The 115,343-nt window shown below is 55.1% G+C and carries 103 protein-coding genes, 1 tRNA gene and 1 pseudogene (2 of these 105 only partly in view); 43 read left to right on the plus strand and 62 right to left on the minus strand.

Translation table 11 applies throughout. From position 1 onward, the window contains the following. Both N655_RS0100950 and N655_RS0100955 read right to left on the minus strand, forming a co-directional pair. Nucleotides 1-1,269: the 5' portion of an inositol-3-phosphate synthase gene (locus tag N655_RS0100950; protein ID WP_026441484.1), read on the minus strand. The gene continues 60 nt to the left of window position 1, outside the view; only the first 1,269 of its 1,329 coding nucleotides appear in the window; the start codon lies at nt 1,267-1,269; the stop codon falls past the left edge of the window. Nucleotides 1,270-1,451: 182 nt separating this feature from the next. Then, nucleotides 1,452-2,114: a DedA family protein gene (locus N655_RS0100955; protein ID WP_026441485.1), complete on the minus strand. Its 663-nt coding sequence runs from the start codon at nt 2,112-2,114 to the stop codon at nt 1,452-1,454. A gap of 271 nt (nt 2,115-2,385) precedes the next feature. Between N655_RS0100955 and N655_RS0100960 the strand changes: the two genes are divergently transcribed. The 5 genes from N655_RS0100960 to N655_RS0100980 all read left to right on the plus strand — a co-directional run bounded on the left by N655_RS0100960 (nt 2,386) and on the right by N655_RS0100980 (nt 7,963). Then, the gene (locus N655_RS0100960) at nt 2,386-2,769 is read left to right on the plus strand and encodes a group I truncated hemoglobin (protein ID WP_044933758.1); all 384 of its coding nucleotides are present in this window, start codon (nt 2,386-2,388) and stop codon (nt 2,767-2,769) included. A gap of 118 nt (nt 2,770-2,887) precedes the next feature. Then, nucleotides 2,888-3,637, plus strand: a complete 750-nt coding sequence (nth, locus tag N655_RS0100965; RefSeq protein ID WP_026441487.1) for an endonuclease III — start codon at nt 2,888-2,890, stop codon at nt 3,635-3,637. A 141-nt stretch (nt 3,638-3,778) separates the two neighbouring features. Further along, nucleotides 3,779-4,522 carry a hypothetical protein gene (locus tag N655_RS16630; RefSeq protein WP_049961173.1) on the plus strand — a complete coding sequence of 248 codons (744 nt, stop codon included), beginning with the start codon at nt 3,779-3,781 and terminating at the stop codon, nt 4,520-4,522. A 270-nt stretch (nt 4,523-4,792) separates the two neighbouring features. Continuing rightward, nucleotides 4,793-5,851: a M24 family metallopeptidase gene (locus tag N655_RS19600; protein ID WP_285222257.1), complete on the plus strand. Its 1,059-nt coding sequence runs from the start codon at nt 4,793-4,795 to the stop codon at nt 5,849-5,851. Nucleotides 5,852-5,905: 54 nt separating this feature from the next. Beyond that, nucleotides 5,906-7,963, plus strand: coding sequence for a beta-galactosidase (locus N655_RS0100980; protein ID WP_026441488.1), 2,058 nt, complete (start codon nt 5,906-5,908; stop codon nt 7,961-7,963). Here the strand turns inward: N655_RS0100980 and N655_RS21135 are convergent. Further along, nucleotides 7,903-8,103: a hypothetical protein gene (locus N655_RS21135; RefSeq protein WP_432757642.1), complete on the minus strand. Its 201-nt coding sequence runs from the start codon at nt 8,101-8,103 to the stop codon at nt 7,903-7,905. The two genes, N655_RS0100980 and N655_RS21135, sit on opposite strands and share 61 nt — an antisense overlap. A gap of 17 nt (nt 8,104-8,120) precedes the next feature. Between N655_RS21135 and N655_RS0100985 the strand changes: the two genes are divergently transcribed. Both N655_RS0100985 and N655_RS0100990 read left to right on the plus strand, forming a co-directional pair. Next, nucleotides 8,121-10,679 carry a beta-glucosidase gene (locus N655_RS0100985; protein WP_026441489.1) on the plus strand — a complete coding sequence of 853 codons (2,559 nt, stop codon included), beginning with the start codon at nt 8,121-8,123 and terminating at the stop codon, nt 10,677-10,679. A 41-nt stretch (nt 10,680-10,720) separates the two neighbouring features. Further along, entirely contained in the window at nt 10,721-12,016 is a 1,296-nt protein-coding gene (locus tag N655_RS0100990; RefSeq protein ID WP_049961175.1) for a metal-dependent hydrolase family protein, read from the plus strand. Nucleotides 12,017-12,079: 63 nt separating this feature from the next. Here the strand turns inward: N655_RS0100990 and N655_RS16640 are convergent, their stop codons facing one another. The 4 genes from N655_RS16640 to N655_RS0101010 are packed head-to-tail and all read right to left on the minus strand — an operon-like array spanning nt 12,080 to nt 15,964. Then, nucleotides 12,080-12,913 (minus strand): uroporphyrinogen-III synthase, encoded by an 834-nt coding sequence (locus tag N655_RS16640; RefSeq protein ID WP_049961176.1) that lies wholly within the window; start codon nt 12,911-12,913, stop codon nt 12,080-12,082. Further along, on the minus strand, nt 12,910-13,821 hold the full coding sequence (hemC, locus tag N655_RS0101000) for a hydroxymethylbilane synthase (RefSeq protein ID WP_026441491.1): 912 nt from the start codon (nt 13,819-13,821) through the stop codon (nt 12,910-12,912). Before hemC ends, N655_RS16640 begins: the two co-directional genes overlap by 4 nt. Beyond that, complete coding sequence (gene hemA / locus N655_RS16645) at nt 13,821-15,152, minus strand: glutamyl-tRNA reductase (RefSeq protein ID WP_044933760.1); 1,332 nt, start codon at nt 15,150-15,152, stop codon at nt 13,821-13,823. Before hemA ends, hemC begins: the two co-directional genes overlap by 1 nt. Beyond that, nucleotides 15,149-15,964, minus strand: coding sequence for a cytochrome C assembly family protein (locus N655_RS0101010; protein WP_026441492.1), 816 nt, complete (start codon nt 15,962-15,964; stop codon nt 15,149-15,151). The genes hemA and N655_RS0101010 overlap by 4 nt, the downstream gene beginning before the upstream one ends. A gap of 169 nt (nt 15,965-16,133) precedes the next feature. On the opposite strand from N655_RS0101010, the gene mutS reads away from it, so the two are divergent. The 3 genes from mutS (at nt 16,134) to N655_RS16650 (ending at nt 21,635) form a co-directional block, all read left to right on the plus strand. Then, nucleotides 16,134-18,704 (plus strand): DNA mismatch repair protein MutS, encoded by a 2,571-nt coding sequence (gene mutS, locus N655_RS0101015; protein ID WP_044935037.1) that lies wholly within the window; start codon nt 16,134-16,136, stop codon nt 18,702-18,704. Further along, entirely contained in the window at nt 18,701-19,798 is a 1,098-nt protein-coding gene (gene nagZ / locus N655_RS0101020; RefSeq protein WP_026441494.1) for a beta-N-acetylhexosaminidase, read from the plus strand. Before mutS ends, nagZ begins: the two co-directional genes overlap by 4 nt. Nucleotides 19,799-20,123: 325 nt before the next feature. Then, entirely contained in the window at nt 20,124-21,635 is a 1,512-nt protein-coding gene (locus N655_RS16650) for a sugar transferase (protein ID WP_049961177.1), read from the plus strand. A 55-nt stretch (nt 21,636-21,690) separates the two neighbouring features. Here N655_RS16650 and alaC read toward each other — a convergent pair whose 3' ends face one another. Further along, entirely contained in the window at nt 21,691-22,890 is a 1,200-nt protein-coding gene (gene alaC, locus N655_RS0101030; RefSeq protein WP_026441495.1) for an alanine transaminase, read from the minus strand. Nucleotides 22,891-23,017: 127 nt separating this feature from the next. Here alaC and corA point away from each other — a divergent pair, with 127 nt between their 5' ends. Next, a complete protein-coding gene (corA, locus tag N655_RS0101035; RefSeq protein ID WP_238324417.1) occupies nt 23,018-23,896 on the plus strand; it encodes a magnesium/cobalt transporter CorA in 879 nt (292 codons plus the stop codon). Nucleotides 23,897-23,944: 48 nt separating this feature from the next. Here corA and N655_RS0101040 read toward each other — a convergent pair. Continuing rightward, nucleotides 23,945-24,019 (minus strand) — tRNA-Val (locus tag N655_RS0101040). Between the two features lie 245 nt (nt 24,020-24,264). On the opposite strand from N655_RS0101040, the gene N655_RS0101045 reads away from it, so the two are divergent. The 3 genes from N655_RS0101045 (at nt 24,265) to N655_RS0101055 (ending at nt 26,222) form a co-directional block, all read left to right on the plus strand. Beyond that, nucleotides 24,265-24,918, plus strand: coding sequence for an RNA polymerase sigma factor (locus N655_RS0101045; RefSeq protein ID WP_081823501.1), 654 nt, complete (start codon nt 24,265-24,267; stop codon nt 24,916-24,918). Nucleotides 24,919-24,936: 18 nt separating this feature from the next. After that, a complete protein-coding gene (locus tag N655_RS0101050; RefSeq protein ID WP_026441498.1) occupies nt 24,937-25,440 on the plus strand; it encodes an anti-sigma factor family protein in 504 nt (167 codons plus the stop codon). Nucleotides 25,441-25,529: 89 nt separating this feature from the next. Then, a complete protein-coding gene (locus N655_RS0101055; RefSeq protein WP_026441499.1) occupies nt 25,530-26,222 on the plus strand; it encodes a DUF3106 domain-containing protein in 693 nt (230 codons plus the stop codon). 103 nt (nt 26,223-26,325) lie between these two features. Here the strand turns inward: N655_RS0101055 and secA are convergent, their stop codons facing one another. The 4 genes from secA to N655_RS0101075 form a co-directional block, all read right to left on the minus strand. Beyond that, complete coding sequence (gene secA, locus N655_RS0101060; RefSeq protein WP_026441500.1) at nt 26,326-29,325, minus strand: preprotein translocase subunit SecA; 3,000 nt, start codon at nt 29,323-29,325, stop codon at nt 26,326-26,328. Nucleotides 29,326-29,413: 88 nt separating this feature from the next. After that, complete coding sequence (locus N655_RS0101065; RefSeq protein WP_026441501.1) at nt 29,414-29,626, minus strand: hypothetical protein; 213 nt, start codon at nt 29,624-29,626, stop codon at nt 29,414-29,416. Between the two features lie 61 nt (nt 29,627-29,687). Continuing rightward, on the minus strand, nt 29,688-32,246 hold the full coding sequence (locus tag N655_RS0101070) for an ABC transporter permease (RefSeq protein ID WP_155987446.1): 2,559 nt from the start codon (nt 32,244-32,246) through the stop codon (nt 29,688-29,690). Then, nucleotides 32,236-32,913 carry an ABC transporter ATP-binding protein gene (locus N655_RS0101075; protein WP_026441503.1) on the minus strand — a complete coding sequence of 226 codons (678 nt, stop codon included), beginning with the start codon at nt 32,911-32,913 and terminating at the stop codon, nt 32,236-32,238. The genes N655_RS0101070 and N655_RS0101075 overlap by 11 nt, the downstream gene beginning before the upstream one ends. Between N655_RS0101075 and N655_RS0101080 the strand changes: the two genes are divergently transcribed. Then, nucleotides 32,912-33,571 carry an arylesterase gene (locus tag N655_RS0101080; protein WP_238324419.1) on the plus strand — a complete coding sequence of 220 codons (660 nt, stop codon included), beginning with the start codon at nt 32,912-32,914 and terminating at the stop codon, nt 33,569-33,571. The genes N655_RS0101075 and N655_RS0101080 overlap by 2 nt on opposite strands. 34 nt (nt 33,572-33,605) lie before the next feature. Here the strand turns inward: N655_RS0101080 and N655_RS0101085 are convergent, their stop codons facing one another. From N655_RS0101085 to N655_RS0101105, 5 genes are all read right to left on the minus strand, one after another. After that, nucleotides 33,606-34,142 (minus strand): DinB family protein, encoded by a 537-nt coding sequence (locus N655_RS0101085; RefSeq protein WP_044933763.1) that lies wholly within the window; start codon nt 34,140-34,142, stop codon nt 33,606-33,608. Next, on the minus strand, nt 34,142-34,990 hold the full coding sequence (locus tag N655_RS16655) for a glycine betaine ABC transporter substrate-binding protein (protein WP_238324421.1): 849 nt from the start codon (nt 34,988-34,990) through the stop codon (nt 34,142-34,144). Before N655_RS16655 ends, N655_RS0101085 begins: the two co-directional genes overlap by 1 nt. A gap of 161 nt (nt 34,991-35,151) precedes the next feature. Continuing rightward, a complete protein-coding gene (locus tag N655_RS0101095) occupies nt 35,152-35,793 on the minus strand; it encodes an ABC transporter permease (protein ID WP_026441506.1) in 642 nt (213 codons plus the stop codon). Beyond that, entirely contained in the window at nt 35,790-36,530 is a 741-nt protein-coding gene (locus tag N655_RS0101100) for an ATP-binding cassette domain-containing protein (protein WP_026441507.1), read from the minus strand. The genes N655_RS0101095 and N655_RS0101100 overlap by 4 nt, the downstream gene beginning before the upstream one ends. A gap of 52 nt (nt 36,531-36,582) precedes the next feature. Further along, nucleotides 36,583-37,389 (minus strand): ATP-binding protein, encoded by an 807-nt coding sequence (locus N655_RS0101105; RefSeq protein WP_026441508.1) that lies wholly within the window; start codon nt 37,387-37,389, stop codon nt 36,583-36,585. Between the two features lie 250 nt (nt 37,390-37,639). Between N655_RS0101105 and gap the strand changes: the two genes are divergently transcribed. The 9 genes and pseudogenes from gap to N655_RS0101150 all read left to right on the plus strand — a co-directional run bounded on the left by gap (nt 37,640) and on the right by N655_RS0101150 (nt 45,638). Beyond that, the gene (gene gap / locus N655_RS0101110; RefSeq protein WP_026441509.1) at nt 37,640-38,644 is read left to right on the plus strand and encodes a type I glyceraldehyde-3-phosphate dehydrogenase; all 1,005 of its coding nucleotides are present in this window, start codon (nt 37,640-37,642) and stop codon (nt 38,642-38,644) included. A gap of 136 nt (nt 38,645-38,780) precedes the next feature. After that, entirely contained in the window at nt 38,781-39,164 is a 384-nt protein-coding gene (locus tag N655_RS16660) for a RidA family protein (protein ID WP_044933765.1), read from the plus strand. An 8-nt stretch (nt 39,165-39,172) separates the two neighbouring features. Next, complete coding sequence (locus N655_RS0101120) at nt 39,173-40,387, plus strand: phosphoglycerate kinase (RefSeq protein WP_026441510.1); 1,215 nt, start codon at nt 39,173-39,175, stop codon at nt 40,385-40,387. 58 nt (nt 40,388-40,445) lie between these two features. Beyond that, entirely contained in the window at nt 40,446-41,195 is a 750-nt protein-coding gene (gene tpiA, locus N655_RS0101125) for a triose-phosphate isomerase (protein WP_026441511.1), read from the plus strand. A 50-nt stretch (nt 41,196-41,245) separates the two neighbouring features. Further along, nucleotides 41,246-41,911: an HAD-IA family hydrolase gene (locus tag N655_RS0101130; RefSeq protein WP_081823771.1), complete on the plus strand. Its 666-nt coding sequence runs from the start codon at nt 41,246-41,248 to the stop codon at nt 41,909-41,911. Nucleotides 41,912-42,433: 522 nt separating this feature from the next. Continuing rightward, complete coding sequence (locus N655_RS0101140) at nt 42,434-43,393, plus strand: ADP-ribosylglycohydrolase family protein (protein ID WP_026441514.1); 960 nt, start codon at nt 42,434-42,436, stop codon at nt 43,391-43,393. Between the two features lie 196 nt (nt 43,394-43,589). Continuing rightward, nucleotides 43,590-43,754: pseudogene (locus tag N655_RS20420) on the plus strand (helix-turn-helix domain-containing protein); the annotation flags it as partial. A gap of 50 nt (nt 43,755-43,804) precedes the next feature. Further along, the gene (locus tag N655_RS0101145; protein ID WP_155987449.1) at nt 43,805-44,974 is read left to right on the plus strand and encodes a hypothetical protein; all 1,170 of its coding nucleotides are present in this window, start codon (nt 43,805-43,807) and stop codon (nt 44,972-44,974) included. A gap of 7 nt (nt 44,975-44,981) precedes the next feature. Beyond that, nucleotides 44,982-45,638, plus strand: a complete 657-nt coding sequence (locus N655_RS0101150; RefSeq protein ID WP_155987450.1) for a hypothetical protein — start codon at nt 44,982-44,984, stop codon at nt 45,636-45,638. Between the two features lie 357 nt (nt 45,639-45,995). On the opposite strand, the gene N655_RS0101155 is transcribed toward N655_RS0101150, so the two are convergent. From N655_RS0101155 to tnpA, 4 genes are all read right to left on the minus strand, one after another. Next, a protein-coding gene (locus N655_RS0101155) for an IS3 family transposase (protein WP_155987451.1) occupies nt 45,996-47,197 on the minus strand; the annotation gives its coding sequence in 2 pieces (ribosomal slippage) (nt 45,996-46,933 and nt 46,933-47,197; 1,203 coding nt in all). A 604-nt stretch (nt 47,198-47,801) separates the two neighbouring features. Continuing rightward, entirely contained in the window at nt 47,802-48,254 is a 453-nt protein-coding gene (locus N655_RS0101165; RefSeq protein ID WP_026441519.1) for a PIN domain-containing protein, read from the minus strand. Continuing rightward, on the minus strand, nt 48,251-48,496 hold the full coding sequence (locus tag N655_RS0101170) for a type II toxin-antitoxin system Phd/YefM family antitoxin (protein WP_026441520.1): 246 nt from the start codon (nt 48,494-48,496) through the stop codon (nt 48,251-48,253). The genes N655_RS0101165 and N655_RS0101170 overlap by 4 nt, the downstream gene beginning before the upstream one ends. 226 nt (nt 48,497-48,722) lie before the next feature. Further along, nucleotides 48,723-49,118 (minus strand): IS200/IS605 family transposase, encoded by a 396-nt coding sequence (gene tnpA, locus N655_RS0101175; protein ID WP_026441521.1) that lies wholly within the window; start codon nt 49,116-49,118, stop codon nt 48,723-48,725. Here tnpA and N655_RS0101180 point away from each other — a divergent pair. The 6 genes from N655_RS0101180 (at nt 49,077) to N655_RS0101215 (ending at nt 58,504) form a co-directional block, all read left to right on the plus strand. Further along, nucleotides 49,077-50,405: an RNA-guided endonuclease InsQ/TnpB family protein gene (locus N655_RS0101180; protein WP_238324423.1), complete on the plus strand. Its 1,329-nt coding sequence runs from the start codon at nt 49,077-49,079 to the stop codon at nt 50,403-50,405. The two genes, tnpA and N655_RS0101180, sit on opposite strands and share 42 nt — an antisense overlap. A 676-nt stretch (nt 50,406-51,081) precedes the next feature. Then, nucleotides 51,082-53,217, plus strand: a complete 2,136-nt coding sequence (locus N655_RS0101190; protein WP_162173463.1) for a DUF1800 family protein — start codon at nt 51,082-51,084, stop codon at nt 53,215-53,217. Between the two features lie 10 nt (nt 53,218-53,227). Then, nucleotides 53,228-54,565, plus strand: coding sequence for a DUF1501 domain-containing protein (locus N655_RS0101195; RefSeq protein ID WP_026441524.1), 1,338 nt, complete (start codon nt 53,228-53,230; stop codon nt 54,563-54,565). A gap of 1,553 nt (nt 54,566-56,118) precedes the next feature. Next, nucleotides 56,119-56,937, plus strand: a complete 819-nt coding sequence (locus N655_RS0101205; RefSeq protein ID WP_026441526.1) for a TIGR04255 family protein — start codon at nt 56,119-56,121, stop codon at nt 56,935-56,937. Then, complete coding sequence (locus N655_RS0101210) at nt 56,915-57,688, plus strand: hypothetical protein (RefSeq protein WP_026441527.1); 774 nt, start codon at nt 56,915-56,917, stop codon at nt 57,686-57,688. The genes N655_RS0101205 and N655_RS0101210 overlap by 23 nt, the downstream gene beginning before the upstream one ends. A 99-nt stretch (nt 57,689-57,787) precedes the next feature. Beyond that, nucleotides 57,788-58,504, plus strand: a complete 717-nt coding sequence (locus N655_RS0101215) for a hypothetical protein (RefSeq protein ID WP_026441528.1) — start codon at nt 57,788-57,790, stop codon at nt 58,502-58,504. 219 nt (nt 58,505-58,723) lie between these two features. Here the strand turns inward: N655_RS0101215 and N655_RS20155 are convergent, their stop codons facing one another. Then, a complete protein-coding gene (locus N655_RS20155) occupies nt 58,724-59,359 on the minus strand; it encodes a response regulator transcription factor (RefSeq protein ID WP_155987452.1) in 636 nt (211 codons plus the stop codon). A 192-nt stretch (nt 59,360-59,551) separates the two neighbouring features. On the opposite strand from N655_RS20155, the gene N655_RS0101230 reads away from it, so the two are divergent. Beyond that, nucleotides 59,552-60,937, plus strand: a complete 1,386-nt coding sequence (locus N655_RS0101230; RefSeq protein ID WP_238324425.1) for a sigma-54-dependent transcriptional regulator — start codon at nt 59,552-59,554, stop codon at nt 60,935-60,937. Nucleotides 60,938-60,953: 16 nt separating this feature from the next. Here the strand turns inward: N655_RS0101230 and N655_RS0101235 are convergent, their stop codons facing one another. Both N655_RS0101235 and N655_RS0101240 read right to left on the minus strand, forming a co-directional pair. After that, complete coding sequence (locus N655_RS0101235) at nt 60,954-61,745, minus strand: HipA family kinase (RefSeq protein ID WP_026441531.1); 792 nt, start codon at nt 61,743-61,745, stop codon at nt 60,954-60,956. Between the two features lie 72 nt (nt 61,746-61,817). After that, a complete protein-coding gene (locus tag N655_RS0101240) occupies nt 61,818-62,156 on the minus strand; it encodes a hypothetical protein (protein WP_026441532.1) in 339 nt (112 codons plus the stop codon). A gap of 568 nt (nt 62,157-62,724) precedes the next feature. Here N655_RS0101240 and N655_RS0101245 point away from each other — a divergent pair. Next, the gene (locus tag N655_RS0101245) at nt 62,725-64,128 is read left to right on the plus strand and encodes a Tad domain-containing protein (protein WP_155987453.1); all 1,404 of its coding nucleotides are present in this window, start codon (nt 62,725-62,727) and stop codon (nt 64,126-64,128) included. 652 nt (nt 64,129-64,780) lie between these two features. Here N655_RS0101245 and N655_RS0101250 read toward each other — a convergent pair. Genes N655_RS0101250 through ric form a run of 3 tightly spaced genes read right to left on the minus strand, consistent with a single transcriptional unit; the run spans nt 64,781 to nt 69,071 of the window. After that, complete coding sequence (locus N655_RS0101250) at nt 64,781-67,066, minus strand: nitric-oxide reductase large subunit (protein WP_026441534.1); 2,286 nt, start codon at nt 67,064-67,066, stop codon at nt 64,781-64,783. Beyond that, a complete protein-coding gene (locus N655_RS16665; RefSeq protein WP_044933772.1) occupies nt 67,066-68,367 on the minus strand; it encodes an NnrS family protein in 1,302 nt (433 codons plus the stop codon). The genes N655_RS0101250 and N655_RS16665 overlap by 1 nt, the downstream gene beginning before the upstream one ends. After that, nucleotides 68,364-69,071 (minus strand): iron-sulfur cluster repair di-iron protein, encoded by a 708-nt coding sequence (ric, locus tag N655_RS0101260; RefSeq protein ID WP_049961181.1) that lies wholly within the window; start codon nt 69,069-69,071, stop codon nt 68,364-68,366. Before ric ends, N655_RS16665 begins: the two co-directional genes overlap by 4 nt. Before the next feature lie 119 nt (nt 69,072-69,190). Between ric and N655_RS0101265 the strand changes: the two genes are divergently transcribed. Continuing rightward, a complete protein-coding gene (locus N655_RS0101265; RefSeq protein WP_026441536.1) occupies nt 69,191-69,889 on the plus strand; it encodes a Crp/Fnr family transcriptional regulator in 699 nt (232 codons plus the stop codon). A gap of 52 nt (nt 69,890-69,941) precedes the next feature. Then, a protein-coding gene (locus tag N655_RS16670) for an IS5 family transposase (protein WP_238324427.1) occupies nt 69,942-70,915 on the plus strand; the annotation gives its coding sequence in 2 pieces (ribosomal slippage) (nt 69,942-70,353 and nt 70,353-70,915; 975 coding nt in all). 335 nt (nt 70,916-71,250) lie between these two features. Here the strand turns inward: N655_RS16670 and N655_RS0101275 are convergent. Next, the gene (locus tag N655_RS0101275; protein WP_026441537.1) at nt 71,251-71,721 is read right to left on the minus strand and encodes a hypothetical protein; all 471 of its coding nucleotides are present in this window, start codon (nt 71,719-71,721) and stop codon (nt 71,251-71,253) included. Between the two features lie 60 nt (nt 71,722-71,781). Between N655_RS0101275 and N655_RS0101280 the strand changes: the two genes are divergently transcribed. Beyond that, the gene (locus tag N655_RS0101280) at nt 71,782-72,615 is read left to right on the plus strand and encodes a hypothetical protein (RefSeq protein ID WP_026441538.1); all 834 of its coding nucleotides are present in this window, start codon (nt 71,782-71,784) and stop codon (nt 72,613-72,615) included. On the opposite strand, the gene N655_RS0101285 is transcribed toward N655_RS0101280, so the two are convergent. Both N655_RS0101285 and N655_RS16675 read right to left on the minus strand, forming a co-directional pair. Then, nucleotides 72,616-72,972: a hypothetical protein gene (locus N655_RS0101285; protein ID WP_026441539.1), complete on the minus strand. Its 357-nt coding sequence runs from the start codon at nt 72,970-72,972 to the stop codon at nt 72,616-72,618. It lies immediately after the preceding gene. 1,310 nt (nt 72,973-74,282) lie between these two features. After that, nucleotides 74,283-75,473: an ATP-binding protein gene (locus N655_RS16675; protein ID WP_162173464.1), complete on the minus strand. Its 1,191-nt coding sequence runs from the start codon at nt 75,471-75,473 to the stop codon at nt 74,283-74,285. 227 nt (nt 75,474-75,700) lie between these two features. Between N655_RS16675 and N655_RS0101300 the strand changes: the two genes are divergently transcribed. After that, on the plus strand, nt 75,701-76,507 hold the full coding sequence (locus N655_RS0101300; protein WP_026441541.1) for a sigma-70 family RNA polymerase sigma factor: 807 nt from the start codon (nt 75,701-75,703) through the stop codon (nt 76,505-76,507). Nucleotides 76,508-76,531: 24 nt separating this feature from the next. Here the strand turns inward: N655_RS0101300 and N655_RS16680 are convergent, their stop codons facing one another. From N655_RS16680 to N655_RS20425, 3 genes are all read right to left on the minus strand, one after another. Next, nucleotides 76,532-76,816 carry a hypothetical protein gene (locus N655_RS16680; RefSeq protein ID WP_044933774.1) on the minus strand — a complete coding sequence of 95 codons (285 nt, stop codon included), beginning with the start codon at nt 76,814-76,816 and terminating at the stop codon, nt 76,532-76,534. Nucleotides 76,817-76,820: 4 nt separating this feature from the next. Then, nucleotides 76,821-77,918: a hypothetical protein gene (locus N655_RS16685; RefSeq protein ID WP_155987454.1), complete on the minus strand. Its 1,098-nt coding sequence runs from the start codon at nt 77,916-77,918 to the stop codon at nt 76,821-76,823. Between the two features lie 437 nt (nt 77,919-78,355). Continuing rightward, complete coding sequence (locus N655_RS20425; RefSeq protein WP_155987455.1) at nt 78,356-78,649, minus strand: hypothetical protein; 294 nt, start codon at nt 78,647-78,649, stop codon at nt 78,356-78,358. Nucleotides 78,650-79,327: 678 nt separating this feature from the next. On the opposite strand from N655_RS20425, the gene N655_RS0101325 reads away from it, so the two are divergent. From N655_RS0101325 to N655_RS0101345, 5 genes are all read left to right on the plus strand, one after another. Continuing rightward, the gene (locus N655_RS0101325; RefSeq protein ID WP_162173465.1) at nt 79,328-84,304 is read left to right on the plus strand and encodes an Ig-like domain repeat protein; all 4,977 of its coding nucleotides are present in this window, start codon (nt 79,328-79,330) and stop codon (nt 84,302-84,304) included. Nucleotides 84,305-84,324: 20 nt separating this feature from the next. Beyond that, complete coding sequence (locus N655_RS0101330) at nt 84,325-85,959, plus strand: Ig-like domain repeat protein (protein ID WP_026441545.1); 1,635 nt, start codon at nt 84,325-84,327, stop codon at nt 85,957-85,959. A gap of 89 nt (nt 85,960-86,048) precedes the next feature. Next, the gene (locus N655_RS0101335; RefSeq protein ID WP_026441546.1) at nt 86,049-86,912 is read left to right on the plus strand and encodes an Ig-like domain-containing protein; all 864 of its coding nucleotides are present in this window, start codon (nt 86,049-86,051) and stop codon (nt 86,910-86,912) included. Between the two features lie 69 nt (nt 86,913-86,981). Then, on the plus strand, nt 86,982-87,527 hold the full coding sequence (locus N655_RS0101340) for a hypothetical protein (protein ID WP_162173467.1): 546 nt from the start codon (nt 86,982-86,984) through the stop codon (nt 87,525-87,527). 18 nt (nt 87,528-87,545) lie between these two features. Further along, the gene (locus N655_RS0101345) at nt 87,546-89,060 is read left to right on the plus strand and encodes a M48 family metalloprotease (protein ID WP_026441548.1); all 1,515 of its coding nucleotides are present in this window, start codon (nt 87,546-87,548) and stop codon (nt 89,058-89,060) included. Here N655_RS0101345 and N655_RS0101350 read toward each other — a convergent pair. From N655_RS0101350 to N655_RS0101440, 17 genes are all read right to left on the minus strand, one after another. Then, nucleotides 89,054-89,533: an ImmA/IrrE family metallo-endopeptidase gene (locus N655_RS0101350; RefSeq protein ID WP_026441549.1), complete on the minus strand. Its 480-nt coding sequence runs from the start codon at nt 89,531-89,533 to the stop codon at nt 89,054-89,056. The genes N655_RS0101345 and N655_RS0101350 overlap by 7 nt on opposite strands. 127 nt (nt 89,534-89,660) lie before the next feature. After that, on the minus strand, nt 89,661-89,909 hold the full coding sequence (locus N655_RS0101355) for a hypothetical protein (RefSeq protein ID WP_026441550.1): 249 nt from the start codon (nt 89,907-89,909) through the stop codon (nt 89,661-89,663). A 41-nt stretch (nt 89,910-89,950) separates the two neighbouring features. Further along, complete coding sequence (locus N655_RS0101360) at nt 89,951-90,424, minus strand: hypothetical protein (RefSeq protein ID WP_026441551.1); 474 nt, start codon at nt 90,422-90,424, stop codon at nt 89,951-89,953. Nucleotides 90,425-90,502: 78 nt separating this feature from the next. Next, the gene (locus tag N655_RS20430) at nt 90,503-91,231 is read right to left on the minus strand and encodes a hypothetical protein (protein WP_155987458.1); all 729 of its coding nucleotides are present in this window, start codon (nt 91,229-91,231) and stop codon (nt 90,503-90,505) included. A gap of 203 nt (nt 91,232-91,434) precedes the next feature. Continuing rightward, nucleotides 91,435-94,335 (minus strand): vitamin B12-dependent ribonucleotide reductase, encoded by a 2,901-nt coding sequence (locus tag N655_RS0101375; RefSeq protein WP_026441554.1) that lies wholly within the window; start codon nt 94,333-94,335, stop codon nt 91,435-91,437. A gap of 108 nt (nt 94,336-94,443) precedes the next feature. Then, nucleotides 94,444-94,749 carry a hypothetical protein gene (locus N655_RS0101380; RefSeq protein WP_026441555.1) on the minus strand — a complete coding sequence of 102 codons (306 nt, stop codon included), beginning with the start codon at nt 94,747-94,749 and terminating at the stop codon, nt 94,444-94,446. 61 nt (nt 94,750-94,810) lie between these two features. Then, a complete protein-coding gene (locus N655_RS0101385) occupies nt 94,811-95,152 on the minus strand; it encodes a hypothetical protein (protein WP_026441556.1) in 342 nt (113 codons plus the stop codon). Between the two features lie 81 nt (nt 95,153-95,233). Continuing rightward, on the minus strand, nt 95,234-95,563 hold the full coding sequence (locus N655_RS0101390) for a hypothetical protein (RefSeq protein ID WP_026441557.1): 330 nt from the start codon (nt 95,561-95,563) through the stop codon (nt 95,234-95,236). A gap of 63 nt (nt 95,564-95,626) precedes the next feature. After that, complete coding sequence (locus tag N655_RS0101395; protein WP_155987459.1) at nt 95,627-95,857, minus strand: hypothetical protein; 231 nt, start codon at nt 95,855-95,857, stop codon at nt 95,627-95,629. 116 nt (nt 95,858-95,973) lie between these two features. Beyond that, the gene (locus tag N655_RS16690; RefSeq protein ID WP_049961183.1) at nt 95,974-96,810 is read right to left on the minus strand and encodes an LPD29 domain-containing protein; all 837 of its coding nucleotides are present in this window, start codon (nt 96,808-96,810) and stop codon (nt 95,974-95,976) included. A gap of 108 nt (nt 96,811-96,918) precedes the next feature. Beyond that, complete coding sequence (locus N655_RS0101405) at nt 96,919-97,137, minus strand: hypothetical protein (protein WP_026441559.1); 219 nt, start codon at nt 97,135-97,137, stop codon at nt 96,919-96,921. A gap of 219 nt (nt 97,138-97,356) precedes the next feature. Next, nucleotides 97,357-98,334 carry an ArdC family protein gene (locus tag N655_RS0101410; protein WP_026441560.1) on the minus strand — a complete coding sequence of 326 codons (978 nt, stop codon included), beginning with the start codon at nt 98,332-98,334 and terminating at the stop codon, nt 97,357-97,359. 277 nt (nt 98,335-98,611) lie between these two features. Further along, entirely contained in the window at nt 98,612-99,559 is a 948-nt protein-coding gene (locus N655_RS0101415; RefSeq protein WP_162173468.1) for a TOTE conflict system archaeo-eukaryotic primase domain-containing protein, read from the minus strand. Between the two features lie 65 nt (nt 99,560-99,624). Continuing rightward, entirely contained in the window at nt 99,625-99,906 is a 282-nt protein-coding gene (locus tag N655_RS0101420) for a hypothetical protein (protein ID WP_026441562.1), read from the minus strand. A 33-nt stretch (nt 99,907-99,939) separates the two neighbouring features. Next, entirely contained in the window at nt 99,940-100,569 is a 630-nt protein-coding gene (locus tag N655_RS0101425) for a hypothetical protein (RefSeq protein ID WP_026441563.1), read from the minus strand. 615 nt (nt 100,570-101,184) lie between these two features. After that, on the minus strand, nt 101,185-101,433 hold the full coding sequence (locus N655_RS0101435) for a hypothetical protein (RefSeq protein ID WP_026441565.1): 249 nt from the start codon (nt 101,431-101,433) through the stop codon (nt 101,185-101,187). 33 nt (nt 101,434-101,466) lie between these two features. Beyond that, nucleotides 101,467-101,868: a GNAT family N-acetyltransferase gene (locus tag N655_RS0101440; RefSeq protein ID WP_026441566.1), complete on the minus strand. Its 402-nt coding sequence runs from the start codon at nt 101,866-101,868 to the stop codon at nt 101,467-101,469. A 74-nt stretch (nt 101,869-101,942) separates the two neighbouring features. Here N655_RS0101440 and N655_RS0101445 point away from each other — a divergent pair, with 74 nt between their 5' ends. Further along, the gene (locus N655_RS0101445; protein WP_202900303.1) at nt 101,943-103,199 is read left to right on the plus strand and encodes an ATP-binding protein; all 1,257 of its coding nucleotides are present in this window, start codon (nt 101,943-101,945) and stop codon (nt 103,197-103,199) included. Between the two features lie 45 nt (nt 103,200-103,244). Here the strand turns inward: N655_RS0101445 and N655_RS0101450 are convergent, their stop codons facing one another. The 4 genes from N655_RS0101450 to N655_RS0101470 form a co-directional block, all read right to left on the minus strand. Further along, a complete protein-coding gene (locus tag N655_RS0101450; RefSeq protein ID WP_044933782.1) occupies nt 103,245-103,964 on the minus strand; it encodes a hypothetical protein in 720 nt (239 codons plus the stop codon). A gap of 3 nt (nt 103,965-103,967) precedes the next feature. After that, nucleotides 103,968-104,366, minus strand: a complete 399-nt coding sequence (locus N655_RS0101455) for a hypothetical protein (RefSeq protein ID WP_155987461.1) — start codon at nt 104,364-104,366, stop codon at nt 103,968-103,970. Between the two features lie 158 nt (nt 104,367-104,524). Next, nucleotides 104,525-104,794 (minus strand): hypothetical protein, encoded by a 270-nt coding sequence (locus N655_RS20435; protein WP_155987462.1) that lies wholly within the window; start codon nt 104,792-104,794, stop codon nt 104,525-104,527. 551 nt (nt 104,795-105,345) lie between these two features. Next, nucleotides 105,346-105,780, minus strand: coding sequence for a hypothetical protein (locus N655_RS0101470; protein ID WP_026441570.1), 435 nt, complete (start codon nt 105,778-105,780; stop codon nt 105,346-105,348). Nucleotides 105,781-106,197: 417 nt separating this feature from the next. On the opposite strand from N655_RS0101470, the gene N655_RS0101480 reads away from it, so the two are divergent. After that, entirely contained in the window at nt 106,198-108,117 is a 1,920-nt protein-coding gene (locus N655_RS0101480) for a DEAD/DEAH box helicase (RefSeq protein WP_026441572.1), read from the plus strand. 1,735 nt (nt 108,118-109,852) lie between these two features. Here the strand turns inward: N655_RS0101480 and N655_RS0101490 are convergent. The 7 genes from N655_RS0101490 to N655_RS16705 form a co-directional block, all read right to left on the minus strand. Further along, on the minus strand, nt 109,853-110,710 hold the full coding sequence (locus N655_RS0101490; RefSeq protein WP_155987464.1) for a replication-relaxation family protein: 858 nt from the start codon (nt 110,708-110,710) through the stop codon (nt 109,853-109,855). Then, complete coding sequence (locus N655_RS0101495; protein WP_162173469.1) at nt 110,707-111,243, minus strand: hypothetical protein; 537 nt, start codon at nt 111,241-111,243, stop codon at nt 110,707-110,709. The genes N655_RS0101490 and N655_RS0101495 overlap by 4 nt, the downstream gene beginning before the upstream one ends. Before the next feature lie 41 nt (nt 111,244-111,284). Beyond that, nucleotides 111,285-112,109, minus strand: a complete 825-nt coding sequence (locus N655_RS0101500; protein WP_026441576.1) for a hypothetical protein — start codon at nt 112,107-112,109, stop codon at nt 111,285-111,287. Continuing rightward, nucleotides 112,106-113,872: a type IV secretory system conjugative DNA transfer family protein gene (locus tag N655_RS0101505; RefSeq protein WP_026441577.1), complete on the minus strand. Its 1,767-nt coding sequence runs from the start codon at nt 113,870-113,872 to the stop codon at nt 112,106-112,108. Before N655_RS0101505 ends, N655_RS0101500 begins: the two co-directional genes overlap by 4 nt. Further along, nucleotides 113,873-114,367 (minus strand): hypothetical protein, encoded by a 495-nt coding sequence (locus N655_RS0101510; protein ID WP_155987465.1) that lies wholly within the window; start codon nt 114,365-114,367, stop codon nt 113,873-113,875. After that, a complete protein-coding gene (locus N655_RS0101515) occupies nt 114,354-115,202 on the minus strand; it encodes a TrbG/VirB9 family P-type conjugative transfer protein (RefSeq protein ID WP_026441579.1) in 849 nt (282 codons plus the stop codon). The genes N655_RS0101510 and N655_RS0101515 overlap by 14 nt, the downstream gene beginning before the upstream one ends. Nucleotides 115,203-115,322: 120 nt before the next feature. Then, nucleotides 115,323-115,343 carry the 3' end of a phospholipase D-like domain-containing protein gene (locus N655_RS16705; protein ID WP_049961184.1) on the minus strand. The gene runs 564 nt beyond the window's last position, so only the last 21 of its 585 coding nucleotides appear in the window; the start codon falls outside the window, past its right edge; it ends in the stop codon at nt 115,323-115,325.

Here is a 115,343-nt window from a genome sequence, read left to right on the forward strand (position 1 = left end):
CGTATTTTTCAGCTTCATGGATTGAATAAACAGATCATGCTCCGGATAAAGTCCCTCTGCTGTCATTGGCGACTTGAAGTAAAAGCTGAGCCACTCCTGAATGCCCAGGTGTTTCAACTCAGGAGTGCGCTGCGCCAGGTCCAGGAACAGGACAAGATCCAGTGCAATGGGTGCGGCCAGGATTGAGTCGCGACAGAGAAAGTCCACTTTGATCTGCATGGGGTAGCCCAGCCATCCAAAGATGTCAATATTGTCCCAACCTTCTTTGTTATCGCCGCGCGGGGGGTAATAGTTGATGCGGACCTTGTGATAGATGTCTTTGTACAAATCGGGATAAAGTTCTGGCTGCAGGATATAGTCCAGCACCCCGAGCTTAGACTCTTCTTTTGTCTTAAAGGATTCCGGATCATCCAGGACCTCGCCATCACGATTGCCTAAAATATTGGTCGAGTACCAGCCGGAAACTCCCAGCATACGGGCCTTAAACGCCGGGGCGAGGACCGTTTTCATAAAGGTCTGCCCCGTCTTGAAGTCCTTGCCGCAAATGGGCGCTCCTGTCTGTTTCGAAAGTTGCTGCATACACGGCAAGTCCACCGTAAGGTTGGGTGCTCCGTTGGCAAACGGCACGCCTTCCTTCAGTGCTGCATAGGCATAGATCTGTGACGGAGCGATGCTGGGGTCATCATGGAGCAGTCCCTTCTCAAACGACTCAATGCTTGCATGGACCTCGGTTGGTTCCAGAAAAATTTCCGTGGAACCGCACCAGATCACAACCACCCGGTCCACCTGGGCCTTAAATGCCTGAATGTCGGAGCGTACCTGTTGCGCCAGGTCGCACTTGCTCTTGCCCTTCTTTACGTGCGTACCATGGAGGCGCTTCACATAGTGCTGATCAAAGACCGCGGGCATCGGCTGTATGGCTTCTAAAAATGGCCGGATGCTCTTAAGATGGTCGCGGTCCAGCACCGCAGCATGTTCGGCTGCTTCATACATGTTTTCAGGGAAAATGTCCCAGCCCGTAAAGACAATATCATTCAAATCAGCCAGTGGCACAAAGTCCTTAATCAGCGGAGTGCGGCCTTCCGTGCGCTTTCCCAGGCGGATCGTGCCCATTTGCGTCAATGATCCGATGGGTTTTGCAAATCCTTTGCGTACTGCCTCTACTCCGGCAATTAGGGTCGTCGCAACTGACCCCATGCCGACTGTCATAATTCCCAGTTTGCCTTTTGCCGGTTGGATCTTCGATTCCGCAGTCTTAGGCGTAGACATTCCTTGCTCTGACCGTCCTTCTATATGGGATAAAAATGGTGGGCTGCCCCCGGCTTCTAAGTCTCAGCCCTTGGACCAACATTTGGCAAATCGTGTGGATTCAATGGTAGATTGCGCCAGGCGAATGGAAGTACTTCCATAGTAAACCGCTGCTACCACGTCTTTCCCGGCATGTTGAAGACTCACGAAGCGGCCTTTCCATCCTCACCACGGGCGCTGGCCCCCATGCGGTTTTTTGAGTGTGTCCACACAAACCAGACCAGGCCGGCAAGCAGCGCAATTTCTACTGAAAGATGGAAACGATGGAATGCTGCCTTGAATCGCGGGTCTGTTTCCCAGGCTTGTCCCAATTTCATTCCAAACCAGGCCAGCGCATAGCACCATGGCCATGATCCTAAAAATGTATAAATGTGAAAACGAAGCTGCGGCATCTTGCCAATGCCCGCCGGCAGCGCAATAAACGTGCGAATCACAGGCAGCAATCGACCAATAAACACCGTAATCCCGCCAAAGCGATGAAAGAAGCGCTCAGCGCGTTCCAGATCGCGATGACTCAGCAGTACAAACTTGCCGTACCGTTCGATAAACGGGATGCCACCCAGAGCGCCGATCCAATAGGCTACCAATGAACCGAGATTGCAGCCGAAAGCGCCAGCCGTCGCCACCCAGAACAGCTTCAACTGCCCAGTGTGTACCAAATATCCGGAAAAAGGCATGATGATTTCCGACGGCAGAGGGATACATGCTGATTCAATGGCCATCAATAAAGCAATGCCTGCATAGCCTGCAGCGGAAATCGTAGCAATAATCAGGGAGGCCAGGACGGCCAAAATTTTTTCGCTCATTCAGCCTTGAGTATATCTGGCAGCCCCCTGAAAGACATGACTGGCATCCCATAAAAGCCATTTACTGGCCTGATAAATATGGCCTTGCCGCTGCACTCTTGCCATGAGAACGCATACTCTCATGCGATCCTGTTTCCACAACGCAAACCATCGCACTGCGCCAGGTTGCGCCATTCGTCTGCGATGTTGCTTTTGCACTGGCCCCGCCACGACGCGCCCGGTCCCGGATCCCTGTCACGCCATCCTGAATCCAGAAGACGAGGAATGCATCATGCCTGAAAGCTCGATTTATGACCGCATTGGAGGGGCCGCCTCTGTAGAGGCCGCTGTAGATCTCTTTTATCGGCGCATTCTTGCCGACCCCGAGCTCGCTCCCTTTTTTGCCAATGTAAACGTGGAAAGACTCAAGCGGCACCAATTCGCGTTTCTCTCCCATGCACTGGGCGGACCCGTCCGGTACACCGGAGCACAAATGTCGCAGGCCCATGCACATCTGGCAATCGAACAGCGGCATTTTGACGCTGTTGCCTCCCACCTGGCTCAGACGTTGCGCGCACTTGGCGTGGATGACCAGAGCGTGCAGGAGATTCTTGCCGCCATCGCGCCGCTTGCTGTACAAATCGTCAACACGCGCAGAGGGCTTGCGTCCGATTAGCAAGCCCCTTCTCAAAGAGACCAGCTGGCATACCATGCCCTGGATCGCGGCAGCTAAATCGGTGTGTAGATACGTTTCTTGTGCTGCTGTATCCTTCTCTTTGCGAGAAAACATTCTCATGCCTGCTTCCAAATCAGCTCTCCTCAAAGGTCCGGAACGAGTACCCGTGAAAGCTGCGGCAAAATCGCACCCAAAGCAAGAAAGGTTTGAACCCAAACGCGATCTGGCGCCAGAGCGCGTCAAAGAGATCCTCCGGCGACTGGATGCTACTTACCCCAATGCTGAATGTGCCCTCCACCACAGGAATGCCTGGGAATTGCTGGTAGCGACGATTCTTTCTGCGCAATGCACAGATGCACGCGTGAACATGGTCACCCCGGAGTTGTTTCGTCAATTCCCTACGCCCAAGGCGCTGGCCAATGCACCCCTGCCCGCCATCGAAAAACTCATCCGCTCCACAGGTTTTTACAGGAACAAAGCGAAATCCATTCAGGGGGCCGCACGAAAAATCGTCGGCGACTTTGCTGGACAGGTACCACGCACCATGGCCGAGCTGCTTACGGTTCCCGGAGCGGCCCGCAAGACCGCCAGCGTTGTGCTGGGCGTTGCTTACGGCCTGGCAGAAGGCATTGTTGTTGACACCCATGTCCTTCGCATCTCGCGACGCCTGCATCTTACCCAGGCTACGGAGCCCAAAAAGGTCGAGCAGGATCTGATGAAGATCATCCCCAAAGACCGCTGGATCTCGTTCTCCCATCAAGTCATTCATCACGGGCGCCAGATATGCATTGCTCGTAAACCAAAATGCTCTGATTGCCCGCTGGAAACCGTCTGCACCTCCTCCGATAAGACATGGTCCTCTCATTGAATGGCCACTCGCGGGTTGTTGTCGTCTTTTCTCTACAATCTGAATTTCATCAAACTCTGTAGGCAGAGCTTCCAAAAGAGTGGTAATCTTCGTGCGATGCATCTGCACCATCCACCAGTGCGAAGAAAGGGTGAAACAGGTATGATCCGCCATCAGCTTCTGGTAACAGCATTGCTATCCACGGGCTTGCTCTTCTCCGGATGCAACAAGTCTGCAAACAATCAGGAACAACCTCCGCAGTCGCAACCCGCCGCTGCTCCATCCGCTCAGCCAGAAGCGCAGAGTGCTCCTTCCGCCCCCAGGGAGCGGGAGCGGGCACGGTCACGCGAACAAGCGGCTCCGGCAGCAGCACCTGCGCCGGCACCCCAACCCATCGTTGTACCCGCCGGGACCCCTCTTTCAGTGCGCTTGGGCACAACACTCAGCTCCAAAACCAGTGCCGCAGGTGAAAGCTTCACCGGGACCCTGGCAAATTCCGTAGTCGTGGGTGGAGTCACGGCTATTCCCGCTGGATCAACCGTCACCGGCACAGTAACTGATGCCAAATCTGCGGGAAGGTTTAAAGGTGCGGCGGTCCTCTCCCTCACCCTCCAGTCCATCACCGTTCGCGGAAACAGCTATCCCATAGACACGACTACTTTCAGCCAGCAGAGCACAGGCAAAGGCAAACGTACTGCCACCATGGTGGGCGGAGGTGCAGGTCTTGGCGCGATCATCGGTGGTCTCGCCGGGGGCGGCAAAGGCGCTGCCATCGGCGCTCTCGCGGGTGCAGGAGCGGGAACGGCGGGTGCCGGGCTGACCGGAAACAACCGTGAAATCACGCTGGCTCCTGAAACCGTGCTCAGCTTCCGACTCCAAAATTCACTGACTCTGCCCGCGCGTTAATTTCTCCCCTGCATTTTCTGTCCCCATGCATTGCTTCTCGTTTTTCGAAGCAACGCATGGGGCAGCCTTCCCTTCCTACGATTTCGGTTTTGCGTTCTTTCCTCGTACCATGTACAGTTGTCCCTTAGAAATCCTTGAAGGAAATCGCTTTACTACAAGTACATGACTGGACAAATGCAGCAGACACTCTCCCCCACCCAGAGTTTTCTTGTCTCCCTCTGCTCAGAAGCACAGCTTCACAATGAAAAAAATGAAAAGCTGTCCAGACTCATGGAGTGGATGGATTCAAGGCAGCTGGATGCTATCCTCCTCCGCCGAAATGAAAACATTGCTTGGGTATCGTGCGGACAGGTAGAGACGACTGTGGCCATCCCAGCAGAAAGCGGCGTTGCGTCCCTGCTTCTGCTGCGCGATGGACGCAAATTCTACCTGACTACAAATAATGAAGCTGGGCGGCTGGCCGACGAGGAGTTTACAGGCCTGGATTATGAACCGATCATCACTCCATGGTATGAAAACACAATAAACGAGATGGTCCGTAAAACTGTCGGCTCGGGTAAAGTTGCTACGGATCTGCCGATGGATGGTCTTCCGTCTGTGGATCTTTCGCTGCTGCGTTCTCCCCTTACCGATGCAGAAGTCTCTCGTTTCCGCTGGCTGGCTCAGCAGGCAGCTGAAGTTACGGCTGTGGCCCTGCGGGAACTCGAACCAGGGATCACGGAAGAAGAGATGTCGGGGCTGGTATCCCAAAAGCTTCTCTCCCGGGGTATCCTGCCCACTGTATTGTTGATGGCCACCGACGACCGTATCCGCAAATACAAACATGCGGTGGCCCGGGGAGGCGTGTTGCAGCGTTTCGGAATGCTGAATCTCTGCGCACGCAAGTGGGGGCTGGCTGTCTCGATCACCAGATTTGTACACTTTGGAGAACCTCCGAGGGACCTGATCCATGGTTTTGCAGCCTGTGCTGACATCCATGCCAAGTTACTCCATGCCAGCCAAAAAGGTACGACCTCCGCTGAGTTATATGCCGTGGCTGAGCGCGCCTATCGCGAAGCTGGTTTCTCTGGTGAAGAAAAACTGCATCATCAGGGGGGCCCCGCCGGATATCTGGAACGCGAGTGGGTGGCCGCACCAGGCGGCCAGCAACAAATTGCCGAACCGCAGGTGCTGGCCTGGAATCCCAGCATTCGCGGTGCCAAAGTGGAAGATACGGCCCTGCTGATGAATGGCCGCATTGAAATCCTGACTCGAACACCCACCCTGCCGCACATAGATGCAAAAATAGATGGAATCAGCTATCCTGCGGCGGACATCCTGATTCGTTAATTCCAACTCTGTCTCCTTTCACGGAGCAGGGTGATTCTGGAGGAAACCGGTTACATGAAGTCGATGCTCTCCGCACTGCTGTTTTCTGCCGCCACTGCAATACTTCCCATCACCCTCTCTGCCCAGGCCACCTCCTATCCTGATAAACCCCCTCTCCTGCTCGGTGCGGCATGGTATCCCGAGCAATGGCCTGAATCGCGCTGGGACGCTGATCTCTCGCTCATGGAAGCGGCCCACATCAACCTCGTCCGCGTGGGTGAGTTTGCCTGGAGCACCATGGAACCCGCCGAAAACCAATACAACTTTGCCTGGCTTGACCGGGCCATCGCTTTGGCGGCCAAACACCATATCTGTGTTGTGCTCGGGACCCCAACGGCCGCACCTCCGGCTTGGCTTACAGCCAAATATCCGGACACGCTGCGCGTAGATGAGAACGGCGTGCGCGATGAACATGGCAACCGTCAGCAGTTTTCTTTTGCCAGTACACGGTATCGCCAGTTTGCACATGACATCGCCGAAAAGATGGCGGAACGCTATGGTCACAACCCGAACGTGGTCGGCTGGCAATTGGATAACGAATACGCTGCTCCTTCCTTTGATCCCGAGGCAAAGGCCCAGTTTCATGCTTGGCTCAAAAAGAAATACGGTACGATTGAAAACCTGAACCAGCATTGGACCACAGCCTACTGGAGCCAGACATACGACAATTTTGACGAAATCCCCGTGCGCCAGGAAGGCGAAAACCCCGGACTCCTGCTGGACTGGAAGCATTTCGTCAGCGATACCTGGAAAAGCTACTCTGAAAATCAAATCAGCGCCATTCGCCCCCATGCCGACAAACGCCAATTCATCACAACCAATACGATGGGATGGTTTGATGGATTTGATGAGTATGTGGTCCATTCTGTGCTCGACATTGCTGCCTGGGATGACTACGTCGGCAGCCAATATGATTACATCGACAATGGCGCCCGGCATGACCTGGCCCGCGGCTTCAAGAACAAAAACTTCTGGGTCATGGAAACCCAGCCGGCCTTTGTAAACTGGCGTCCTGTGAATGCCGCCATTGATCGTGGCCAGGTGCGCGACATGGCCTGGCAGGCGATTGGCCATGGCGCTGAGGCTGTCGAATACTGGCAATGGCGCAGCGCCCTTAATGGACAGGAGCAGTACCACGGCACTCTGGTCGGGGCTGACGGTACTCCCGTTCCTGTTTACGATGAGGTAAAACAGGTCGGTGAGGAGTTTGAGAAGGTGGGCCAGGCGCTCGCAGGAACCGCTCCCCAATCTGCCGTTGCCCTCATCAATGACTACGACAGCCGATGGGCCATCAATTTCCAACGCCATAACCGGAACTTTGACCCAGTGGCCGAAATGCTTGCTTTCTATACGCCCTTGCGCAATCAGGCACAGGCTGTCGACGTCATTTCTGTGCGCGCTCCGCTCGACAAATATAAGCTCGTTGTGGCCCCCGGGCTGAATGTCCTCCCCCAGGATGTCGCCGCCCACCTGCTTGCCTATGTAAAGCAGGGAGGGAATCTTGTGCTTGGACCGCGTTCCGGCATGAAAGACGAATACAATGCACTCCATATTGAACGCCAGCCGGGTCCTCTGGTAGACGCTCTCGGCGGGCGCGTTGAACAGTTTTATGCTCTGGACAATGCGGTCCCTGTAAATGGAGAACTCGGCTCAGGGACGGCCTCTCTCTGGGCAGAGCAGCTCAGTACGAAATCCCCAGACACTCATGTTCTGCTCAGTTACGGTCCGAGCAATGGATGGCTCGACAACCAGCCTGCGGTGATAACCCGCAAAGTGGGTAAAGGCAGCATTACGTATGTAGGCGCATGGCTCGATGCTGCTCTGCTGGCCAAACTTACCTCGTCCTTGCTTGAGCAAAGCGGTGTCAGGCCAGTCCTGCAAAACGTACCTGAGGGCGTCGAAGTCTGCCAGCGCACCGGTGCAGGAAAATCCGTGCTGGTTCTTATCAACCACAACCAGACGGCGGCGCATGTGGACCTGCCTCAAGCCATGACTGACCTGCTCGACTCCTCTCATGTGAGACGTACATCCGTGGATCTGCCTAAATATGGGGTCGCTGTTCTGGAGATGTAAGAGAACCACCTTCCGCGTTTCGTCATACTTCGCTTTTGCTTGCCATGGCTGCTATGGCGGAACGCGGACTTCAATTTCTTTCTTCCGCCCCCTTCTTCCCAAATCCAGCGTTTGTTTGTTAGCCTTTGGCTTCCGTTCAATTTTGGGAGGGAACGTCTTGCGTAAACCGTTTCATCTGACCGCTTTGCTCCTGCTGAATTTTTCTGCTTGTTCCTGCATTGTCCATGCTCAGGCCCCGGTGCCGGACAGTCCTATGATTGAGCAAAAAGCAGATTCCATGCTCAAAAAGCTCTCGCTTGAAGAGAAAATTGACCTCATCGGCGGCGTGGATGGGATGTACATCCGCTCGGAAGAGGCCGCCGGGTTTCCACGCCTCAAGATGTCTGATGGTCCTTACGGGGTCCGCACCTGGGGGCCCGACACGGCCTATGCTGCCGGTATCGGTCTGGCCGCAACGTGGGACCCACAGCTGGCACAACGCATGGGCGTCGCCATTGGACAGGATGCGCGGGCGCGCGGCGTCCACTTTCTACTTGGACCCGGCGTCAATATTTATCGCGCGCCGATGGGTGGGCGTAACTTTGAATACTTCGGCGAAGATCCCTTTTTGGCCGCACACATTGCAGTCCCCTACATTGAAGGGGTGCAGAGCCAGGGTGTCATTGCTACAGTTAAGCACTTCGCTGCCAACAATCAGGAATATGATCGCCACAATGTGAGTTCTGATATGGATGAGCGTACTTTGCGGGAAATCTATCTGCCTGCCTTTGAAGCTGCTGTCAAAGTGGCCCACGTCGGCGCAGTCATGAATTCCTACAACCTGTTGAATGGTGTTCATGCAACGCAGAACTGCCATCTGAACAATGACATTCTCAAAAAAGACTGGGGCTTTGACGGCATCCTTATGTCAGATTGGGTGGCAACCTATGATGCCGTCGGCGCGGCCAACTGTGGTCTCGACCTTGAAATGCCCTCTGGCGCCTTCATGAACCGGAAAAACCTGCTGCCCGCAATCAAGGACGGAAGGGTCTCTGAAGCCACCATTGATGACAAAGTTCGACGGATCTTCCGGACATCGCTTCGCTTCGGCTTTCTAGACCGAGACCAGACCGACCTGAGCATTCCTTATGACAACCCTTCAGGACGCGCCGTTGCACTGGATGAAGCAAGAGAGAGCATTACTCTGCTCAAAAATGATGGCAACCTCCTGCCGCTTGAATCGGGAAAAATTAAGACCCTTGCCGTGATTGGCCCCGATGCCTGGCCTGCCGTACCCGGCGCAGGCGGAAGTTCCCAGGTAGAACCTTATTCCGCGATCAGCATCATGAGCGGGTTGACGAACGACCAGGGTTCCGGGATCAAAGTGCTGTATACAAGAGGAATCCCTACGACAAAAGAGCTGTTCCAACGCACGCACTTCGGCACAGACCAGTCCATGACCTCATCGTCCGATCCCTTCTGGGAAGACTGGTTTGGCAAGCCGACGGTAAAGGTCGAAACATTTGACAATCCAAATTTCAGCGGCATCCCCACAGTCACGCAGGTCAAGCATATTGACTCCTGGGGAGCGCATGAATTTACTCCCCCCGGCCAGGGCAAACACAGCATCCGATACACGGCCGATTATCTTCCCCACAAAACGGGAGATTACCTTGTTGTGGCAGCAGGCAATTGGGGCGATTCCTGGAAACTGATGGTGGACGGCAGGCAGGTACTGGAACAGCCGCACCGTGAAGGGCAGGCCCCGCAGTCTACAAAACTGTTCTTGACCGCCGGCAAACCGGTCCATATTCAATTCGACTACATACCGGATGGAAACCACGTTCTGGCCGGGGTCGGAATTTTGGCCGTAGACGACCTTGTTTCACCCGAAGCAAAAAAGATTGCAGCAATGTCTGATGCTGCACTGGTCTCGGTAGGCTTTGATCCTTCAACAGAAAGCGAGGGCATGGACCGCACTTTCGCCCTGCCCTGGGGACAGGACGAGCTCATTGAGGCGATAGCCTCAGTCAATAAAAATACAATCGTTGCGATTACTGGTGGAGGCGGTGTGGACATGCGCCGCTGGATTGACAAAGTCCCAGCCCTGCTGCACAACTGGTATCCCGGAGAAGAAGGCGGCCAAGCGCTCGCAGAGATTGTCTATGGAAAACGCTCGCCTGAAGGCCATCTACCGGCCAGCTTTGAGCGCTCCTGGGAAGACAATCCAACCCACGATTCTTACTATGCGCCACCGGTTCCCCAGGGCCAAACACCGCATGTCAGATACAGCGAAGGTGTCTTTCTCGGTTATCGCTACTACACCAGTCGAAATCGAAAGCCTCTCTTCCCGTTCGGTTTTGGACTGTCCTACACGACGTTCTCCTTCAGCAACCTACAGGTCTCCCCCAGTCAGGCCTCCAGCGAAGGCAAGATCACCGTTTCCTTTGACGTGACCAATACAGGTCAGCGCGAGGGAGCGGACGTAGCCCAGCTTTATGTGGGTGACCCCTCGGCGAAGGTCGAGCGCCCGATAAAGGAGCTCAAGGGTTTTGAAAAGGTACGTCTCAACCCGGGAGAAACGAAGCACATTTCTCTCTCGCTCGACCATCGTGCCCTCGCCTATTGGGACACAAAGTCGAATGACTGGCGTGTGGATCCGGGTGAGTTCAAGGTCTACGTGGGTGACTCGTCCGAGAATACACCTTTGAGTACCAGTTTCGATGTGACGAAGTAAAACAAGGGCAGGTTGGCCCCTCTTGTGATATCTTCGCGGCCATGAAAGATTTTCCTGGCCGCTTTCTTCTTTTTCTCGTTCTGCTCTTCCCTGCCCTCGTCCACTCGCAAACTCCTTCCCGCTATCTAAAGTGCGGATCGCTCTTCGACAGCACAAACGGAACCCTGCGCCAGCATGTCACCATTGAGATACAGGGAAACAAAATCATCAGCGTAACACCCTGGGAACAGCTGCCATCGGGAGCTGAGATCACCGATCTCTCCACGCAAACCTGCCTTCCCGGCCTCATTGACACGCACACTCACGTGCTTCTGCAGGGCGACGCAACGGCCGCAGAGTATGCCGACCAGCTTTTGAAGCAGTCACTTGCATATCGCGCGATTCTTGGCGCCGTGACCGCTGGCAAGGCGCTAAATTATGGATTCACGACCATCCGCGATCTGGAAACGGAAGGCGCCCTCTATGCTGACGTAGACATCAAACACCTCATCGAGCAGGGCGTCATTCCCGGCCCAAGAATGCAGGTGGCGACACGTGCGCTGGACGTGACTGGGGCCTATCCCCTGCTCGGATATGCCTATGGAATCTCTGTTCCGCATGGCGTGCAGATCTGCGATGGCCCGGAAGAATGCCGCAGGGCCGTACGCGAACAATTGTCCTATGGCGCTGACTGGATCAAAGTATACGTGGACCGCGGCTACTTCATGCGCCCCGACGGTGTGCTTGACGACATTCCCACATTCACGCCCGATGAGTTGGCCGCAATCGTCGATGAGGCCCATCGTGAAAACCACCGGGTCGCAGCACACGCCATGGGCCTGCACGGCGTTCACAACGCAGTCACAGCAGGTGTGGATACACTTGAGCACGGCGACTATATCGCACCGGAAGACTTGAAGACCATGGCCGAGAAGGGCATCTGGTACGTGCCTACAACGTATGCTTTGGAGGCAGTAGCCGAAGGCCGCGCCAGCGACGGCAACCCCGTTTATAAACAGATGATCAAAACCCACGCTCAAACCATGCATCGTGCAATGGAGGCCAACATCAAAATCGCCTTTGGTACTGATGCGGGTGCCTTCCCCTGGAGCATCAATCCGGCAAAAGAGTTTGCCGTACTGGTACGGGATGGAATGACTCCCTCTCAAGCAATTCAAAGTGCCACTTTGCAGGCTGCAAGATTGATGCACCTTGATGACAAGCTTGGCTCAGTGGAAACGGGCAAGCTGGCCGACATTGTCGCTGTGCCTGGCAATCCACTGGAACAGATCACGCTCATGGAACAAGTGAATTTTGTCATGAAAGATGGCATCGTCTATCGCACACCAACACCTTGACCGATGTCTCAGGATCTGCAGATGGCCTCGCTCTGCCCGATCCCGGAAGGGCGAAGCCCTGTCTTAACGCGGAGAGAGCGAAGAAATGACTGCTTGGACCAGCCCCTCAACGTTATGAGGATCGGCCTCTGCCGCAGGCTCCCATCCATGCTCCCGCAGAGCAGTAGAAGTGATGGGGCCGATGGAGATTGCTTTCACTTGCCTGGGCAGAAAATCAATTCCTGCATTTTTTAGCAGCTGGAAAAAATTGGTCACAGTCGAAGAGCTGGTAAACGTTACAGCATCTGGCAATGCGGACAAGGGCAAGCTGGCGCTACTTTTCGCTATTGAATCCCGCGATTGGTCGGGGTGAAAAATTTTCCGCATGTTGGTAACGGATGCTGGCGGTAGTACGGTCTGATATGCATCCACCACGTCCACCTTCGCGCTTACTTTTCTTAGCTCATCGGGGATAACGTCACGCGCAATCGCAGCGCGTATGAGAAGGACGCTTGCTCCGGCCACATGGCCGCGGAGCGCCTCCGCGAAAGACTCTGCAATATATTTCTCTGGAACAAGGGCCACCGGAAGGCCCAGGCCGCGCAGTGCCTCAGCCGTTGCTGGTCCTATGGCAGCGCACCTTATGTGTGCAAACTCTTCGGGCGACTTCTCAACGGCTGCCATCCGTTCGCCGAGCACTCTGACAGCATTGGCGCTGGTGACAATCAGCCAATCATACTTTTGCATATGACGCAGAGCAGTATCGAGCGGCGCATACGATTCTGGAGGAACAATTTCAATGGCAGGGATTTCGATGACGTGCGCACCCAAGACCTGCAGCTCCCTGCTCAGCCGGCCCGCCTGTTGCCTGGCCCGCGTGATAAGAATGGTCCTGTTTTTCAGCGGTTGTACGTTCACAGTTGGACCGCTCCCAGAATCTTCCGCGCCCCCTGCTCCAGCAGCCGTTCCGCCATCAGCTGACCCAGTTGCTGTGCACTCATTGCGCTCTGGAGATCCAGCTCTACGCGCACCATGGGTGATCCTTCCGGATGCGCTACCGTTCCGGTCACAACGACACCCTGCTGCGTATTTCGGCAGTACACACCAATCGGAACATGGCAGCCTCCGCCCAGCAATCCGAGCGCCGTGCGTTCCACCGTGACCGCATAACGGGTCTGCTCATCCTCAAGGAAGGCAAGGAGGCTGCGCGTTTGCATGTCCTCGGAACATGTTTCAATGGCCAACGCACCCTGTCCTGGAGCCGGACAGAGATCCAGCGGCGAAAAGCGCTCCTGGATCCACTCTGTGCATTGCAGCCGCTCCAGTCCAGCAACGGCCACCACAATTGCATCCACCTGTCCGTCCTGCAACTTGCGTAGACGCGTATCCACGTTGCCGCGGAATTCAACAATCTCCACATCCCGTCGTATGGCGCGAAGTTGTGCCTGTCGCCGTAAACTGCTGGTGCCGATACGGGCGCCAGGTGGCAATGCGGCAAATGACTTGTATTGGATGGATACAAAAGCGTCTCTTGCATCTTCCCGCTGCGGAATCGCGGCAATGGTAAAAGCCGGATCAAGTTCTGTAGGCAGGTCCTTCAGGCTGTGTACCGCAAGATCAATCCTGTGCTCACGTAGCGCCTCTTCAATCTCTTTGGTAAACATGCCCTTCGTACCGACAGCGGGAAAGGCCACATTCTGTCGCGCATCTCCGGTGGTACGAATGATCTCAATCGAGACATCGTGCCCCGCCTCGCGCAGCTTCTCGGCAATATAATTGGCCTGCCACAGAGCTAGCTGTGACCCCCGTGAACCGATACGGACCATCAGCGTGCTTTCCGCCCCCCAAGCACGGCAGGCTCCTCATCCTTTTCCGCTTTTTCGGATGTATCTTCCATCTTCTGGTCCTGTGACAGGCCGAAGATATCACGCAGGACTTCAAGCATCACCGCATCTGCTTCCGCTGCGGCAGCCTTGACGGCCTGCATCGGCAAATGGAGAAACTTGTTCATCAGCCCGCGAGTTAAGGACTCTACCGCAGCCTGCTGCTCTGCTGTGAGCGACTGTAGCTTCTGCTGGACCCGGCGCAGCTCAGCCTGCCGCATCTCTTCGGCCGCATTCTGTAGTCCGACAATCAGCGGGGCTACATTTAACACCTGAGCTTTCCGTTCAAAGCGCAGTACTTCCTCTGCAATGATCTCTTCGGCACGCTGTGCCTCCCGCACCCGGTCGGCAAGATGAGAGGCAGCCACAGATTGCAAGTCATCAATATCGTAGAGAAAGATTCCGTCCACGCGGTTCATTTCCGGGTCCACGTCCCGCGGTACGGCAATATCAATGAAGAACATCGGTCGGTTACGCCGCCTGTGCAGAAACTGCTGTCCGTGCTCGCGCCGGAAAATCTGCTGCTGCGATCCGGTCGATGTAATGATGATGTCTGCCTGGTCGGCCGTCCCATAAAGATCTTCAAAGCGTACGGCATGGCCCTGGAACTGCTCCGCAATCCTTAATGCACGATCAAAGGTGCGATTAGCAACCAGCAGTGAATGGGCACCTTGCTGCATCAGGTGTCGGGCCGCCAGCTCGCTCATCTTTCCCGCCCCCACAAGCAGAATGCGCTTTCCATCAAGCGAACCAAAGATCTTTTTCGCCAGGTCCACCGCTACGGAAGCAATCGAAACCGAAGAGTTTCCGATCTGTGTTTCACTGCGGATCTTTTTGGCAACGGTAAAGGTAGACTGCAGCAGCCTTGCCAGGTGGGTCTGCACTGCGCCCACTTCCCGCGCCACATTGTAAGACTCTTTCACCTGGCCCAGAATCTGCGGCTCACCCACCACCATGGAGTCCAGACTGGAGGCCACACGAAACAGGTGCCGCACCGCCTCACGGTCACGATATTCGTATACATGGGGGCGCATCTCCGTAATGTCCACACGGAGAAATTCGTGCAGAAAATGCAGCAGGTCCGGACTGCCGTTTTCGTGGCAGGCGATCAGTTCCACCCGGTTGCAGGTGGAAAGAACCATGGCCTCACTTACTCCAGGAAACTGGTGCAAGGCGTGCGTCGCCTCTCCCAGCCGGTCCGGCGCAATGGCAAGCTGCTCCCGCAACTCGACGGGAGCTGTCTTGTGGTTCACGCCGGTCAGTAGAAGATTCATGGTGTGGTGTACCTGTGGACCGAACTGAATAAGTTTGCCGCCCACACACAAAGCATCAGCAGAAAAACGGCGCTTGAAAGATAGGCCGCTCTGCGTCCGCGCAGACCGGTAGAGCGCTGCACCAAGATCATGATGACGTACAGCACCCACATGACAAACGACAGCACCACTTTCGGATCAAGAAAATAAGTAGCGCCAACGTGTTCCTGGGCAATCAGAGAGCCAATCAGCAGGCCGCCCGTCATGCAATAGAAACCAACAACCAAAGCCTTCTGGGCAATCTGATTCATGATGTCCAGCGGCGGCAGCCATTCCAGAAAACCCGGCGTACGCTTGTTCTTCAATCTGCGCTCCTGCACAAGGTACAAAAGACTTGCAAGCAGACTAAAAATCAGCGCGGCATAAGCAGCCAGCAATAAAGCGATATGGATGTAGATCCATCCGCTCCGGATCAGAGGCGAAGAAAATGTGTGACGGTCCGGTCCAAGAGCCGGCATCAGCAGAAGGAAAAAAGCCAGCGGAAGGGCAAAAACACTAAAGGAAATGGTCCGATAGCGGAGCCAAATTAACAGAAAAGCAGCCACAATCAGCAGCGAGAGGGCCGCCTGCACCTCATGCATTCCAACCGGCATCCACCGATGTGCAGCAACCAGAATCTCCACGATGGCAACCAGATGATACAACCATCCCATGACAGTCAGGAGCAGGCATGCTTTCTGCCATCTGGGGCGCTCGCCCAACACTGCAGGCAAAGCCGACACGCTGGCCGCTCCATACAGCGCCGCCGCTACTCTGAGCCAAAGCAAAAACATGGAGTAATACTTCAGTATAAAGCGGGGCCGTGTGCCGAGGGCGACTGAAATTAGTCTTTCCCCGTCTCCAATCCTTCCGGATGAATGCACAGTGGCATATGCGATATTCTTGCCTTTTCCTGTGACGGAAAACACTCACCAGTCTCTCGATGCGGCCCAGACGCCGCTGATGCGCCAGTACGCCGCGGCCAAACGCGAGCATCCTGATGCCCTGCTCTTTTTCCGTCTGGGTGATTTCTACGAGTTGTTTTTTGAAGACGCCCATATTGCCTCTCGTGAGCTTCAGCTGACTCTGACTGCTCGCGACAGGGAAAAGTCCCAGCCCATGTGCGGCGTTCCCTACCACGCAGCAGAAACGTACATTGCGCGCCTGCTGCGCAAAGGCTACCGGGTGGCCATCTGCGAGCAGATGGAAGACCCGAAGCTGGCAAAGAAAATTGTCCGCCGCGAAGTCACACGAGTGCTTACCCCAGGCACCGCGGTGGATCCTGCCCTGGGCTCCGAGCAGAACAATTTTCTCGCTGCAGTCCATACTGAAGAGAATCTTGCTGCACTTGCCCTGCTGGACCTCTCGACAGGTGACTTCCGCGCAGCCGAGTTTACCGGCCCACAGGCAGTGGCCCAGTGCTTCGACGAGCTGGAAAAGGCCACTCCAAGTGAAGTGCTTTTGCCCGCCTCTGCCCGCTTGGAAAATGTCCCGGCCCTGGATCGCATCCGTACCAAGACCTCGATCGAGGACTGGGTCTTTACTCGGGACTATGCTGTTCCCTTGCTGAAAAGGCAGCTAGGCGCGGCCTCACTGGATGGGTTCGGCCTTGGGAACCATCCCGCAGCAGCTACCGCCGCAGGTGCTCTCCTGCATTATGTGCGCCAGACCCAGCGTACAGAGCTTGACCATATTGACAGCATCCGTTTCTATGAGCGTGCCGAATATTTGCAATTGGACCCGGTAACGGTACGAAATCTGGAACTGGTAGAACCGGTCTTCCATGAAACTGGCAAGGAGACAACACTCTTCCATACGCTTGATGCCTGCCTGACCCCCATGGGAAAGCGGCTGCTGCGCGCTTCCATTTTGCGTCCGTTACTGGAAGAAGCACTCATTGAGCAGCGCTATGAGGCCGTCTCCCTGCTCCTGCGCGATCTCCTTCAGCGGGAAGAACTCCGGCGCTGCCTGGGCGGAATCCTTGATCTGGAGCGTATGCTGGCCCGCATTTCTCTGGACAACGCAGGACCGCGCGACCTGTTGGCCCTCGCCTCTTCCCTTCAGTACCTTCCACAGTTACAAACAACGCTGGCAAAGCTGGACACCACTCTCTGGAAGCATCTCGCAGATCGGATTGACCCCTTGCAGGACGTCTGCTCTCTGATCCTGAAGACTATCCGTCCTGATCCTCCCGTAACGCTCGCCGACGGTGGTGTCATTGCACCTGGCGTGGACGCAGAACTCGATGAACTCCATGGCCTGAGCCAGAGTGGACGCCAGTCCATTGCCGCCATTGAGGAGCGCGAGCGTGCTCGCACGGGCATCGCGTCCCTCAAGGTACGCTTCAATTCAGTCTTTGGCTATTACATTGAAGTGACGAAGGCCAACCTTGCCAGCGTTCCGCCCGAGTACGAGCGCAAACAGACCCTGGCCAACGCGGAGCGTTTCACGACCCCGGAACTGAAGGAATACGAAACAAAGGTACTGACCGCACACGAACGGTCGATTGAAATCGAAAAACGCATCTTCGGGGAGCTCCGCAAAAATGTCCTCGAACATGCCCGCCGTATCCGCAAGTCAAGTGCTGCCGTAGCAGAGGTCGATATGCTGTCGGCCTTCGCGCATCTGGCCGCCCTCCGCAATTACAAACGCCCTCAGCTTCTGTCCGGTGCCGTCCTGGAAGTCGCCGCCGGCCGTCATCCGGTCGTAGAATGCCTGATGGAAAAAAGCGGAGAGGGACGTTTTATGCCCAATGATCTCTATCTCGATGTGCAAGGACCCGCCATTCTGCTGCTGACCGGTCCTAATATGGGCGGCAAATCTACTTATCTTCGGCAGGCCGCGCTTCTCATCATCATGGCCCAGATGGGGTGCTTCGTGCCCGCCGAACAGATGCGCTATGGACTCGTGGACCGTATCTACACGCGCATCGGTGCCAGCGATAATGTCGCACGGGGCCGCTCGACCTTCATGGTCGAAATGACCGAGACCGCAACCATCCTCAATACCGCAACTGACCGATCTTTGGTCCTTCTGGATGAGATGGGACGCGGGACCGCCACCTTTGACGGCCTCTCTCTGGCATGGGCCACTCTTGAGTATCTGCACGCAAAGATTGGTGCACGCACGCTCTTTGCTACGCATTACCACGAACTGACCATCCTGGCCGAACAACTGCCGCGTCTTGAAAACCTTCGCGTGGCCGTAAAGGAAACCCCGCAAGGCATTGTCTTTCTTCATACCATCGAACGCGGCCCGGCCAATAAAAGTTATGGCATCGATGTGGCCCGCCTTGCTGGACTACCTTCTGAGGTCATCCAGCGGGCCCGCCAGATACTAAAACAGCATGAGCGATCAGAGCGCCACAATGTTGCTGCTGAAACCTCTGCACCTTTGCAGCTCACCATGTTCACTCCTCTTTCCCAGCGCGTCGTGGACCGCCTGATGGAAACGGACATCAACACCCTGACGCCTTTGCAGGCGCTCAACCTTCTTGAAGAGCTGCAGAACGAAATCAAAGGCGCAAAAGCATGAAAACAACTCTGCGGAGCCAGGTAGGCCGCCTCTTTCTTGTCGGCCTGGAAGGCACGGAGCTTACTTCCATAGAACGTGCCTGGCTCAGGCTGGTCCGCCCCTCCGGAGTCATCCTCTTCCGCAGAAACATTGAGGAAGCAAGACAAACCGCGGCCCTGTTGCGCGAAGCTTCCAAAGTCATCGGCAGTCCTACTCTGCGCTGTGTAGACCTTGAAGGCGGCCTGGTCGACCGCCTCCGCGACCTCATTGCGCCTATGCCTTCTGCCGCTGAAGTATTTGCCACCGGAAATCCGGTCCACTACAGAGAGCATGGCCGTTTGATTGCCAAAGAAGCAAAACTGCTGGGCTTCAATACAGTCTTGGCCCCCGTGCTTGACCTGGCCCTCCCGGAATCCTGCGCAGTCATGCGGACCCGCGTGGTTTCTGCTAATCCAGATGACGTCGTCCGTTACGCCTCTGGCTTTCTTGCTGGGTTGCAAGCAGAACGAATTCTGGGCTGCGGGAAACACTTTCCCGGCCTCGGCGGCGGCAAGCTAGACTCCCATCACGACACCCCTGTGATTCAGCGCTCCTGGCCAGACATGTGGAGAAACGACCTCCTGCCTTTCCGCGTTCTTGCGCAGCGCCTGCCGATAGTAATGATTTCTCATGCTGCATACCCTCGGGCATCCGGCCTGATGCAGCCAGCATCCATATCACCATTCTGGATTTCAGGTGTTTTAAGACAAAGAATGGGCTATCGAGGCCTGGTTCTTTCCGACGATATGGAGATGGGCGGCATTTTAAAGCAACTGCAGATCGAGGACGCTGTTATTTCCGCAATCGCCGCAGGGACGGACTTGATAGAAATATGCAGAAATCCGGCCCTGGTTCTGACTGCTTATGAAGCAGTCCTTTCAGAAGCAGAAAAGTCCCCCGCCTTTCGCAGGCGTATCACGCAAGCAGAAAAACGTGTTCTGGAGACCGGGGTTTTTCAGCAACCGGGTCCGCAGGGCCGCATTTCCTCGGATCGTCTCACGCGGCTTCGAGAACAAATAAAAGCTTTTTCCCGGATAAATTCTTCTACTTTTTCATGTTCCGTTGATAGAACTTGAAATCAAAAGGGTAGGATATAAGGAGTCAGGAAGTTATGAAAAACTTACGCCCCTGATTGTCCTGTCCCCAGCATATTTTAGGGTGTTGACTTTTGTTACTTTAGAAGTTACATGAATATCGGCAGTTTTTACCTGCCGATGCGTGTTAAGATTAAGACTCTAACTGATCGAGCAACAAAGGTTGTCGACTTGGGTTTCAAGTATCTGACTGCTTCACATCTGGGGCCCAAGTAGAAAAGTAAATAAAAATAACACCCCCCTCATTTTTGGTAAGCCACGATTTCGTGGAAAGCTAAAACGCTCTCTTCAGGGTGACGCGACTGCAATGGCCACATCAGAATACATTCGGAAAAATACCGGAGCTGGAAAGCAGATTGTAGAGGCATTGCCCAGTCTGGTGGTTCCCGATAACCGGATCTCTGGTCCGGCTTTCGCCCCCAAGCTCCTTTTAATGCTGAGCGATGTACTGGTCATCTCCCTGACGTTTGCCTTTGTACTGGTGCTCAAGGTCAGGTTTTTGCCGGGCTATGGTGAATTTCACTCTCTAAGCCTGTTAAAAGCACCGGTATACTATGCATTTTTTGGGTGGTTCCTGCTTTCTTTGCTTTTTGTTTGCCGCCGTTATGGACTATACAATCTGACTCGTCCTTTCAGTGGCACACATGAGTTAAGACTGGTCGTCCAGGCCACTTTGACTGCCGGGCTCCTGCTCTGTGGCGGTCTGTACCTGGCCCATTGGAACATTGCATCGCGGACTGTAGTGGTTTTACTGATTTGCACCAGCGCCTTTTCACTCAGCGTATGGAGATCAGGCCTGCGGATTGCCCGCTATCGCAATTTTGAAAAAGGTGTTGGCACCAGGAATGTGGTCGTGCTGGGGAACAATTACCTCAGCCACGCACTCGGTCAGCACATCGCCAGCAATTACAGGCTTGGGTACAGGTTCCTTGGACATATTGCCCCGGGTCGCCTACATACCGACGAGCACACGGTCGTCACAGATGTGCTGGGCACCCTGGACCGGCTGCATCAGCTCACCCGCCTGCATTTTATTGATGAGGTTGTCATCGCCCAGGCACTCCCTAGTGAAGAGGTCATTGGCCTGCTTGAACAGGCCCGCGAGTTGGGAATCGACGTACGCACCATATCGGGCCTCTACAGCGATCTGGCGACAAATTCCTCCATCGAGTATCTGGGGGTTTATCCTGTTACCTCGCTGCATCGCACACGCTCAAAATTCTTTTCCACAGTCATTAAGCGTATCTTCGATATCCTCTTTTCCACCCTTGCGCTGGTCATTGCTGCCCCTCTGATGGTGATCGTGGCGCTGGCCGTGCGCCTGGATAGCCCAGGACCAATCTTTTACATCTCAGAGCGCGTTGGAAAACGTGGTCGCGTCTTCCCTTGCTTTAAATTCCGCACCATGGTGAAAGACGCGGAGAAAAAGAAAAAAGAGCTTGTCGCGCTCAACGAACGTGACGGCATTCTCTTTAAGATCTCCAATGACCCACGCATCACCCGCGTCGGGCGTTTTCTGCGCAAATACAGCCTGGATGAGTTGCCCCAGTTCTTTAATGTTTTACGTGGAGAAATGAGCATTGTGGGGCCGCGTCCACCCATCGCAAGTGAAGTGGCGCAATATGAGCTGGAACACTTCCGTCGCCTCGAAGTTACCCCAGGGCTTACGGGTCTCTGGCAGGTCCAGGCCCGTCAGGATTCCTCCTTCGCGAAATATATCGAACTGGACACCGCCTATGTGGAAAACTGGAGCTTCTGGCTGGATTTGAAGATCCTGATGCGCACGGCCTTGGTCGTCATCCGGGGGACCGGAACATAACTCCTGGACCGGAGTGCTTTCGCCACTGCCTGAAGGGCCCCGGTCCGGTCACAATTCAAACTCCAACCGTCGACAGCAAGCCATCTTTCAGAAACATCTGCTTGATTCCCCTCAATGCTTGCCGCGTGCGCTCTTCATTTTCGATCAAAGAAAACCGCACATGTCCGTCGCCGAACTCTCCAAACCCAATTCCCGGACTCACAGCAACCTTGGCGTCTTTCAGCAATTTCGTTGAAAATTCCAGTGAACCAAGAGCACGGTATGGCTCCGGTATGGGTGCCCACACAAACATGGTCGCCTTGGGCAAAGGCACCTGCCACCCCAGACGGTTGAGGCCCTGCACCAAGACGTCGCGTCGTCTGCGGTAATTCTCGCAGATCTCCTGCACACATTCCTGCGGCCCTTCCAGCGCCAGAATTGAGGCCACTTGGATCGGTGCAAAGGTTCCATAATCAAAGTAGCTTTTGATGCGGGCCAGCGCACCGACCAACGCCTTGTTTCCTACCATAAAGCCCACGCGCCATCCCGGCATGTTATAGCTCTTGGACAGAGTAAAAAACTCGACCGCGATGTCCTTTGCCCCGGGGACCTGAAGGATAGACGGGGCCTTATATCCATCAAAGCAAATGTCGGCATACGCCAGGTCGTGCACAAGGTAGATGTTTTGCTCCTTGCAAAGAGCCACCACACGCTCAAAGAAGTGCATATCGGCGCACTGTGTCGTGGGATTTGCTGGAAAGTTCAGAATCAACATCTTCGGACGCGGATACATCAGTGGAATGTTCCGCTCAAGCTGGGCCAGGAACTCTTCCGTATCATGAATCGCGACGCTGTGAATGTTCGCACCAGCAATCACTGGCCCATAAATATGAATGGGGTAGCTTGGATTCGGCACCACGACCACATCTCCCTGATCGAGCGTGGCCAGGCAAAGGTGCGCAATCCCTTCCTTGGAGCCAATCGTGACAATGGCCTCCGTCTCTGGGTCCAGCGCCACTCCATACCGGTCCTGATACCAATGGCAGATTGCCTTGCGAAGCCGCGGAATGCCCCGCGATAAGGAATAGCGGTGGGTTTCCGGCTTGCGCGCCGCTTCTATCATTTTGTCCACAATGTGCTGCGGCGTTGCCCCGTCAGGATTGCCCATTCCAAAGTCAATAATGTCTTCGCCGCGCTTGCGGGCAACATTTTTTAGCTCCGACGTGATATTGAAAACATAGGCCGGCAGCCGTTTAATTCTTGGAAACTCGTCCACGCTTCGTTCCTTCCCTGAGTCAACTGACTTCACTATAGAGGAATGGACCATCATTTTTCACTTGTTCGCGCACGTTGCCTGAGATTTACGAAAAATCGCTCCAGAATCGGAAGATACAGCCTTTACAATGCTTCCAGCGCGTATGGAATGGCACACTGTCCTGGATGCACACAGTCCTGAGCTTGACGAGCTGGCCCTGCGATACCACCTGCATCCTCTCCACGTTGAGGACTGCCGCCAGCACCTGGAGAGCCCGAAAATCGAAGAGGGTGAAAACTATCTCTTTACTGTCATCCAGTGCGTTGAGTCACAGAGCACCGGCATTCAGACACATGATATCTGCCTGTTTCTGGGCCGCGACTTCCTGATTTCCATCCTTGAACCCGATGACAAAGATACCCAGCAGCGCCTGGAACGGCTGCGAACGGCCAACAACATCTCCCGTGCAGACCAGATCTACTACCGCATCATGGACTCCACGGCTGACGCATACTTCCCTGTCCTCGACAAATACACCGAAGCCATCGATGCGCTTGAAGATGAGGCCCTGGAGGCCGCTACCCCGCATACCCTATCGCGTATCTTCGCCATCAAGCGGATTTTGATTGATCTCCGCCGCATCTTTGTCCATACCCGAGATGTCTGCTCTCATCTGCAGCGTGTAGATTCGCCCTATATCCGCCGCGATATGTGGCCTTTCCTGCGCGACATTTACGACCATATTGCGCGCAATTTAGATCAGGTGGAGGTCATGCGCGACCTGCTCAGCGGCTGCCTTGATGTCTACCTCTCCAGCGTGGCCAATCGCACCAATCAGGTCATGAAGGTACTCACTATCCTCAGCACCATCGCCCTGCCTGCACTTGTCATTTCAGGAATTTACGGAATGAATGTGAAAGGATTACCTGCTTCAGAAGCCCAGCATGGTCTCTGGATCGTACTCGGACTGATGCTGGCCTGCACTATCGCCCTGCTCTGGTTCCTGCGTAAACGCAAATGGCTTTGAGAAGGGGACCCGTCCGCAGGCTAAGCGATTGAAATTTTGGGATTTATCTGGTGGGCGCAGCAGGATTCGAACCTACGACTTCCACCGTGTGAAGGTGGCACTCTACCGCTGAGTTATGCGCCCGAATCGACATTTCTTAGCTTACCATCTACCACGGACCTTGCCAAACTTCTCCCGATTCTGAGTCAAATTTCTCCTTTCCCTGTTTAGAATCGTGTCAGGCAGGTTTCATGGCGCATCAGGACCCATCCGGCCCTCCGGAAATTAACCCTCCCCTGCCTCCGGAGATCGGGGGAAGCAGTGGAAACCCGATTCCGCATTCCGGTTCTCCGCAACCTCCCGGAGAAACTGGTGTTCCTATGAGTAGTATGGCAACCCTAGCCCTTGACCGACCGATCTTTCAGGAGGTCCGGAACGATGCCATCCGGCTCGAACGGGCCGCAGACTGGAGCACCCTCAGCGATGCGGAAATCATGTTGCGGGTCAGCCAGGGGGATGAGGCAGGCTTTAACTATCTGATTGAAAAATATCGGAAGCCCATCATCCATTTCATGTTTCGCATGGTCCATAACCAGGCGGTTGCTGAAGAGCTGGCCCAGGAGGTCTTCCTGCGCGTCTACCGCTCGCGCGAGACTTATCGCGCGGAAGCCCGGTTCAGCACCTGGCTCTACCGCATCGCGACCAATCTCGGCGTTAACTATGCGCGAGATACAAAACATGAGAGGGCAGCGCAGAATGTCTACCTTGACCAGCCCGATCCGGAGACAGGTACGACACCCGATCTGGCTGACAGCACACCCTCGGTTGAGCAGGACTTGGTTCGCGAGGAACGGATGCGCGCCATCCGCCAGCATGTAATGTCTCTGCCCGAACGGCAACGCATGGCCGTGCTCATGCACAAATATCAGGGCATGGACTACAAACAGATTGGGGAGGTCCTGAAACTCAGCGAATCTGCAACAAAATCACTACTCTTTCGCGCCTATCAGACCTTGCGCGAAAGACTTAAAGAGTTTGTTTAAGTTATTGGGGAAATGTTTATGATCTGCCGTAAAGTAAAAGCGAATCTTGCTGACCTCCTTCTGGATCCCGGAACGGTTTCGGCTGAGGTGCGCAACCATATCGACCAATGCGCCGGATGCCGCGCCGAGCTGGACTCTCTGCGGGCAACCATGCAGCTGATGGACACCTGGCAGGCACCGGAACCTTCACCCTATTTTGATTCCCGGATGATGGCCCGGCTGCGCGAGGAGCAGCGCGCCGAACCGGCTGGCTTCTGGGAGCGCATTCAAGCCCGCCTCCTTTATGGCAGCAATATGCACTTGCGGCCCATGGCGGCAGGAGCATTGGCGCTTCTGCTGATTATTGGCGGTGGTACCTATGCTGGATGGATGTCCTCATCAACAAGCTCCCGGCCGGTCCGGGCTTCGGCCGTCGTCGAAGACCTGAAATCGCTGGATGAAAATGCCCAGATCTTGCAGCAATTGAACGCGCTGGATGAAAACGGGCAGGACAATAACAGCGCTTCACCTGATAACCTGTAGGGCGGAAGAGAAATTCATGCAGGGCTTTGCCTCATTTTGCTTTACACTTCGTCCCAGCGGACGAAAAGAGGTCCCTGAAAGTTACATCCATGAAAGTCATCAGAGAGAAAAATCCGGCCGGACGGAGTAGGAATTCTTACCGTACCGGATTTGTCTCTGCCAGCCTGCTGGCCTTTGGCTTGGTTCTCTCGTTGTCGGCCCCAGCCCAGCGTGTTGGTGCACGGCCCCATTTTTCGCCTCCTCCGCGGATGCAGCAGCCGCGTTCGCAGCCACGGCCATCTGCTCCACAGCAAAACGAACCTCGTCTTGCCAACCCGGCAACAAATCAGGCACGGCCTGGCCATCTGCCAGAGTGGCTGAACCGGCACCAGAACCTGACCCCTCAGCAACAGGAAGATGCCTTGCGCCGCGAGCCGGGCTTTAAAAACCTGCCCCAGGACCAACAGCAGCGCCTGCTCAACCGGCTCCATACCCTGGACAGCAAACCGCCTCAGGTCCGCCAGCGTCTGGCCATGCGCAATGAGATGTATGAAAGGCTGAGCCCGGAGCAAAAGGCCAATGTGCGGGGGGCACTCCAGGCATTTCAGCAAATGCCGGCAGACCGTCAGACGGCCATGCGCCGCGCTTTTCAGGACCTGCGCGCTGTCCCCCCGGAACAACGCCAGTCCGTCCTCGATTCTTCCCGCTTCCAGCAGCAATTCTCTCCGCGGGAACGGACCATCCTGGGCAATATGCTCAGAATCGAGCCGTATGAGCCGCGCGCAGCAGCACCGCAGCCGTAGACAATACCGACCGCCAGCCTTGCCCTATCCATCGAGTGGGAGACGGGCCTGACTGATCCTTTGCCGAAATGACCGTCACTGCTTAGAGATCGTTCCTGCCGACTCAGCCCTCGTTGGCACCGTGGCATTTTTTGTATTTTTTGCCTGAGCCGCAGGGGCAGGGATCATTGCGCCCGACTTTTTCTCCGGTCCTGCGCTGGGCCGGCGCTGAAGCATCACCGCTTCCAGCCATGCGGGCCTGTTCAAGTTCACGCTGCTTTTTGCGTTGGAACTCGCGCTCAATCTCGTCAATCGTAGTGGAAGGCTGGCGGACGGGGATCGGGACTGCCGGGGGCTCTGCAACTGCCACGGCAGAAGAGGGATGCTGCTGGGCAGCCTCTGCGGAAGCCACCGGAGGGGCCGCGGGGATTGCAGGACGAGGACGGGACGGAATCTGCAAAGGACGCCCGTCGGGCCCGACAATCTGCATATGGAAAAGGAAGCGCACTGTGTCTTCCTGGAAGCGCGTCATCATCCCCTCAAACATGTCGAAGGATTCCTTCTTGTAGGCCACCAGCGGGTCCTGCTGCCCATAGCCGCGCAGTCCGATGCCTTCCTTCAGGTGGTCCATGTTGTAGAGGTGGTCTTTCCACAGGCCATCGAGCACGCTGAGCATAATCATGCGCTCATGGAAGCGCATCTGCTTCTCTCCGATGACCTGCTCTTTGGCCTCATAACGCTCTTTCAGGCGCTCAAAGATGGTCTCACCGATTTCGTGCCGCGTCAGCTCCGTGAGCGAGATCCCCTCTGCATCCAGGTCCAGGCCAAAGTGGCTGACGAGCTTTTCTTTCAGTCCTTTCAGGTCCCACTGCTCGGGATGAATTTTCTCCGGAGTGTGCTCATCGAGAACGTTACTCAGAATGGTTGCAACATAGTCCTCAAGAATCAGCTCTTTCTGGTCAAGTCCTTCAAGTAGCTGATGGCGCAGTCCATAAACGGCCTCGCGCTGCTTGTTCATCACATCGTCGTATTCAAGCAGGTGCTTGCGGGCCTCGAAGTTCTGGGCTTCCACGGCCTTCTGCGCGGCCTCAATGCGCTTTGAGATCATGCGCGATTCAATCGGCACGCCTTCTTCCATGCCCAGTCGCTGCAACAGAGTGGAGACCCACTCTTTGGCGAAGATGCGCATCAGGTCATCTTCAAGGGAGAGATAGAACCGTGATGCGCCAGGATCTCCCTGACGCCCGGCGCGCCCGCGGAGCTGGTTGTCAATCCGCCGCGACTCATGCCGTTCCGTGCCAATAATGTGTAAGCCGCCTGCAGCGATGACAGCATCATGTTCTTGCTGCGCTCGGGCCGCATGGACAGCGTAGGTTTTGTCCCAGTTTTCCTGGGACGTCTCGAACTCCTGGCCCTGGTAGTAAAACCGCATCATGCCCGGAGCGGCCATCGGGTTCAGAGCACCCTCGGCCACACTGATGGCACGGGCCATGCCCTTCTTCACCAGTTCCTGCTTGGCAACAAATTCTGCATTGCCGCCCAGCAAAATGTCAGTACCGCGGCCGGCCATGTTCGTGGCGATGGTGACCATGCCAAGGCGTCCGGCCTGGGCGACGATCTCGGCTTCACGCTCGTGGTATTTCGCATTCAGAACAACGTGCTTGACGCCCTTGCGCTGAAGAATCTGCGAAAGCAGCTCCGACTTCTCAATCGATGTGGTGCCCACCAAGACAGGCTGGCCTTTTTCGTGCAGGCGCGCAATTTCGTCGGCAACCGCAAAATATTTTTCCTTCGCCGTCCGATAAACCACGTCCGGATGCTCGATACGCCGCATCGGCTTATTGGTTGGGATGACGACAATTTCCAGCTTGTAGATTTTGTCAAACTCTGCCGCTTCGGTCTCCGCCGTTCCCGTCATTCCGGCGAGCTTCTGATAAAGCCGGAAATAATTCTGGAAGGTAATCGTAGCCAGTGTCTGGTCTTCGCGGCGGATATTTACGCCTTCCTTGGCCTCAATGGCCTGGTGCAAACCATCAGACCAGCGCCGCCCTGGCATCAGACGGCCCGTGAACTCATCTACGATAATGACTTCCTTGCCCTGGGGACCATCCTTCACCACATATTGCACATCGCGCTTATAGAGAGAATGCGCCTTAATGGCCGTCTCGACGTGGTGCTTGTATTCCCAGTTTTCCGGATCAGCGATATTGCCAATGCCAAGGAGCTTTTCAATTTTTTCCCAGCCCTCATCGGTCACGCTGATGGTCTTGTGCTTCTCGTCCACGACATAGTCGCCGGTAAGGATTTTCTCCTCCCCACGCTCAATCTCTTCACCCTGCACAAGCTGCGGAATGATGCGGTCTACGCGGACGTATTTATCGGTCGTCTGGTCGGTTGGGCCGGAGATAATGAGCGGCGTACGTGCTTCGTCAATCAGGATCGAGTCCACCTCGTCCACAATGGCGAAGTAATGGCCACGCTGTACGCAGTCGGCCAGCTCAAACTTCATGTTGTCGCGGAGATAATCAAAGCCGAACTCGTTGTTCGTGCCGTAGGTGATGTCCGCAGCGTAGGCCTGTCGACGCTGGTTGTCGTCCAGATCATGGACAATGACGCCGACGGTAAGGCCCAGAAACTCATAAATCTTGCCCATCCACTCGGCGTCACGCTTGGCCAGATAGTCATTGACCGTCACAACATGGACGCCGTGACCGGCCAGTGCATTCAAATAACAGGGCAGGGTAGCGACCAGCGTCTTGCCTTCGCCGGTCTTCATTTCTGCAATCTTGCCCTGATGCAGCACCATTCCGCCAATCAACTGCACGTCAAAATGGCGCATGTTCAAAACGCGGCGGCCTGCTTCTCGCACTACGGCAAAAGCTTCCGGCAATACCTCGTCGAGCGCACGCTTTTCGGCCGCTTTGCGCTCCTCGGCATCCGCGATGCCTTCCCGGGCTTTCGCAATCCGGGCCTTGAATTCATCTGTTTTCGCGCGAAGCTCACCGTCTGAGAGCCGCTGGATTTCCGGCTCCATGGCGTTAATTGCCTGGACCACAGGCATCAGCCGCTTTACCGCGCGTTCGTTGCTGGTCCCGAAAATTTTAGTAAGAGCACTACCAATCAAAGCAGGATGTCCTCAAACTCTAGTGTAAATGCTTCAGAGGACCCCCGCCTGAATTTCCGTCTTACCCCTGTGGTAGAAAACAGTACCCTTATCGTTCTTTCGCGCCAAAAACCAGCAGGGCGCCTCCACCCACAATTGCCACTACGCCCAACACCGGTGGCAGAGGGATGCTGTGGGTCTCCTTTTTCTCTGCCTGGATTGGACCCATGTCGATCACTTTTTTGTGCGTGGTGTAGGAAATTCCGCCGTAAATCAAAGCTATGACCCCTACAATGATTAGAAGAACACCTGCAATCTTCATGAATTCCTTCCCCTCCTCGGATTCCTCAGGTTAGAGGCGCGGGCCATCAAATCCGTTGTATTTACTCTTCCCGCAGGACCTCCAGCGGCTTCTGTCCAAGAATGCGGAAGCTGGCTGTCCACCCGGTCAGAACAGCAAGAAAGGCCGTTGCCAGTACAGAAATCACACTGACAAGCACTTCCGGATGATAGGAAATCTCCATCCGGCGCAGAAGTATGTCCGCCAACAGATTCGCAAAGACTGCTCCCACAATTCCTGCCAGCAACCCCAGAACGGCAAATTCGATGCTGAATACGCTGGCGATACGATTGCGTGTGGCACCCAGTGTTTTGAGTACAACAACCTCGCGGATGCGCCGAAAGCGCGTGCTGGCCACACTCGATGCCAAAATTACCGCGCCGGTCAGGATCGAAAATCCGGCAAGAAAACGGATCACAATCGTAATCTGGTGAATCACGCTCTGCACAGTTTCCAGAATGTCGGCCACATTGATGGTGGTTACCGTAGGGTAAGCGGCAAACAAGGCCCGCTCAAGCGGCGCAATCTGCCCGGGCTGCACATGCACCGTTGCGTACCACACCACGGGCAGTCCCTGCAGCGGTCCGGACGGAAGAATGAATTCGCTGCGTGCAAAGGCATGCTCTCCTTCAGGCTTATAAATGGCCGCTACATGTGTGCGGACCTGCTTTTCACCGGCCTGAAAAACCACCTCGGAACCCAGATGTAGATGAAATCGTCTTGCCACACGGTCTACTACAGCAAGCCCATCTGCGTCGCTGCCCTGCCACCACCTGCCCGCAACAACTTTTACCCCTTCCGGCGATCTGTCTGACCAGGTTACCGGGACCGAGGACAACATCCGACGCGGATAGTTTTTCAGTTTCAGATCTGCCACTCCGGCCCCATCAACGTCTGTAATGCGAGCAGTCACAATGGGGATGGTCTCCACTTTCCCTGTAACTCCCGGCTGATGGGCAAGCAGTCCCTCTACACCAGCAAGCTCACTTTGTCCGATATCAATGAGGAAAATGTTGGGTGCGCTGGAGCTTGAATCGGAATTCAGCCGATTAAGAATCGCGTGTTGCATGAGAAACACGCTCAAAATGAGCATGACACCAACACCAAGTGCCGCCAGGACCGCGGCGGACTGGTTTCCGGGTCGATAAAGATTCGCCAGGCCCTGCCGCAGCACTGAATGCAGATGAAGCCTTGTCCGGTCAAGAAATGCCCGCAGGACCCGCAACGTAAAGGCAGCAAGCGCCAGCAACACAATCAGGACGGAGGCCAGCGCCGCGGTAAACCATCTTCCGACAATCATGGAGTCGGCCAGACCCGCGGCGATGGCACCCAGTGCGAGAAGCACGACGATCGAAGAGATCCATCGCGCCTTGTTTTCTTTGAGCCTCGCCGCCCATCCTTGTTTCTCCGCCGATTCCTCCACCGTCTTGCGCAGAACAACATTGGGCCGGACCTTCCGCACATCCAGCAGCGGAGGCAGACAAAACAGAAGTGTCGTCAGGGTCCCAGTACCAAATGCAGCCACCACAGAACGCAACGGCAATCGCAGCGGCGGATGGATCGGCAGCAACCGGCCAAAAAGCGACGGAAGCGCCCACTCCACTCCCACCCCCAAAGCAATGCCGAGCACGGAACCAGCAACGCCCAGCAGCAGGGTCTGAAAAAGATAGATCTGCAGAATGTCCCCGGATCGCGCGCCGATGGACTTCATGATGGCAAGCGTGTCCATGCGCTGCTGTAAATGGGCGCGCATCGCCATCGCCACACCAATGGCGCCCAACACCATCGCCACCAGACAAATCAGACTTAACAAGCCTGTTGCTCGGTCAAGCCCTTCGGAAATCGCCGGACTGGTCTCACGAAAGTCAGAGACCTGCGCATCGGGCAGGACCTTTTCAATCGCTTTGCGGAGATCTTCTACCTTTCCGCTCTGTGGACCGAGCTTGAAAAGATAGCGTTCCGTGGCGCGGCTTCCCGCTTGCAGCAATCCGGTCCTGTCGAGGGCTGCGCGTGTCATCATTACGCGCGGTCCCATGCCCACTCCGGCCGTTAAACGGTCCGGCTCTTTCTGGATGACAGCAGCAATGCGGAAAAACTGCCCGCCAATCCGGAGCTGGTCCCCAACATGCGCCTGGAGCCGGACAAGCAAATTGTCGTCGACAACTACAGTCGAGTCTGTAAGAAAGGTCCGCAGATCGCCCGCCGGAGAAAGCACGACATTTCCATAAAACGGGTACTCCGTAGGGTCTACCACTTTGAGCGATACCAGTAAGGGCACCAGGTCCCCCTGCCGCGAAGCCATCGAGACCATCTCCGTGACCCATGTGCGCTGAACGGGCATTGCATTCAGCTCCGCGTTTTCCTGTGGAGTCAGAATACGGAACATGCGCGCCGAAAGGTCCGCTGCCATGATGCTGCGCGCCTGGTTAAGTAGCGCCTTCTGGAAGGACTCGCTGAACCCGCGCACGCCCGTCAGGGCTGCCACGCCAAGGGCGACGGAAAGCACCACAAAGACAAATTTCGTTCGCGAGGCGTGCAGCTCCCGCCAGGCAATCTTGGCCGCAGTCGTCCAGCCGAGAGCGGGTTTTTGCTTAGTTTCCATTGGATTCATCCGCGATAATGCGTCCGTCCTTCATCACAATGCGCCGGTCGGCGCGGCCGGCAATCTGTGCATCGTGCGTCACCATGACCAGCGTGGTCCCGGCCTCGCGCTGGCGCTCCATCAACAAATCAAGCACATGCTGCCCGTTTTTTGAGTCAAGATTTCCCGTCGGTTCGTCTGCCATGACGATTGGCGGCGCAAGAACAAAGGCACGGGCCAAGGCCACCCGCTGCTGCTCTCCACCGGAAAGCTGGACCGGGTAATGATGCAGACGGTCGGCCAGACCTACCGTTTCTAGCAAGGAAACCGCCCTCTGCCTACCATCGCCATTCGCATTGAGCTCGTAGGGTAGCAGCACGTTTTCAAGCGCAGTCAGTGTAGGAATCAGTTGATAGGACTGGAAGACAAACCCAATCTTCTTCCCGCGCACCTGCGCCAGTTTATCTTCCGGCAGATGGCTGATTTCGCTCCCGTCAATCAACACCTGTCCCCCTGTGGGAGCATCCAGTCCAGCCATCAGCCCCAGCAGCGTGCTCTTGCCGCTGCCGGAGGCACCCATAATCGCCAGAAATTGTCCCTGCGGCACGGTAAGGTCAATTCCCTTCAGAATCTCTACCACCCGTGGACCGTTGCGGATGGTCTTGGTTAATCCTCGGACTTCAATCATGCAAAAACACCTGGCTGCATACAATATGGATGTGAAGCGACGGCATTTTCTCCTCTTTCTTTTTACGCTGTTCCTCGGAACCGCGTTCCATCATGGGTGGGCCGCTTCTGCTCCGGTGATTGCCTGCTTTGGAAACTCGCTGACCGCAGGATACGGCGTCAGCCCTGGCCACAGCTATCCCGACGAGTTACAGAAGCTCCTTGATGCACGTGGATATCACTACCGCGTCGCGAACCTGGGCGTCAGCGGCAATACTTCAAAAGACGGAACAGACCGCTTGAAAGACGTGCTTGCGCTGCGTCCTCAGATTGTCATACTGGAATTTGGCGGAAACGACGGCCTGCGTGGTCTGCCCCTGAACGCAACGAAGCAGAACCTCGAAGCCATGATCGCGGCATTGCAGAAGGCCGGCGTCAAGGTCGTGCTGGCTGGCATTACCCTGCCCCCAAATTACGGGCCGGATTACATTCAGCAGTTCAACAACATCTATACATCGCTGGCAAAGAAATACCGCACACCGCTGATTCCCTTTCTGCTGCAAAGCGTGTATGGGGTTCCCGGATCCATGCAGGAGGACGGGATTCACCCCACCGCTCAGGGGTGCAGACAAGTGGCGCTGAATGTATTTCAGGCACTACGCCCCCTGCTCAACAAGTAGCCAGCAGGCTTGTCCTGCTCATGGGACTTCACCCTCACACTTCAGCCCTTTGTGCCAGCAGCACTTTGGCCGTTGTCACCACCTGGCCCACATGGCGCTGGGTGTGGTCGGCCACATGCACCAGCAGTCCACCCACCGTCGTAGGAAGCTGTTTCTTCCCCACAAAGCGCGGCTGCCCCAGATCGCCGGCACCCAACACCCGCACACGCCGGGCCGCATTTTCCAGGCCTCTGTCAAATTCGGCAAACAGAGCCTCCCGGCTTGTCCCGACATCCATTTCCGTCTTCAGAGCAGCAATCTGATCGCTGGAGAGCTGCTCCCCTTCGGCATAGGTCAACAGCCGGTCACAGCTCCGCACAATATGTTTCAGATGAAACGCAATCGAAGGCAACTCCAGCGGGCGCATATCCATCTCTTCATCGGCCAGCGGACCACACCACCGCTGCACATCTTCTTTTGCTAACTCCAGGGCGTGTAAAACCGCCCGGGCCACAGGTAGAACATCGGTCAATGTGCCGCGCAGCCACGGTTCTGGCTGCTGCGCTGGGGCCACTTTTACTGACTCCATCATCAAAGCCCTTTCTTCTGCCGGAATTCGCGCACCACCTCTGCCGGATCACGATGTTCCGCATCCACGGCCTCATTCATGGCGCGCATTTCGTCTACGGATATTTTATTTGCCAGCTCCGCCAGTGCGCCGCGCAGCGCAGGCCAGCGCCGCAGCGCATCTTCTCGCACGAGCGGAACGGCCTGATAGGGCGGAAACGCATGCTGATCATCTTCCAGGACCTTCAGGCCAAACTCGGCAATCTGGCCATCGGTTGAATTGGCGGCAATCATGTCCACTTGATGGGCATTCAGTGCGCGATACAACAGACCGAGGTCCATCGTGCGCGGTGGCCCTTTAAAATGCAGCCCGTAGCTCTTGCTCAGCACAGAAAGTCCATCCGGGCGCTGCTCAAATTCATAACCCACTCCCAGACGCCATTCCGGAGCATATTTTGCCGCTTCGCTTAACGTGTTCAAATGCAGCCGCTGCGCATCGTCTCCACGAATGACCATGGCGAACGTATTCTCGAACCCCAGCGACGGCATGACGGAAATCTGATACCGTTGCTGATACAAATTTTGCACGGCATGGAAGACTGCCTGCGGATTTCGGCTTGCCGGCTGCCTGAGGATCGCGGTAAGCGCGGTACCGGTGTATTCTACGTATGCGTCAATGCGCCCGGAAATCAGGGCCTGATGACAGATGTAACTGCCGGCAAGATAAAAACGGCGCTCCACCTTGATTCCGGTGCTGGCTTCAATGTGTTGGGCCAGCAGCTCACCCAGAACCACCTGCTCTGTAAAGTTTTTGGCTCCGATGACCAGGTGGTCTGCATGTGGCGGAGAACAACTTGTGCATAGAAAAGCCACAATTAAACATGCACAGAGTGTGCAGGCACATTTCCAAGAGCCGGGTTTCAGATTGCTGAAAAAGAAGGAGGAAATTTTCCGGCACACTGCCTGCTTATGGCCCCGGCTGCTCCATGCATTCGTACCGCGAAAAAGCGGAAGTTTCGCCAGACGCTTCCCCTTCATGGATGTCTCATTCCCGGCACCCGGACCCGGCGCTCCACCAGCCCCAGCAGCCCATCGGCGCCCAAAGCCAGCAGCGCAGCAGGAATGGCCCCGGCGAGGACCAGCCTGTTGTCCACCGAAGCGACGCCGCGAAAGATCAACTCACCCAGCCCGCCTGCACCCACCGCGGCAGCAATTGTCGCGATTCCAACGCAGGTCACCGTGGCCGTGCGCAGTCCGGCAAGAATCACCCCGGCGGCAAGCGGTAGCTCGACTTTCATGAGCACTTGCCTCTCCGTCATACCCAGGGCGCGCGCCACGTCTGTGATGGTTGCATCAATCCCTCGAATTCCCGCATAGGTATTGCGAATGATTGGCAGCAGCGCATATCCGGTAAGTGCAACAATCGCAATCCGTGCAGCCCGCTCGCCCAGCCACGGCAGTGGAAGTAAGAAGCCGAACATCGCGAGGCTGGGGACGGTCTGAATCACATTTACGAAGCTGATGACAGGTTTCGCCCATCGCTCATGCCGGGTCAGCCAGATTCCCGCGGGGATGCCGATGAACGATGCAAACAGCATTGCAGCGCCCGTCAGCCACAGATGCTCCAGCGTCAGCTCGCGGACCTCGATGCCATACTGCGCAAGAAAACCGCTCACGGCATCACTCCACGATGGATTGCTTGCACATATGCGCGTACAGCCGGCACCTCAGACCTCGGAAATTCCTCAGCCGGCAGATCAACCACCATGCGCCCCTCTTCCAGCAACACAATGCGCGATGCCAGATACAGCGCCTCGTCCAGATCGTGGGTCACCAGCAGCACGGTCTTTTTCAGGCGCTGGAGCAGGCCGCGCAACATCTGCTGCATCTCTGCGCGCGTCAGCGGGTCAAGCGCACCAAATGGCTCGTCCATCAGTAGAATCTGCGGATCGGCAGCCAGGGCGCGGGCCAGACCGACACGCTGCCGTTGTCCTCCCGAAAGCTCGTGCGGCCAGCGCTGCGCAAATCTCTGCGGGTCCAGACCCACCAGCTTCAGCAATTCATGGATCCGACCTTTGTCCACGCAGCCTCCGTTTAACTCAGGCACAAGGCCGGCATTTCGCTCGACCGTGAAGTGTGGAAACAGGCCTGTCTCCTGGATGACATACCCGGTCCTGCGCCGCAGCCGCACTTGGTCCTGCGTAGAAACATCCTTCCCGTGGACAAAAACGCTGCCGCTCGTAGGCCGCGCCATGCGGTTTACCATGCGCAACAACGTCGTCTTTCCGGACCCGCTGCGGCCCAGGATGGCCACCGTGGTCCCTTCCTCAATCCTCAGGCAGAGGCCATCGAGCAGCCTTCGTCCATCTCGTGTTGCGAGCGTGACATCGCGGAATTCAATAGCGGATGACATTGGAAATAGGAAAGCCGGACATTGCTGCCCGGCTTCTTGCTTGTTTCGCTGCCTAAGAATGGCTTTCGTCTCCCGGAGCGCTTTCTCCGGAAGACCCAGCCGGGGGTTGTACCGGCGGCGCTCCCTTGACGCGCACCACAGTAATTTTTGAAAAACCCTCTTTAAAAGAGGGCGGACGCAGCCGCTCAGCCATCTTTTTCATCACCTCGTCGCTGACAACACGTTCGCGGCGGCGGTTCCGTTCCATACAGACTTCAAAGGGTACATCAAAGAACACCGCCTGGACATCGTAGCCAAAGCTCTTGGCCATCTTGATCCACTGCCTCCGTTCATGGGGAGACAGGTTGGTGGCGTCCACATAATTCCACGGCATCTTGGCAATCAGCCTGGCGCGCAGCAGCGAACGCAGAGTGGAAAAGACCAGGCCCTGATAACGCTGCTCAGTGATGTCGTCAAAAAGAATTGTCCGCAGCAGATCACTCGACAACGGAGTCACGCCGCGCCGCTTGAACCACGTTGTTTTGCCAGAACCGGGGAGCCCAATGGCCAGAACAACATATCCTCGGGGGCTGCGCTGCGGCGTCGCCTGGGGCTCTGGCGGAGGAGTCGATGGTGACTCGGGCTGGGTCTCCACCTCAAATTTACCCGTTGCCTCCTGGGCTGGCTCCGGCAGGATCTCGGCCGCTGGCGCTCCGGCCGCCTCCACCGGAGTGGCCGTTTCTTCTGCCTTTTCTTGCACATGCTGCACCTGGTCCCCATAGCTTGGCTGCAATGGCGGAGGCTGGTTGGCTGGCAGTTCCTGCCCGATTTTTCCTGTGGACTCGGAGGTGTTCGGTCCACGCTTCAGACGTCTTCTCATGCGTTCGCGCATCCATTCGCGCATGATGTGGATGTACCACAGCCAACGCCATCAGAGCAAACATCCGGCAAAAATCGGGGGAAATTGCAAAATAAATTTTCCTGATTCGCCCCAAAGGCTTTCTTGATATTGACGACAGTGCTAGCATCATTATTGAGTGGCGCTCCGGCGGCGGCCCATCATCACTCTCTGGATCAGCCCTCAAGACTTAAACCTTTCAGCGAAAAACCTCTTAAGGAGAACTTTTTAAATGGCAGTTAAGGTTGGCATCAACGGTTTTGGCCGTATTGGACGCAATGTATTTCGTGCCTCCCTCGGCAATCCGGACATCGAAGTGGTCGCAGTCAATGACCTAACCAGCCCCGCAACTCTCGCCCATCTGCTGAAGTATGACTCCATCCTGGGTAACGTACAAAACGAAATCAGCGCTGGAGAAGACTTCATCTCCGTGGACGGCAAGAAGATCAAGGTCTTCGCGGAAAAAGATCCTGCAAAGCTGCCCTGGGACTCGGTCGGCGCTCAGATCGTCGTAGAATCAACGGGGCGTTTTACCGACGCCAATGCGGCCAAGGCCCATCTGCAAGGTTCCGTCAAAAAGGTCATCATCTCTGCTCCTGCAACCAATGAGGACATCACGATCGTCCTGGGCGTGAACGACGACAAGTATGATCCGGCCAAGCACAACATCATCTCGAATGCTTCCTGCACCACAAACTGCCTTGCTCCCGTGGTCAAGGTGCTGCACGAGAACTTCGGCATCATTTCCGGCATCATGACCACCGTGCACAGCTATACCAATGACCAGGTCGTCCTCGATTTCCCGCATAAAGACCTGCGCCGCGCCCGTGCCGCTGCCCTCAACATCATTCCCAGCTCCACCGGCGCCGCCAAGGCCCTCAAGCTGGTCATTCCGGAGATGGCCGGAAAGCTCGATGGCTTCGCCCTGCGTGTGCCCACACCCAATGTCTCCGTCGTGGACCTGACCTTTATCTCAGAAAAGGCCGCAACTGTGCAGTCAGTCAATGAGGCACTCAAGAAGGCTGCCGAAGGGCCGCTGAAGGGCATCCTCGGTTATGAGGCCGGCGAGTTGGTCTCCAGCGACTTTAAAGGCGATCCCCGCTCTTCCATCGTGGATGCACCCCTGACCAAAGTCATCGGGAACTCAGTAAAGGTCATTAGCTGGTACGACAATGAATGGGGCTACTCCAACCGCGTTCGCGACCTCATTCTGTATATTGCGAAAAAAGGTCTGTAATCCATCATCGTAGTTGCCCTTCCGGGCGTAGCCAGGGACCTGCTTCTTCAAGGCAGGAGCAGGTCTCTGGACCCCGCGCTTCTTAGCGCTCCGCCCAGGATGACAATACAATTCTTACTATCCAGGAGCCACCCCGATGCGCCAGAACATCTCAGGTTCCTCGCCTTATGAGCCAATCATTGGCTTCTCCCGTGCTGTGCGTGTCGGCAATCGCGTCTATGTGTCCGGCACCGCCCCCGTCGGCGCGGAAAGTGCTGAACCTGCCGCCCAGACCCGCCAGTGCCTCTCCCTGATTCAGAATGCGCTTGAAAAGGCCGAAGCAAAGCTTGAAGATGTCGTCCGCACGCGCATCTATCTTACTCATGCTGAGGACTGGGAAAGCATCGGCCGCGCGCATGGCGAATTCTTTGGTAACATCCGCCCGGCAGCAACCATGGTCGTTGTGGCAAAACTTCTAAACCCATCATGGCGTGTTGAAATCGAAGCCGACGCCATCATCTCCAATTCAGAAATCCAGTGAGTCTATCTATGTCGAAACTCTCTATCCGCGATCTCGATCTTCAGCACAAGCACGTTTTCATGCGTGTTGACTTTAACGTCCCACTCACCGAAGACGGCAGCGAAATTACTGACGATACCCGCATTCGCGAGACACTGCCCACCATTGAATACGCGCTGCGTCATAAGGCAAAGCTGATTCTTGCCTCCCACCTTGGTCGCCCCAAAGGCAAGCCAAATCCCAAATACAGCCTGCGGCCTGTGGTTGACAGGCTGCGCGTCCTGCTAGACCACCAGCTGGGAGAAAGCGTCAATGTTGCCTTCTCGCCGGACTGCGTAGGTGATGTAGCCAGGGAGCTGGCACGGCAGCTCGAATCAGGCCAGGTGCTGCTGCTTGAAAACCTGCGCTTCCACGCCGAAGAAGAGGCCAATGACCCCGGCTTCGCCAAGCAGCTTGCTTCACTCTGTGAAATCTATGTGAATGATGCCTTTGGCAGCGCCCATCGTGCACACGCCTCAACCGAAGGAATCACTCACTTTGTGAGCAAGTCTGCTGCCGGCCTGCTGATGGAAAAGGAGCTCCAGTACCTGGGCAAGGCCCTCTCTGAGCCGGCACGGCCTTTCGTCGCCATTCTTGGCGGCGCCAAGGTATCCGACAAAATTAAGGTCATTGATAATCTTCTCGGCAAAGTGGATTCTCTCCTCATCGGCGGCGGCATGGCCTACACCTTCCTCAAAGCCAGAGGGCAGGACGTCGGCAAGTCCCTTGTCGAGGCCGACAAGCTGGACATTGCCAAAGACGCCCTGAAGAAGGCTGAAGAAAAGGGCGTCCGCTTCCTGCTGCCCGTGGACCACGTCCTGGCTGACAAGTTCGCACCCGACGCCAAGACCCAAACCTTTGCCGGAGATGCAGCTTTCCCAGCGGACTGGATGGCCCTTGACATCGGCCCCAAAACGGTCGAGCTCTTCAGCCAAGAGATCGCCGAGGCCCGCACCCTGGTCTGGAACGGCCCCATGGGCGTCTTTGAAATGCCGGCATTTGCCAAAGGGACCACTCAGGTGGCCAAGGCCGTGGCCAAAAACAGTGAGGCCATCTCCATCGTCGGCGGAGGTGATTCGGTAGCCGCTGTAAAACAGGCCGGCGTGGCTGATCAGATTACGCACATCTCCACCGGCGGCGGCGCATCCCTTGAGTTTCTGGAAGGCAAAAAATTGCCTGGCGTCGAAGCCTTGACGGAAAAATAAATGGCTGAAACTGCGCGGCCCCACCGCGCAGTTCATTTCAACTAGAAAGAAAAGACAAATGCGCAAACCTCTCATTGCAGCCAATTGGAAGATGTATAAGACCCCGGCCCAGGCCGCGGAATATGTGCAGACCTTTCTCCCACTTGTTGCCGGGCACAACCGCGACGAGATCGTCCTCTGTCCATCGGACACCTCTCTGAGCACCGTCATTCCTGCCGTTGCCGGATCCAACATCGCCGTTGGCGGTCAGAACATGCACTTTGCTGATGAAGGCGCCTACACCGGAGAAACCTCGCCCGTGATGCTGAAAGCCATCGGTGCGACCCACGTCATCATCGGCCACTCCGAACGCCGTCAGTACTTCAACGAGACCGACGAGACCGTCAACAAAAAGCTCATCACCGCCCTCAAGCATACGATCGTACCCATTGTCTGCATCGGGGAGGTCCTCGCCGAACGCGAAGCTGGACAGACCGATGATGTCCTGCGCCGCCAGGTATCGCTGGCTCTGGCGGGAATCAAGCCAGAAGAGGCGCAGCCCATCGTCATCGCCTATGAGCCAGTCTGGGCCATCGGGACCGGAAAGACCGCCACCCCGGAGATCGCCGCCGAGGCACACCTTACCATTCGCAGCGAAATTGCCCGCATTCTGGGCCGCGAAGTTGCCGATGGTATCCGCATCCTCTACGGCGGCAGCGTCAAGCCGGAGAATGCCTCCTCGCTGCTCAACCAGCCTGAAATTGATGGCGCACTCGTCGGCGGGGCGAGCCTTGATCCCCAATCTTTTGCAAAAATTGTGAAGTATTGACTCGCTTTCCCGCCTGAAAAAGGACGCCGCTTATCCGGAGGATGACCGAAGTGAAGCTGCAAGTTGGTGGAATTCTGTTTGATATGGACGGCGTCCTGGTCAGCTCCCTGGGTTCTGTCGAAAGGAGCTGGCGCAAGTGGGCAGAGAAGCGCGGTGTGGACCCGTCCTTGGCCATCAGGACGGCTCACGGACGCCGTGCGATTGAAACGGTGCGCCTGCTGCGTCCCGATCTCAATGACATCGAGGAGCTTCGACTGATTGAACAGATCGAAGTCGAGGACAAAGAAGACATCGAGGTCCTTAAAGGCGTCTGCCGCATCCTCGATGTCTTACCCCCATCGTCCTGGACCATCGTCACCTCGGCCACGGACAGGCTGGCCCGCGTGCGTCTTCGCCAGGCTGGCGTCCCCATTCCGGAGCGCATCGTCACCGGAGATACAGTGACTCATGGCAAGCCCAGCCCAGAACCTTATCTCAGAGGCGCTGCCCTGCTCGGGAAAAAACCGGAAGAGTGCCTCGTAATTGAAGACTCGGCCTCAGGAGCAAAAGCAGGTCACGCTGCCGGGTGCAAAGTGCTCGCCACCCTCTTTTCCCACACCGTTGAAGACCTGAAAGATGCAGACTGGATCGTCGAGTCCCTCGATCCTGTGCAGGTGCGCGTGCAGGAGCAAATCATAGAACTTGAATTTGATCCGCTCTTCCAGAAGCAGAACTGATGTGCCCTTGCAAGTTCCCTGCCCCAAGGCCAGAAGCAGACATTTGGTACCAGTAAAACCGCTACATGACGATTCTTTTTTCCTGGTGCCACCGTACCTACCAGCATGGCTCCCGGCCTCCCCACGGAAACAACGAACGCACTCAGGCCACCTGCTCGGTCTTCGAAGTCACAGGTTGAGGGGGCGCCTTTGCATTCCTTCCTGCCGGCACTACAATTCAGTCGTGTTTGACTCGCGCTCCAGCATCGTTGATAGGATCTGCACCATCGCCGCAGAGGAGTTCCCCTGCTCTGTTGTGTTCGATGCAGCCGCATTGCCCTTGGTACGCTTTCGGATTCTCAATCAGAACGGTAGGGTGTGGTCGAGGGAATATCTGACATTTACGGCGAGGAAGCTGGAAGCGTTAACTCAAGCGGACCTTCGCGCCATTGTCCCAGGCGCTGTGGGCTTTCTAGGTGACGCGGCATTCCACATTTGAGTGCGTGCCCGGCGGACTGATAATTGAAGTTGAAGGTCACAGTCATGAACGTCGATGCTGAAATCCTCTCGCGTGCGGAAGGTTGTCTCCTCGGGCAGATTGCTGGCGATTCCCTCGGAAGCCTTGTTGAGTTCCAGTCACCGTCAGACATCCGCTGTCGTTATCCCGATGGTGTTAGAGAGCTTGCCGATGGGGGGACATGGGACACCATCGCTGGACAGCCAACCGATGACTCCGAAATGGCGCTGATGCTGGCAAGGATGCTGGTTAAGGAGGGCCGATACGACGCCGAGGAAGCACGCAAAGCCTACCTGTTCTGGCTCAACTCACATCCCTTCGATTGCGGTAACACTGTGTCGGCGGGGCTCCGAGGCAGACCCAACCCGGACAGCCAAGCAAATGGAGCGTTGATGCGAATTAGCCCCTTGGGAATATTTTGCTGGAACTGTGACCTTGAGAGAACATCACGGTTAGCCCAGCAGGATGCAGCGCTGACGCATCCCCATCCAGTTTGTCTCCAGGCCAACGCATTGTTCGCCATGGCAATCGCCCAGTTCGTTTCCGGCCAGAAGATCCCACAGGAAGTGTACGAGGACATCAAGGTTTGGGCAACAGAACTGAAGGTTGAGAAGACACTGATGAATGCGGTGCTCAATGCGGCAGACAGCGTACCAGCCGATTACGTGCATCAGCAAGGTTGGGTCATCATCGCGATTCAGAATGCTCTATGGCAGTTGCTCCATGCGCCTTCGCTAGAGGAAGGGGTCGTGGACACGGTGATGAGAGGCGGGGATACGGATACAAACGCCGCTATCGCCGGAGCCCTTTTGGGTGCCGCCTATGGTCGCGATGCCGTGCCTAGGCAGTGGGTCGAGAAGATACTGAGTTGCCGCCCGAAGGCTGGAGAGCCCCGCGTCCGTCGTCCGCGACCCGAGAGCTTCTGGCCGGTGGATACTCTTGAACTCGCAAGGAAGCTAGTTGCGCGAAGTGCACCTGAGTCGTGAAATCTTCAATGGACAGCACCGAAACAACGTCTGCCTCTGTCGGTCAACTGGCACAGTGGAAACCCAATTCAGCCTTGACGCCAAGAGTTCAACGCATATGCTTTAAAGGACATTCATGATCGGCCTCGGTTTTCTTGTACCAGAAGGAATGTTAGTCTTCGGCCAGAACTGAGCCTTTGAAGGCGGAGGGTTGGCTCTCGATTGGTCGAAAGCAACGGTAGGCAAATGGCGGCAGCGTTTTGTCGAGCATCGGATTCAGGGACTCTACGATGAGTTGCGGCCGGGGCGCCCGCCGAGCATCTCCGATGAGAAAGTGGCACCGCTTCTGCGTTGTACGCTGAAGAGCAAGCCGCCTGCCGGAATGCACTAACACTCTCACTGGTACAAATTACCGGGCAGGCCAGGATCGACGTGGGTAATCTGATCTACAACGGCGTACCGGATGATGCGGGTAATGTTCTTCCGCGCAACTTGACCACCGGTGCCTATCAACTACTCGATGTATCCGATAAGCCATCCCCCTCGCTTTACGAGGGTAAAGTCGTTACCGACAAGACCTATGGCCATGCCACCTACGGCTGCATGGTATGCTGTGGTTATCGCGGCGCTGAATTGCTTCCCGCAATTGCTTACGTCGGAGTTGACGAGGAGGGCGGGATCGATGTCCAGGGAATGAACGCCTGTGGAGGCGGCTGGGTGAATCTTGATGGTTATGCCAGTAGCTGGTGGTCTGGGGATACATCCATCTTGACGATGACGCCCCGTCATCTGACTGGCATCAGCATCGGCTCAACATCCACTAACTCCGTACTGACAAACATCATCTATGGGCCTGTCAGAGATGGCCAGACATGTCCGCTAAGCAATGTTCCTGTAGTCGGCCAGGGGAATGTTACACCGTCGGTGACCATCAGCGGTCCTCAGAATGTTCCGGTGACAGCATCGGGCTCCGGAGGAATCAACACGATCCAGTTGACCGCAACCGGTACTCCATCCGGCGGCACCTATTCGTGGTCATCCAGTAGTTCTGCCGTGACACTGCAGGATTCGACCGGGGCAAAAGTAACCGTTCAGGGAGCATCGGCAGGTAGCTCAACTATCACAGTTCAGTACACATTGAATGGTCAATCCGGAACGGCAACGCAGAGCGTAACAGCGCAGCAACCGACAAGTCTGAGCGCAAGTCCCGCCACTGTGTCATTTTCGTGTACGCAAATGGCGCCGGCCCTTGCCTATACAACAGACGAAGCGCAAATCACGTATACGGTCAAGGATCAAAACGGCAATGCAATCCAATTTGCTGGAATGCCCGTTGTCGAGAGCTTTTCAGAAATCAGTAACAACTGTGCCGGCGTGCCCAGCACACCTACAGCTTCCAGTGGCCAAACCCTGGCGAATGGGAGCTTCCCCACGCCTGACTATTTGGTGATGTGCTCTAGCAGTTGTATGCCAGCCAATGCCAACGGTCAACCAACTGGCTCCTGCACTTTACAGGTCAGTCAGACATGGAAAGCAAACGGACTTTCTGTTCAGACAAGAACTGTTACATACACTTGCCCAGGCCCGCCCACGGTGCAATAGGAGACCTATGTCACGCTATTTCATTTGTGTTTTCGCAGTCGCGACTCTCTGCAGCTGCCAAACTTCGCGCGATGCAACATTCCACGGCAACTTGCCCCAGGCACTGTTGATGGTGGACCAACATTTCCATGTGTCGGTTGTAGCTGAGCTCGTGGATCCCGTTCCATCTAATTTGTCAGTGCAGATAAAGCCGACCATGGATGCGTCCGCTGTGGTTACCGCCATTGTAGCGAGATGTCCCGGGTATGTCTGGACCAGAAAAGACGGCGTCTTCCTCATTGCACAAAAAACACTGCTGAGGGATTCGGCAAATCCGATGAACCAAGTGGTGCCAGAGTACCAGATACCAAACAACCTGAGCCTGTTTAAACTCAGTTTTCCAAATGCTGTAGCTGCCGCGGCACTGCACGTTTCAGGAAGCGGAGGCTTACTAAACGGGTTCTCCCTTCCGGACAATTTGTCGCCGTCACTCATCGTGCAGGATCTGCACAATAAGACGGCGAGAGAAATACTCCTTCACGTAGCCAGGGAGGTCGGCAACCTATATTCAGTTCTGATTTTACCGGATGCTCATCCCGAGAAGCAGAGGTTGGCAAACACTGATTTTCGAGACTGGGAAATTGCAGGGGGGGCCGGCATTGAACAATACAAAACGCGCTTCTGACGAGGTATCCGGCACCCTCCTGAGTGAGCAGCCTATGGTTGACAGCCCATGGTTACAGCCACTACTCCCCGGCACCATTGCTTTCCTGATTCTCGTGGCGTCCTGTGCCGGAACGATGGCAGCTGCAGAGGTACCGCAGAAGGCCACGGCCGCGGTCAGCGGGACGAGCCTATCGAACTGTGTAGTCGAGACAACAGCCACGGGTCCAGTGCATCGTTGCGCACTTGTTGTCGCCGTGAGAACGCCTCGCGCTTCCACGCCCGTGTCGATCACATTGCCGATCGAAGTCAAAACGGTGACGCAAGCCGCTGTGACACCACTAGATTGGTCAGCCGGATCTTTTGTGCCAGTGAAGAGTTAGTGTAGCGCAGTTATCTTTGATTTCAGATAGCCGCCGTCGGGGGTGTGGAGAAGTGGGAAACGCGTAGCGGTTTCCACTTCTCCATGCCCCTTGTTGCTTGTGAGCCGTGCTTCTGGTGCTGGTGGCCGATACCCCAGCGACGAGTGCGGCCGAACTGTGTTGTAGTGGACGCGCCAGCGTTCGGCCAGCACGCGCAGTTCCTTCAGCGAGTAGAAAATCTCTCCATTCAAAAACTCATCCCGGAGCTTCGAGTTGAACGACTCGCAATAGCCGTTTTCCCATGGCGAGCCAGGTTCGATATACAGTGTCTTCGCGCCCGTGTTGATCAGCCACTGACGCAGGTCTTTGGCTACGAACTCGGGGCCGTTGTCCGAACGTAGGTGCTCAGGCACGCCACGCTCAATCATCACATCGGCCAAGGATTCGATCACCCGGGCCGAGGTCCAGCGTCGTTCGGCGCGGATCAACAGACATTCGCGGCTGTATTCATCGATCAGGTTTAACAGCCGCACGCTGCGACCATTATGGGTACGCACGCTCACGAAGTCATAGCTCCACACATGGTTTCTGTGCGTTGGCCGCAGCCTTACGCACGATCCATCGTTGAGCCACAACCGCCCGCGTGGTTTCTGCTTCTTCGGTACTTTCAGCCCCTCGCGACGCCAGATACGCTCGACCCGATCCTTGCCCACCGGCCAGCCTGCATGATTGAGCAGCGCTGTGACCCGGCGGTAACCATATCGCCCATACTGTTTGGCTAATGCGATGATGGCCTGCGTCAGTTGATCTTCGTCGGCTCGCTGTGTCGGTTGGTAGCGTTGCGTGCCGCGTGGCTGATTCACCAATCGACACGCATGCCGCTCCGCCATCCCATACTGTTGCTGCGCATGAAATACCGCACGACGGCGTCGTTCAGGGCTTAGAAGTTTCCCGATGCGATGTCCTTGAGTACCAGTTTCTCCAGGCTTAACTCGCTCACCAGGCGCTTCAGCTTACCGTTTTCCTGCTCCAGTTCCTTCAGCCGCCGCGCCTGGTCCACCTTCATGCCGCCGTACTCTCTACGCCAGCGGTAGTAGGTCTGCTCCACGATTCCAGCATCCCTGCAAGCCTGCTCCGTCGCTTTCCCGTTCGCTACTGCCACTTCAATCTGCCGCAGCAGGTTCACCACCTGCTCCGGCGTATAACGCCTCCGTGCCATCTGTCCTCTCCTTGTCCAGTTCTCGCTGATTCACTGGTACATTTCAAGACCGGCACTCCAAAATACGTTTTCTGGAAAATCCGACACAATAACCCATGTAGCGACAGGCCATTTTGGGGCCGCTTACGCCGACTTCGCTTTGGGCGGAACTGCTCAAGGTCTGCCCATCGGAACTGCCGTGGCAGGAAAGCTGGACATGGACGCCGCTGGGCACAGAGGTCACAACAGGAGCATCGCACTGCATATTGGATATTGGCGTGCTGCTGCTTCCAGAAGTCGGACGCGTTGCTGTGAAGAAATGGCCCGTCCATCGGCGGTCACAGTCGAGTTGATTTGCCATTCGCCGGACTTAAACCTGGTAGTGCCGCTCTGCCCAAATGCCGCTGAGCTGAGCATGACAAGGACGTATGAAAGAGTAGAGAGAATTCTGAGGTTCGGCATATCCCGAAATGCTAGCACACTTCCGTGTACCCAAACCTTCACGACCCTCCGTGCCATTGAATGTTTATCCCGCCTTGGTCGATGCATTTGTTAGGCAGGACACAGTCATGATTTTCTACATTTCACGAGAATCGCGTATCGCGTAAGCGCAGAGCATATCACTCTATGAGTTTTGATTTAACAATGCTTCCAGCAGAGGATGTCTGGGCCGTGCAAACGGATTGATGATTGTCACACCTTTCCAGATAAATCCATCCTGCATGTCCTCGGATAAAAGAATTCGGCAATCCACCTCTGCAGCCGCGCAAACAATGACCGCATCCCAGATGCCTAATTGGTTGTTGACCGCAAGATCGGAAGCGGCCAGCATGATTTCAGCCGAGGTTTCAATCAGCGCAAACGCATTGCGCCAACTGAGGATTGCGGCTCGTGCATCGGCTGGCGGGCGGGCTGCTTTGCGAACCAATACATGGAAAAGTTCGCCGAGCGCCTGTACCGGCAATACCACGGAAGCCTGGGGCAATTTGCGCACAAGATCCACCGCCGCCTTCTTCATGGAGGTGCCGTTTATGCCTTCGGCATAGGCCAGAATGTTTGTGTCCAGTGCAACTTTCACCGTGCATCCTCATACAGTTCGTCCCGGGTCCAGCGGCCAATTTTTACCGCGGTCTGATGACGCAAACGGTCGAGAAGGGCCTTCCGCGCACCGGCTTCGATATTTCCAGGTTCGTCGGCAGGAGAGATTTTCGCTACGGGTCTTCCGTGACTGGTCACGATATAGCTACGCCCTTGCCGCACGCCGTGCAGTAGTTGAGAGAATCTGCGATTGGCATCTGCCGCCGAAACAGCCTTTTCCATGTCAACCTCCATAGTAGTGATATTCACTACTATACTTTATGCGGATTCGCTAGGCAAAGGCCCTGCTTCCGGCAGCAGGACGCCATTATTCTTGGGCCGTGTTCTCAGCGAGTGTAAGGCGATAAGAATTATGAATTGCAACTCTCGATTTCTGATCCGGTGCGCGGCAAGCCCCGCCGTTCAGGGCGGGGAAGGATAGCGCGGACGGCGTAGCCGTCCTTGGGTTTTAGTGGGGTGTCTGCTGTTGTTCGATGTACTGCCGCACGATGGAGATTGGCGCTCCGCCGCAAGATGAGGCGAAGTAAGACGGCGACCAGAGAACGCCACGCCAGTAGCGTTTCTGGATGTCGGGCCGCTCCTTGCGCAGCAGGCGGCTGGAAACGCCCTTGAGGCTGTTCACGAGATTGGAGACGGCAACCTTGGGCGGGTACTCGACCAGCAGATGCACATGATCGTCCTCGCCGTCCATCTCGATCAGTTGCGCCTCGAAGTCGGCGCAGACTTTGGCGAACATCGTGCGCAGCCGGTTGATGGCGTCGCCATCGAACACGTCGCGACGATACTTCGATACAAAGACCAAGTGAACGTGCATCTTGAAAACGCAATGCCTGCCATGCCGCATATCGTTATGCAGCGACTCCAAGCCTTCCAATACGAACTGATGCCAACCGGCGAACAGCAGCGCCAAATGCGCCGCTTCGCCGGATCGTGCCGGTTCGTGTTCAACAAGGCGCTGGCGTTGCAGAAAGAACGCTACGAGCAAGGTGAGAAGAAGCTCGGTTATGCGGGCCTGTGCAAGCTGCTCACCGAATGGCGCAACAGCCCGGACACAGCGTGGCTGGCTGATGCGCCCATCCACCCGCTGCAACAAACGCTCAAGGACTTGGAGCGCGCGTATTCCAACTTCTTCGCCAAGCGGGCCGGCTTCCCGCGCTTCAAGAAGAAAGGCCAGTCGGACGGCTTCCGCTACCCCGACCCGAAACAGATCAAACTGGAGCAGCACAACAACCGCATCTTGCTGCCCAAGCTCGGCTGGCTGCGCTACCGCAACAGCCGGGAGGCGCTGGGCAGGGTGAAAAACGTCACCGTGAGCCATCGGTGCGGCAAATGGTTCGTGAGCATCCAGACCGCGCGCGAGGTCGAGCAGCCCGTGCCGCAGGGTGGCGCGGTCGGTATCGACATGGGCATTGCCCGATTCGCCACTCTCTCGGACGGCACGTTCGTTGCCCCGCTCAACAGCTTCAAGCGGCACGAAACAGCCTTGCGCAAGGAGCAGCAGGCGATGAGTCGCAAGGTGAAATTCAGCAACAACTGGAAAAAGGCGAAAGCCCGCGTCCAGAAGATTCATGTCCGCATCGCCAACGCCCGCCGCGACTTCCTCCATAAGACCTCAACCACGATCAGCAAAAACCACGCGATGGTGTGTATCGAGGATTTGCGGGTCAGGAATATGTCTAAGTCGGCGGCAGGCGCGGCCGAAAAACCGGGCAGGAATGTTCGGGCCAAGTCTGGCCTGAACAAATCCATCCTCGATCAGGGCTGGTTTGAGTTTCGCCGCCAACTGGATTACAAGCTGGCGTGGCGTGGCGGCTGGCTCATTGTTCTACCGCCGCAGAACACGAGCCGTACCTGCCCGTGCTGCGGCCATGTCTCGACGGACAACCGCCAGACACAAGCCCGGTTTGAGTGCGTAGAATGTGGTTTCGAGGAAAACGCCGATGTCGTCGCCGCAATCAACATCCTCTCTCGCGGGATGAAAAAATTGCGAGACGAAGGGCAGGACATGGCGCACGCTTGCGTCGGGTGCGAAAGCACAGCCCGGATCGCTTGTGAAGTGAGCGATGCAGTAGGGTCGCCAGCAGCAGGAACCCACCGAAGCGACTCAGGGGCGGCTCGATGCCGCGCCTGAGCGCTGTAGGAATCTCCGGCCTTCAGGCCGGGGAGGATGTCAAGCGCGCTGGTATGTGCCTTCCGCGATGCAATCTGGAAATCGCCGGCGCGATCCGATGAAAATGGACCTGATCAAATGTCCCATGAGTTGAATTGGCAGAGCGGTTTCCAGCCCGCCGGCGGGATGTCCTGAAATGGGACGCGTATTTCTGATGTCCCATTCTGGGAAGTATGGACCGCATAACAATATCAATCACTTAAAAGGCAGGGCTTGATTCAGCTTCCCATTTTGGGAATGAGCCCTCTTCACCGCCAATTCCCTTTTCCGAACAAGTCGTTTTGTTTGAACCGTTTACGGAAAGGTCGCAGTTTGGCAAGAAGCCTGCACATTCCTGTGAGCAGAAGATGTCAGCTCGACACTAAAGGAACATCATGCACATTTCTTCTTGCTGTTATTACTGCCTTGCCGAAAACTCACGCGAGCCCATTTGCTGGTTTCCAGCCGACGCATTCGTCTACCGATTGAACCAGCACTTCGGACGACCCAGCCCTCATTGCTTGCCGATGGCGCAAGTTGGTGCGCCCTGATTTCACGGTTCTTGATCGACGATGAACCAACCATAAGTCAGAAATGTGAGCCTTAAAGGATTTTGCCTATGGCTATACGTGTGTATTCGTGTATAGGAAGAGCTCTCTTGCCTTTAATTTTTGCTGGATATTGTATCGGATGCGGAAGCAAAGGCGGGACAGGAGCCCCAACACTGTCGATTACTGGCCCGGCACAGGTACGCCTTGGCGGAACAGCACAGTATGCAATCACCGATACAGGTGCTTCAAGCCCGTCTGTGGTGTGGACAGTGACGGGTGGCGGAACAATTTCTTCTGCGGGTCTTTACACAGCACCTCCAGTTACGGGGTCAGTCGGAGTAGCCACGATATCTGCCTACCTCGCCAGCAATCCGAGCATTGCGGCGTCGGTCAGCGTATCGGTGATTAACCCAATACCATCTATCAGCACGGTGTCCGTGGATGTGGGCGAGTTAGCATCATCGATCACAGTGAAAGGATCCGGCTTTGTCCCCGGATCCACGTTGCTCATCGGCCAGACAGCGGTGACGCCAAGCTCTATTACCTCTACTTCAATGGTCGCTCGAATATCGACATTGAGTCTTCAAATGAATAGCATTCCCGTCCAGGTGACGAATCCTGATCCCGGATCAGCTTCGTCAAACGTGGCTACGCTCGCAATCCCGCAACCAGCAGCAACGATCACCGCTGCGACGCGACTTCTGGATCAGGCGAGCTTTGGGCCAACTCTCGCGGCTGTCTCCCATGTACAAAGCGTGGGCATTAATGGGTACCTGCAAGAGCAGTTTGCCATGCAGCCCTCATTGGTTACTGAAATGCCGAATACCTACGATCAGTATGCCCACATGTACCCAAGCTGCCAAAATATACCCGACTGCGCATCCGATGACTATTTCATACAAAATATGATCTTTGCCCCGGATCAGCTGCGCCAACGGGTCGTCTTTGCATTATCCAAGATTTGGACCGTATCTCTAACGAGCGTGCCATCGTTTTATTTTCCTCATTTTCTCAATCTTCTGAGCGAGGATGCATTTAGCAATTGGCGGCAGATCATGCAGGACGTCACAATGTCTCCTGCGATGGGGATCTTTCTGAATTCGGTCAACAACATGGTCCAGAGCCCCACCGACCGCCCGAATGAGAATTATGCGCGCGAATTACTGCAGGTATTTTCTACTGGGACCTCACGCCTCAATGAAGATGGAAGTTTGCAGGTGGATGGATCTGGAAATCCGATTCCCATATACACTCAGGCGCAGATCACAGCCATGGCTAAGGTCTTTACCGGTCTTACGTTTGCTAACGAAGATTGTTCAACTCCATCGGCTCCGATTTATTTGCCACCGAATGACAACACTGTGTTCGGTGCGAATTGTCCGATGGCCATCCTGGATTCATATCACGATCACACCGAAAAGCACATCATTAACGGTGTGGTTCTACCTGCAGGGCAGAACACTCAGGCTGACATTTCACAAACTCTGGATGCCATCTTTCAGGACCCAGACCTGCCCCCTTTCATTGTTAAGCAGTTGATCCAGAATCTGGTAAAGAGTGACCCCAGTCCGGACTATGTGCAGCGGATTGTCAATGTATTTAAAGACAACGGCTCAGGCGTGCGTGGTGACATGAAAGCCGTCCTTCAGGCGATTCTGCTCGACCCAGAGGCGCGTGCTGGGGATGACCCCAGTGCAGAAAGGACGGATGCCGGCCATCTCAGAGACCCAATTCTTTGGTTCATGGCAGTCACGAGAGCACTCAATCCATCGTTACTGGGCCCGCCCAATGATATTAGCGCGGTCAACTACCTCGACTACTATTTGTATCTGTTCGGTGAACAGCCCAATGATGCTCCTAGCGTTTTTGGTTACTATTCGCCACAGTATCGAATCTCTGGAGCCAACATCCCAGCACCGGAATTTGAGTTGGAACTACCAGCCACTCTGTTCAATGAGGCGCAGATTCTCGACGCATATATTCTTACGAACCGCATGAGCCCTCAATCCGATGGAGCCACGATATATTTTGACACTTCGGCCAGCGGTACTCTTGGCACACTTGCATCGCAAGGGCCCGATGCCCTACTGGATGCCATCAGCGTGCTGTTCTATCACGGTCAGATGACTTCGGCGATGCGGACTGCGTTCGAGGGTGCCTTGCAAGGGCTTCCTCCGGACCAAATGGTTCGTGTTGCTGTATATCTGGCGGCAACATCTCCACAATTTCGGGTCATTCAATAAGGGGGAGCTTATGAATCAATCACGGAGAGAGTTTATAAAGCACCTGGGATTTCTGAGCGGCGCAGCAGCCTTCTCGCAATTGGCTGCGCTGGCCCATGCGCCTGCACAAACTATATCGGGTAACGACTACAAAGCCATTGTGTGCCTGTTTCTGTATGGCGGCAACGACTCTGGCAATATGCTGGTACCCTTTGATGCAACAAACTACGCCCTGTATTCAAAGAGCCGCGGTTCCCTGGCCTTAGGGCAATCGCAGTTACTTCCCTTGCAGGGCTTACCATATGCAATCCATCCCAGTATGCCTGAAGTGCAAACGATGTTTGCTCAAAAGGACTTGGCCTTCGTCGTTAACATGGGCCCGCTGGTTACCCCATTATCGAAGAATCAGTACCTCGCTGGCTCGGTACCCTTACCCCAGAATCTCTTTTCTCATCCGGATCAGCAGTCCCTCATGCAGACAGGCGCCTTTGTATCCGGGGCCGGCAATGGGTGGGGAGGAAGTTTCATCGATGCGTTGCCAACAAACTGTAAAGGGGGGGTGCTCCCCCAGGCCATATCATATGCGGGTGGCACTGTCTTTATTAACGGGCCGCAGTCCACAGGATTTATCGCGCCCAGTAATCCAGGAGCGAGTGCATGCCAGGAAGGCGCCGCATGCGCTGCCGTGCAAGAGGCTGCTGCGAAGATCGCGGCATGTGAAAACAGTGTTGTGCTTGTGCAACAAGACGCAAGCATTATAAACACCATTAATCAAGAGAACCAAGCATATGCTCAAGTCCTTTCGGGTGTGTCGCCTCTGCAGACTCAATTCTCACCAGGCGTTGGCTCAGCTCTACAGCAAGTGGCGCAACTGATCCAGGTAAGAGATAAGGTTGGTGCTCCGCGCCAAGTGTTCTTCGTAGGGCTTGGGAGCTTCGACACTCACGCGACACAATTGGATTATCACGCGCAGCTGTTAAAGAACCTGAGCAGTGGACTCTCCTCTTGGAAGCAGGCCGCTGAAGAGCTCGGAATCTGGAATAACGTAGTGTTGCTGACCTTGTCGGACTTCAACCGGACGCTGATGGCGAATTCTTCTGGAGGCAGCGATCATGCCTGGGGAGGCCACCAGATCGTGATGGGTGGGCCAGTGCAAGGCGGATCTGTATACGGCACTTTCCCAACACTGGAGTTGGGCGGCCCAGACGATGTTGATACCGTTGGACGCTTGCTACCCACTACATCTCTTACGCAGGTCTTGGCCGAGCTCGCGACCTGGTTTGGCGTGCCAGCAAGCAGTATTGCTTCCTTGCTGCCCAATCTCATTAATTTTCAAAGTCCAAGCGTCGGCTTTATTCGAGCAAGCTGATTGCCGCTGTACCGCGGGCATTCGATGAGGCCGTACTCATTCGTAGGGGCCATGGCTGTAGAGATCGAGCGCCAGGCCAATTATGCGCGCCTGAGGCGCGAGTGATCAGATTTTCTTCCCTGTGGCCCTTGCTCGACCACCCAAGAGAGGCGAACGGCCGACCACGGATCGTGGCGATTGAAGCCGTGGTACATCGGAGATTCCGTCGAAGACCTTGCCCGCAGGTCGTTTATGCCCTCTTGCCATGCCAGCAGCATCCGCAGATCCAATCCATCCGACGAAACTGAACTAGGCGGGTGTGTCGGCCGAGATAGGCCGCCTCGCTTGAATCAATAGCAGGATCTCAATGGTCGGGGCGGAGGGATTCGAACCCCCGACCCTCTGCTCCCAAAATAAATTATTTACGGAATTTCCAAGGACTTAGCGGGAGCGGTTGGCGCTGTAAGTCCCGCAAAAGAGCCCTGAGAAATCGTTACTGTGGGGCTAAAGTGGGGGCGAGTGAGGATGGATGTCGGAGATCTCTGGAAGCAACCTGCAGTTTGTGCAGACCGTAGCGTGAAGTATATATGCGCTATTGGGAACCAGCAGGTCGGCTGGACCGAACGGTGACTTCTTGGGTTGCATCTCCAACATTCAAGAGCTTTCTGCAATAGAAACATCTGCCCAGTTCCCGAACCTATATGGACGCTCACCAAAGTAGTTCTCCTGCCAAACGTCCTCCCATGAGATTCGCTTGCCCTGGTACCGAAGTTTCTCGGCCAATCTGGGAAGAACGCGGGCATGGATTGCAGCGTGGTTAGGGATGACGACAAGCCCGAATAGGTCATAGCAAGACTTGCGCTGTGACTTCTGAAGATATCGCCTGATTTCCCTTTCAAAATTGGGACCGTTTGCGGTGACAATAATGTATCCCGACTGGTGAGCGCTAACAACAACGGAAGAATCGCGTGTAGACTGGCTCAACTTCGCCTGAGCAAATGTAACTACGCGCTTCTCTCGGAAATAGGACGAAGCGGCCTGGCTGTCGTCGTCTATGAGAAATCTGTAACCCCGCATTTGTTCCCTTACTCAGTCGAAGAGGTCGAACCGTCGATCACCCGATAAGTTGCCGAAAAGGTTTGGATTGCAGTTCTTGGACCGAAACTCGAAAATTGCGCGCGAGGTCATTGGCTGCGTCTCGATATTCTCTGGTACCTGGGACATCGTCGAGTTGCTCACGTGTGAGACAAAAGTCTGACTCTTTTCCATACGCGGTGACGATGAAGGCGTAGGAATTGCCATTACTGAGCCGGTTGCGGATCGGACAGTTTCAGCGTCTTGCCGCTTTCAGAGATATTGCGGAAGTAATCTGCTGCGCGGGATGTCTCCTGAGAGAGTTGCACGACATATCCTTAATGTTTTTGCCAAGGGATCAGGTGGAAGGTGCCACTTTGCATCCACTTCGGCCTCCCGGGTGCATTCAGGCCCCAATTTGGGTCTCGGAAGCATCCTTTCCGGGCCGCATGCGTCTATTATATTGAAAATCTGTAAAGTCGTGTGTAAAGTTGCTTGAGATGAAAAGAACCCATCCACCACTGAGACTTCCCGGATCACCCCTGATCTACGTGGTCGCGCAGGTGAATATTTCTGCTGTCGTTGCGATAGAGCGCTATGTCCCAGAGATCCAAGAAAAACTGCGCAAGAATGGATTTCCAGGTTACGCGAACGCGCAGGTACCGGAACTTGTCTTTGAGGCTATTGGCGCTCGACCGGTCATTAGCCCGTTGTCGCGATATGAATTCCAAGACAAGGAGGGACGGACGGCGATCGTTCTGACTCCAAAATCGATTGCCGTTCATACCAACCGCTATACGACTTTCGATAATTTTCACTCGATCATTGGGCTTGCCCTAGAGACCATCCACGGTGCCGCTGACCTTCAGTTGCATGAGCGGATCGGCTTACGGTATGTGGATTTGATCGAGCTGGAGACCGGAGAAGAACTGAAGGATTATCTGGCGCCGCGTCTTTTGGGCTATAACCAAGCCGAAATAGGTGTATCAGAGGGATCATTTAATTTTCACTTCGAGGGAAAAACTCCCTATGGGCGGCTGGTCGCACGGCACTACCCGCCGCAGATTAGGAACATGCTACCTCCAGATCTGGCAGGCCTTTCGTTGAACTATAGTTATCGCCCCGATCCCTTACCAGGTCGAGCTTCACTGCTCGATTTTGATCATGCAGCTGACTATAAGAGCGATTTCGTGATTGAGGAAATCCTTGAAACTCTTGAGAATCTTCATGACGGCCTCGATATCATTTTCAGAGATTCGGTAACTGCAGCGGCACTCAAGAAATGGGGAAGAGAGAATGTTGCAGGCATTAAAATCTGAGCCAATTTCTGCGAAGCGTTCATTTCCGCATCTTCCTGCGTCAGTTCTTTGTGATGTTCAGAGAAGTGTACCCGCAATCAATTTCATAGATATCACTGATGTCACTGGGAGGCACGAAACAGAGCCAGGGCTCTTTGCGTTCTATGATCGGGCTCTTGAGAGTCTCGTCCAAACGACCTACTACGGTACCGGCGGCGAGCCTCTCTGGGCGGGAACGATGCAGAACTTATTCTCCGCGAGTGGGGCATACATCGTAGTACGGAATCCTCCGCTGATAGGTCCAGCGACGGGATCTGGCGTTGCTGCGCCGCTAGATATCGGTAGGCAGCTTGCTTTTGTACGTCATTACCTGTCACTAAACACGACCGACCTATCGAGAATACTGCTGGTCGAGCGCCCGACGGTCTATGCCTGGCTAGACGGCAAGTGGGATCCGAAACAGGAGAACAAGGGAAGAATCAGAAAACTCTATCAGGTCGCGCGTACCTGGCATGAAATGTCGAAGCAGCCTCTTGGCAAGCTGTTGCGTGAGCCCATTGAGGGGGATGTCAATCTCATGGATTACCTTGTTCGCGAGACACTTGAAATGGCAGCGATCAACCGAGCTTTGGAACTGATGCGCGAACAGTCTGAGCGGATGGCTAAATCCAAACGTGTACGCAGTGTTCGTGAAGTTGCCAAGCAGCGCGGGTTCAAGCCGCTTTCCTCTGCCCAAGAAGATGAGCGTTTTGATCAAATCACCAAGTTCTGAGTAAAGTGAGGAGCAAGGTAACTGGCCACAAACCCGCAAATTCCGGATCGTCGTTGGCGGCAAGGCAGCATCGTTCCCCACGAAGCACTTGCCGCTCATTTGCGGGTTGTTGATCCCGAGGCACTCTACATCCTTCTTACGCAGGACTGTGACATCCTGCACCACGATTATGATGCTGAGCCGGATATTGAGCTTCATATCGCTCGAATAGTGGGTGAAGCGGACGGCAATCTGTTCCACGCTAAAAATCCACGTCGGCTGCAATTCACGGTTGCCAATCAAACATACGAGATCAAAATGCACGAGCGGAGCTATGCCCCGCGCGAATGCCTCCTGGGTCATGTGCCTCGGGATTTGAATCTTGAAGAGGACCTGATTCGAACCATCATCCGATGGACCGCAAATCGGTATCTCCGTAGTGCATTCCCGGATGGCTTCAATGAACGTTTAGCCACCGCTAAGAGGTCGATGATGAGAATTGAAACAGCCCTGAAACGTGGGGGAACCCTGATCACCGGAATCTTTCTGCGGGTTGATCCGGCAGAAGAGATTCCTGCGGAGGAACCGTATCAAGTAATCATGCGGCTCACGGCGCGAGAGGAAATCTTCGAACAGCGAGAATTGGAAACCAGGGCGTTGGAACTGACTGAGGCGATCCGACGGGAATTCGACAATATTGATGGAATCGAGGTCGTCGATTATGCGTTGGTCTCCGAAGCGGACTTCAGCTTGGCAGATGTCCGCGCCACGCTGCGGTGGGACTACGATTATCTCAGCTACCGAGGGGGAACTCCCGATGACCCCGCTCCAGCCTGATTTCTCTCATCAGCGGCAGGTCAAGCACAATCAGCAAGCGAAATGCCCTTACATTGAATCCCACCTTCCAGGAGCGTTTCCATCGCGAAGCTCCGCCATTTTATCTCTTGCATTGAGGGAATCAGCCAGCATCCGTTTGCCCGTGTCTTTGAACTCCAGAAGATCTGACATTTGAATGTCCTGCTCTCGGCCTTCGCTTCGCCACTGCCGGAGGCAAGATTAAGCCGTATCTGATAGCAGATTTGAAGGAAACAATTGATTTTGCGCAGCAAAAAGCGCCAAACTCAATCGATCAAATGTTCCTGTCTTACGATAAACGCTGCGCAGATGATTCTTAACTGTCTGTTCAGTGGTCTGCATCTTCGCGGCAATATCGCTGGTTTTCCAGTTCTGCAGCACATAGGCAACAATCAGCCTTTCTTTGCGAGAAAGCATACTGAAGATTTGGCTGCTGATTGCTTGCCGATAAAGAGACGCCAAAATATCAGCCGGCATCTGCAGATACCTGTCGTTTTTCAAAACCTTTTGCACACAGTCAATGAGTGCGAGAGAACTCGATTGACGATAAAAAATGCCATTCACTCCGAGTTCCAGCCAAGAGCGGGGTGATTCTCCGCTTTCAAGAAGGACGATAGAACGACATCCCATAGTTTGCATGTGAGGAATTAGGGCCTGCCAATCGAATGCTGAAGAACAAAGGAGAATAGAGTGGCGGAAATAATTTAGCAACTGATGCAAGCGAACCTGGTTATCACATTTCGCAATGACTTGAATATTGTCCTCGTGCGCAAGGATGTGTTCCATCCCAGCACAAAAAAGAGATTGATTATCTGCGAGTATGACATTTGTTTTCAAGGGAAATGTCCTACCTTATCACGTGAGTTGGGCTAATAGGCTAATTTTTGTCGAGTCATAGCCGCATGTCTAGTTACCGAAGTGTGGAGGGTTTAAGCGAAAACCGCAAATTGCTGCTTGTAGGAAGCGGCATTCCCTAGAATGCTAACCACAACCCCCTTTTCCACTATGTCTGAAGAAATCTGTATCTTGATGTCTGTTCTGATTGTGGATGAAGATGCAGCGGTGCGTTCAGCCTGCTGTGAAATTGTTTCATCCAAAGGATGGGCCACCTACAGCGCCCAGGACACAGCCTCTGCGCTTGCTCTTCTCAGAGGAAACAGTATGGATGTGGTGCTTCTTGGTCTGAAGGGCACGGACATTCCTGGACTGGAACTCCTGAAGCAGGTGCGGGACCTGCACCCGGAAACGGCCATCGTCGTCATGACCGCTTATGCCACGGTCCCCTCTGCGGTAGAAGCCATGCGTCTGGGTGCTTCTGATTACCTTACCAAGCCCTTTACCATGGATGAGCTGCTGGCGGTCCTGGACCGTGCTGCAGAGAAACGTGCGCTGGACATTGCCAGTCGGCGTCTGCGAGAAAAGCTACGCACGCAGCAGGGTCTGAGCAACATCATAGGCCGCAGTGCGGAAATGGACAGGATCTACCGCATCCTCTCCAAAGTGGCGCTGACGACGCACCCGGTCCTCATTATGGGAGAGAGCGGCACGGGCAAGGAGCTGGTGGCGCGGGCCATTCACAATCACGGCCCGAATGCCGGAAAACCATTCGTCCCGGTGGACTGCAGCTCGATTGTACCCACGCTGATCGAAAATGAGCTTTTTGGGCATGTAAAGGGAGCATTTACCGGGGCAAACCGCTCGCGGGACGGTCTGCTGGTTTCTGCTGCCGGGGGCACGGTCTTTCTCGATGAGATTGGTGAAATGCCACTGGACCTTCAGGCAAAACTTCTGCGCGCCCTGCAGGAAAAAGAGGTGCGACCGGTAGGGGCCACGCACCGCGTCCCCATTCACGTCCGCATTCTGGCTGCTACCAACCGAAACCTTCCGGAAATGGTGGAACAGGGACGCTTTCGCAAAGACCTTTTTTATCGCCTGAATGTGGTCAATCTGCGGCTGCCGCCTCTGCGGCAGCGGCGCGAGGACATTCCCCTGCTCATTGCCCACTTTCTGGAGCGCAAAAACCGTGAGTACGGCAAGACCTTCCGTGTGAGTGATGAGATGATGCGCGTGTTGATGGAATACGATTGGCCGGGAAATGTCCGTGAACTGGAACATCTGATTGACCGTTCCTGCGCGTATTGCTCCGGCAACCTGCTTCAGCTGGGCGATGCCCCGACGGCGCTCATTGAATTCTATGCAAACACACGTCCGCGTCCCCTGACTACAGAGGCCGCTCCATCGGATACTTCGCTGCTCTCTCCCTCGGTGACCCCTCTGGTGGAACTGGAAAAACAGGCCATCCTGAGTGCTTTGCAGGCATTGCAGGGCGATAAGCTGGCCGCGGCCAGGCTGCTTGGCATTGGCAAAACCACCCTCTACCGCAAAATCAAGGAATATGGCCTCGGCAATGCATGAGAAAGGGCAATCCATATTACGGCCAGTTTGGAAATGGCTGTCGTGAAGAGTAACGAAATTCCAGGATCAGGTCTCTGACGCGACTGCGGCGGAGATCGAGATCATGCACTAAGCGCTCAAGGGCTGGTATGTCGTTACCGAACCACTCCGGCGGAATGGAAAAGGCGAAGTTCAGAAGTGTCTCAAGGGAGCATTCTTCGATCCGCGTGAGCCATGGTTCAAAACTGTGCCATCCCGTCACCTGCCGGTACACGACATTTCGCGCATAGGCTCCGCGAAGCGGAGCATCTTTAAAGCGCCATTCGCCTCCGTTAAAGCACATCCCCTGGTCGATGTGAATCGCTTGATAACGGTTGCGGACTTTGACAAACACCGCTTGTCGTCCATCAGCGTTTCCCGTCCATCGATCAAAGGCCAAGGCTCCGGCAAACGAGGAAAGATTGGTCACGGCCAGAAGCAGATGTTCGGGCAGGTAATCAACGACTGTACCGGGCAGCAATCCTCCACACAATCGGGATCCGAACTGCACACCTGGTTGGCAAGGCTCATAGTGTTGTCCTAGGTGGAAGTTCAATTCCGGATGGTCGTCGAGAAATTCTTGGGAAACGAGGACTCGTTCGTAATCAGGAATTGGGAGTCCTATATGCTTCATCAGCAATGCCCCAAACCATTCATTGGCCAACACCCGCGGATGCTGCGGATTGTTCTGAAACTTGACAATATAGGGGTGACCGTCTGAGCAAAGCAATAAAAAGCTCTGGGTTTCTCCCCGCATTTTGCGCAACACCTGTGTCGCTGTAACCATCATTTCCTCGTTCGCTTAGTCGGACAGAGTTCGCTTAGTCAGACAGATGGTTCGCTTCAAGACACAGCAATGGACTTAATCGGTCCAAATGCGGTTCAGCAAGGTCTCCAGCTCTGCGCGGTCGCAGGAACCTGTTTCGACCGTCTGGATCGGTCCCACAGAGCTGTCCATGATGTCTTCGAACAACATCGTGGCCTCTCGGGGATCGCAACGGTCCCATTCCTCTAAAGTTGTGCGGGCCATGTCCAGTAGCGGGCTGGGATGGTATTGGCTGTCCCAAGCTGGTCGCTGAAACACACGCAGCGATCCATCCCCGCTTTCTGCTGGGAAAAGCACCACAGCTGCCACGATCTTCCCGCCGGTAGACAACGGGTCTGGAGCAAATTGGACGAGGCTGTAGAGAATCTTCTGCATAATTTAGCCTGCGAGGCTGGAACGACAGGGAGGGAGTGCCTTCCCAGTCTAGCATTTGAACTGCGCCACCAACCAGACGCTCTGGAGAACTATTCGTATTTGTCGTCATCTTTCTCTGGAACCTTAAGCAGAAAAAATAAGAAAATACTTCGCAGACCTGGATTGGGAAAATGTTTCTTAGTCCTGCTTTAATACGTTTTTTTTGGTGTTTTGTGGGGAGCATAGCCGTTTTGTATGGATCCAGTAAACAAACCAAAGTAACGACTGAACCAGATGCGACAATGTAACTACAAAATTGGCTGGTTAGGAACCGATCTCGAAGTATTGTCCGGTCCTTAGATTTGCGATCCGGAAGGTGAGGCTATCGGTATTCCGGATATCCAGAATGTCGACCACTGGAACGACTGCCGTCACTTCTCACCGAAAAAATCCTTGTACTGTATCTTTGTTGCCACCCTGTCCATCGGCTAACGTTGCCCCTGAAAGGGGACCGTGCGTGAACTTTCTGACATTTACCCGCCGGGTGGTCTGTTTTCTATCCCGCTTCCTTCACGAGGAAACCGGACAGATGGCGCCGACGATCATGACGGCCATGCTTCTTGGCTGGGCCATGTTCCTAGGAGCAGCCGTGGATATGTCGAATCTGTGGGTGCATAAGTACCGCGCGATGACAGCGGCGAGGTCCGCGTGCTTAGCAGGCGCTGGGGACCTAGCCTGGGCGGCAGCGCAGGGAACGGCTCAGGCCATCACAAATTTTCAGGCCAGTCCTACAGGCTTTCCTATAGCAGTGAAGAGCAACACCGGTGGCTATGTGATTCCCAACCAAAGTGTCTCGCTGTCGGGCACATGCTCGACTGGGACCAATAATGCGATCTGTGCCTATGCATCGGCAAATGGATATAACACTTCATCGGGCGCCAGCGTGAGCTGGACGGTCAGCAATGTGCCTCCTTCGGGAGGCACCATCAATCCCAATAGTGCTGGCGGTATACCTTCCTATACGTATGCAGCCAACATTGGCACACCGGCGTCTCCAGCAAATGGTGTTCTGCCGTATCTACACGTGAGTGTGGCAGAGAAGGTGTCGACGTATTTGCTGTCGATTTTCCCCTATTTTCATTCTCCTGTTACGGTCCAGGCGGGGTGCGATTGCGGCTTGGAAGGCTCTCCGGGTCCAGAGCAGTCCATTACCGCTGCCTGCCCATTCAATGAGTGGGCATACAATCCTGCCGAATGGCAATCGGTCCAGGCCGGGCAGATCCGAACCCGAGGGAACAACTTCGGATACGGTGATTCTGCTAGTTATGTGTTCTTCAATTGCGATGACGACTGGATTGATCAATCGGGCGCACATCATCCGTGGAACTATTTATCAACCTTGCCGAATGTGACGGTGGACAACGTTGCCATGAGGCAATCTGTCGGCAACCAGGAGACAGGTGCGGGCCATGCCGTAATTATCTCTGTAGCCTTGGCTGCCAGCGCCACGCCCTTTACTCCGCAGCCATGTTCCTACGCTTCCGCCCAGCCGAATATCCCTGGACTGATCGATTGGCTCTCGTCTGATTATTTGGTGGAGAGTGTAAACAAGACCGCTACATACCTGTACGAAGCAGATACGAATCCGACGTACTCTCCCTGGAGGACGCAGCCGCCTACGTGGACTGAATCTCTGCCGCCGAGCGGGTATGGATATCCATTCATATCGAACCCAGATACTTCCAGCCAGCAATATGAGCCAGCGATCGCATTTGTGGCCACATCTGGTCAGCCCAGCTCGCGCTGGAGCCTCGGCGTTGATACCACCGCTATCCTGACTGCGCTCCGCACCAAAAGATATTTTGGTTTTGGATGGTGCTTCCAGGGCAACGGCAAGCGCGACTTTATTGGCAACCCCTCTGGGTCCATCGGGTCACTCACAATCTACTTCCACCAGGGAGGCACGAAGGTTTCCACGTTTGCCAACTACTGAGGCGAGTTCAGGAAAACCACGGCTCACTAGGAAAAGCGGAGGCGAGGCAGCACGTCTTCAGAACTAAACGTGAACTAGATACAACGCCAGATATGGCGTCACGGATGCCTGCTCTTCGCCACTGACATCACTCGGAATAGTCGTTTCCACTCACCATGACTAAATCTTGCATGCAATCCGAACAAAGTTAATATAGGCTCCAGCAATTCACACCTGTTCATGACGGCGTGACATAAACGTGACGTACAGGCTCAAATCTCTCCATATTTTTCAAGTATTTCCAGCGCTTCCAACATCGCATCCGTGCGGGCGTTCGTTATTGCAAGCTACTGTTTCAGAATGAGTTAGCTGGCAACTTCCTGTTTACTGTCTCTTGACTCTTAATCGACAGGTTGTAGGTTCGATTCCTACCGCGTCCACCATCTAGCTATTCTGTCGAGCAGTTGCAACGTATATACCATCGAGTCCCAGAAGACTGAGAACGTCAGCGGACAGCGAGCGCTGTAAGAGTTACTGGACGTGATCGCTGTACCGCCGCTTCCACGACAGCGTGATAACTATGACGGTGGTTATTCATGCGCAGCACAAATGTTATCCTCCCTGAGCAAGGCGAAGGACCTGCCTTTTCTTCGTATTGGCATCAGCTTTAGCCCTAATCTCCATGCGTCCTCCCGACAAGCTCCCAGCTCCCCTCTTCGACATGCAGGTTCTCATCATACGAATGGCCAGTCAGCAGTCCCAGTAGGAACCAGCAGAAGGCAAACATGCCGATGGCGAAGATGGTGTCGCCGGGAACACGCAGCCATCGCAGGTCATTCATCGCACCTGTTTGCAGAAACTCGGAAGAGCGTGCATACCAGGTGCCATACTTCACTGATGCCCACGCCTGCAGCAGGCCCACGGGCAAAAGGCTCAACAGGACCATCAGAGAAAGGCCAATATTGATGCTCCAGAAGGCGAATGCCAGTGGTTTGTCTTTCCATGCCTTTCCTGGCTGCAATGCACGCAGGCAGAAGAGCATCAGACCGAGGCCGAGCATTCCATAAACTCCAAACAAGGCAGTGTGTCCGTGAACGGCCGTTGTGTTCAACCCCTGCATGTAATACAGCGCAATCGGAGGATTGATAAAAAAGCCGAACAATCCTGCACCAACGAAGTTCCAGAAGGCCACGGCGACAAAAAACAGGATGGGCCACTTGTAAGCAGCAACCCACACCGCCCGATTGCTTTGCCGGCTCAACCGGATGTTCTCCCAAGCCTCAAAGCCGATCAGCACCAGCGGCACGACTTCCAGCGCGCTGAAGACCGACCCCAGAGCGATCACCGCTGGACCTGTACCGCTGAAATAGAGGTGATGAAAGGTGCCGATAATTCCACCCGAAAGAAAGACGACGGTTGAGAACAACACTGCCTTCGTTGCTGTCTCTGTGCGCAGCAGTTTGAGCCGCGTGAAGAGAAAAGCAATCACAACTGTTGCAAAGACCTCAAAAAATCCTTCCACCCAAAGATGAACGACCCACCAGCGCCAGTATTCTGCCGTGACCAAATTGCTGCGCTGTCCGTACATCAACCCTGAAGCATAGAATAGCGGAATAGCGATACTACTGATGAGAAAAAGCACAAGCAGTGGACGGCTCTCCGATGGTTTTGCCAAGGCCGGACGCAGTGCGCGCCACATCAGCCAAAGCCAGAAGGTCAATCCGACAAAAAGCAGTATTTGCCAGAAGCGGCCCAGGTCAACATATTCGTACCCCTGGCTGCCGAACCAGAACCAGAGGTTACCGAGCTTTTGCTCGATGCCGAACCACTCTCCAGCAAGCGAACCAACTACGACCAGCACCAGTGCAACAAAGAGCACGTTTACCCCAAAGCGCTGGCCTTTCGGCTCATGGCCGCTGACAGCCGGAGCGACATAAAGGCCAGTCGCCAGCCATGATGTGGCAATCCAGAAGATGGCAAGTTGCAAATGCCACGTGCGGGTGATGGAATACGGCAGCCACTTGGCCAGCGGAATACCGTAGAAACCGGAGCCTTCTACTCCGTAATGGGCCGTGATGATGCCCACCGCAATTTGAACGAGGACCAAGGCAGCAGCAATATAGAAATACTTAATTGTAGCTTTTTGTGATGGAGTGGGATTTAACCCAAGCAGCGGATCACGCTGAGGAGGCGGCACATGATTTGTCTCCGGCTCTCTGGAGGCGAAGTGCCAGACCATGCCGCCTACTCCAGCCAGCAGCAACACAAAACTGATCACGCTCCAGACAATGGCCCCAGGAGTCGGTTGGTTTCCAACCAATGGCTCATGCGGCCAGTTGTTTGTGTAGGTTACTTCTTCACCAGGGCGTTCGGTTGTGGCGGCCCACGCCGTCCACCAGAAGAATGCGGCCATCTGGCGCTGCTTGACCGTATCAGTCAGCGCGCCCGCAGGAATTGCGTAATTGCTCCGGCCATGGGCGAAGATGTCAGCATAATACCGTTCGAGTTCTTCGAAGGCCGCAGCGCGGACCTGACTGATGGTCAGAGTCTGCGTGGCAGGATCGAAGGTATTGCGGCGTATTTCACCGCGCAGGCGTGCCTGAAGTGCGCCCTTTCCTTCATCGGAGAGCGCCTCATATGAAATACCACCTTCCTCGCGTGCCCACTCATTCAGCGTAAAGAGAGACTCGCGATGCAGCCAGTCGGCAGTCCAGTCCGGGGCAACGTAAGCGCCATGCCCCCACACGGTCCCTATCTCCTGGCCCCCAATGGACTGCCATACCCCTTGACCGTTGACGATATCGCTGCCAGTAAACAGTATCTTGCCATCGGGCGTCGTCACGCGTGCCGGAATAGGCGGAGCGTGGCTGATGATGTGTCGGCCAATTCCGCCGAGCACTGCAAATGAAATTCCTAAGACCATGATCAATGCAATCCAGAGCCGTTTGTATGAGTTCATTAACGCCCTCGTGACGTGAGATTTGGTTTGAGATGTACAAGCAGATGAGCAGGGGGACGGAGCAAGGTTACAGAGATGTTAAGCGCAAACAGCGTGACGGCGAGCAGTTCGAGCACAGCGGAAGCAGGAAGGACCTTCCATGCCGGTGCCCATAGATTTTCGTAGGCCAAGGGTTCAAATGAAACTCGAAGCGCGCATCCGGCGAAAAGAAGCAGCAGCGACCAGAACATGAGCTTCTTGCTCCAGAGGACCCGCATGCCGCAGAAGGCGGGCAAGATGCGTTGCCCAACCGTAAACACCATTCCTGCCACAAATCCGACTGTCAGAGCATGGCGGCTCGCGCCCCAGAATCCTCCAGACTGATCAAAACGGACTGCCAGCAAAGTAAGAGCACACGAAACCAGAAGCCAGATATAGGCAAGCCTTGCAAACCAGGCAAAGCTGGGATGGACATTCAGCAGCTTGGGCGGGTTGACCGCCGGTTCCCACACATGCAGCGCAAGAATGGAAAGTATAGCAGCAGCAAGAAAGAGGACGGACGCTATCGGCAACAAAGAAAGAAATGTTGCAGCGACGCCGGCAAGACCCAGGAAATACGCAGAGAGAAGGCCCCAATCGTCAGGCTGCTTGAGTCCGGCAAAAATGGGCAGCCAACGCGCGTTGAATCCCCAGATGGTGGGTACCAGCACGCCCCAGACCGCCAGGACAATGAACTGCTGATCAGGAACGTGCGACAGGGCAGGCGACCCTCCCCGAAGTGCCTGCCCCACAAGCAACCAGCAGTTCACCGTCAACGCCAGCAAAAAGACGATGGTGGAATAACCTACCAGACGCATCCATGCTTCCGGCTTGTTGCCGGAGTTCGTCCGGTGCCGGCGCACCGAACGGTAAAACAGAACGAACGCCGCCAATTCAAGGACGCCAGACAATGGCAGCAGAATGCGCCAATATGCATGTATGATCCCCGTCGTCCATCGCAAAGATACGCCAAGCGTCCAGAGCACCCAGGCTGCCCAGGCGGCGAGAGAAGGAAAGGCGCGGCTGCTCTGCATCTTGGTGAGTGAATAGAAGCCGATGCCAAGTATGAAAGAGCCGATCCAGCCAAAAATCTGCGCCTGCCCATGCGCCTGTAACCATGCTTGCGGCAGTGCCGATGGCAGATGCGCTTGCGAGATGTTCAGCAGGTTCCAGACCCCGAGAAATGTGCCCGGAAGCAGCATAAAAAACATGCCGCTCACGATATAAGCGGTCACCAGCCGCTGACTCTGCCGCTCAGATTGAATACGAGCCGCGTCGCTCACCCCTGCTTCTCCGTCAACTTGAGCGCACGTGGAAAGAGAATGTTGTTTTCAAGATGAACGTGTAGATGCATATCCTTTTCCAGGTCTTCGAACGCCTTCCAAAGGGCGCGAAACGTGGTACAGGCATCTGCGGGCGGTTGGTAGTTATTTGTCTTCTCGCGTATCTGGCTTAGTTTTTCGCCTGTCTGGTCATGCTCCGTGAGCATGCGACGGACAGGGTATTCAACACTTTGGAACACGGGAAGTTGGGCCGATCCCGGCTCCTTTTCTGTCTGCGTGATGTAGGGGAACAGCACATCTTCTTCACAATGGAAGTGGTGCCCTATCTCCGCTGCGACTGTTGCAAAGATCTGGCCGATGAGAAAGAGTTCAGGATGACCCGCGCCGTGCCGCTGTTGCACCTTTGTGAGAAGATTGCCGATCAGCTCAATCTGCTGTCGTGCGTAGGCGTGATGCCGGTCAATAATATGAGTGCAGAGTTCTCCCAAGGACATCTGCGCCCAGGACAGTGCTTGTGGCCTTGTATTTTGCTTTTCCAATTCCGTTACAACAGCCGCCACGGGAATATTCCGTTTCGAGCACGCCTGGGCGAGCGTGTGCCCTCCGTTACAGCAATAATCAATTCCCAGGCTTTCCAGCAGGGGGATCGCCTCTGGACGTTCTATGGCAATTTCGCGAACGGGTGTTTCAGCAGTGAAGCTCATGGTTACCTCTGGGCTTCATCTTCGCAGTGGACAGGAGCAGCAGGCAGTGACTTAGATCACATTTCTATCCGATCATATAGATGATCAGTTGTAGTCTGCGAGGTGAGGCCAGAAAAGATATGTCAGCTCAGGAAAAAATAAATGCCCTAAAAAGGACAGAACTTTTCGGCCAGGTATCAGCAAGCGCGCTCAAGCAACTTGCCGAGACAACCATTGAACGGCGGCTCAGCCGGGAGGAAATTCTCTTCAGCGCTGGCGATCCGGCCCGTGGGCTGTTTGTGATTGTGTCCGGAGCTTTGCGGGCCTTCCGGCAAAACTCGGACGGCCGGGAGCAGACGATCCACGTAGAGCGCGCTGGTGCAACTTTGGCCGAGGTTCCAGTATTTGATCAGGGTACATATCCTTCCACGGTTGTAGCGGAAGAAGATTCGGTAGTGTTGTTTCTGCCCAAGGAGCAGGTGCGGGAGTTTCTGATGGAGAACCCGGATGCAGCCCTTTCTGCCTTAGGCGTCCTGGCAAAGCGCTTGCGCCATGTGGCGACCCTGGCGGAACAGCTTTCCTTAAGAGACGTTGCCCAGAGGCTTGCAGCCATGTTTGCCGAAGAGGCAGCCCGTCAAGCAGGCGAATTGAAGGATGGCATTTCGTTCTCTCTGCCGCTTTCTCACCAGAGGATCGCCGCACAGTTAGGCTCGGTGCGTGAAGTTGTCACCCGAAACCTGCATAAGCTTGTGGATGAAAAGGTCATTGCCATTCGGGGCCACCGGATTGTCATTCTCAATGCCGCGAAACTCCTGGCGCGGGCCAAGACAGATCGTTAGGGAAGCTTTGCACAAGTCAGCAGGCCGCGTAGGGATTGCATAAAGTAGAGAGATGAAGGGTAAGGCGCATTTTCAGCAGACTTTGGCGAGCCAGCCGGGTTTTGAGCGGTACTCACGGAAGAGCCGTCGGGAAGAGTTTCTAAGCCTAATGGAGACAGTGGTTCCGTGGCGGGAATTGGAGGCGGTGATTGGGCCGTACGATCCGAAGGCGGGCAGCGGGCGTCAGCCGGTGGGCCTGTCAATCATGCTGCGGGTGTATTTTCTGCCGCAGTGGTCCAATCTGTCCGACCCCGGCGCGGAAGATGCTCTTTATGAGTCGCCGGCATTGCGGCGCTTTGCGGGCGTGGACCTGGGCCGCGCGCCGGCGCCGGACGAGACGACGATCCTTCGCTTTCGGCGCCTGCTGGAGACGCACGAGTTATGCGGCCAGATCCTCGACACGGTCAATGACTATCTGGCGAGCCGGGGCTGCGTATCTCGACGGGCACGATTGTGGATGCGACGATCATCGCCGCGCCCAGCTCAACGAAGAACAGCCGTCAGGAGCGCGATCCGGAGATGCACCAGACGCGCAAGGGCAACGAGTGGCATTTTGGCATGAAGGCGCACATCGGCGTGGACTCGAAGGAAATGATCGTGCACTCGGTCTGCACTTCGGCGGCGTCAGTGGCCGACAAGCACATGCTGCCCGACCTGCTGCATGGTGAGGAGCGGAAAGTGTGGGGCGACGGCGGGTATCAGGGACAGAGCAGTGCGATTCGCGAGGCGGCTCCGCATGCGCAGGACATGACCTCGCGGCGAACCCGATACAGGGGCGGCGGGGATGAAAAGCAGAGAAGAAAGGACCGCACCAAGGCCCGGGTGCGGGCGAAGGTGGAGTGGCCCTTCCGCATCCTGAAGCGGGTGTTTGGATTTACCAAAACGCGCTATCGCGGCCTGAAGAAAAACCACGAGTGGCTGCTGGCCGCCTTCGCGCTGGTGAATCTCTACCAGCACCGCAAACGGCTGGCCCCGCTCGGGGCGTAGTGTGTCCGGGGGGGGCCGAAAGAAGGCCTTCCGAGAGAAAAATCAGCACACAATCACGCAAAAATCCGCTCAGAAACCTGCCAGAAAAACACCGCTGCGGCCAATCTCCACGGATCAGTGACCTGTGCAGAGCTTCCCTAAGAGCGAGAGAATGATCTTGTCGATCTCATCTACACGAGCGTCGGTGCAAGTATTCCTCTCGGCCAGGAGAGCACGCACTTGATATGAGCTGGGACATCATCTCGCTCCCGACAACCACCCGGGAGAGGGACGCGATAATCGAGAATAGTCGTGATGGGATATGGGTCCACTGCTAATCTCCTTGTGCGCCAAATTTATATAGCAGGTAGGCACGCATTGCAGGAAGGATTCAAGGAACGGCCTTCGATCTCTTCTAGAAAGTCCTGAAATGAGATCCAGTGTGCCGTCCTGCGTGTAATTGCACCTATCAATTGAGGGGCATGAGGATCGAATCCACTGAAATAGTGGATCCGGACTTCAGGCCCGCGTTCTTGTGCGATGATGGCCTCTACATTGTTTTTGCTCTGCTCTCCTTCACCGTCCCAGAGTTTTCCCGAGCATTCGACACACACATGCTCAATAGAGCAGGTGCGCGTAAGTATGTCCGTAGAATTACGAGGCGCATCGGACCATACTCCAATGGTGGGATGGTATCCGGCTTTGATGAGCCAACGGGCCAAAGCGAGGGCGAACATTCCGCAGTTCCCGGATACTGTGTTGGAGCTTCCCCCGACCCTCCAAATCGCCTCGTTCACCAATGCAGCAACAGATGCGTTGTTTCCCATGGCCTTATGATTCCCTTGATATGCTGGAGAGGCCGAAATGAGTGAAATGGAGACAAACTGGTGTCGAAAGCGAAACCAGATGCCACGAGAGTATTCATTAAGCTTCCTTCAGAGGTCTACGAGAAGCTCGCGGTGCATGAAATGCAATTGCGCAAGGCTTCTGCACTTTTCCGCAGCATCGTCCAGGAAACTGTGGCGGATCCATCACGCAGAGAGGAGTTGCGGCGTTATTACCGCCAGCACTCAGAATTCTTTGACAGATCGGTTCCCAATGCTCGGTCCATCCAGCCATATCTGTCCACGGAATTGTTGCAAGAACTCCTGGCCCTGGCGTGTGATGTCGTGAGACGACCGAATTTGTGTCTGGTGTCGCGGATTCTGTTCTACAGGTATGCCGTTCAGACCGGCTGGGCACCGCCGCCTCCAGCAAATAAGCAAAAGGCTCGTTTGTGCCATTTGCCGGTCCCTGCCGTTCAAATAACTCCCGTAGGACCTTTGTTAGACCGCCGGTCAAGCCGCAGGATATCTGCATTTTCCATCGACAGGATATTCATGGGCAGTTCCCAGACCCGCAGTGACTTAGTGGGCCTTGGCCTACTTCTGCATCTTGGCCAATCTGCCACGATTCGGTATCTGATCGAAAAGTGCGCTGAGGGTAGCACCTATCTCGATGTCAGGAGATTTTTCTATAGGGAATATGCAAAGCTGGACTCCGTGGCCAGACTGGACCAACGACTCCGATACCGGACGACCAAGGCAATGAACGCGCTGTTGGATAAGCTCTCCCAACAGGTGCTCGGTAAAAACAACCATAGCCGCGCTTTGAGGACCATCATAGCGTGGGCGGCCCATGAGTATGGGCTGCGCGGCAACCGCAAGCGTAAAAGCAAATAGTTAGACCACTTGTTCGAGGACCTGCCTGGGCCGGCCCTTAGTTTTTGTTGCCGGTTTCTTGGCAGAGGCATTGGCGTTACGGGAGAGGATCTCCTGGATCGTCTTTGCCTTTTCTTCAAGGAAGCGGATCTTGTTTCGCGCAAAATCCCGGGCGTCCTCTTCCGTGGCAAACGTCTGGAGGTCTGCGTTGCCACAGGCAACAGCATCGTAGAACTCTTCTTCGGACGGAAAAGAGGCCCGGCTCCTCGCCACGCTGCTTTCGCCCATCAGGGCAGCAATTGTGCTGCCTTGAGCGAGGACAGAGGTGCCTGGGAATCGGTGGATTTCAGACAGTGGTACAATTACAACCTTTTTCATCAGGCACCTTCGTTATTACGAAGATACCCCGAAATCGGCTAAATGCAACAAAAATTTGGATAAAACGTGCTTGCAACATGTCGGATGTCCGCTATGCGAGCACAACCTGATATTCGAGCGGATCATCCGGAGCAGGATTCCAGCCTCGTCCATCGCATCTGTCGCATTCGAGCTGTCCGCGATGGACATCAGCCAAGAAACCGGTGCCACGGCAATGAGTACAGGGTGTAGACCGTGGCCATACCCCAAAGCACGCCAAGTCGAGCCTGGCTTGATCTCGGCCAATCGGTAAATACCGCGTTACCGTCTTTCTTGGTTTTTGCGACACAGGCGCCACCTTCGGTTTGGGATCTGGCGCCGGTGTCTCAGGTGGGGGTGCCGACGAGAGTGGGATGGGATCCGGCTTTACCTCTTGGGTAACGGGAAGCTGCATATCAGCCGGTTGGACAGAATGCTGTTTCGGTTTGGGATCTGGCGCCGGTGTCTCAGGTGGGGCCATGCTAGGAATCGGGAGAGATTTTGGCATATTGAGGGGCTTTGGCCGCTGCGGCCTGGGTTGCCGGCTGGATTGCGGTGCAACAGTAGTTGGCTGGTCCACTTCCCTACTCAGGGTGTCCGATGGGTGGACTGGAAGTGTATCCTCACTAACGGTAGCTACTGCTTCCCGTTCGGGGCCTGCCGAAAAACCGGGTGATGGAGATTCTCCCCGGTCTAAAGGCCGGAAATTCTTACGGCCCTCAGGTATGGCATCGGGCTGCCCATGATCAGGGCTTACCGCAGCTGGCAGGGTCTTGGATATCGGGAAAGGCTTGCGGAACACCTTACCCAGCATGTGTTCGACCGGGCGGAAAACCAAGGCTGGTGACGCAGGTACCTCTTGTGGTGACTCTTGTTCCGGCTGCTGATGAACGGGAACGGGAGCTGTGCCTTCATTCAAGCATTCCCAATCAATTGTGTCCCATCCGATGGCGAACCGTGTGTTTCGGTCGGCGAAAAGCACAGGATCATCGGTAACCAGATATCCTACGACGTCGGCACCAGACTGGCGTCCGGCCTGAATGTATTCGAACACGCCTTTGTAATTGCAAAGCGTCCAGATAAATTCCGGATCAATCCGGCCCAGGAACTGGCGGTCTTCGTGGGAGTGTCCAAACACCGTGCCACCACATCGCGTATTGGAGCCATTGGGCTTTCGGATGGGACGGTATCGCCTTGCCCAGTCCGCAGCATTTTCAAACAAATCACGCATTTCTCATCCCGCATTTGAGGATACGAAGAAAATGCTTCCTCTGAGGAGATAGAGTGGCGTACTATCCGAGCTCGGTTAGTGGCAGTGCTCGGAATCCATCGGACAAAGGGAAGCTATTGGGAGTTCGGGAAATGACTGCCCCGGCCGTTACCCGCGATTTGCCGAACACATTTCGTGCGAACTCAAGATTAACGGCATCAGCCATATCCGGTACCTCAGTCCACTTCGCCTCATAGAGTTCCACGCGGCCTCCCGCCTCTACCACAAAGTCCACTTCCCGGGTTCGATCGCGCCAGAAGAACAAACTGCCGACACGACCCGCGCGGCGCTCGCGATCCCGAAGTTGCGTAAAAACGAAGGTTTCCCAGATTGCGCCGATTACGGGAGACTGCCGCAGCGCATCCTCGGAGCGAATATTGAGTAAGGCACACAGGAGGCCGGTATCGGCAAAGTAAAGCTTTGGGCTTTTGACGATCGACTTGGTGCGATTAGAAAACCACGGTTCAAGCAGGACGATTTGGCCGGAAGCCTCCAGCATGGACAACCAATGGCTGGCTGTCGAAGGTGCGATGCCAACATCGCGGGCCAAGTCGGCCTTATTGAGCAGGTTCGCAGAGCGAAGCGCACAGGCGCGTACAAATCGCTCGAAGTCACGCAGACTCCCAACATTTGTGAGCAGGCGCACATCCCGTTCGAGGTAGGTAGCGAGATAGGAATTGTAAAACGCAATCAGATCGATATCCGGGTTCGCATAAAGTTCCGGAAAGCCGCCGCGCACGATAGCGGTCTCGATGCCGGTGTCGGGAAGGGCCGCTCGAATCTCGGAGAGCGAGAGCGTTTCGAGTTCCACGATGTCGGCCCGGCCTGCCAACGACTCGGAGACATTCTTCATCAAGGCGAATTTCTGTGAGCCGGTCAGCAGGAATTGCCCATTGCGGCTACGTTGGCCATCGACCTCAGCTTTAAGATGCCGGAAGAGACCAGGCGCATATTGCACCTCATCGATGATGACAGGCGGCTGATGGCGTTGCAGAAACGCGCGCGGCTCCCTTTCCGCTTGTTCGGCTTCAGTAGGAAGATCGAGAGACACGAAGGAATGCTTCGGAAACAGGCGCAGAAGGGTAGAGGTTTTGCCGGTCTGTCTGGCCCCGGTGAGCAGCAGGACGGGCCGCGTCCTTGCGGAGCGTTTCAGACGCGGTTCGACCGTACGCGGAATCCACATAAGTAAGATAAATATACGATAGAATCGCATATTTTGCACCAGACACATCGTCAAAGATCCCGCACCATCGAGAGGTCGGCCGGAACAGTTTTCGCTCCGGAGACCTGCCGCAAAATAGGACAATAACACTGTTTGTGCTATACACGGCCGTTATATATCCGTTTGATATGAGCAAGGAAAGCAGGAATAAAGACTATCTACTTGACAGTTACAGAATATCCAGTATAATATTATAAAACCCATAATCCGGAACAAATATGGAACCAAGTCACGATCATGCAGTGACGGATGCGCTGGTGATTTCTTTGTTGCCAACGGTAAAGGGCCTGGCCACCCAGATTCACAGGCATTGTCCACAGCACGACTATCAGGATTTGGTGTCTGCCGGTATATGCGGACTTATGGAAGCAGTCCGGCGGTACAATCCAGGACAGGAGCACTCGCTAGAGCGCTTTGCTTTCGCGCGAATTAAAGGGGCCATGATTGACAGCATTCGCGCCGAAGACCCTGCCAGCCGCGGTTCGCGGCAACAGGCGCGCGAGATTGAGGAGGCCATCCGGAGACTGAGCATCATCTTCGGCCGCGGCCCTACAGAAATCGAGGTCGCTTCCTACCTCAATCTCCCTCTGGGTCGGTATCAAGCACAGCTTGCGCAATTGTGGCAATTGCGCAACATCCACCTCGATCCAGCTCAGGATGTTTCCTTCCTTCCAATAGCGCAGCGATCGCCATACCCGAACGGAATGAATCCGCATGAGTGCTACGAGCGGAAGGAGGTAACACAGATTTTGGTGCGCTATATCTCAGGGCTTCCCGCTCGGGAACAAACTGTGATCAAGCTCTACTACTATGAAGAGCTGACGCTGAAAGAGATAGGGATACGCTTGGGAATCACCGAAAGCTACGCTTCGAAAATTCATGCGCGCGCCCTTTTACTTCTGAAAGCCGCTGCCCAGCAAAACCTTAAGGCTGACGCCATGGGACATCCGGGGAAAAGACCGAAACGTGACGGTAAAAAGTCAGTGTTTCGTAGCAAATGTAGTGAGTTTCGCGCTGCGAGTTAGACCGGTAACACTTAAGGATTGAGTTTAGGAGACGCGCTTTTCCAGCGAATCGATGCGGCCCTTGATCTCGCCGGTCAAGCCGTGAAAGTATCGGAGCTCCGCATCCACAGCGTCGAAGCGGGCATTGATCTCATCCCTGAACTTGTCAAAGCGGGTATTGATCTCATCCCGGAACTTGTCAAAGCGGGTATTGATCTCGGCTCGCAAGTCCTTGATCTCGGCGCGCACATCCTTAATATCGGCGCGGTTCAGTAGAATGCCGAGCAGGATGACGAGAATCGGAAGACCCACTGTGATGATATCGTGCATAGAGTTACTCACTAGTAGTATACCCCCTTGTTGAAATCAACCGTATTTTGTTTGAGTCGGTCACCGCATTCAGCGCAAGCAAGACAACGGCTGGCAGCGCAAGAGAAAAGTTACGGAACATATCGCCATACCCAAACACGATAAAGAGGGCCAATAGCGGAAGGAATGCGGCCAGGAAGTACCGGTGCCAGCGTTCCTCAGAAGCGTGCCATGCATCACGTCCGGCCAGGGCAATGGGCACAGCCAAGAGGGGATTTTCCAATCTGGGCAAGAACACACCTGGTGCGAGCAGATTGTTCCAATCTAGGTAGTATTTTGGGTTCAGCCAGAAAGCAATATTGTCCCAAAGATGAAATTCGACCATGCCGCCAGGGTTGTGCTCGAATCCACGCATGATGAGGTGCCGGGCCATGAGCGAGCAGGTTAACTGCGCGCCTAGCCACCACAGACGCTTAGAGCGCGGGACCTCATCTTTATGCAGGAAAAGCAACGCAATTGGTACCAGAAAAAAGGTCTCTTTGACAAGCGAGCCGAGCACGATGATGGCTGTGCAGCGGAACATCCAACCTTCGAGAAAGAAGTACACCGCACCGAAAACCTCGGCGAACTCCAGAAAATCGTAAAAGAAGACACTCCGCTGAAAAAGAAGAGGGAACAGAAAACTGTATACACAAAGGAAGGTTAGCGCACGCGCGAAGGACAGATTGCGCCACCGGGCGATGCGGTAGACAAAAAAGAGGCCGAGAGCGGTGCTCGCCAATATCAAAAAATACATCAGGGTATAGGCTGTCGCTACGGGGGGTGTCCAATCGATGTCGCGTACATCAGCAAAGTAGCAGCGATGTAGGTGCAGCTGTTCGAAAGAAGCAGCAAGCGATGGATGCCGACGGACGATATGCTGGGCAAGCGCATAATCGATTCGCGGCAATAAGGACCGGTAGGCAAATGGCCGTGCTGCCGATCCTTGCATGAGTTCCCGAAAGCTAGCGTGCTTGGAAGCATGGGCTGGCTGGTCGTTGAACCCATATTTCAGCAGCAGAGAGTTTGTGATGTTGGCTGTTGCGACAGAAAGAAACACGCCAAGCAGAGAAAAACGGCTCAAGACAAAGGCCGCGCGCTGGACTGCACGCGGCGTTGGAAATAGGGTCTTCATAAAACGATTCGTCTTTTCAGCAGCGGGCAGCGCTGCGCAAGGATTGTCCGTTTGCGCGCGTCGCTGCAATACGCTCCGAAACAGTATTATTGGCGGTCGACAGCCTCAATGATCTGATCGATCTCTTGCAACACTTCCGTGAGCCGATGGATACGCGCGGTGTGTTCTTCGACCGCGCGCGTGAATGCTGTACCTCCTTGAGGATAATAGTCTCGCGCATTCGGTCCGCGAGTCTGCAGACAGTGGATCGCATCGGCGATGGCACTGCGACTGGCATAAAAGTCTTCTAGTAGGACGTCTTTGGCTGTGCCGTTGCGCTGGACAGTCGGGGTAGATATCAAAGTGAGGTGATCTCCTTGTAATCGTTCGTATCCACTTTGGCGCGATTAATGATCCATATCTTGTGTGTCACGCCAACCGTTATGCGTTAGCACCAGCATCATGTGTGCTGTACCTCCTTCGGCATCATTCCCCGCCGCCTTCAAAACTTCTGGATCCCGGACCCAGTCCGGGAGTGGTTTGGACAGCTTCCAGGCGTACGAGACGTCGACCACTGTGTCCCCCAAGAGAGTCTTGGGCCCCTCGTAATTCAGAATTTTGTCTACTTTGCCTGTGCCATAGCAAAAGTAATAGTCCCCAGGACCCATGAGAAGATTGACGATATGGGAACTGTGCATCATCGTTGCTCTCCCAGCTGGTGTGATGTCATAGCGAGTCTGCCACGGGTACGGATGACTGATGGATACAAGTCCCTTCTCTGCCAAACGGTCCAGGAGTCGGTCCTGATCACCAGTGATGGGAAAGCTATGTACCCCATAAGTGCCGACACACAGAGGCTGTTTACTTAGCGCATAGTTGATAGCATCCCGAAAGTTGGACTCCGTGGGGCTTGTCTTCGAAGAACAGGCTATCGGTAGAAGTGCTAGAAAGAGGGTCGCAGCCCAAGGCGTTTTTATATGCGACATGCAAGTACTCCTATTGTGTGATTAACAACGATGTTGTTTTCCTGCCCGGCCCTGGCAAGGATCAGAAATTTTTTCCTAGTGTCTATCGGCCAAAGCACATAGATGCTCTATCGTGCACCCATGTGCTACAAAGTGCGCCATATCGGCCTCATGCAGAGGTGGTTGCTGGCGGCATGGTTGATTTTGTCGGCCCTAGGCAGCATTGCCCAAACTCGTACCATGCCGAACATCAGTGCGACCCGGGCACCTTGGCAACTTACTGAAGCGGTCGGTAATTGGCAGATAGCAAACGAGTTACAGCTATCATCCGGGCAAGATCCAGTTCATGTCCATCCCGCCAAGTTTCGCCCAGTGTCCTGGAGCGACTTGGTGGTTGTCTCCGCCAGCAAAGCTATGATGTACAGCGCCAAGCGCGGGGCGGCGTATGTGTTGACAGGAACCGTAACTTCCGATCCGGTCTCCGATGCTGTCCCTGGCCGCTTTCTGGTGGGGAAAGCCACGCCAGCCGACAGTATCGTTGCCTTACGCTTTGCCGCAGACGGCGGAGTATTGCCATACATTTACCTGAACAATTTGCAGGGTGGCTTCCTGTCGGGTGCCCCGCTTGCTTTTCCCGATGGGGAATTGTCTTCAAGTGCTTTGTTAGTGTCCGGAGATCTCGATGGAGACGGCAGCGACGATATCGGGATCGTAGATCCCTCGCGAGAAACCTTTTGGTTTGGCCGCGGTGATGGAAGCGGAGCTTTCCAGTTCTCGAAACTTACGGGCTTGCCTGCTGGGATTAGCTCCGCCGCCTTCTCCCGTATCAATGACACCGGGGTCGTCGTGCTGCGCACTCCCGATGGTTTGGCTGTGGTGGGCGGTTTCGGCAGCCACTTGTTTGTGCAAGGGTTGCAGGCGCAGCCTGGGGCTCAATTCTTCGATGATCTGTTTGGCCGTGGGCACGCCATCTTGGGACTGGCAGATTCCGATGGTCTGAAGGTTATGGATGCGAGCACAACGCAAAGCGCGATCCTCACGGCGAGCACCTGCTCCATTGAGAATGCCCTCCCAGCAAGTGTGGCCACATCAGGGCGGTCTCTGGCCAAAGATCTGCTGGTGGTGAGCGATTGTGGACAGACGCGGACTGTACGTCTGCTGGTCAACCCAGCGGACGTAATTGTTGGTACCGTTCTGGGAGATTACGGAAAGCTATCTGACAATGGGGTCTCGATCGGTGTCGTTGTGCATTCGGTCGCTGGGACACAAGCTCCGAGTGGAGACGTAGTGCTTGGCTATGAGGGTAAAGTCTTCCAACGGAAGTCGCTGGAAGACGGCAAGGCTGTATTTCACATCCAGCTCCAAGCTGGAGTGAACCATTTGGCGGTGTATTACAGTGGCGATCAGCAGTATGCACCGTACCGGGCCAAGTTTACAGTCCGTCTTCCGTCGCCATCTCCGAACCGTCCCCCAAGCCAGCCGCTGGCGCAACCTGGAGAGCAGCTTTCCTTAAGAAAGCAATGGGATGGTTTGGTGTTCGATCAGCGCTCAGAGGAGCGAGTGCGTTTCCTTGCTACGGCCAATCATTTGTCTGGAAGCTTCTGGTTGGCAAATGGTCCGTCCTCAGAGAACTGCATCCAGGATCAATTCGATGGAATTCAACTGACGAACTGCACCGCTTCAGCACCAGCGTACACAGCCACCGTGTACAGCAATACCAAAGCGTATATCACATTCCAAGACAACTCATACGACTGCGGCGGCGAGACCGGTATTTGTAATACCGGGTATTCCACCTATTCCAGCTCAGTAACGGACAACGGTGTGGCCCTGGATTCTCTAACGCCCACCCAAGCAACCGAGCAAGGCTGGTGCAATGATCCGTATGGGGATGGGACCTGCGCGGGCGGGTCAGGCATCGAAGAGACCCAAGAGCAATATCAGACGGCCTGGGGTCCGAATCTGACGGTGGGCAGCCATAATCTTGTGGTCCGGTGGAGCAATGGGGACAGCTATAGCTTCACTGAGAATGTGCTGCCTGCAATCTCCTGGAGCACACCGGCCCCCATACCGGTTGGTACGCCACTCTCTAGCACACAATTAAGTGCCACGTTTCACGAGAGTGGGTCTTGTTCGTACAACTATCCCAACGGATATGTATTTGCATCCCCTGGCACCTATACGCTGACAGTCACCTGTAATCCTTCTGACACGACCGACTATGCTCAGGCAACTGCGTCCGTGTCTCTGGTAGTGCAAGGCAAGGCTACTCCGACTTTGAGAGTGAGCTGCTCTCCAACCACAATTACGTATGGCTTGCAGACAACGACATGCTCGTCAAGTTTGACGGGCGGATCTTCTCCGACCGGCAGCGAATCTTGGACCATCAATGGTACGACATGGACATCTACCGGGATCAATGGTAGTGTTAGCGGACTGTCCGGCAAGAGTCCTGGCACTTACACGATCACTGCCACGTACAGCGGCGACGCAAACAATAACTCTGTAAGCGCATCGCAGACTGTGACCATCCAGAAAGCTCCTTCCTCGATCTCCGCAGTCTGTTCGCCAAATCCTGTGACATTTGGCAACAGTTACACCTGCACAGCCACAGTCACTGCGGGTGCAACGGGGACGGTGACCTGGCCGAGCGTTTTTGGTGGCCAGACCACGACTCTATCAGGCGGAACTACTTCTACCTCGTTACAGCCGGCCACAGCCAATGCGGGTACGTATACGGGGACCGTGGTGTACAACGGCGATGGTGTATACGGATCATCTTCGACATCGATCACTCTGGTCGTCAGCAAGGCAACGCCCAGCATCAGTCTGTCTGCCACACCGAATCCTTCCACATACGGTGCTGGGGTCACGCTCACAGCCACAGTCACTGCGGGTGCAACGGGGACGGTGACCTTCCTTGACGGGACCACGCCCCTGGGAACGGGCACGATATCGAATGCTGTGGCTATGATCTCCGTCGCTGGGTTGAGCCCAGGCACGCACACGATCACTGCCACCTACAGCGGGGACGCAAACAATAACTCTGTAAGCGCATCGCAGACTGTGACCGTGAACGCTGCTGTAGCGTTAGCGTGCTCCCCAGGGACCACGACCATTGGCACAAAGATCTCCTGTACTGCAACCGTCCCGGCCGCAGACGGAACGGTGTATTTCTTCTGGCCAAGCACTCTGACTGGTGAATGGTGGAACGGCACGAGCACGTCATGGTATCCCGGCAATGGAGGCCGCCTTGCAAGCCCACCGGTAGCGATCACGCACGATGCCACGTTGAATTACAACGTAGCCCCGAGCCAGTCTGGAATGCCAAATAGCTGGCCGAACGCGCTGGCCGCGCCGAGCGGGGTGAATCAGACCTACGTATATGCGCGCTGGACTGGCAGCTTTGTATCGCCAGTCTCTGGCACCTACACAATCGGGGTAAATTCCGATGACGGGGCAAATGTGTTTGTCAACGGGACCCAGCTCGTGGCGAACCTTGCTGGGGTGCAGGGAGCAGCGTCGAACTTAACGTATATGCAATCTGGCACCATCGCTTTGACTGCGGGTGCCGTGAACACGATCGTCGTGGAATATCAGCAAGGAGTAGGCCCTGGTGGCATACAGCTCCTATGGACCATTCCCGGCTCGACCACTCCCACACTGCTTGGCTGGGGAGCGATTCCCGTCAACACGAGCCAGCAGGCGTCCATTTCTGGAGAACTTCTTACGGCAGGCAGCTCTACGGTCACAGCGGTATGGTCTGGAGACTCGAATTATTCTAGTGCCAGCGCCACAGCTACCATCACGGCAACTGCAGGTTCCTCCGACACAATCGCGTCCAGTACGAACCCATCGACAGTGGGCCAAAGTGTCACATTTTCCGGTCTAGTGCATACCGGGGGGCCTGCACCCACGTCCTCCGTGGTCTTCGCGGACAACGGCACAAATCTGTCGAGCCAAGGGGTATCGGCGCTATCCACCTTCAATATGGTTCCCGATTCGAATTTTTATGGGGCGTCCTACTGGTCCAGGCCCGGTGCGATGTCTATCGCTCAGATTTCGATTGGTTCGGGCACAAGTGGTGCATTCGCATACTCCGGTACCGGATCTTCTGTGAGTGGCATCTGGAGCCAGTCCATGACTATGGCGGTGACGGCCGGGCAAACCTACACATTGTCTGGCTACATTGATGCGTCACAAGTGACCGCTGGCTGTCCACAGTGGGAGGTAACGGACCCTTCGCGGACAACGGTATACGGCTCCATATGTCCTATGGCGGGCTCCAAGGGAAGGTTCAGTGTGACCTTCACGGTTCCGAATGGGGTAACCAGTGCAGTGGTGCTTGCTGGCGCTACGAACATGACGGTGTCCGCCGGCGGAATGGTGTACTGGGCTCAGCCGCAGCTTGAAAGCGCTGCAGCCGCCGGTCCATACATTTTGACCGATGCGGTACCGCGAGCGGGCTATGGTGGCCAAGCAAGTTACAGTACATCCACACTGGCGCCAGGCACACACCCCATCACGATGGCCTATCAAGGAGACCCGCTAGTGTCGTCCAGCACCTCTCTCAGTCTCCAGCAGGTGGTCCAGAAAGCTCCTTCCTCGATCTCCGCAGTCTGTTCGCCAAATCCTGTGACATTTGGCAACAGTTACACCTGCACAGCCACAGTCACTGCGGGTGCAACGGGGACGGTGACCTGGCCGAGCGTTTTTGGTGGCCAGACCACGACTCTATCAGGCGGAACTACTTCTACCTCGTTACAGCCGGCCACAGCCAATGCGGGTACGTATACGGGGACCGTGGTGTACAACGGCGATGGTGTATACGGATCATCTTCGACATCGATCACTCTGGTCGTCAGCAAGGCAACGCCCAGCATCAGTCTGTCTGCCACACCGAATCCTTCCACATACGGTGCTGGGGTCACGCTCACAGCCACAGTCACTGCGGGTGCAACGGGGACGGTGACCTTCCTTGACGGGACCACGCCCCTGGGAACGGGCACGATATCGAATGCTGTGGCTATGATCTCCGTCGCTGGGTTGAGCCCAGGCACGCACACGATCACTGCCACCTACAGCGGGGACGCAAACAATAATGGAGTGACCAGCACTACCTTAACTCAGGTGGTGAACAAGGCACCGGTGACGGTGACAGGGAAATCCACCCCAAATCCCTCTACCTACGGGGACACAATTACGCTGACATTTCAATTTTCCGGGGCAGGTGCCGTGCCTACTGGCACAGCGACCATATCGGTTGATGGCACTGCGCTCGCGACCGTGCCCTTGGACACGTCGGGCAACGCGCACTACACAACATCTTCGCTGACAGCGGGTAGCCACACCATCGTGGCTACCTACAACGGAAACTCAAACTATTTTTAACGCTCTTGGGAAGGCATCTTATGAAGGTTCTCTCACGCACCCTAGCTGTGCTTGTACTGGCGGGGGCGCAATCTCTGCTAGCGCAATCGTCCGGTAGCATCACGCAGACCGTGAACAAGCGCAATACACTCGGCTCACTGAGCGCAGTACAGAGTCTGCCCAGTGACAATGTTCCTCTTACGCCAAACATGCCAGTGGGAACGGAGCTGGTCTTTACCTATCAATTGTTTGCAGGGGGTGCACCAGCACCGACGACCGAACCATTGACGGTGTATGACACGCAGAACGGGACACCCGTACAGCTGATACCGGTCAATCCGCAACTCACCACAGTACCTGGGTCCAATCTGCTGCCGTATTCGCAAGTTGATCTCTCGAACGGATGGGCAATTGCCGGCACGTCTTCCAACGTCAACGTAGTAGTCGGCAATGCAGGCGGCCCGGATGGAAGTACGCCGACAGAGTTCAGCAATATGGCGCCAAGCGCTTTGGCCAGCACTATAACCTTTCAGGACAATGTATCGGGTGTGCAATATGTTGTGTCAGGGGTGTCCGCTCCATCGTATGCCGGGCAAACAATGACCTATTCCGTGTGGGGGTATTCCTCTGCCGGCACCACAATTACGCTGTCTCTTGCAGATGGGTCAGGCGCTGCGGAGGGATCTGCGTCATGCGCTCTTCCGGCTGGTACCTGGACCCGCTGCTCGGTCACAGCGACCTTTGCCACTTCCGCAGCTACGGGCTTCACTGCGGCCATCAAAGGCACTGCTGGCTCCAGCGTTGTGCTCTGGGGCAACCAAGTGGAACAGGCCAGCGTGCCGGGACCATATGTGGCGACAGTAGGGATCGCTCGGCTCAACGTTGCGACGGAACAATACTCATTTGCATACGATGACTTTGATGCGGGCGCACATAGCGTCACGGTGCGATACGGTGGCGACGCCAACTTGGTAGCGTCCACCTCGAATGCTGTGGCATTTACCTTTGGCAAAGGCACTGCGACAGCTTCCGTCGCTGATGCTCCAGCAGGCACGAGTGTATATGGCCAAGCCGTGACTTTGACGGCATCTGTGACAGCCCCGCAAATCGCACCTACGGGGACAGTGACATTCCTTGACGGGACTACGACCCTGGGTACCGCCGCACTGGGCACTTCCTGCACGAGCTCAGTAAATGGCACCGCGACCCAGTACACGTGCACGGCCACACTAACACTGGATGGGACAGGTGGGACGAAACTCCTTGCTCAGGGGTCTCACTCTATCACGGTGGCTTATCAGGGTGATAGTAACTTCGAGTCTGTAACATCGTCGGCCATCACGCATACCGTGACAGCAGCTGCGGCCAGTAGTGCTCTGAACACCAGCGTAACTAGTTCGCTCAATCCCTCGACTTATGGCGATGCAGTCGTCATCACAGCGAAGGTAACAGTGAACTCGTCCTTCACTACATCGCCGCTGCCATTGTCCGGAACAATCACCATTACAGATGGGTCGACCACTTTGGGTACGATTAACTGCGCATCGCAGTCGTCGTCCACCTGTGTTGGGTCTGTGACGATTCCGGGTACCAATGGTACCTATACGGACACGCTGTTTAATGCGGGATCTCACACGATCACTGCCACCTACAGCGGTGATCCCAACTACCAATAACCCTTTCGGCCGCCGGCCCCCCGCAAGGGCGGCGGCCAGCATTTAGAGGTGATTCGGTGAAACCGAAGCTCAAAAATCTGGTATCTGTAATGGCGCTTCTTCTCGCCAACAGTTACCGTCTTTTTGCCGACCGCAGTGCAACGTACGTGCAAGTGGTCAACAAAGCATCGACGGCGATTGCAGTGGCCGTCGCAGACAGCCCGATTGCTCCAGGCCAACAAGGCCATTTCACGGCGTCGGTGCTTCCGATCGTGCCATCAGCGCCTACGGGATCGATCGCCTTTCAGGCCATCGGTGTGCATACAGGAACCATGCTATCCAGTGGCCCGGTCACGGTATCACTCGCCGGCACTGCTCTCTGGGCGCCCGTGTTTTCGATCGCCGATGATTACACGATCACTGCCACCTACAGCGGTGATCCCAACTATGCGTCATCGTCATCTTCTTCAATTGAAACAGTGGCGTGGCCAGGGAGTCCTGATTTCTCGCTGCAACTTCCGTCGGATATCAAAGTGCTCGCCGGACAATCTGTGAGCACTTCGATCGGGCTCACACCCAAAAATGGATTCCACGGCACAGTAGATATCTCCTGCACCGGCGCACCAGATCAAAGTTCCTGTAACGTGAGCGGGCCCATCGTCGTAACTCAGAATGAAGCGGCAAAGACAGCGACACTCTCGATTACAACGGCAGCCAGCATGGTGACAATGACAGGCACGCTGTTTTTTGCGGGTTTGCTGGCTGGAGGATGCCGAAGAATGTCCATAAGATGGCTCGGCGCTCTTTGTGCCATTGGGATGATAGCATCCATCTCTGGATGTGCGGTTAGCACTCGTTATCTCCAATCCAACGGTACGCCACCGGGAAAATATCCCTTAACAATCACAGCACAGTGCGGATCGATTACCCACACCGGCACTGTATATCTGACGGTCGCCGCGAACGGCAAGTGAGGATACATGAGTTGTATGAATCTGCGAAGAGCAGTGTTGCGATCAGTACCAGTACTGGGGTGGACTATCTTGCCTTTGGTGTTATTGGCTGCCGAGATGAGCCACGCTCAAGCAGCGAGGGAGATGGTATATGACTGGGAGCCAGGACAGCTAACGGCGGTGTATCAATGGACAACGGACGATTATTCCCTCCGCGTGCCAGAGAGGAGCCCCGAGCGTATTCGGCTCAATGGCGCTGCCATCGAGTATGCGTGGCGCGGTTTTTACCCATGGGAGTTTCTGACCTCAGTTGGGTATTCCCAAGGCGGTCCTCTTTCTCAGCACCTGGTCACGGTCCAAGCAGGTCCGGGATATTGCCGTGGTTTTAAAAACATAGTTCCGTTCGCGCACCTGTTGCTGGGCGTTGCCCGCACAAGCTCGTCTGGGAACATGTACTTGTATGCATCAGCGAAGAGCGGTGTTGCGATCAGTACCAGCACTGGGGTGGACTATACACTTTCACCCCGCGTCGGGGTGCGTTTGATGCAACTTCAGTATCACTATCTTCCGTTCGGGGAGAAGGGATCTGTGTACTGGTCTTTCGGTGCCGGAATCAGTTATCGCTTACAGCGTTAGGAAGGAGCGAATGCAAACATGAGATTCCCTGCCATGGTCATTGTGGGACTAGCTGTCACCCTGTCTGCAGTTGCCCAGGGAGCTGAACCTGTCATTCAAGTGATGGCAGCCAATGAAAAGCTTACGCTGTCTGTTCTTGAAAAATATGCTCCGATGGTGGAGACCTATCTTCAGATTGTATCCAAGTCCTCTGCTGCACCTATAGAAGACTATTACTATCTGCACAGGATAAATGTGGGTTCTGCCATCTCAGAGACCCAATACGATCCTGCCAGTCAACACATCCTGCCAGCCAGTGCTTTTCTGCTTCTGGTTCGCCACGCACCGGTGAAATTTCGCCCGTCGAGTTTTGTCTGTATGCTCTCACCAGACATCCACGGTCTGAATCCAGAAAAATATCGATTTGTCTATAGTCATAAGGAGTTTTTAGGCGAACTGCGGACGGTAGTGTACGATGTGCAGCCAAAACAACCAGGCTACTTTCGCGGAAGGATCTGGATCACAGAAGACGGACACCTTGTCCGTTTTATGGGCACATTTTCTACTGACGATGGTCCCAGACCGCCTTATGCACATTTCGATTCCTGGCGGGTATATGTACCTGCCGTGGGTTGGGTGCCAGCTACCACCTATATAGAAGAGCCTTTGCCAGAGGGTACCCTGCATGGACAAATTCGGATATGGGGCTACGACATGAGTCGCCACGCAGCCAACTCTTCCGTTAGTATGCAGATCAATAATGCCATCGATCATACAGGTGCGGATGTCTCTCCAGGCCAAGCACTCGACCAATGGCGAGAACTGGCGACACAAAATGTTTTGGAACGGTTGGAGACAGCAGGACTATTGGCCCCTCCCAGCGAGATCGACGCGATTTTGGATCAAATAATTACAAATCTGCAGGTTTCCTCCGGAGTCGCATGGAAGGAGCCAATACATTGCCGAATACTTCTCACTGCGCCAATCACTGCCACCTCAATTGGCAACACGATTCTGGTAAGTCGTGGTCTATTGGAGACCGTACCTGACGAGGGGGCTCTAGCGGCGGTACTCGCCAACGAGTTGGCGCAAATAGCGCAAGGAAAGCCAATGGATACCAGGTGGTCGTTCGCGGATCGGCTGATGTTCTCGGATCGTGTGATTTTCAGAAAACTATCATTCGCACATTCTCCCCGCGAGGCCGCCAGCTCGGCAGCGTTGGCTGCTGAACTGATGGATAAGAGTATCTATCACGGGACCTTTGCGCCAAGCGTGTATTACGAGCAGATGCGCCACCGGGCGAAGGGGCTGAAGAGCTTATTCCATCCACCCATCGGAGATTCCGTGCTTTCTACAAGCGGCGTGCAGCAGGCTGTGCCGAGGGAGGTGCAGCAGCGAGTCACTGCACGTCCGCTTGGTTCGAATATAGTCGTGGATACATGGAGCGGAGAAGTCCGCCTGCGCGTCACACGTGTGGAGATGGACTATCCATTTGCCGTGATGCCTATATTTGAGTGGCTTCGTCCAGTGTCGAACATGGCTCAGAATCAATAATTGCTTGGGCCTTTACTCTGAACGATTGGATTGCGGAAGTTCTCAACCCATTTTCGCGCAGTCAGATCGACGATCTGTTCGTTCCTGCTGTGCAGCATGATATGCGCGAGTTCGTGCGCTACAATAAATTCCGGCGAAACACCTGTGTCGGGATGGATAAGTTTGCGGCCACGAAAAAGCGTGATGCGCCTATCGATTTCCGTCTCACCGTAGTGGGTCAGCCCATCTACGAGCCCCATTTTTTGCATCACTGCGTCCCAGGAATTGTCATCACAAACGATGACGAAGTGCCAGCCTGATTTTGGGTGGGGGTAGATGGCCGCCAAGTGTGCAAATAGCTGTGCCGCCTGCTGGCATTCCTGGGGGACAGGTTCACCCGGCTTCAGAAAGAGAGAACTGGCGCTGATCTCGTTCTGCGCCACGGCGGAGAGGGAACACATGAACAGCAAAAGTGCAGTGCTGGATCGCAACATAGACAGACCTTTCTGAGAAGGGACAAAGAGTTTGCGAGGACTCGCTACTCTGGCCTATCGGCACTAAGAGGTTTGCAAATAGAAGAAGGCCGGATCAGAACAGATCCGGCCAATGAGAGATTCGCTATTATGCTGTCCGTTTCCGACGCTTTTGCTCCCAGTCGTCGGGCTCGCTATGTTTGATCCGCCAGCCGCGCCGATACAGGGCACACCCACTCAGTCCGAAGGGTGCCCAGTCCCGCACATAAAGCGGAACGCAATCGAAGCGAAATCCCTGATAGAGATATCGGCGGAACTTGGGATAGTCTAGCACCAGTCTTGCTTCCCCACGTTCGCGGGCTTCTTCCAGCTGTTCAATGTTGACGACGGTTGCCATAGAGACCTCCTTTCTTGAGAAGAGACACAGCGATGAGTTCGCTAGGGGCGGGGAGGCATGGGCCTCACGGGTGTGCTGCGGCGTGGTTGTTGGGGCCGGTCAGTAGGCTCAAGCCCGATTGCTTTCATGACCCTGGTGACGAAAAGGTCCTGCTTGGTGGCCCACTGCCAATAACTGTCCTGTGTTTCGCCGGCAGCAATAGACCGCATCCAATCGGCTCGGGTGAAAAGCGGGTGTTCGCCATCGAGCCCAAAGCGGAGGATGGATTGGGTCACTGCTTCTGAGTGCGAGGCATTGCGCAGTGCCGATCGGTACCTGTATTCGCGGCTATCGAAGTTGGCGAAGGCCAGCAGCAGCGTGACAAGCAACGCGATCACGATGGTAGTTACATAGTGGAGAGGGACGCGCAAGGCCAGACTCTCCACTAAGAGCAGGACATTACTGATCGCGATGGCAAACATCGCGAGATTGTAATCTGGATACTCGTATCGCTTTAGTCTGGAATTGGCATCCATCCAATGATTCCTTCCCAGTCGTCTCTCAGCACATAGCGGTCTGAGCAAAAGTCGTAGATGCGGGGATTTCCATCCGCATCAATCTTTGCCACGAACACGTGATTGGAGACGGTTTTGATCAAGATTCGTTGATTGGTCCCGAGGGGGGCCTCCGAAATGGGCAAGAAGAGGCTTGTTTTCTGCATTGGTATCCTCGCTCGTGCATCCAGAACGGTGCTTTGCACGAAGTCTTAGATCTCCTATGTCCACTGCGATATTTGCCTGTTCCCAGGCAATCGGCCCGCACTGTGCGATGGCCGTGTTAAGCTCGCCGAGCGCCTGTTGCACTCCAGCGGGCAATTCATAATCGGGTCCAGCCACACCGAGTGTGAGGTCTTGAGCGTCCACTGGTTGCAAGTAAATTGGCTGGCAGAGGCAGAGCCGGATATGTTCATCATCCGGGTGCTCATTGATGTAGTCGAATACAGCATCCCCGAAGAAGTAGCGTCGAGTATCGTAAACGACAAGGGGAGAAGAGCCGTCCCACTTTACGACGGGAAACTTAGTAAAGGCGTCGGCCCGAATGGCGAGATGGGCGTTGCCGCGTCGACGTGCATGTTCTTCGAATTCGAACAAGACTACAGAGATCAGCGCGGGCAGGGACGCGACAATGACCCCGAGCCGTGACCCGGTGATTACGGCCAAAACCAAAAGAGTAAGAAAGAAAAAGGCGCGCTGCCGCCAGGTGTACGCAGCACGACTCAGAAGATAACCCATGGCCATAATCAGAAGTCCATAGGAATTCCAAACCAAGTGCGACACTGTCATCTCTGCTGTCTCTGTACTAGGGTGTGTATCGGAAAGACCTGTAGGGCTCTTCACTCTTGCCGCGCGAAGAGAAAAAGAGCGGAGGTCCGAGGAACGGACCTCCGGGAGAGTAGTCATGTTCAGACGACACACATGTACTGTGTGTATCGATGGCGCCGCCAAGTTGGCGCATCGATCCTGTTGCCGGCAATGCTCATGACCGGTCATGAGCATCCACCGTTGGACGTGCCGCAGGAGGTGCAAGACCAGCACCTTCCTGTGGGACGCATGGCCCCACCGCAGGACGAGCACAAGGGAGCATCAGCAAGGCCCGGTTCCTCCCGTCGAGTGGCCTTGGCCATGTCTGTGAGCGATTGCTCCTGTTCTACCGGCACGGGGGGAACATAGGAGGGAACAATCATCCCGGCTCCAGTTTCGGCAGCCAGGGGGGCGTGATTGTTGAAGAGGGCAAGTTGCTTACCTTCGCCGAACCTGGACTGTAACCAACGCCCCAGGTAATCAGGGATGGATTTGGCAAACCCGAACTCCTCCGTGCCGGTCCAGCCGGAAGGCTCAAAGCTGGTGTTCACCATTTTGCTGGTGAGGGCTTTGAGCGGCACGCCGTGCTGCAACGCCAAGGAGAAGGCTGTGGCCCACATGTCCATCAATCCGGAGATCATGGATCCCTCCTTTGCCATGCGAATGAATAGCTCGCCTGGCTGTCCGTCGGGATACAGACCGACCGTGATGTAACCTTCATAGTTGCCGATTTTGAACTTATGCACGACTGCTGCGCGCTCATTTGGCAACCGGTGCCGATTGGCTAAAGGCGGCCCATTCAGCAACTCCTTTGATGGAGGTGCTTGTTCAACCTTCTTTTCCTCCTCTTTCCTCTCCTCTTTACTGGTAGACAGGACCTGCGTACCCTTGGAGCCATCGCGATAAATTGCGACGGCCTTGAGGCCCTGTTTCCAGGCATAGACATATGCCTTCTCAATGTCCTCAACGGTTGCCGAGTTCGGCAAATTGACGGTTTTTGAGATTGCACCTGAGAGGAACGGCTGGACAGCAGCCATCATGTCGATGTGTCCCTTCCATGAAATGGAACGGGTGCCATTGGCAGGAGGGAAAGCACTATCGAAGATGGGCAAGTGCTCATGGCGCAGTCCGGGAGCATTTTCAATCGTGCTCGTGGACTCGATATGAGTGCAGATAGCGGTCACTTGCTCGGCGGTATATCCGAGCGCGTGGAGCGCCTGTGGCACGGACTGATTGATTAGGGTCATGAAGCCGCCGCCTACCAGCTTCTTGTAGACGACCAGCCCAATCATGGGCTCGATACCCGTGGTATCACAGTCCATCATGAAGCCGATGGTCCCGGTCGGCGCCAGAACTGTGACCTGGGCATTCCGGAAGCCTGCCCAGGAGAGTGCCGGGTTCGTCACCGCAGACCATACAGCCTCGGCGCGCCGCGTCAGCTGAGTATCGTGCTTTGCCCGCAGTTCTTGGGCAGCCTTAAGATGCATCGCGATCACTTCGCGGAACGGCTCTTCGTTTTCCGCGAATCCGGGGAATGCGCCGGTCGTGGCAAGTTTGCCGTGCGGACCGGCCGGATCGATCGGCGGCAGACTCGCAGCCAGTTCTGCCGAGGTCTTGTATGCTTCGCCGCCCATGATCGCGGTCACAGCAGCTGCCACACTTCTTCCTTCTTCTGAGTCGTAGGGCAGGCCCATCCGGAGCAACAGAGTACCCAGATTGGCGTACCCAAGACCAAGCGGACGAAAGTCGTGGGAATTACGGGCGATCTTTTCAGTGGGATATCCTGACAGGTCGACCAGGATATCTTGGGCAATGATCGCAATTCTGACGGCCGCTGCGAAGCGAACGGTGTCGAAAGATCCATCGCTCTGGAGGAACTTGACCAGATTCAGACTGCCCAGGTTGCAGGCACTGTCATCCAGGAACATGTATTCCGAGCATGGATTGGATGCGTTGATGCGTCCCGAGTTCTTCGAGGTGTGCCATTTGTTGATGGTGGTATCGAATTGGATGCCCGGGTCACCACAACGCCATGTCTCCTCTGCGATACGACGCAGAAGAGCACGGGCCTTCACGGTTTTGGTGACCGAACCGTCCCTCCGGGCGCGAAGTTCCCAGTCGAGATCATGTTCCACCGCGCGCATGAATTCATCCGTCACGCGGACCGAATGGTTCGCATTCTGAAAGAAGATAGAAGAATATGCCTCGCTGTCCGGTCCAGAGCCGTCATAGCCTTCTCGCATTAAGGCAAATGCCTTGGCTTCTTCCTTGCCCTTGGCTGCGATAAAGGCTTCGATGTCCGGATGGTCGGCATTGAGGATCACCATCTTTGCGGCCCTGCGTGTTTTCCCGCCAGACTTGATGACTCCGGCGAAGGCATCGAATCCGCGCATGAAGCTCAGCGGGCCAGAGGCGGTGCCTCCTCCGGAGAGTGGCTCACCCTCGGCCCGGATCTGCGAAAGGTTAGACCCGCTCCCGGACCCATATTTGAAGAGTAAGCCTTCGGTCTTGGCGAGTTCTAAAATGTCCTCCATCGTATCGCCGACTGAGTTGATGAAGCAGGCGGAGCACTGTGGATTGCGATAGCCAGTGCCTTCGCGTACGACCTGACGGCCAGCTGTGTCCCAATGCCAGTTCGGAGTACGATTTTCCGGATCTCGCCGGTGGACGCCGACGTTAAACCATACGGGTGAGTTAAAAGCAAAGATTTGATGCACCAGCAGGTGCATGAGCTCTTCCTCGAAGGTCCCGGCATCCTGGTGCGACTGAAAATACCCGTTCTGGATCCCATGCAGCGTGATGGTCTCCGCCACGCGAGAGATGAGTTCGCGAACACTATGCTCCCGCGTCTTTCCCGAGCCATGGAAGTATTTGCTTGCCACAATGGTAGCGGCAGTATCCGACCAGAACTCAGGGACTTCCACGCCTTTTTGCTCGAAAACCGTGCGGCCCTTGGAGTCGGTGAGGACCGTATCTAGTGTCCTCCATTGAATTTCATCGAAGGGATGGCGCCCTTCGACCGTAAAGGTGCGTCCGACATGGACGCCGCTTCTCGTGATTGTTTCCATATGCACCTCAGCGCGCATGGATCCTCCAAAGGATTCCGCTTGACATCGGTATAACGGGATCCTTACGGCAGGCAAAGATACACTGCGCGATTTTTTAGGAAGGTTTGCTCTGCAAATGATGTGTGCTCAGCGAGGCAGAGCGCTGCTAAGCCGAGTTACGGTCCAGTGATAACGTCCCGCGATCTGGATGGCATACTCATCGGCTTCCGCGGAAAAGGCAAAATCTCCCACGCAAACCGCTGTACCATCCATGTGCCGGACATATACTGAGAAGAACTCAGGAGTGTCGTCGTTCACTGCGACATCCATTTCAGACAAGAAGGACACACCATGCACTTCAACGGATGAATAATCCGTTGGCTGGTGAATTACCTCTGAACAATAACCGCCAAAACAAGCAGTGTCCATCATCGGCAAATCTGATGTTGCCATCTCAAAACCTCGATTGCCAGCGACATGCTCTCAACGTGCTCGCAAGCTGAGAGCATGGGGATTAAAACGCCAGGAAAGGTTGCGTCGCCAGAGTGCGCACCATCTGGGCAAATTTTGCAGGATCGCGTCGGTGCTCGCTGCCGAGCTGGCGGTTGTAGCCAGACCGTTTGCCGTCCCATTGCCGAATGATGGTGTAGTCGCGTGCGACGATGGCCTCGACTACCGGCTTGCCGTCCTGGGTAATCTTTACCCAGGTTTCGCCCCAAACGGCGATACCGCCAGCGCAGAAATGAGAACTGAACTGGAAACCAGGCAGCTGTTTGGCCGCCTCGCGAATGAATGCTTCGCAGGCACGCCTGTGAGACTTCTTCTTGTTGGAATCGTAACAATAGGTGATTTGCATGTGTTTCTCCGGCATTTGTGACCCGGTGCGCGGCAAGCCCCGCCGTTCAGGCCGGGGAGGATGTCAATGTAAGAAGTGAGATCAGAAGGCTGCGTTCAAGGCCATCTGCAACTCAGCAAGAATGCGTTGCGGGTCTGGGAATTTCTCTTTCAGCTTGTGATAGGCTTCCAGTTCCGTTTTTCCCCACACATAGAGGCCGTGGGTGCTTTGCACGGCATCGTTGGCAGTGTGGATGTTTCGCTGCACAGCCCGCTCACAAAGAAAGGCAATGGTTCCCCGCTTGCCGCGGAAGGCGCCACCGACGCTGATATATTTTTCGGAATCATTTCGAAAGAAGATCTCGCGGCGCTTTTCACTGTGGAGGATGCCATCGGCATAGCGGTAACGAGTGGAAAGCCAACGTTTGTCCATATTCGGTAAAAAGAAAAAGCCCGCTAGGGAAAGCGGGCTGGAGGTAACACTTAAGGATTGAGTTTAGGAGACGCGCTTTTCCAGCGAATCGATGCGGCCCTTGATCTCGCCGGTCAAGCCGTGAAAGTATCGGAGCTCCGCATCCACAGCGTCGAAGCGGGCATTGATCTCATCCCTGAACTTGTCAAAGCGGGTATTGATCTCGGCTCGCAAGTCCTTTATATCGGCGCGGTTCAGTAGAATGCCGAACAGGATGACGAGAGTCGGAAGACCCACTGTGATGATATCGTGCATAGAGTCACTCACCATTAGTATACCGTTTGTTAAAATCAACTACTCTTTATCATGGAACTTCCACCAGTGTAACTGCTGATCGTATCTCCACCGGTGTTCCAAATTATGGAACTCCATCACTGCATCTCCGTCGTTGCTAGCGCAGACTCCAAGTTATCGAGATGGTCGTGAACATGTTGATATAAGATCCCATCGTCGCACTCGATATAAGCGGAACCATCGTAGCGCCGTTTTACCTCGACCAAAGGGTGGTTAAGTCTCGCGCAGACGAGTGATACAGCCCGCTCCATCGCCTGGACCGAATAATGCCGCTCCTCGAAGACATATTGGACACCACCGAAGACCGTGGTCCACGGACTCTGCTGGTACTGATACATGTCTTCCATGGCGTCGAAGTAGCCGCTTTTGTATTTCCTCGTAATCGCCCTTACTTGCGCCATGGACGGTCCGTCCGTCCATTTTACTCGCACAGCGTCCCATCCGTGCTTGGTAACTGAAAACTTGGTGCCTGGGAAAGCGGCCTTCAGTTCCCGCCGGATATTGAGAGCAACTAATGTGCTGCAGCGCGGCCCGTCTGTCGTTACAGTCTGCAGATAGTGATACTCCGGGTTATTCCGGAGTGCTGCAACGTCAGCGTCAAACTTCTCTTTCCGGCTCTTTTCCTCCTCCGCTTTCCGGGACTTCTCCCGTTCAGCAAATGTCAACATCTGCTGGAGTTCCTCTGCGCTGGCAACCTCATCAAGGATCCTCCACTGGACACCGTGAAGAATGCTTTCGGGAATCTTTTGGGAAATGCTTCCATCCGTATACACGACATCGAAGTAAGCACCTCCGCCGAAGCAAATGGCGCCAGTGTGGATGGTGTTAGGAGACTGAGTTCCATGGATCGCATAGACGGCGCCATGGCGGCCTCCATGAATAAGGCTGTAGATCTTCTGTCCAATTTGGATCATCCAATTGCGCGGGAGACCTCGGCCTTTAGGCCGTGGAGGGATAGCACGGCGGCGCAAGCCACCCCTGTTCCCGCTCCTCCTTTCTGCAAAGCTATCTTCGTTAAGGAACTAGGTTGTCTCGTCGATATCCAAACATTGCAAAGCGATCCGCTGTGCGATCACAAATTCCATCGCCTCTTGCAGGGCTTGCTGTTCCGTCCTGCAGAAGCTCACGCCCAATGTCTGGTTTGCGCTCGTATCTCGACAGATGACACGGTGGCCACCGCCTTCTGAAGGCTCAATCTTGGCATCCAGACCGTATTCAGCATTAATCATGTATAGCGTCATTACTTTGCTCCAGGTCTATGTCTATAAGGCGATATAGGCCGCCTCAAAGAGGAAGCCTATATCGCAAATTCCAGCCTTGCACTCGGGGGAAGACCGAGTGCGCGTTTGATGTTATCTGCGGAACAGTTGTGCCAGCAGCGGTAGAGAGTGGAGGGTGAAAGATACAGAGCGGGGGCTGGTAGCCACCAGCCCGCTCAAGGATGCGAAGCATGGTCTGCATCAGGCCACCTCCGCGATGGGTTCCGGCACGGATGAGGGCGTGTCCTGTCTGCCAGAGGACTCCGCGCGGATGGCTCCGAGAATGACGGCGGAGGTCCGCTGCACCACTTCAAGGCTTTCGGCCAATAGCGCCGCATTGCCCGCGTACATCTGGATGTAGTCAGACGATGCACGGCCCATCTCAAGGCCGATGGCCTGTCCCACAATGAAAGCCACGGCCTCGGCCTCTGTCTCCCGCACCGTGGCGGTGGTCATCGTGCGGCGTTCGCTCTTGTGCAGAAGCTCGTGCGCGACTTCATGCACCAGTGTCACGAACTCTTCGGCCTTCGACTGGCCCGGTAGCAAGGCAATCTTTCCACCGTAGCTCACGCCAAGCGCGGGCGCGATGTTCTCGTTGTATTCAAGGGCGATATTCTGCTGGGCCAGAAAGGCAATGAGTCCATCCCAGTGGCTGCCCACATCGCCGGTAACGTTGTGCTTGAACTCGGGCAGGTCTGCGCCTTCGGTCTGCGCCACGTCGAATACATACACGGTGCGAAAGCCAAGCAGAACCGGGCGCGGCTTCTTATCCGTCTCCTGCTCGTCGCCGTCCTTCCTGCGCCGATGGCCGACAATCGGGGCGAGAATCTGGATACCCTTCTCGCCTTTCTTGACGAACCGGCCCAACTCCTTCCACGTCGAAAAACCGGCGACGCGGGTCGCGGTTGGCCGCTGCCGCGCGATAGCGAGAATGTTCCCGAAGGAATAGGAATGGAAGCGGGCCATTGCGGCGAGGTAGGCGGTCAGTGTCTCGCTCTTGCCTGCTTCAAGCTGCTGGAGCAGGAAATCCACGGCCTGCTGGATGAGTTGCTGCGTGGGGTTGTCCCGTTGCGTGTTGCGCTTCTGGTAGGGCGATTCGCTCGGGTTGCGGAGTGCCGCATTGTTCCTGTCCGGCGCGATGCTCAGACTGGTTGCTGCGTTGGTGTTCGCGTATGGCATAACGATGTCCCTTGAGATGGATTGGCCCGTTTTCGGCCCTGATGGGCTAAAAAGAGACATTCGGTTCATGACTGGCGAAAAAGCGCAGCGAGGCGCTGTCCATCCCCGAAGCCCGCAGGGGCGCGGAGCTGCACAAGTGGGATGGACAGAAGGAGGCTGAGCGGAGCTTAGAGTTCGCCGGGAACCGAATGTTGAACAGCAAGATCAGCCGAAGGCTGCACCGCAATGCAATCAGCCGTTCAGTATTCCGAGGGGAGCAGGATGGAGTTGAGGAAGCCTATATGGCAAATTCCAGCCTTGTACTCGGGGGAAGACCGAGTGCGCGTTTGATTTCATCTGCGGAACAGTTGTGCCAGCAGCGGTAGAGAGTGGGCTTGTTTCGATTGACTGAGAGGTGCCTTTCTCTCCCTCGGTCACAGACTGGACAGGATGCCAGGTAGTTCTTTCCTGATTTGCGGGCGTTCTCCAGCCGCACAACTACGGTGTGGCCAGAGGTTGCGATGGCTGGCCTATAAGAGCTTACCTCGGTCTCCAGTGACTTGATGCCTGCCGTAAGCCGCTCAAGATGCACCTTGGGAACACGCTGCGCACGCAGTAAAAAGTCGATCTGCTCCTCGATCGTAGGGCCAGCGCCGGTAAACCAGAACCGCTGCATACATCCGCGATGGATTCCGCAAGGCAGGCGAATGGCATTGCCGAACTCTCCCGGCTCCACCCTGTCCTGTTTTGGGAACACTTCGATACCATCGGTATTGCCGTGCGTTTTCACTGCCACTCCGAGCGCTTTCGCCTTATGGAGCACATAGAGGCGACACAGAGAAGCTGGCGTCGGTTCTTCAAGAAAGATCCAGAGGTGGCCGCCGCGGCGAGACGCCTCCTGATATGACGCTATGCCATCAGCAGCAAAACCATCGCGCAGCCGATCCAGGTCTGCAACGGCGTTAAGATGGTCGGCATCGATTGCGATCCATTTGCAGGTCTGTGTGCCTGGCTGGACGGCGTACACAGCGATCGTGATCTTCCCTGCCAAGTGCTGCCGCAGCGTGGATAACGTAAGCGGAAGCGGATCCTTTGAGCCACTCCGCCTGGGCACGAAATAGTAGTGTTTGCCGGATTTATGTCCAGGGTATTGGCTTTGCTGAAGATAAGCTCGACGGTGCACGAAGATCTCCCAGAAGTGGGCCGCCTGCCGATCGGTAACCATCACAAGCTCAGGTGTGTGCATTGAAACCTCGCAAATGGGACCCGCGACTAAAGTCGCGGGCCGAGTCAATGTGTTGCCGCAGGTGTTCAGAAAGCGATGTACCGGTCCATGTCTTCTGGAGCAGCCGGACGGCTGCTGACAAAATATCCGATCCGGTTCGCGAAGTACTTTCCAGCCTTGATGAACCACTCACCATCGCAGTCGATGAGTGTCCAGACACGCTGCGGGTCTGCTGTGCGTACGACGGCTAGCTCTTTCTCTGTCGTCTCGAAGAGAGTGCCGTTGCAGCCGTAATCATGGAACGGATTCTGCACTGGCTGATATTTGCTGAACCATGAGTCGTAAGTGAGGCGCTGTCGAATTGCCATTATGGATTTCCTCGCTGTCCTGAGAGTGGTGGTTTACGGTTTCAAGCTGCCGACGAGCTGGCGCAGAGCCGCCATCCGGGCTTTGTGATTTCCCATCTTCCTGGCTTTCGATAGAGTCGCAGCGTATCGCTGCCCCTCCATATATATTTGGTAGTCCTGGGCGCTAAGGAACTCACCGGCCTTCCTTCGGGCAAACACGGTCTGATATCGCTTTGTCCAGGCTTCTTTGGCTTCTTTGTAATGCTGCCGGTATTCTTCGGCGGCTCCTCGTGTTACTGCCGGTACCGCCAGCAAAGGCAATGCATCCTCCCTCACCACGACTTTCACCAGCAGGTGTGTGCCGTGATTCTTCCCGCCACAGATGCAGTCGCATTGTGGGCCTTTTGCGCTGGTGCAGCGACCATCGCAAGGACTACGGTGCTCTTCCCGCAGCAGAAGAGAGGTGTTTTCTACCCGGCCGAGATACATGACTTCGCCCTCACAGGCAGCGCAAATGGCATAATGCGGCCTACCAAGTTTGTCGTAGGTAGGGGGGATATGCGAGTCTGTAACGGCTATCGTGAGGCAGTCCCGGCAGCGGTAATAATAGCGGCCATCCATGCCCGTGCCGACATCTGAAGAAAATGGCAGACAATTGGTCTCTGCCACTATGGAAGCAATCATATTTCCTCCACGCTTAGGCAGGTTCTATCGATCTTTTCGGGATGTTTGTGAAAGAGCGGCAGCAGCGGCGTTGCGGCCAGAGGAAAACTTTTCTCCGCGAATCTGTGAAGTGGACTGCCACATCACAGGCGGCTTCCGGAGCCGCCTGTGTCTCAGACAGCAACAGAAACAGCCCCGCACGTCGCGCATCGACGATTAAGTCCATGTCCACACGCCTCTCCGTACAGCAAGGCGCGTTGCCCAGGATCCGTGCCGGTCGAAAACCGGGCCGCCTTTGGGATGGTGTCTGGGCTCCAACACACTGCCGGAAGCACCACAATCGCATGCCGGCTCTCGTGAGAACAGGTCAACGAGGTGCTTTCTTTGCAAAAGAAACGCCACGAGCAGGGCGTGAAGAAGCTCGGCTACGTCGGCTGTGCAAGGAACTCACGGCTTGGCCCAACGGTGCGCGCACTGCCTTTGGCGCGCGGGCTTTGTGGTCAAATTCATCCCATCCCTGGCGCGCAGCAAGTTCCACATCCGCGACAAATTCCTCGAAGGTGCGGTCATCGGTCGGCTCGGCATCGAGCAACTCCAGTCCGACGTACTGATGCCAGCAATGGTCTTGTGGACCGATCACAAATTTGCCGGGAGCGGGGTCGGCGGGAAGGGAAGCGGTGTTGTCGGGTCATAATCGGCGTCCGCTGACCAGAGAAATACCTCCGGCACCTTGATCTGCGTCGCAATAAAGTACGCTCCATCTTCGAGTGCCTTGATGAAGCGCGCGGTTTCATCCGGCGTGATGGCGCCTGCAAAGACCACTCGGCCCCAGTTCTTGTTATTACCGCTATCACGATAAAGATATTCAAAAGCAGTGTTCTGCATGGTATGGACCTCCTCTAGGAAAGCCCGCTGTGCTCACAATTCCGCAAGCATCAACAGCGGGGGATTGTCATGCTCGGCCTCGTTTACCGGAAAGACCTTGAATCCAAGCGATTCAAAGAACGCTCTGCGGGCATCGACCATTCCTGAACCGTCATCGTTGACGATCTCTGCCAGGGCGGATCTTGCTCCGAGTTTCTTTGCCTGAACCATAAAGCTGCGAACGAGTTTCGTTCCATTGCCGCGGCGCCTGAGTACCGGAGGGACGATGACAAGATCGATCACCGCAAACGGATCGTGGGGAATGTCGATGAACATCTCTTCGGCGTATTCTGCCGGGGTCAGCAGCTTGCCCGAGATGTGGCCGCGATCCCGGTTGATGGCAATGAGGTTGGTCAGCTTCTTTGATTTTTTCATCAGGCCAAGAAAAGTTCCCACAGTGATTTTCTCAACTTACGATCTTCCAAAACGGTGGATAATCATCCACTAGATGGTTGATTATCCACCAGGAAATGGACGATTATAGAGCCATGTTTCGTCGCAATCTCATAGGCCAGCTCATAGAGGCCCTCGCGGATACACCTGCCGTTCTCGTCAATGGCGCTCGTCAGACCGGAAAGAGCACGCTGGTCCAATCCAAGGAAGTAGTGAAAGATGGCCGCCACTACATTACCTTCGACGACCCAGGAGTGTTGGCCGCTGCTCGCAGTGACCCGAATGGTTTCCTTGCTGGCTTGCCGCTTCCGGTCACGCTCGACGAAATCCAACACGTCCCAGAGCTTTTTCCGGTGGTCAAGGCTGCCATAGACCGCCGGCGCCATCCCGGTCAGTTCCTACTCACCGGATCGGCGAATGTCATGCTGCTGCCGAAAATATCGGAGTCGCTCGCCGGACGCATGGAGATTCTTACGCTCTGGCCATTCTCCCAAGGCGAGATGAAGAACCACCAGGAGAGCTTTGTTGATTCTTTGTTTTCTCCCAAGCCAGTGAACTGGTCGGGCAAATTCCAAAAGCTCGAAGGGGAAGCCTTGCTGGAACACCTCGTTGCCGGAGGATACCCTCCGGCGGTCGCCAGGCATAGCCCCTCACGGCGCGATGCCTGGTTTCATTCCTACATCATGACGATGCTGCAACGAGACATCCGGGACCTTGCCAATATCGCAGATTCAACCGCCATCCCACGGTTGCTCTCCGTTGTGGCCACCCGCGCTGGAAGCCTCCTCAATTTTGCTGACCTTTCGCGCACGATGGGATTGCCGCAGACAACGCTGAAGCGTTACTTTGCCCTACTGGAGGGAACGTTTCTCGTGCAATTGCTGCGTCCCTGGACTCGGAACCTTGGGAAGCGTGTAATTCAGACTCCCAAGGTTTACCTCAATGACAGCGGACTGCTTGCGTATAGTCTTGGAGCCACCGTGGACCGCCTGAAAGCAGAAGGGCCCCTGACCGGTGCGGTACTGGAAAACTTCGTCATGATGGAATTGCGCAAACAGTGCGCCTGGAGCACTGCCCGGCCCGAGATGTTTTTCTGGCGAACAACCTCCGGGGCGGAGGTGGACTTTGTCCTGGAAGACCGTGCGGGAAAGGTAGTCGGATTGGAAGTCAAGGCTTCCGCAACCCTCGGCAGCCAAGATGCTCGCGGCCTTCGTGAACTGGCAGACACCGTTGGAAAGAACTGGTTGCGTGGCGTTGTTCTCTATGCAGGCAGAGAAGTCATACCGTTTGCTTCCAACCTGCACGGTATCCCCATGACAGCACTGTGGGCGTGACAGAGATTTTTGGCATCCTGCTCTCCCTAACGGGAGAGGAGGATGTCATATTTCCTCCATTGGAAGATTTCGCAGCCGTGTCTGTGAGGACGCTAACTCTAGGAATGGAACAGTGCCGAGGATCTTTAAGGAGCCGATGTGCGCCGCCCTCTCACTCGATACAATAATGCGCAGTGCCAAAGATGGTTTGTCCAGCGCGATTGCCGAAGCAATCTTATGAAAAAACTCGCTGTATTCGTATGCGTCCAGCGATTCTACGGTTGAGCCGAGTGCCTCGTTGAAGTCCTCAATTGAGATCTCTTGCGCAACCATCCAGAACTTGCGAACCTCTGCTGCAAGATAAGGATCACCTCCACCAACGGTCCCGTTCATCAAAGCTTCTCGAATTGAATCCTCATCGGGGACGAGGTTCACCGTCTCAGGAGAGGACACCTCAAACACCACACCATCTTCATCATGGCAAATTGCAAATGCCTGCGCCAGCTCAAGGCTCGAAGTGATATACACCGCGTCCGGACGCGGTGCCAACCACTCGTCGTACAGAGAAAGCATGCCAGGTCGCAGACAACCATCCGCCAGGATGTCCTTGGCGTGAACAGCCGAGGTCCCGTGATACCAACGCCATCTGTCAACTATCAATTCAAGGATCTCCAAAAAGAGGGCCCCGCTCGGGCTTCTAGCGCAAGCAAGGTAATCCGGTGCAACGGCACCGCTTAGGCAGGTTTTATCGATCTTTTCGGGATGTTGCGGCCAACGGGCTGCCACATCTCAGGCGGCTTGGGGAGCCGCCTGTGTCTCAGACAGCAACAGAAACAGCCCCGCACGTCGCGCATCGACGATTAAGTCCATGTCCACACGCCTCTCCGTACAGCAAGGCACGTTTGTAGCTTCCTGCTTGAGCCGAGCAATGAGCTGCTCGGCGGTGGCGATTTGTCCGCGGTCCAACTCTTTCCGTACCAGCCCAAGAATCCTGTCCAGCTTCTGTTGATACTGTTTGCCCAGGCTCCTGAAGAGCCCGTGCCGGACCGCAGCCTCAAACAGATTCTCCGAGGCAATCCCTAACTGTGTGGAGGCATCATGGAGATAGGCTGTAAGCTGTCCCCCGCACTGGATAGACCCAGCGAAGATCCGCAGTTTAGCGTCTTGAAGAATGTCGTCGATACTCACGAAGATCTCCTTGTTTTGGGAATGGGAGGACACGTCGGTGCGCGGCCAGCGTGATTTGCCTGAGCCGGAACCGGATAAAGGAATAAAGGCTAACGGTAACGAAGCTTGCGCTGAACCACACCAAGGCAATGACGAATAAGCGATGCATACGAATCTCTCTAAGAAGGATCGTGAACGCGCCTGACATAGGCTCTTCGGTAAAGCCATATACCCAGGCTGCCCAACCCGGCTGCGGTGTATAGGAGAACCATGCTTCCTGATATCAGGACCATGGCATGGATCCATGACTGGTAAAGAGCCAAACGTTGCTCGACTGACAAGTGAGCAGAAAGAAAGATGGGGACCAATGTCACTGTGCTCGCCACCAGCACGCACAGAACAATACCATTGATCCACCAGACGATGCGGAAGATAGAACGTATGGACATGGCTCAATACATTGTGGAAATTATCCGGCTTAGGAACGATCGGCGTTCTGGAACCGGGGCCATCAGAGCGCGCCGCCACTCCTGATGTGACACCCGAAAGCTGAAATCATTGCGCGGATATCGGCTTGTGGTGCGCCGGTAGATAAGGAAGTGTCTGGTATGAATGGGGACTCCTCCCTCATAGATCTGGAGCACGCAGGGGACATCGCAATCGCGAGTAAACAGGCGGTCCTCAAAGCAGCACCGCATCAGGTACCGAAGTACTCTTAAGTTATCGTGGTCGAAGGCAGGGGGCACAGCCGCGGAATAGTAGTATTCCTGGTCGTACACGACCAGCACTTTCTGTGCCAGGTGTGGTTTTGGCTTGTCCCCGGCAACCCACTTGAGACGGGGCCCCCGGAAACGCCGCGCGGAGGAGAACTCTACAGCAGATGGAAAGCGTTGCATTACAAACTCCAATAGTGTGAAATGGAACACTAAACTGCCTTAGGTTTTGTACCCCTATATACGGCTGTTCCTTTCCCGGACTTTCCATCTGCTGCATAGTTTTTTTACGCTGCCACACCTTGGTGAAAGGGACGGCGTGCCGTGCCTCGCGATCTCCTCGTAAAGTTGCTGGCGGCCTCCGTTGCTTTACGTTTTGGCTTGGCCGGTGCGTCCAGCAAATCTTGAAGATCGTACGAGGTCACCACAATGTCAAACCACGAGACATTGAAGGTTGCTTGTCTCTCGAAATCGAGCAAATAGAAGAATTTGGAGTTCCGGTGCCAGAAATAGAACGCTCCAGAGTTCGGGTCTCCAGGCACCGTCGTCAGAAGGAGAATTCCATTCCTTCCGAAAGCCACGCGGGACGCCACTGCTTCGGTCTGCTGCACGAAGGCGGCAAGGACCTGCCACGGTTTGGCTTTAGCCCCAACATGATGAAGCTCGTTTTGATGGAACAGCCGGTACATCTGCAGTTTGCCGAACGGTTGATATCCGAGCATCTCTTCCTCCTATTTCATAGATTCTTTCGTCCTCGGATGAGGACGGCACAGGTTGTGAAACGCGCGAAACGAGATGATCCAGCCTCCGGCTGCGAGAAGGACGAAGACGGCAGCCAGAGGATCACCAGAAAAGAACCGAATCGCCAGTGGAACTGCGAGCGCGATCCCAGCCACGCCTCCCCCCAGCAGAAGAACGTACATCGTAAGCCAAAAAGGACTGCCGCTAAACATCGTGCTTTGTCTCCAGGATCACAACGGAAGTTACAGTCGCCGCTGAATTGGGAGGCTCAGCGGCGGAAGCCTTAAGGAAAGGAAAGATGGGTGTGAAAGTGCCGGTCCAGAGGAAGAGGACCGGGCGAAGAAGACACGTAGTATCTCTACGGAGGAAGAGCCTTAAAAGCTAGACTCCACATATATATGGTTGCGGAACGAAATGAGACCGCAGAAGAGCTGCTGCGCAGGCTTCACCCGTATCAGTACACAGCCCTTCAGGAGGCGCTGGACGCATGGAAGAGCGGCATCCGGCGCCAATTGGTAGTACTGCCCACCGGCACAGGGAAAACCGTCCTTTTTGCGGTCCTCCCTCTTTTCTTTCAATTTCGCAAACGGGTACTTGTATTGGTCCATCGCGACACTTTGGCCGAACAAGCCAGAGATACGATTCGCGAATGGAACCCGTACGCAGGTCCGGTGGGAATTGAAATGGGGAACAAATACCGTTCAAGGAATGAGAGGATTGTGGTCGCCTCTGTCCAGACGATTGGTAAGTTTGCCATGTCTGAAAGCCAAGGTTCCAGGAGCTTTCATGTGTCCAAGCGGCTACTGAAGTTCCACCCGGATGAATTCGACGCGGTGATTGTGGACGAGTGTCATCACGCAGTCGCCTCCGGATATAAAAACATCCTTCGGTATTTCGGCTTTCTGGACGACAGCTTCGCGAAGGTTCAGCCTGGACCGAACAGGATCTTGTTCGGCGTGACAGCGACACCAAAGCGCCTTGACAAAAGAAGCCTATACGAGGTGTTTGACCTGAATGCGTTTGAATATCCCATCGAGGAAGCCATCCGGGAGGGCTGGCTTGTGAATCCCCGTTGTTTCCGGATTCGGACCTCAGTACGACTGGACGACAGCGACCTGAACAGTGAAGACCTCGAAAAATTGTCTAGGAAGGTAAACATTCCGGCACGCAACCAGCTGATCGTGCAGGAATGGCTATCCAAAGCCAACGACCGAAAGACGGTATGCTTTGCCGTGGACGTACAACACGCGGTCGATCTAGCCCTCTGCTTTCGGAATGCTGGTGTGAAGGCGACCGCTGTCTGGGGAGATGACCCTGACCGAGACCGGAAGCTGAAAGATTTCAAACGCGGCCGGTACCAGGTCATTTGTAATTGCGAAATCTTAACGGAAGGTTACGACGACCGATCGGTCTCGGCCATTATCCTCGCCCGCCCCACAGAATCGGAGTCACTCTTCAAGCAGATGATTGGCCGCGGCACCCGTCTTGAGCCTGGTGTCATCAACATCCTGCAATGGGATGCGTATGGTCGTCCGGTGAGTAAGCGAGACTGCATCATCCTAGAAGTGCTAGATGCTTACAGCACAGAGCACAGTTTGGCTATGACTTTCAGCGAGGCGTTTGATCTGCCAGCGGAGCTAGATCTGAATGGAGCAGGGTTACTTGAGGTCCGGGACACCATCAATCACCTCAAACCTTGCCTCCAGTACACAGAAAGATCCTCTTCTCCAGCACAGGCCCCGCTGGAACAGGTAAAAAACCTGAACGAGTTGCACCAGATCCTGGCTGAAAAGCTTCACGTAACAGTGGAAGAAATAGACCTTTTTCGAGTGAAGTTCGACACCAATGTGTTGCTTCACTCTCAGCTTGCGTGGCATCGTATCGGGCACGAGAACTATGTGCTCGTACTTCCGTATCAGATGGGATACATCCGACTTTGGAGAAACCATCGCGGAGTAATCATGATCGACGGCAGTAAGCTCCAGGAATGGCACCGATTTGTGTTATCGCGGCAAACTCCACGGGAGCATTTTGGCCATGGCTTTCGGGCAGCAGACGAAGAGGTGTTGCAGCGCTTTGGCCGGAAAATCTTCGACATTTGCAGGCGTGACATACAATCCGATGCCTGGAAGTCGTTACCAGCCAGTCCAGCTACCATGCTGCGCCTGAAACATATCTGTGCCAAGCACGGAATCCCGCTTCCTGAAACGATCACCAGAGGTGAAGCGTGCCTATTGATGACGAAGATGATTGCTGACTCCATCTCCGAACCGCCCCCCACAGGACAGCAGAGCACAGTTCTTAAGGAAACGGTTTAACGGAATCGACCCTGGCTTCGCCCCCCCCACTGTTAGCCAGCACACAAATTCAATCGCCCAAGACAAAGTGCAGTGACAGGACGCAAATCCGGAAGCACGGCTGCACTCGGCGTGCAGAACGATGCCAGAAGAAGTCGCAGATCTGCGTCACAAAACAGCCAGGGAAAAACACACTGGGATGCCAGCAAGGGCAAGACAAAGTGCAGTGACAGGACACAAATCCGGAAGCACGGCTGCACTCGGCGTGCAGAACGATGCCAGAAGAAGTCACAGATCTGCGTCACAAAACAGCCAGGGAAAAATACACTGGGATGCCAGCAAGGGCAAGACAAAGTGCAGTGACAGGACACAAATCCGGAAGCACGGCTGCACTCGGCGTGCAGAACGATGCCAGAAGAAGTCACAGATCTGCGTCACAAAACAGCCAGGGAAAAATACACTGGGATGCCAGCAAGGGCAAGACAAAGTGCAGTGACAGGACACAAATCCGGAAGCACGGCTGCACTCGGCGTGCAGAACGATGCCAGAGGAAGTCACAGATCTGCGTCACAAAACAGCCAGGGGAAAATACACTGGGATGCCAGCAAGGGCAAGACAAAGTGCAGTGACAGGACGCAAATCCGGAAGCACGGCTGCACTCGGCGTGCAGAACGATGCCAGAGGAAGTCACAGATCTGCGTCACAAAACAGCCAGGGAAAAATACACTGGGATGCCAGCAAGGGCAAGACAAAGTGCAGTGACAGGACACAAATCCGGAAGCACGGCTGCACTCGGCGTGCAGAACGATGCCAGAAGAAGTCACAGATCTGCGTCACAAAACAGCCAGGGAAAAATACACTGGGATGCCAGCAAGGGCAAGACAAAGTGCAGTGACAGGACACAAATCCGGAAGCACGGCTGCACTCGGCGTGCAGAACGATGCCAGAGGAAGTCACAGATCTGCGTCACAAAACAGCCAGGGGAAAATACACTGGGATGCCAGCAAGGGCAAGACAAAGTGCAGTGACAGGACACAAATCCGGAAGCACGGCTGCACTCGGCGTGCAGAACGATGCCAGAGGAAGTCACAGATCTGCGTCACAAAACAGCCAGGGAAAAATACACTGGGATGCCAGCAAGGGCAAGACAAAGTGCAGTGACAGGACGCAAATCCGGAAGCACGGCTGCACTCGGCGTGCAGAACGATGCCAGAGGAAGTCACAGATCTGCGAGAGAGAAGCCACAAAAGAAGGCAGTGCCACAGAACTCAGCTGTGGAGGCAAAACTGAAAAAGTGGCAAAAAATGGGGTTTGACAGCCACCGCGTCCCATTGGCAAATCGCGTAAGTATCTGATTATTCATTCAGTTACGCAAACACTACAAAAAACGCTAGTCACCATTGATGTCACCATTGATGTCGCCATTGATGGCTGGAAGCCGCTTGGCATACATGGGATGGACAGATGGAGATAAGCTATTTAAAATCAGCAGCTTAACCAGACGGTACTATGGTGCTTTCTAAGTCGCCATTGATGTCGCCATTGATGTCACCATTGATGTACGGATGCCGTCTAGGTGCAATCCAATGTTGCGATTGTGCAAGTGATTGATAGTAAGAGAGATAGGAACAGTCACCAATTGATTCACGGTTGGAAATCCATATTCGATGGAGGAAAATTCACAAAAAAATGGCGTTTAGATGCTCTATTGAAGAACCTCTAAACGCCAGGAATTGCGGAGGAGAAAAGCAGAATCTTATCGCGGTGGAAGGAAACTCACAGGGTAGCGCGTGCTCGGGATTTGGCCAGCTTCGCGCAATGCCGCGCTCAAGGATGCAACTTCCAGTCCCTTTTCCGTCCAACGTCTCACGCGCACGGCGGAGTGGTCGTGCGACAAAAAGTGATCTCTCGTCACCAGACAAAAGCGCTGACTCGGGACCGTACTTGCCTCCATGATCGGTCCAATCCAACCTTCAGAGTCTACGATCATGACCACCAATTGCACGTAAGGATCTTTCACATAACTGCTGAATGCCTCTCGGTAGCGCGCCCGATTTCTCAAAGTATGTTCATACTCGATGGCCAGAGTGACGGTGTGATGATCAACCTGAAGCTCCGTCACGGCGTCATAGTCCTTTGCAAAACCGTCCTGGCGGCGGGCTTGGTTTTCCGCTTGCACCATCAAGTCTGTGAGCCAATACGAAACCGGATAGGCATGATGGATTTTGAGCATAATCTCGTTGAGTACGATGTAGTGGGGAATACCGGCAACACCGGTGGTGGGATCTGCGTTAATGCCCAGTCCGCATCCCCACTTTTCAAGAACTGCGTGCCCATCTGCCGTAAGAAAGTAAACCAGGTTGGAACCTGGGAGGACACTACGAGAGACGGATAGGTACCCCATATAGACCAGCCGCTTCAACGAACCGTACACATGCTTTATGTGTAGGGCTTTCATTCCACGGTATGGAAGAATCCGATGCATCTGCCGCGCCGTCACAAACCCACAGTCACGGATGCTGGCCAAAATCTTGAGATCGTTTCTGGCAAAACGCATTTCTTTGATAATGCGTCCATTGCTGGTAACTTGTTTGTTAGCCAATACCGGGGTCAAGATAGGTCCTCCAACTCTTCGCACATAGGGTCGATTTCAATCCTTGGTCTACCGCTTCTGAAACGGACCAAACACTGCCAGAATCCCTGGGAAGTACGGAACCAGGAGCGGTCCTGTACCAGAAGCAAGAGCTCCTGATATCCGCCTTTGCCTCCACTGGCTGCGATCAGCCGGGCGGTTGTGGCTTTCCACTTCCCTTCCCGGTCTACCCTGCCGTACTCACTGGAGCGGATACAGAGCAGAAAGGCGTCGATCCGTGCCCACTTTTTTGCCGGGCAGATCATCCGGATCCGGTTCTCTCCTGTGTGAAGTGTTTCAATGCCCTGGGTATAACAACGCACACCAAGCAGGTCTTTCGGCGTTCCAACCCAAGGGAAATTGTTGGCCTCAAAGCGTACAGAACCCGGAAAGGTCCAGCGCCGCCTGAATTGGCTAGATACGCCTTCTCCGGGAACAATATGTCGGCTGCGCGGAACTCCTGTAGTGTTGATCCAGGCAGAGCGTCCATCAGGGTGATTTTTGCGGAACCACATGGATCCGAATCCTGCGAGATATACGATCATCGCTTTCCTTGTTATTGTTCGTAGCGGGCGAGCCGCTCCTCAAGTTGGTTGATCCTTTGCCTCTGGTTCTCGATCTTCTGTTTCATCGAATTTATGTACAGCATCACGGCCCTCGGCACCTTATATTCGGTCCGGTTGATCGTGATCCGCACCAAGTCACCCGTTGGCTGTTGCGGCGCTGTTAAAGAATGTCCATCTTCCGAAGGCAGGCTTTTGTCGGTTTCCTCTTCTGTTCCGCTCTCCGTCTGACGGTCTTCTCCAGGAAGCAACGGGGTCTTGTCTATCGCATTGCGAACTTGATTCTCCTCTTCTAATTGGGCCCTGAACTGCAACTCACGCTTAAGCTGGTCCAGTTTACCGACCAGATCGTTATGGCGTTTGATGGCATCGCTGGCGCGGCGAAGAATATAGGTGCGTTCATTGAGAAAGAGCAGCGCGGCCCCCGCGAAAGCCTCCCGCATATTGCGCATCCGGATGCGGCGGTAGATGTATTCGAACAGCAGCAGCAGGAAGGAGCCTCCGAAGACGACAGCCGCCCAGAACTCGACGCTTCGCACCGTCACCAGAAACACGTCTTTGTGCCATTCGTCCATTTCGTGTCCGTAGTCAGTCCCGGATGGATTCAGCCATTGTTTGATCCCGCCTGGCGGCGTGCGATACAGGTGGTGGCCGGCCAGCGGGTCATACGACAGCCGGGCGTCCGGACGTACTGATGAAGGATTCGGGTGAAGATGGGCAGCCCTTACATGTGTTCCGGGTGGAGCATCCTGTCCGTATAAAGTCCCTGCTGCAAGCAGCGCTAGGCACAGAAACATGTGGATAACATTCTTTCTCATGATCTCCGGCGCCTCCGTCCACCTTTGTCCTCAGGCGTGCGTTCCAGGCTGATCCGCAAAGCGGTCTGTGCTTCCTCAGAGACAGAAAACTCGGGCAGCAGAGGTAAGCATTTCTCAAATCCCTTGTGCAGGAAGTACTCTACCGGCTTCCGCACATGAATGTGTTTCTTGACAATGCCAAGTCTGCTGTCTGCGAGAAGAGCGATCATCTGCCCTTTCGGCAATTCCTTAAGCTCCCAGTCCTTCACCCGCGTCTCATATTCCTCATGCCGGGTACCTCTGCCAACGTCTTCGTATCCGAGACCTTCAAGCGGTCCGGCTTTGGCAATCTGGTAGGAAATTTTCTCCGTCGGTCGGGAACTGGATGCTGCCATGAAGTTTTGTGCGGTGTCATCTTCGCTGATCCGCATCATGAATTTGCAGTTCGTACCCGTGGCGATATCCTCGGCAAGCGTCGTTCCTACTTGCCCAGCCAGCTGCTTCATGTTTTGAAACGAAAAAATAAAGCAGGCATTCGCCTGACGCGCAGTATGGATAATGTTGCCAAAACCCGGATAAGCAAACAGGCCAAACTCGTCCATCACCACGGAGACAAACTCGTGTCGTTGATTCATCTCATAGCGGTCGTACCGGCTGGCGATCTGCGACTGTAGATCACGCAAGAGGATACGACCGAATGCCCGAAGAGGCTGGCTGTCCGGGCCGCCCAGGTTCATGGGAACGAGCAGGATCTGTTTCTTCGCAAGTACGTCTTCGATGGTAACCAAGTTTTCCGTGGCCCCTGTAATCTCCAGTAGCGACGGCCCGACAAATGGCATCAAGCTATTGAGCAGTCCCCGGATCTTTACCAGCCAGTCAGATTCCGAATAAATCCCGATAAGGTTCATCGCATCGGTTTCAAACTGGCTTTTCTGTGCCAAGTGCGGGTTTTCTCTGAACTTGTTACGCACCGCAAGGATAATGTCGGACACCGTGTCAGGTTGTTGTGCAGCCGTTAGTATGGATTGGAAGGTGAGTGTTTTGCCGGTGGCGGCCAGGACGTTGCATAGCGATTGGAGAAAGGACCGCTGGTGCTCGGCAAAAAACTCATCTTTGGAATTGGCTGCGCTGAGCGATTCAAAAACAATTCCGGCCCGGTTTCCCAAAACGCCATCCCGGGAGTAAAACGGGTTGTATCGGTGGGAACCAGACGGGTTCGAGGGGTCTATGATCCGCACGTCCTCCGCCCGTCCGGCTGCAATCGCGGCAGCCCAAAGGCGCAGGACGAACCCCTTCTCTCCCTTGCCGTCCAGGAAAATAACTGTTTTTCCGCGCTTGATGTCCTGTTCAAGAATGTTGTACAGCAGGGTGGACTTCCCGGCGCCGCTCATCCCCGGCAATGCCGTCTGCAGCGCGCGCTGCTCATCGGTCCAATATACCGGGGTGCCATCGTTCTCGTATCCAAGCAGCGTACTGTTCTGCTGTGCAGCAAGTTCCAAATACTTTCGGTCTAGGTCCTCCGAGACCAGAACGCGCGGCTTAGGCCACTGCTTTTCCAGAATCTCTTTTCGCTTGAGGAGTCGGGTTATGGCTTGCAGCAAGAGATGAAAGCAGAGAAGCAAGAGGATCACGACCTCAGAGATCTGCACGGGCCTTAGAGCATAGACCCATTTCAGGATGGCAATCGCTCCTGCGATCACGAGCAGTCCCATCCACATAAATTGCAGCACGGCATCGTGTTCCTGCTGGCCAGGAACTGTCTGGTTGTGGAACGCCTTCCCCATCTATTTTGCTCCGTACCAATATCCGTAACCCAGGACGATCAGCAGCATCAGCAGGCCTACCAAGGCCAAGTCTGTGAGAAGGGGGTGAAACAGCTGCAGCAAATTCCCCTGTTTCGGCTCGGATGGGTCCACAAGTTTCATGGGGTTCAGGTCCGCAGGGGCGGCCTTGTCGCGGAACCAGCGCAGAAGCAAATGCATCCTTCTGTATTCCTGCGACTGGCTAAGCATGTCTTCAATGTCGGCATCCACCGCAGTGCGCACATACTCTGGGGCCTGGTGCAGCCGTTGTCGAAACTTTGCGGAATGGTCGTTGATATACGCAACAAATTGCTGCGCCTTGTGTTTTGTCCACCACAATGGTTCGTGGTCCTCGCTCTCCGTGCCGTTCATCGCCCTAGGAATGGCGTCGCACTCCGGCGACGTGATCCCGTCGGCGGCCAGCACCATGCTTTCCCAACTTACATCGGTGTCGGTAGCAAGTTCAGAAGATGGCATTGGCACTTACCTCGATACCGTCATCGGACGGAAATAGAAACCGGAAGATAGCAGGGGTGACAGCGGGTTTTTGCATAGCAATCACAAACTCTGTTGCTTGATCAGGTCCCAGATCCAGCCTCTCGATGCTCGCGGTACGCACCTCGATTTTGGTCTGCTGGTAAGCTCGGAACTTGCGGAAGTCCTTTTCCGATAGCTGGCGATCCATATGGCTGTAAGCCATGTTGATGCCAAACGCGGGATCGATCTTCCACACGCGCGGCGGCTCCAGCCGGTAACCATGGTTCCCGTTATTGATCACAGAAAAGCGCACAAAATAGGTTTCGGCATCCTGGCCTACAAGGGAGAGCCTGACGTTGATGCCTTTGGCAAGTTTCCGGACCGCACGCCCGTCAATGGCTTTCATGCTCATCAGCAAGCGCGTATTGATCTGATCACTTTGTTTCTGTATCTCCTCATCGATGACTGTCTTCTGTTGCTGCGCCGATGCTTTTGCCATGTCATATTCACGGATCATTAAGGCTTCGGCGGAAAAATCCCCAGCCGGGGAAATCTCATAGTTGTACACTTTGTTTTCGGTGAAGACCGCCATATTGGTGCGGATGCCTGGCTTCAGTGGTTTCACCAATACATAACGGTCGTGATATTGCACCTGGATGTCAGCAGGTCCCCTGCCGACAGCCACGTTCACCACAGTCGCATCGGGGGGCAGCACCACGGTGGAGAAATGGTCGAGTGCTGTCGGCACCTTCTCCACTTGCATTTGTGCGCCGGCTGGGGCCAGTCCAGCCGCTATGATGAGGAACAGCCAAAGGCTCGTGGCAAAATGTTTCATCGGAAATCCTTCACCAAATGGCCTCATCGTATCCGGTAGGGAAGGAAAACAGGAGAGCTAGTAGCGCGAAATCTTGCACTGGCCCGGACCCTCTCGGTCGGCTACTAGCCGAGGCAACTCCTATTGGACCACGATGTTATC

Source organism: Pseudacidobacterium ailaaui, assembly GCF_000688455.1.
GTDB classification, from domain to species: Bacteria; Acidobacteriota; Terriglobia; order Terriglobales; family Acidobacteriaceae; genus Pseudacidobacterium; species Pseudacidobacterium ailaaui.

Coding starts and splice junctions, on each gene's coding strand:
- N655_RS0101390 (WP_026441557.1), bottom strand. CDS start 95,563: ATGGACAAACGTTGGCTTTCCACTCGTTACCGCTATGCCGATGGCATC.
- N655_RS16690 (WP_049961183.1), bottom strand. CDS start 96,810: ATGATCCAAATTGGACAGAAGATCTACAGCCTTATTCATGGAGGCCGC.
- N655_RS16660 (WP_044933765.1), top strand. CDS start 38,781: ATGCGCCAGAACATCTCAGGTTCCTCGCCTTATGAGCCAATCATTGGC.
- N655_RS0100980 (WP_026441488.1), top strand. CDS start 5,906: ATGAAGTCGATGCTCTCCGCACTGCTGTTTTCTGCCGCCACTGCAATA.
- nagZ (WP_026441494.1), top strand. CDS start 18,701: ATGAAAACAACTCTGCGGAGCCAGGTAGGCCGCCTCTTTCTTGTCGGC.
- N655_RS0101195 (WP_026441524.1), top strand. CDS start 53,228: ATGAATCAATCACGGAGAGAGTTTATAAAGCACCTGGGATTTCTGAGC.
- N655_RS0101045 (WP_081823501.1), top strand. CDS start 24,265: ATGGCAACCCTAGCCCTTGACCGACCGATCTTTCAGGAGGTCCGGAAC.
- N655_RS16680 (WP_044933774.1), bottom strand. CDS start 76,816: ATGCACGATATCATCACAGTGGGTCTTCCGATTCTCGTCATCCTGCTC.
- N655_RS0101300 (WP_026441541.1), top strand. CDS start 75,701: ATGGAACCAAGTCACGATCATGCAGTGACGGATGCGCTGGTGATTTCT.
- N655_RS0101230 (WP_238324425.1), top strand. CDS start 59,552: ATGTCTGTTCTGATTGTGGATGAAGATGCAGCGGTGCGTTCAGCCTGC.
- N655_RS16630 (WP_049961173.1), top strand. CDS start 3,779: ATGATCCGCCATCAGCTTCTGGTAACAGCATTGCTATCCACGGGCTTG.
- N655_RS16675 (WP_162173464.1), bottom strand. CDS start 75,473: ATGCGATTCTATCGTATATTTATCTTACTTATGTGGATTCCGCGTACG.
- N655_RS0101500 (WP_026441576.1), bottom strand. CDS start 112,109: ATGAGAAAGAATGTTATCCACATGTTTCTGTGCCTAGCGCTGCTTGCA.
- hemA (WP_044933760.1), bottom strand. CDS start 15,152: ATGAATCTTCTACTGACCGGCGTGAACCACAAGACAGCTCCCGTCGAG.
- N655_RS20425 (WP_155987455.1), bottom strand. CDS start 78,649: ATGATGCACAGTTCCCATATCGTCAATCTTCTCATGGGTCCTGGGGAC.
- N655_RS0101375 (WP_026441554.1), bottom strand. CDS start 94,335: ATGCGCGCTGAGGTGCATATGGAAACAATCACGAGAAGCGGCGTCCAT.
- N655_RS0101420 (WP_026441562.1), bottom strand. CDS start 99,906: ATGGCAATTCGACAGCGCCTCACTTACGACTCATGGTTCAGCAAATAT.
- N655_RS19600 (WP_285222257.1), top strand. CDS start 4,793: ATGGAGTGGATGGATTCAAGGCAGCTGGATGCTATCCTCCTCCGCCGA.
- corA (WP_238324417.1), top strand. CDS start 23,018: ATGCTTCCAGCGCGTATGGAATGGCACACTGTCCTGGATGCACACAGT.
- N655_RS0101010 (WP_026441492.1), bottom strand. CDS start 15,964: ATGTTTTTGCTTTGGCTCAGAGTAGCGGCGGCGCTGTATGGAGCGGCC.
- N655_RS0101505 (WP_026441577.1), bottom strand. CDS start 113,872: ATGGGGAAGGCGTTCCACAACCAGACAGTTCCTGGCCAGCAGGAACAC.
- tnpA (WP_026441521.1), bottom strand. CDS start 49,118: ATGCGGCATGGCAGGCATTGCGTTTTCAAGATGCACGTTCACTTGGTC.
- N655_RS0101170 (WP_026441520.1), bottom strand. CDS start 48,496: ATGGAAAAGGCTGTTTCGGCGGCAGATGCCAATCGCAGATTCTCTCAA.
- N655_RS0101345 (WP_026441548.1), top strand. CDS start 87,546: ATGAGATTCCCTGCCATGGTCATTGTGGGACTAGCTGTCACCCTGTCT.
- N655_RS0101265 (WP_026441536.1), top strand. CDS start 69,191: ATGTCAGCTCAGGAAAAAATAAATGCCCTAAAAAGGACAGAACTTTTC.
- ric (WP_049961181.1), bottom strand. CDS start 69,071: ATGAGCTTCACTGCTGAAACACCCGTTCGCGAAATTGCCATAGAACGT.
- N655_RS0101330 (WP_026441545.1), top strand. CDS start 84,325: ATGAAGGTTCTCTCACGCACCCTAGCTGTGCTTGTACTGGCGGGGGCG.
- N655_RS0101240 (WP_026441532.1), bottom strand. CDS start 62,156: ATGCAGAAGATTCTCTACAGCCTCGTCCAATTTGCTCCAGACCCGTTG.
- gap (WP_026441509.1), top strand. CDS start 37,640: ATGGCAGTTAAGGTTGGCATCAACGGTTTTGGCCGTATTGGACGCAAT.
- N655_RS0101385 (WP_026441556.1), bottom strand. CDS start 95,152: ATGCAAATCACCTATTGTTACGATTCCAACAAGAAGAAGTCTCACAGG.
- N655_RS0101415 (WP_162173468.1), bottom strand. CDS start 99,559: ATGCACACACCTGAGCTTGTGATGGTTACCGATCGGCAGGCGGCCCAC.
- N655_RS0101050 (WP_026441498.1), top strand. CDS start 24,937: ATGATCTGCCGTAAAGTAAAAGCGAATCTTGCTGACCTCCTTCTGGAT.
- N655_RS0101445 (WP_202900303.1), top strand. CDS start 101,943: ATGGACGATTATAGAGCCATGTTTCGTCGCAATCTCATAGGCCAGCTC.
- N655_RS0101480 (WP_026441572.1), top strand. CDS start 106,198: ATGGTTGCGGAACGAAATGAGACCGCAGAAGAGCTGCTGCGCAGGCTT.
- N655_RS0101250 (WP_026441534.1), bottom strand. CDS start 67,066: ATGAACTCATACAAACGGCTCTGGATTGCATTGATCATGGTCTTAGGA.
- N655_RS0101205 (WP_026441526.1), top strand. CDS start 56,119: ATGAAAAGAACCCATCCACCACTGAGACTTCCCGGATCACCCCTGATC.
- N655_RS0101325 (WP_162173465.1), top strand. CDS start 79,328: ATGATGTACAGCGCCAAGCGCGGGGCGGCGTATGTGTTGACAGGAACC.
- N655_RS20430 (WP_155987458.1), bottom strand. CDS start 91,231: ATGACAGTGTCGCACTTGGTTTGGAATTCCTATGGACTTCTGATTATG.
- N655_RS0101360 (WP_026441551.1), bottom strand. CDS start 90,424: ATGGATGCCAATTCCAGACTAAAGCGATACGAGTATCCAGATTACAAT.
- hemC (WP_026441491.1), bottom strand. CDS start 13,821: ATGGTCCGTATCGGTTCACGGGGGTCACAGCTAGCTCTGTGGCAGGCC.
- N655_RS0101150 (WP_155987450.1), top strand. CDS start 44,982: ATGTCACGCTATTTCATTTGTGTTTTCGCAGTCGCGACTCTCTGCAGC.
- N655_RS0101140 (WP_026441514.1), top strand. CDS start 42,434: ATGAACGTCGATGCTGAAATCCTCTCGCGTGCGGAAGGTTGTCTCCTC.
- N655_RS0101100 (WP_026441507.1), bottom strand. CDS start 36,530: ATGTCATCCGCTATTGAATTCCGCGATGTCACGCTCGCAACACGAGAT.
- N655_RS0100990 (WP_049961175.1), top strand. CDS start 10,721: ATGAAAGATTTTCCTGGCCGCTTTCTTCTTTTTCTCGTTCTGCTCTTC.
- N655_RS0100960 (WP_044933758.1), top strand. CDS start 2,386: ATGCCTGAAAGCTCGATTTATGACCGCATTGGAGGGGCCGCCTCTGTA.
- N655_RS0101435 (WP_026441565.1), bottom strand. CDS start 101,433: ATGCAGAACACTGCTTTTGAATATCTTTATCGTGATAGCGGTAATAAC.
- N655_RS0101495 (WP_162173469.1), bottom strand. CDS start 111,243: ATGTGGTTCCGCAAAAATCACCCTGATGGACGCTCTGCCTGGATCAAC.
- N655_RS0101425 (WP_026441563.1), bottom strand. CDS start 100,569: ATGATTGCTTCCATAGTGGCAGAGACCAATTGTCTGCCATTTTCTTCA.
- N655_RS0101075 (WP_026441503.1), bottom strand. CDS start 32,913: ATGATTGAAGTCCGAGGATTAACCAAGACCATCCGCAACGGTCCACGG.
- N655_RS0101065 (WP_026441501.1), bottom strand. CDS start 29,626: ATGAAGATTGCAGGTGTTCTTCTAATCATTGTAGGGGTCATAGCTTTG.
- N655_RS0101380 (WP_026441555.1), bottom strand. CDS start 94,749: ATGGCAACATCAGATTTGCCGATGATGGACACTGCTTGTTTTGGCGGT.
- N655_RS20435 (WP_155987462.1), bottom strand. CDS start 104,794: ATGTCCATACGTTCTATCTTCCGCATCGTCTGGTGGATCAATGGTATT.
- N655_RS0101350 (WP_026441549.1), bottom strand. CDS start 89,533: ATGTTGCGATCCAGCACTGCACTTTTGCTGTTCATGTGTTCCCTCTCC.
- N655_RS0101080 (WP_238324419.1), top strand. CDS start 32,912: ATGCAAAAACACCTGGCTGCATACAATATGGATGTGAAGCGACGGCAT.
- N655_RS0101275 (WP_026441537.1), bottom strand. CDS start 71,721: ATGGGAAACAACGCATCTGTTGCTGCATTGGTGAACGAGGCGATTTGG.
- N655_RS0101470 (WP_026441570.1), bottom strand. CDS start 105,780: ATGCTCGGATATCAACCGTTCGGCAAACTGCAGATGTACCGGCTGTTC.
- N655_RS0101070 (WP_155987446.1), bottom strand. CDS start 32,246: ATGGAAACTAAGCAAAAACCCGCTCTCGGCTGGACGACTGCGGCCAAG.
- N655_RS0101510 (WP_155987465.1), bottom strand. CDS start 114,367: ATGCCATCTTCTGAACTTGCTACCGACACCGATGTAAGTTGGGAAAGC.
- N655_RS0101245 (WP_155987453.1), top strand. CDS start 62,725: ATGGCGCCGACGATCATGACGGCCATGCTTCTTGGCTGGGCCATGTTC.
- N655_RS0101285 (WP_026441539.1), bottom strand. CDS start 72,972: ATGAAAAAGGTTGTAATTGTACCACTGTCTGAAATCCACCGATTCCCA.
- N655_RS0101410 (WP_026441560.1), bottom strand. CDS start 98,334: ATGCCATACGCGAACACCAACGCAGCAACCAGTCTGAGCATCGCGCCG.
- N655_RS0101055 (WP_026441499.1), top strand. CDS start 25,530: ATGAAAGTCATCAGAGAGAAAAATCCGGCCGGACGGAGTAGGAATTCT.
- N655_RS0101395 (WP_155987459.1), bottom strand. CDS start 95,857: ATGCACGATATCATCACAGTGGGTCTTCCGACTCTCGTCATCCTGTTC.
- N655_RS0101335 (WP_026441546.1), top strand. CDS start 86,049: ATGGCGCTTCTTCTCGCCAACAGTTACCGTCTTTTTGCCGACCGCAGT.
- N655_RS16650 (WP_049961177.1), top strand. CDS start 20,124: ATGGCCACATCAGAATACATTCGGAAAAATACCGGAGCTGGAAAGCAG.
- N655_RS0101355 (WP_026441550.1), bottom strand. CDS start 89,909: ATGGCAACCGTCGTCAACATTGAACAGCTGGAAGAAGCCCGCGAACGT.
- N655_RS0101085 (WP_044933763.1), bottom strand. CDS start 34,142: ATGATGGAGTCAGTAAAAGTGGCCCCAGCGCAGCAGCCAGAACCGTGG.
- nth (WP_026441487.1), top strand. CDS start 2,888: ATGCCTGCTTCCAAATCAGCTCTCCTCAAAGGTCCGGAACGAGTACCC.
- N655_RS0101405 (WP_026441559.1), bottom strand. CDS start 97,137: ATGACGCTATACATGATTAATGCTGAATACGGTCTGGATGCCAAGATT.
- mutS (WP_044935037.1), top strand. CDS start 16,134: ATGCGCCAGTACGCCGCGGCCAAACGCGAGCATCCTGATGCCCTGCTC.
- N655_RS0101120 (WP_026441510.1), top strand. CDS start 39,173: ATGTCGAAACTCTCTATCCGCGATCTCGATCTTCAGCACAAGCACGTT.
- N655_RS0101210 (WP_026441527.1), top strand. CDS start 56,915: ATGTTGCAGGCATTAAAATCTGAGCCAATTTCTGCGAAGCGTTCATTT.
- N655_RS0100955 (WP_026441485.1), bottom strand. CDS start 2,114: ATGAGCGAAAAAATTTTGGCCGTCCTGGCCTCCCTGATTATTGCTACG.
- N655_RS0101235 (WP_026441531.1), bottom strand. CDS start 61,745: ATGATGGTTACAGCGACACAGGTGTTGCGCAAAATGCGGGGAGAAACC.
- tpiA (WP_026441511.1), top strand. CDS start 40,446: ATGCGCAAACCTCTCATTGCAGCCAATTGGAAGATGTATAAGACCCCG.
- N655_RS0101105 (WP_026441508.1), bottom strand. CDS start 37,389: ATGAGAAGACGTCTGAAGCGTGGACCGAACACCTCCGAGTCCACAGGA.
- N655_RS0101515 (WP_026441579.1), bottom strand. CDS start 115,202: ATGAAACATTTTGCCACGAGCCTTTGGCTGTTCCTCATCATAGCGGCT.